Source organism: Bradyrhizobium sp. SEMIA (genome assembly GCF_014844175.1).
Lineage (GTDB): Bacteria > Pseudomonadota > Alphaproteobacteria > Rhizobiales > Xanthobacteraceae > Bradyrhizobium > Bradyrhizobium arachidis.
In genome coordinates this window covers 9,103,144-9,212,072 of sequence record NZ_CP046601.1, presented here as the reverse complement: position 1 = coordinate 9,212,072, position 108,929 = coordinate 9,103,144, and the positions used below count along the sequence as shown (strand labels likewise).

Annotated in this window: 121 protein-coding genes and 7 pseudogenes (1 of these 128 running past the window's edge); 62 read left to right on the top strand and 66 right to left on the bottom strand. The window is 62.7% G+C overall.

The features are described from left to right. From FOM02_RS44145 to FOM02_RS44120, 5 genes and pseudogenes are all read left to right on the top strand, one after another. Positions 1–705, top strand: the 3' portion of a protein-coding gene (locus FOM02_RS44145) for an FAD-dependent monooxygenase (protein ID WP_051377919.1). Its footprint begins 495 nt before the window's first position; 705 of the gene's 1,200 nt are visible here — the last part of the coding sequence; its start codon lies beyond the left edge, outside the window; the stop codon is at positions 703–705. Positions 706–850: 145 nt separating this feature from the next. Continuing rightward, complete coding sequence (locus FOM02_RS44140) at positions 851–1,303, top strand: ester cyclase (protein ID WP_027557686.1); 453 nt, start codon at positions 851–853, stop codon at positions 1,301–1,303. A gap of 191 nt (positions 1,304–1,494) precedes the next feature. Beyond that, a pseudogene (gene ada / locus FOM02_RS44130) lies at positions 1,495–2,551 on the top strand (bifunctional DNA-binding transcriptional regulator/O6-methylguanine-DNA methyltransferase Ada). Between the two features lie 155 nt (positions 2,552–2,706). After that, the gene (locus FOM02_RS44125) at positions 2,707–3,282 is read left to right on the top strand and encodes a methylated-DNA--[protein]-cysteine S-methyltransferase (protein ID WP_265441161.1); all 576 of its coding nucleotides are present in this window, start codon (positions 2,707–2,709) and stop codon (positions 3,280–3,282) included. Further along, the gene (locus FOM02_RS44120; protein ID WP_027557689.1) at positions 3,279–3,761 is read left to right on the top strand and encodes a hypothetical protein; all 483 of its coding nucleotides are present in this window, start codon (positions 3,279–3,281) and stop codon (positions 3,759–3,761) included. The genes FOM02_RS44125 and FOM02_RS44120 overlap by 4 nt, the downstream gene beginning before the upstream one ends. A 12-nt stretch (positions 3,762–3,773) precedes the next feature. Here FOM02_RS44120 and FOM02_RS44115 read toward each other — a convergent pair whose 3' ends face one another. From FOM02_RS44115 to FOM02_RS44105, 3 genes are read right to left on the bottom strand one after another with little or no spacing between them, the layout of a single operon-like run. Continuing rightward, positions 3,774–4,322: a methylated-DNA--[protein]-cysteine S-methyltransferase gene (locus FOM02_RS44115; protein ID WP_051377916.1), complete on the bottom strand. Its 549-nt coding sequence runs from the start codon at positions 4,320–4,322 to the stop codon at positions 3,774–3,776. 38 nt (positions 4,323–4,360) lie between these two features. Next, positions 4,361–4,615, bottom strand: coding sequence for a hypothetical protein (locus FOM02_RS44110; RefSeq protein ID WP_027557690.1), 255 nt, complete (start codon positions 4,613–4,615; stop codon positions 4,361–4,363). Positions 4,616–4,640: 25 nt separating this feature from the next. After that, positions 4,641–4,820: a hypothetical protein gene (locus FOM02_RS44105; protein ID WP_051377914.1), complete on the bottom strand. Its 180-nt coding sequence runs from the start codon at positions 4,818–4,820 to the stop codon at positions 4,641–4,643. A 21-nt stretch (positions 4,821–4,841) separates the two neighbouring features. On the opposite strand from FOM02_RS44105, the gene FOM02_RS44100 reads away from it, so the two are divergent. From FOM02_RS44100 to FOM02_RS44080, 5 genes are all read left to right on the top strand, one after another. Then, on the top strand, positions 4,842–4,997 hold the full coding sequence (locus tag FOM02_RS44100) for a hypothetical protein (RefSeq protein ID WP_156950867.1): 156 nt from the start codon (positions 4,842–4,844) through the stop codon (positions 4,995–4,997). A gap of 581 nt (positions 4,998–5,578) precedes the next feature. Continuing rightward, entirely contained in the window at positions 5,579–5,938 is a 360-nt protein-coding gene (locus tag FOM02_RS44095) for a hypothetical protein (protein ID WP_027557692.1), read from the top strand. 101 nt (positions 5,939–6,039) lie between these two features. Continuing rightward, the gene (locus FOM02_RS44090; protein ID WP_027557693.1) at positions 6,040–6,447 is read left to right on the top strand and encodes a FixH family protein; all 408 of its coding nucleotides are present in this window, start codon (positions 6,040–6,042) and stop codon (positions 6,445–6,447) included. Further along, positions 6,444–7,892, top strand: coding sequence for an efflux RND transporter periplasmic adaptor subunit (locus tag FOM02_RS44085; protein ID WP_027557694.1), 1,449 nt, complete (start codon positions 6,444–6,446; stop codon positions 7,890–7,892). Before FOM02_RS44090 ends, FOM02_RS44085 begins: the two co-directional genes overlap by 4 nt. Then, positions 7,889–11,080, top strand: a complete 3,192-nt coding sequence (locus tag FOM02_RS44080) for an efflux RND transporter permease subunit (protein WP_084334129.1) — start codon at positions 7,889–7,891, stop codon at positions 11,078–11,080. Before FOM02_RS44085 ends, FOM02_RS44080 begins: the two co-directional genes overlap by 4 nt. A gap of 76 nt (positions 11,081–11,156) precedes the next feature. On the opposite strand, the gene FOM02_RS44075 is transcribed toward FOM02_RS44080, so the two are convergent. After that, entirely contained in the window at positions 11,157–11,522 is a 366-nt protein-coding gene (locus tag FOM02_RS44075; protein WP_028146310.1) for a hypothetical protein, read from the bottom strand. Between the two features lie 227 nt (positions 11,523–11,749). Between FOM02_RS44075 and FOM02_RS44070 the strand changes: the two genes are divergently transcribed. Next, positions 11,750–13,372 carry an ABC-F family ATP-binding cassette domain-containing protein gene (locus FOM02_RS44070; RefSeq protein WP_027557696.1) on the top strand — a complete coding sequence of 541 codons (1,623 nt, stop codon included), beginning with the start codon at positions 11,750–11,752 and terminating at the stop codon, positions 13,370–13,372. A 4-nt stretch (positions 13,373–13,376) separates the two neighbouring features. Here FOM02_RS44070 and FOM02_RS44065 read toward each other — a convergent pair whose 3' ends face one another. The 5 genes from FOM02_RS44065 to FOM02_RS44045 all read right to left on the bottom strand — a co-directional run bounded on the left by FOM02_RS44065 (position 13,377) and on the right by FOM02_RS44045 (position 16,698). Then, positions 13,377–13,784, bottom strand: coding sequence for a hypothetical protein (locus tag FOM02_RS44065; RefSeq protein WP_028146309.1), 408 nt, complete (start codon positions 13,782–13,784; stop codon positions 13,377–13,379). A 102-nt stretch (positions 13,785–13,886) separates the two neighbouring features. Continuing rightward, the gene (locus FOM02_RS44060) at positions 13,887–14,870 is read right to left on the bottom strand and encodes a glycerophosphodiester phosphodiesterase family protein (protein WP_027557698.1); all 984 of its coding nucleotides are present in this window, start codon (positions 14,868–14,870) and stop codon (positions 13,887–13,889) included. A 134-nt stretch (positions 14,871–15,004) separates the two neighbouring features. After that, a complete protein-coding gene (locus FOM02_RS44055; RefSeq protein WP_265441160.1) occupies positions 15,005–15,199 on the bottom strand; it encodes a hypothetical protein in 195 nt (64 codons plus the stop codon). A 64-nt stretch (positions 15,200–15,263) separates the two neighbouring features. Further along, positions 15,264–15,497 (bottom strand): hypothetical protein, encoded by a 234-nt coding sequence (locus tag FOM02_RS44050; protein WP_265441159.1) that lies wholly within the window; start codon positions 15,495–15,497, stop codon positions 15,264–15,266. Positions 15,498–15,585: 88 nt separating this feature from the next. Beyond that, positions 15,586–16,698 (bottom strand): DUF937 domain-containing protein, encoded by a 1,113-nt coding sequence (locus FOM02_RS44045; protein WP_027557700.1) that lies wholly within the window; start codon positions 16,696–16,698, stop codon positions 15,586–15,588. Between the two features lie 259 nt (positions 16,699–16,957). Here FOM02_RS44045 and FOM02_RS44040 point away from each other — a divergent pair, with 259 nt between their 5' ends. Then, complete coding sequence (locus FOM02_RS44040; RefSeq protein ID WP_322596941.1) at positions 16,958–17,311, top strand: DUF3551 domain-containing protein; 354 nt, start codon at positions 16,958–16,960, stop codon at positions 17,309–17,311. A gap of 127 nt (positions 17,312–17,438) precedes the next feature. Here FOM02_RS44040 and FOM02_RS44035 read toward each other — a convergent pair whose 3' ends face one another. Together FOM02_RS44035 and FOM02_RS44030 are read right to left on the bottom strand one after the other, a co-directional pair. After that, entirely contained in the window at positions 17,439–18,455 is a 1,017-nt protein-coding gene (locus tag FOM02_RS44035; protein ID WP_027557702.1) for a methyltransferase, read from the bottom strand. A 25-nt stretch (positions 18,456–18,480) separates the two neighbouring features. Continuing rightward, positions 18,481–19,458, bottom strand: a complete 978-nt coding sequence (locus FOM02_RS44030; RefSeq protein ID WP_051377912.1) for a Bug family tripartite tricarboxylate transporter substrate binding protein — start codon at positions 19,456–19,458, stop codon at positions 18,481–18,483. Between the two features lie 172 nt (positions 19,459–19,630). On the opposite strand from FOM02_RS44030, the gene FOM02_RS44025 reads away from it, so the two are divergent. Both FOM02_RS44025 and FOM02_RS44020 read left to right on the top strand, forming a co-directional pair. Next, positions 19,631–21,187, top strand: a complete 1,557-nt coding sequence (locus tag FOM02_RS44025; RefSeq protein ID WP_027557704.1) for a winged helix-turn-helix domain-containing protein — start codon at positions 19,631–19,633, stop codon at positions 21,185–21,187. A gap of 26 nt (positions 21,188–21,213) precedes the next feature. Continuing rightward, the gene (locus FOM02_RS44020) at positions 21,214–22,089 is read left to right on the top strand and encodes an MBL fold metallo-hydrolase (protein WP_027557705.1); all 876 of its coding nucleotides are present in this window, start codon (positions 21,214–21,216) and stop codon (positions 22,087–22,089) included. A 142-nt stretch (positions 22,090–22,231) separates the two neighbouring features. On the opposite strand, the gene FOM02_RS44015 is transcribed toward FOM02_RS44020, so the two are convergent. The 3 genes from FOM02_RS44015 to FOM02_RS44005 form a co-directional block, all read right to left on the bottom strand. Continuing rightward, positions 22,232–23,569, bottom strand: coding sequence for a type II asparaginase (locus tag FOM02_RS44015; protein ID WP_265441158.1), 1,338 nt, complete (start codon positions 23,567–23,569; stop codon positions 22,232–22,234). A gap of 80 nt (positions 23,570–23,649) precedes the next feature. Then, complete coding sequence (locus FOM02_RS44010; RefSeq protein ID WP_035729798.1) at positions 23,650–23,898, bottom strand: hypothetical protein; 249 nt, start codon at positions 23,896–23,898, stop codon at positions 23,650–23,652. A 113-nt stretch (positions 23,899–24,011) separates the two neighbouring features. Further along, positions 24,012–24,974, bottom strand: coding sequence for an alpha/beta hydrolase (locus tag FOM02_RS44005; protein ID WP_027557708.1), 963 nt, complete (start codon positions 24,972–24,974; stop codon positions 24,012–24,014). A gap of 124 nt (positions 24,975–25,098) precedes the next feature. Here FOM02_RS44005 and FOM02_RS44000 point away from each other — a divergent pair, with 124 nt between their 5' ends. Next, on the top strand, positions 25,099–25,776 hold the full coding sequence (locus tag FOM02_RS44000) for a nitroreductase (protein WP_027557709.1): 678 nt from the start codon (positions 25,099–25,101) through the stop codon (positions 25,774–25,776). A gap of 382 nt (positions 25,777–26,158) precedes the next feature. Here FOM02_RS44000 and FOM02_RS43995 read toward each other — a convergent pair whose 3' ends face one another. From FOM02_RS43995 to FOM02_RS43975, 5 genes are all read right to left on the bottom strand, one after another. After that, the gene (locus FOM02_RS43995) at positions 26,159–27,277 is read right to left on the bottom strand and encodes an HD-GYP domain-containing protein (protein WP_265441157.1); all 1,119 of its coding nucleotides are present in this window, start codon (positions 27,275–27,277) and stop codon (positions 26,159–26,161) included. A gap of 54 nt (positions 27,278–27,331) precedes the next feature. Next, positions 27,332–27,652: a PilZ domain-containing protein gene (locus tag FOM02_RS43990; RefSeq protein WP_027557712.1), complete on the bottom strand. Its 321-nt coding sequence runs from the start codon at positions 27,650–27,652 to the stop codon at positions 27,332–27,334. A gap of 29 nt (positions 27,653–27,681) precedes the next feature. Next, positions 27,682–28,692: a DUF2336 domain-containing protein gene (locus FOM02_RS43985; RefSeq protein WP_265441156.1), complete on the bottom strand. Its 1,011-nt coding sequence runs from the start codon at positions 28,690–28,692 to the stop codon at positions 27,682–27,684. Continuing rightward, positions 28,689–28,883: a hypothetical protein gene (locus tag FOM02_RS43980; RefSeq protein ID WP_265441155.1), complete on the bottom strand. Its 195-nt coding sequence runs from the start codon at positions 28,881–28,883 to the stop codon at positions 28,689–28,691. Before FOM02_RS43980 ends, FOM02_RS43985 begins: the two co-directional genes overlap by 4 nt. 152 nt (positions 28,884–29,035) lie before the next feature. Next, entirely contained in the window at positions 29,036–30,958 is a 1,923-nt protein-coding gene (locus FOM02_RS43975; RefSeq protein WP_027557750.1) for an FAD-binding monooxygenase, read from the bottom strand. A gap of 102 nt (positions 30,959–31,060) precedes the next feature. Between FOM02_RS43975 and FOM02_RS43970 the strand changes: the two genes are divergently transcribed. Both FOM02_RS43970 and FOM02_RS43965 read left to right on the top strand, forming a co-directional pair. Further along, on the top strand, positions 31,061–31,525 hold the full coding sequence (locus FOM02_RS43970; protein ID WP_027557749.1) for a MarR family winged helix-turn-helix transcriptional regulator: 465 nt from the start codon (positions 31,061–31,063) through the stop codon (positions 31,523–31,525). A 132-nt stretch (positions 31,526–31,657) separates the two neighbouring features. Beyond that, entirely contained in the window at positions 31,658–32,089 is a 432-nt protein-coding gene (locus tag FOM02_RS43965) for a hypothetical protein (RefSeq protein WP_027557748.1), read from the top strand. 18 nt (positions 32,090–32,107) lie between these two features. On the opposite strand, the gene FOM02_RS43960 is transcribed toward FOM02_RS43965, so the two are convergent. After that, a complete protein-coding gene (locus FOM02_RS43960; RefSeq protein ID WP_027557747.1) occupies positions 32,108–32,305 on the bottom strand; it encodes a hypothetical protein in 198 nt (65 codons plus the stop codon). Positions 32,306–32,451: 146 nt separating this feature from the next. Continuing rightward, positions 32,452–33,048 carry a L,D-transpeptidase gene (locus tag FOM02_RS43955; RefSeq protein ID WP_051395241.1) on the bottom strand — a complete coding sequence of 199 codons (597 nt, stop codon included), beginning with the start codon at positions 33,046–33,048 and terminating at the stop codon, positions 32,452–32,454. Between the two features lie 334 nt (positions 33,049–33,382). Here FOM02_RS43955 and FOM02_RS43950 point away from each other — a divergent pair, with 334 nt between their 5' ends. Continuing rightward, on the top strand, positions 33,383–34,402 hold the full coding sequence (locus FOM02_RS43950; RefSeq protein WP_027557745.1) for a hypothetical protein: 1,020 nt from the start codon (positions 33,383–33,385) through the stop codon (positions 34,400–34,402). Between the two features lie 413 nt (positions 34,403–34,815). Beyond that, complete coding sequence (locus FOM02_RS43945; protein ID WP_027557744.1) at positions 34,816–35,046, top strand: DUF6894 family protein; 231 nt, start codon at positions 34,816–34,818, stop codon at positions 35,044–35,046. On the opposite strand, the gene FOM02_RS43940 is transcribed toward FOM02_RS43945, so the two are convergent. Beyond that, the gene (locus FOM02_RS43940; protein WP_027557743.1) at positions 35,043–35,828 is read right to left on the bottom strand and encodes an SDR family NAD(P)-dependent oxidoreductase; all 786 of its coding nucleotides are present in this window, start codon (positions 35,826–35,828) and stop codon (positions 35,043–35,045) included. The genes FOM02_RS43945 and FOM02_RS43940 overlap by 4 nt on opposite strands. Before the next feature lie 131 nt (positions 35,829–35,959). Between FOM02_RS43940 and FOM02_RS43935 the strand changes: the two genes are divergently transcribed. The 4 genes from FOM02_RS43935 to FOM02_RS43920 all read left to right on the top strand — a co-directional run bounded on the left by FOM02_RS43935 (position 35,960) and on the right by FOM02_RS43920 (position 40,164). Further along, the gene (locus FOM02_RS43935; RefSeq protein ID WP_027557742.1) at positions 35,960–36,352 is read left to right on the top strand and encodes a hypothetical protein; all 393 of its coding nucleotides are present in this window, start codon (positions 35,960–35,962) and stop codon (positions 36,350–36,352) included. An 86-nt stretch (positions 36,353–36,438) separates the two neighbouring features. Next, positions 36,439–37,569, top strand: a complete 1,131-nt coding sequence (locus FOM02_RS43930; protein WP_027557741.1) for a hypothetical protein — start codon at positions 36,439–36,441, stop codon at positions 37,567–37,569. A 96-nt stretch (positions 37,570–37,665) separates the two neighbouring features. Further along, a complete protein-coding gene (locus tag FOM02_RS43925; protein WP_027557740.1) occupies positions 37,666–37,917 on the top strand; it encodes a hypothetical protein in 252 nt (83 codons plus the stop codon). Between the two features lie 135 nt (positions 37,918–38,052). Beyond that, on the top strand, positions 38,053–40,164 hold the full coding sequence (locus FOM02_RS43920; protein WP_027557739.1) for an ATP-binding protein: 2,112 nt from the start codon (positions 38,053–38,055) through the stop codon (positions 40,162–40,164). Here FOM02_RS43920 and FOM02_RS43915 read toward each other — a convergent pair whose 3' ends face one another. From FOM02_RS43915 to minC, 4 genes and pseudogenes are all read right to left on the bottom strand, one after another. Then, positions 40,165–40,350 carry a hypothetical protein gene (locus FOM02_RS43915; RefSeq protein ID WP_027557738.1) on the bottom strand — a complete coding sequence of 62 codons (186 nt, stop codon included), beginning with the start codon at positions 40,348–40,350 and terminating at the stop codon, positions 40,165–40,167. It abuts the gene before it with no gap. A gap of 200 nt (positions 40,351–40,550) precedes the next feature. Continuing rightward, positions 40,551–40,832: a cell division topological specificity factor MinE gene (minE, locus tag FOM02_RS43910; protein ID WP_027557737.1), complete on the bottom strand. Its 282-nt coding sequence runs from the start codon at positions 40,830–40,832 to the stop codon at positions 40,551–40,553. Further along, positions 40,829–41,644, bottom strand: a complete 816-nt coding sequence (minD, locus tag FOM02_RS43905; RefSeq protein WP_027557736.1) for a septum site-determining protein MinD — start codon at positions 41,642–41,644, stop codon at positions 40,829–40,831. The genes minE and minD overlap by 4 nt, the downstream gene beginning before the upstream one ends. Positions 41,645–41,665: 21 nt before the next feature. Then, positions 41,666–42,360: pseudogene (minC, locus tag FOM02_RS43900) on the bottom strand (septum site-determining protein MinC). Positions 42,361–42,786: 426 nt separating this feature from the next. Between minC and panB the strand changes: the two are divergent. Next, complete coding sequence (gene panB / locus FOM02_RS43895) at positions 42,787–43,608, top strand: 3-methyl-2-oxobutanoate hydroxymethyltransferase (RefSeq protein ID WP_027557734.1); 822 nt, start codon at positions 42,787–42,789, stop codon at positions 43,606–43,608. A gap of 36 nt (positions 43,609–43,644) precedes the next feature. Here panB and FOM02_RS43890 read toward each other — a convergent pair whose 3' ends face one another. Next, positions 43,645–44,649, bottom strand: coding sequence for an ABC transporter substrate-binding protein (locus FOM02_RS43890; protein ID WP_027557733.1), 1,005 nt, complete (start codon positions 44,647–44,649; stop codon positions 43,645–43,647). Between the two features lie 99 nt (positions 44,650–44,748). Here FOM02_RS43890 and FOM02_RS43885 point away from each other — a divergent pair, with 99 nt between their 5' ends. The 6 genes and pseudogenes from FOM02_RS43885 (at position 44,749) to FOM02_RS43850 (ending at position 49,950) form a co-directional block, all read left to right on the top strand. Beyond that, complete coding sequence (locus tag FOM02_RS43885; RefSeq protein WP_027557732.1) at positions 44,749–45,396, top strand: TetR/AcrR family transcriptional regulator; 648 nt, start codon at positions 44,749–44,751, stop codon at positions 45,394–45,396. An 84-nt stretch (positions 45,397–45,480) separates the two neighbouring features. Continuing rightward, positions 45,481–46,251 (top strand): ABC transporter permease, encoded by a 771-nt coding sequence (locus tag FOM02_RS43880; RefSeq protein ID WP_027557731.1) that lies wholly within the window; start codon positions 45,481–45,483, stop codon positions 46,249–46,251. A 15-nt stretch (positions 46,252–46,266) separates the two neighbouring features. Further along, positions 46,267–47,304, top strand: coding sequence for an NAD-dependent epimerase/dehydratase family protein (locus FOM02_RS43875; protein ID WP_027557730.1), 1,038 nt, complete (start codon positions 46,267–46,269; stop codon positions 47,302–47,304). Further along, positions 47,291–48,119 (top strand): annotated as a pseudogene (locus FOM02_RS43870) (GNAT family N-acetyltransferase). Before FOM02_RS43875 ends, FOM02_RS43870 begins: the two are co-directional and overlap by 14 nt. Positions 48,120–48,124: 5 nt before the next feature. Beyond that, positions 48,125–49,180: pseudogene (locus tag FOM02_RS47030) on the top strand (dihydrodipicolinate synthase family protein). Then, positions 49,168–49,950, top strand: a complete 783-nt coding sequence (locus tag FOM02_RS43850) for an ABC transporter ATP-binding protein (RefSeq protein ID WP_027557727.1) — start codon at positions 49,168–49,170, stop codon at positions 49,948–49,950. The pseudogene FOM02_RS47030 and the gene FOM02_RS43850 overlap by 13 nt, the downstream one beginning before the upstream one ends. Before the next feature lie 139 nt (positions 49,951–50,089). On the opposite strand, the gene FOM02_RS43845 is transcribed toward FOM02_RS43850, so the two are convergent. Both FOM02_RS43845 and FOM02_RS43840 read right to left on the bottom strand, forming a co-directional pair. After that, positions 50,090–51,181: a TRAP transporter substrate-binding protein gene (locus FOM02_RS43845; RefSeq protein ID WP_027557726.1), complete on the bottom strand. Its 1,092-nt coding sequence runs from the start codon at positions 51,179–51,181 to the stop codon at positions 50,090–50,092. A 192-nt stretch (positions 51,182–51,373) separates the two neighbouring features. Continuing rightward, positions 51,374–51,922 (bottom strand): MarR family winged helix-turn-helix transcriptional regulator, encoded by a 549-nt coding sequence (locus tag FOM02_RS43840; RefSeq protein ID WP_027557725.1) that lies wholly within the window; start codon positions 51,920–51,922, stop codon positions 51,374–51,376. 433 nt (positions 51,923–52,355) lie between these two features. Here FOM02_RS43840 and FOM02_RS43835 point away from each other — a divergent pair, with 433 nt between their 5' ends. Then, entirely contained in the window at positions 52,356–54,212 is a 1,857-nt protein-coding gene (locus FOM02_RS43835; protein ID WP_027557724.1) for a tannase/feruloyl esterase family alpha/beta hydrolase, read from the top strand. Between the two features lie 129 nt (positions 54,213–54,341). Here FOM02_RS43835 and FOM02_RS43830 read toward each other — a convergent pair whose 3' ends face one another. Both FOM02_RS43830 and FOM02_RS43825 read right to left on the bottom strand, forming a co-directional pair. Then, positions 54,342–54,599 carry a hypothetical protein gene (locus tag FOM02_RS43830; protein ID WP_027557723.1) on the bottom strand — a complete coding sequence of 86 codons (258 nt, stop codon included), beginning with the start codon at positions 54,597–54,599 and terminating at the stop codon, positions 54,342–54,344. Positions 54,600–54,663: 64 nt separating this feature from the next. Next, the gene (locus FOM02_RS43825; RefSeq protein WP_027557722.1) at positions 54,664–55,614 is read right to left on the bottom strand and encodes a DUF2778 domain-containing protein; all 951 of its coding nucleotides are present in this window, start codon (positions 55,612–55,614) and stop codon (positions 54,664–54,666) included. A gap of 204 nt (positions 55,615–55,818) precedes the next feature. Here FOM02_RS43825 and FOM02_RS43820 point away from each other — a divergent pair, with 204 nt between their 5' ends. Beyond that, entirely contained in the window at positions 55,819–56,256 is a 438-nt protein-coding gene (locus FOM02_RS43820) for a DUF1810 domain-containing protein (protein WP_027557721.1), read from the top strand. A gap of 10 nt (positions 56,257–56,266) precedes the next feature. On the opposite strand, the gene FOM02_RS43815 is transcribed toward FOM02_RS43820, so the two are convergent. Beyond that, positions 56,267–57,043 (bottom strand): crotonase/enoyl-CoA hydratase family protein, encoded by a 777-nt coding sequence (locus FOM02_RS43815; protein ID WP_265441150.1) that lies wholly within the window; start codon positions 57,041–57,043, stop codon positions 56,267–56,269. A 35-nt stretch (positions 57,044–57,078) separates the two neighbouring features. Continuing rightward, positions 57,079–57,561, bottom strand: coding sequence for a tautomerase family protein (locus tag FOM02_RS43810; protein WP_027557719.1), 483 nt, complete (start codon positions 57,559–57,561; stop codon positions 57,079–57,081). Between FOM02_RS43810 and FOM02_RS43805 the strand changes: the two genes are divergently transcribed. The 3 genes from FOM02_RS43805 (at position 57,551) to FOM02_RS43795 (ending at position 61,305) form a co-directional block, all read left to right on the top strand. After that, positions 57,551–58,279 carry a TetR/AcrR family transcriptional regulator gene (locus FOM02_RS43805; protein ID WP_231164354.1) on the top strand — a complete coding sequence of 243 codons (729 nt, stop codon included), beginning with the start codon at positions 57,551–57,553 and terminating at the stop codon, positions 58,277–58,279. The two genes, FOM02_RS43810 and FOM02_RS43805, sit on opposite strands and share 11 nt — an antisense overlap. Before the next feature lie 15 nt (positions 58,280–58,294). Next, the gene (locus FOM02_RS43800) at positions 58,295–59,080 is read left to right on the top strand and encodes a 2-keto-4-pentenoate hydratase (RefSeq protein WP_027557717.1); all 786 of its coding nucleotides are present in this window, start codon (positions 58,295–58,297) and stop codon (positions 59,078–59,080) included. Between the two features lie 143 nt (positions 59,081–59,223). After that, on the top strand, positions 59,224–61,305 hold the full coding sequence (locus FOM02_RS43795; protein WP_027557716.1) for a methyl-accepting chemotaxis protein: 2,082 nt from the start codon (positions 59,224–59,226) through the stop codon (positions 61,303–61,305). Here FOM02_RS43795 and FOM02_RS43790 read toward each other — a convergent pair. Together FOM02_RS43790 and FOM02_RS43785 are read right to left on the bottom strand one after the other, a co-directional pair. Next, complete coding sequence (locus tag FOM02_RS43790; protein ID WP_027557715.1) at positions 61,302–61,892, bottom strand: NADPH-dependent FMN reductase; 591 nt, start codon at positions 61,890–61,892, stop codon at positions 61,302–61,304. The two genes, FOM02_RS43795 and FOM02_RS43790, sit on opposite strands and share 4 nt — an antisense overlap. Positions 61,893–61,928: 36 nt before the next feature. Next, a complete protein-coding gene (locus tag FOM02_RS43785; RefSeq protein WP_027557714.1) occupies positions 61,929–62,876 on the bottom strand; it encodes a helix-turn-helix domain-containing protein in 948 nt (315 codons plus the stop codon). A 304-nt stretch (positions 62,877–63,180) separates the two neighbouring features. Here FOM02_RS43785 and FOM02_RS43780 point away from each other — a divergent pair. Both FOM02_RS43780 and FOM02_RS43775 read left to right on the top strand, forming a co-directional pair. Further along, positions 63,181–64,307 (top strand): annotated as a pseudogene (locus FOM02_RS43780) (DUF2336 domain-containing protein). A gap of 891 nt (positions 64,308–65,198) precedes the next feature. After that, the gene (locus FOM02_RS43775) at positions 65,199–65,843 is read left to right on the top strand and encodes a MarR family winged helix-turn-helix transcriptional regulator (RefSeq protein WP_027565139.1); all 645 of its coding nucleotides are present in this window, start codon (positions 65,199–65,201) and stop codon (positions 65,841–65,843) included. Between the two features lie 498 nt (positions 65,844–66,341). On the opposite strand, the gene FOM02_RS43770 is transcribed toward FOM02_RS43775, so the two are convergent. Both FOM02_RS43770 and FOM02_RS43765 read right to left on the bottom strand, forming a co-directional pair. Next, positions 66,342–66,485: a hypothetical protein gene (locus FOM02_RS43770; RefSeq protein ID WP_265441149.1), complete on the bottom strand. Its 144-nt coding sequence runs from the start codon at positions 66,483–66,485 to the stop codon at positions 66,342–66,344. A 240-nt stretch (positions 66,486–66,725) separates the two neighbouring features. Continuing rightward, positions 66,726–66,887 carry a hypothetical protein gene (locus FOM02_RS43765; RefSeq protein ID WP_156950912.1) on the bottom strand — a complete coding sequence of 54 codons (162 nt, stop codon included), beginning with the start codon at positions 66,885–66,887 and terminating at the stop codon, positions 66,726–66,728. 1,013 nt (positions 66,888–67,900) lie between these two features. Between FOM02_RS43765 and FOM02_RS43760 the strand changes: the two genes are divergently transcribed. Beyond that, positions 67,901–68,122: a hypothetical protein gene (locus FOM02_RS43760; RefSeq protein ID WP_231164138.1), complete on the top strand. Its 222-nt coding sequence runs from the start codon at positions 67,901–67,903 to the stop codon at positions 68,120–68,122. Between the two features lie 457 nt (positions 68,123–68,579). Then, on the top strand, positions 68,580–69,056 hold the full coding sequence (locus FOM02_RS43755; RefSeq protein WP_322596939.1) for a DNA ligase: 477 nt from the start codon (positions 68,580–68,582) through the stop codon (positions 69,054–69,056). A gap of 167 nt (positions 69,057–69,223) precedes the next feature. Here the strand turns inward: FOM02_RS43755 and FOM02_RS43750 are convergent, their stop codons facing one another. Further along, complete coding sequence (locus tag FOM02_RS43750; protein ID WP_027564665.1) at positions 69,224–69,565, bottom strand: nuclear transport factor 2 family protein; 342 nt, start codon at positions 69,563–69,565, stop codon at positions 69,224–69,226. Between the two features lie 273 nt (positions 69,566–69,838). Between FOM02_RS43750 and FOM02_RS43745 the strand changes: the two genes are divergently transcribed. Next, positions 69,839–70,129, top strand: coding sequence for a DUF1330 domain-containing protein (locus tag FOM02_RS43745; RefSeq protein WP_027564666.1), 291 nt, complete (start codon positions 69,839–69,841; stop codon positions 70,127–70,129). Positions 70,130–71,087: 958 nt separating this feature from the next. On the opposite strand, the gene FOM02_RS43740 is transcribed toward FOM02_RS43745, so the two are convergent. The 7 genes from FOM02_RS43740 to FOM02_RS47455 all read right to left on the bottom strand — a co-directional run bounded on the left by FOM02_RS43740 (position 71,088) and on the right by FOM02_RS47455 (position 74,898). Then, positions 71,088–71,336: a hypothetical protein gene (locus FOM02_RS43740; protein WP_265441148.1), complete on the bottom strand. Its 249-nt coding sequence runs from the start codon at positions 71,334–71,336 to the stop codon at positions 71,088–71,090. Between the two features lie 327 nt (positions 71,337–71,663). After that, a complete protein-coding gene (locus FOM02_RS43735; protein ID WP_181411711.1) occupies positions 71,664–71,852 on the bottom strand; it encodes a hypothetical protein in 189 nt (62 codons plus the stop codon). A 65-nt stretch (positions 71,853–71,917) separates the two neighbouring features. Beyond that, entirely contained in the window at positions 71,918–72,091 is a 174-nt protein-coding gene (locus tag FOM02_RS43730) for a hypothetical protein (protein ID WP_231164361.1), read from the bottom strand. A gap of 36 nt (positions 72,092–72,127) precedes the next feature. Then, positions 72,128–72,847, bottom strand: coding sequence for an ATP-dependent DNA ligase (locus FOM02_RS43725; RefSeq protein WP_265441147.1), 720 nt, complete (start codon positions 72,845–72,847; stop codon positions 72,128–72,130). Between the two features lie 319 nt (positions 72,848–73,166). Beyond that, entirely contained in the window at positions 73,167–73,517 is a 351-nt protein-coding gene (locus FOM02_RS43720; protein WP_141263117.1) for a hypothetical protein, read from the bottom strand. Between the two features lie 238 nt (positions 73,518–73,755). After that, positions 73,756–73,986: a hypothetical protein gene (locus FOM02_RS43715; RefSeq protein ID WP_265441146.1), complete on the bottom strand. Its 231-nt coding sequence runs from the start codon at positions 73,984–73,986 to the stop codon at positions 73,756–73,758. A gap of 465 nt (positions 73,987–74,451) precedes the next feature. After that, complete coding sequence (locus FOM02_RS47455; RefSeq protein WP_416207803.1) at positions 74,452–74,898, bottom strand: DUF4268 domain-containing protein; 447 nt, start codon at positions 74,896–74,898, stop codon at positions 74,452–74,454. A gap of 285 nt (positions 74,899–75,183) precedes the next feature. On the opposite strand from FOM02_RS47455, the gene FOM02_RS47450 reads away from it, so the two are divergent. After that, positions 75,184–75,354 (top strand): DUF6894 family protein, encoded by a 171-nt coding sequence (locus tag FOM02_RS47450; RefSeq protein WP_416207750.1) that lies wholly within the window; start codon positions 75,184–75,186, stop codon positions 75,352–75,354. A gap of 463 nt (positions 75,355–75,817) precedes the next feature. Further along, a complete protein-coding gene (locus FOM02_RS43705) occupies positions 75,818–76,231 on the top strand; it encodes a YybH family protein (RefSeq protein WP_265441144.1) in 414 nt (137 codons plus the stop codon). A gap of 2,482 nt (positions 76,232–78,713) precedes the next feature. Here FOM02_RS43705 and FOM02_RS43700 read toward each other — a convergent pair. The 5 genes from FOM02_RS43700 to FOM02_RS43680 all read right to left on the bottom strand — a co-directional run bounded on the left by FOM02_RS43700 (position 78,714) and on the right by FOM02_RS43680 (position 82,237). Beyond that, positions 78,714–78,917 carry a hypothetical protein gene (locus FOM02_RS43700; protein ID WP_265441143.1) on the bottom strand — a complete coding sequence of 68 codons (204 nt, stop codon included), beginning with the start codon at positions 78,915–78,917 and terminating at the stop codon, positions 78,714–78,716. 218 nt (positions 78,918–79,135) lie between these two features. After that, on the bottom strand, positions 79,136–79,672 hold the full coding sequence (locus FOM02_RS47445) for a hypothetical protein (RefSeq protein WP_416207749.1): 537 nt from the start codon (positions 79,670–79,672) through the stop codon (positions 79,136–79,138). A gap of 1,093 nt (positions 79,673–80,765) precedes the next feature. Next, positions 80,766–81,008 (bottom strand): DUF2934 domain-containing protein, encoded by a 243-nt coding sequence (locus tag FOM02_RS43690; RefSeq protein ID WP_027561260.1) that lies wholly within the window; start codon positions 81,006–81,008, stop codon positions 80,766–80,768. 206 nt (positions 81,009–81,214) lie between these two features. Next, positions 81,215–81,436 (bottom strand): hypothetical protein, encoded by a 222-nt coding sequence (locus tag FOM02_RS43685; RefSeq protein ID WP_035730372.1) that lies wholly within the window; start codon positions 81,434–81,436, stop codon positions 81,215–81,217. A 441-nt stretch (positions 81,437–81,877) separates the two neighbouring features. Continuing rightward, the gene (locus FOM02_RS43680; RefSeq protein WP_027561262.1) at positions 81,878–82,237 is read right to left on the bottom strand and encodes a nuclear transport factor 2 family protein; all 360 of its coding nucleotides are present in this window, start codon (positions 82,235–82,237) and stop codon (positions 81,878–81,880) included. A 197-nt stretch (positions 82,238–82,434) separates the two neighbouring features. Between FOM02_RS43680 and FOM02_RS43675 the strand changes: the two are divergent. Further along, positions 82,435–82,814: pseudogene (locus tag FOM02_RS43675) on the top strand (hypothetical protein). A 93-nt stretch (positions 82,815–82,907) separates the two neighbouring features. Continuing rightward, complete coding sequence (locus tag FOM02_RS43670; protein ID WP_265441141.1) at positions 82,908–83,030, top strand: hypothetical protein; 123 nt, start codon at positions 82,908–82,910, stop codon at positions 83,028–83,030. A 290-nt stretch (positions 83,031–83,320) separates the two neighbouring features. Here the strand turns inward: FOM02_RS43670 and FOM02_RS43665 are convergent, their stop codons facing one another. Then, positions 83,321–83,518 carry a hypothetical protein gene (locus FOM02_RS43665; protein WP_035730375.1) on the bottom strand — a complete coding sequence of 66 codons (198 nt, stop codon included), beginning with the start codon at positions 83,516–83,518 and terminating at the stop codon, positions 83,321–83,323. Positions 83,519–84,469: 951 nt separating this feature from the next. On the opposite strand from FOM02_RS43665, the gene FOM02_RS47025 reads away from it, so the two are divergent. Then, positions 84,470–84,838, top strand: coding sequence for a hypothetical protein (locus FOM02_RS47025; RefSeq protein WP_322596938.1), 369 nt, complete (start codon positions 84,470–84,472; stop codon positions 84,836–84,838). Positions 84,839–86,674: 1,836 nt separating this feature from the next. Then, positions 86,675–86,932: a hypothetical protein gene (locus FOM02_RS43655; RefSeq protein WP_027561283.1), complete on the top strand. Its 258-nt coding sequence runs from the start codon at positions 86,675–86,677 to the stop codon at positions 86,930–86,932. A gap of 932 nt (positions 86,933–87,864) precedes the next feature. Here the strand turns inward: FOM02_RS43655 and FOM02_RS43650 are convergent. The 7 genes from FOM02_RS43650 to FOM02_RS43620 form a co-directional block, all read right to left on the bottom strand. Beyond that, positions 87,865–88,959 carry an ABC transporter substrate-binding protein gene (locus tag FOM02_RS43650; protein WP_265441140.1) on the bottom strand — a complete coding sequence of 365 codons (1,095 nt, stop codon included), beginning with the start codon at positions 88,957–88,959 and terminating at the stop codon, positions 87,865–87,867. A 50-nt stretch (positions 88,960–89,009) separates the two neighbouring features. Further along, the gene (locus FOM02_RS43645) at positions 89,010–89,258 is read right to left on the bottom strand and encodes a hypothetical protein (protein ID WP_265441139.1); all 249 of its coding nucleotides are present in this window, start codon (positions 89,256–89,258) and stop codon (positions 89,010–89,012) included. Between the two features lie 24 nt (positions 89,259–89,282). After that, on the bottom strand, positions 89,283–89,459 hold the full coding sequence (locus FOM02_RS43640; protein WP_265441138.1) for a hypothetical protein: 177 nt from the start codon (positions 89,457–89,459) through the stop codon (positions 89,283–89,285). A 481-nt stretch (positions 89,460–89,940) separates the two neighbouring features. After that, entirely contained in the window at positions 89,941–90,120 is a 180-nt protein-coding gene (locus FOM02_RS43635) for a hypothetical protein (RefSeq protein WP_265441137.1), read from the bottom strand. Next, positions 90,117–90,341 carry a hypothetical protein gene (locus tag FOM02_RS43630; protein WP_265442269.1) on the bottom strand — a complete coding sequence of 75 codons (225 nt, stop codon included), beginning with the start codon at positions 90,339–90,341 and terminating at the stop codon, positions 90,117–90,119. Before FOM02_RS43630 ends, FOM02_RS43635 begins: the two co-directional genes overlap by 4 nt. 22 nt (positions 90,342–90,363) lie before the next feature. Next, positions 90,364–90,684 (bottom strand): hypothetical protein, encoded by a 321-nt coding sequence (locus FOM02_RS43625; RefSeq protein ID WP_027561278.1) that lies wholly within the window; start codon positions 90,682–90,684, stop codon positions 90,364–90,366. An 84-nt stretch (positions 90,685–90,768) separates the two neighbouring features. Next, positions 90,769–91,224, bottom strand: a complete 456-nt coding sequence (locus FOM02_RS43620) for an Hsp20 family protein (protein WP_027561277.1) — start codon at positions 91,222–91,224, stop codon at positions 90,769–90,771. Positions 91,225–92,129: 905 nt separating this feature from the next. Here FOM02_RS43620 and FOM02_RS43615 point away from each other — a divergent pair. Beyond that, positions 92,130–92,510: a DUF6894 family protein gene (locus FOM02_RS43615; RefSeq protein WP_322596937.1), complete on the top strand. Its 381-nt coding sequence runs from the start codon at positions 92,130–92,132 to the stop codon at positions 92,508–92,510. A 97-nt stretch (positions 92,511–92,607) separates the two neighbouring features. Further along, positions 92,608–92,841, top strand: a complete 234-nt coding sequence (locus FOM02_RS43610) for a DUF6894 family protein (RefSeq protein WP_035730379.1) — start codon at positions 92,608–92,610, stop codon at positions 92,839–92,841. Between the two features lie 102 nt (positions 92,842–92,943). Here FOM02_RS43610 and FOM02_RS43605 read toward each other — a convergent pair whose 3' ends face one another. Further along, positions 92,944–93,132, bottom strand: a complete 189-nt coding sequence (locus tag FOM02_RS43605) for a hypothetical protein (RefSeq protein ID WP_108914517.1) — start codon at positions 93,130–93,132, stop codon at positions 92,944–92,946. Between the two features lie 285 nt (positions 93,133–93,417). Between FOM02_RS43605 and FOM02_RS43600 the strand changes: the two genes are divergently transcribed. The 7 genes from FOM02_RS43600 to FOM02_RS43570 all read left to right on the top strand — a co-directional run bounded on the left by FOM02_RS43600 (position 93,418) and on the right by FOM02_RS43570 (position 100,253). After that, positions 93,418–93,678, top strand: a complete 261-nt coding sequence (locus FOM02_RS43600) for a YbaK/EbsC family protein (protein WP_265441136.1) — start codon at positions 93,418–93,420, stop codon at positions 93,676–93,678. Between the two features lie 222 nt (positions 93,679–93,900). After that, a complete protein-coding gene (locus FOM02_RS43595; protein ID WP_027561274.1) occupies positions 93,901–94,737 on the top strand; it encodes an N-acyl homoserine lactonase family protein in 837 nt (278 codons plus the stop codon). A gap of 110 nt (positions 94,738–94,847) precedes the next feature. Then, the gene (locus FOM02_RS43590) at positions 94,848–95,795 is read left to right on the top strand and encodes an ABC transporter ATP-binding protein (RefSeq protein ID WP_265441135.1); all 948 of its coding nucleotides are present in this window, start codon (positions 94,848–94,850) and stop codon (positions 95,793–95,795) included. Beyond that, positions 95,792–96,493 (top strand): ABC transporter permease, encoded by a 702-nt coding sequence (locus tag FOM02_RS43585; protein ID WP_265441134.1) that lies wholly within the window; start codon positions 95,792–95,794, stop codon positions 96,491–96,493. The genes FOM02_RS43590 and FOM02_RS43585 overlap by 4 nt, the downstream gene beginning before the upstream one ends. 12 nt (positions 96,494–96,505) lie before the next feature. Continuing rightward, the gene (locus tag FOM02_RS43580; RefSeq protein ID WP_265441133.1) at positions 96,506–98,107 is read left to right on the top strand and encodes a Gldg family protein; all 1,602 of its coding nucleotides are present in this window, start codon (positions 96,506–96,508) and stop codon (positions 98,105–98,107) included. Next, entirely contained in the window at positions 98,104–99,165 is a 1,062-nt protein-coding gene (locus FOM02_RS43575) for a DUF4340 domain-containing protein (RefSeq protein WP_265441132.1), read from the top strand. The genes FOM02_RS43580 and FOM02_RS43575 overlap by 4 nt, the downstream gene beginning before the upstream one ends. Next, entirely contained in the window at positions 99,162–100,253 is a 1,092-nt protein-coding gene (locus FOM02_RS43570) for a HupE/UreJ family protein (protein ID WP_265441131.1), read from the top strand. The genes FOM02_RS43575 and FOM02_RS43570 overlap by 4 nt, the downstream gene beginning before the upstream one ends. A gap of 216 nt (positions 100,254–100,469) precedes the next feature. Here FOM02_RS43570 and FOM02_RS43565 read toward each other — a convergent pair whose 3' ends face one another. Continuing rightward, positions 100,470–100,718 (bottom strand): hypothetical protein, encoded by a 249-nt coding sequence (locus FOM02_RS43565; RefSeq protein WP_027561268.1) that lies wholly within the window; start codon positions 100,716–100,718, stop codon positions 100,470–100,472. A gap of 304 nt (positions 100,719–101,022) precedes the next feature. On the opposite strand from FOM02_RS43565, the gene FOM02_RS43560 reads away from it, so the two are divergent. Next, entirely contained in the window at positions 101,023–101,256 is a 234-nt protein-coding gene (locus FOM02_RS43560; RefSeq protein ID WP_027561267.1) for a hypothetical protein, read from the top strand. A gap of 417 nt (positions 101,257–101,673) precedes the next feature. Further along, positions 101,674–102,081: a LysR substrate-binding domain-containing protein gene (locus FOM02_RS43555; protein WP_265441130.1), complete on the top strand. Its 408-nt coding sequence runs from the start codon at positions 101,674–101,676 to the stop codon at positions 102,079–102,081. 849 nt (positions 102,082–102,930) lie between these two features. Here the strand turns inward: FOM02_RS43555 and FOM02_RS43550 are convergent. After that, positions 102,931–103,218: a DUF1488 family protein gene (locus tag FOM02_RS43550; RefSeq protein WP_027561266.1), complete on the bottom strand. Its 288-nt coding sequence runs from the start codon at positions 103,216–103,218 to the stop codon at positions 102,931–102,933. Further along, the gene (locus tag FOM02_RS43545) at positions 103,215–103,451 is read right to left on the bottom strand and encodes a DUF6894 family protein (RefSeq protein WP_265441129.1); all 237 of its coding nucleotides are present in this window, start codon (positions 103,449–103,451) and stop codon (positions 103,215–103,217) included. Before FOM02_RS43545 ends, FOM02_RS43550 begins: the two co-directional genes overlap by 4 nt. Positions 103,452–103,836: 385 nt before the next feature. Between FOM02_RS43545 and FOM02_RS43540 the strand changes: the two genes are divergently transcribed. Together FOM02_RS43540 and FOM02_RS43535 are read left to right on the top strand one after the other, a co-directional pair. Continuing rightward, positions 103,837–104,070 carry a hypothetical protein gene (locus FOM02_RS43540; RefSeq protein ID WP_027561265.1) on the top strand — a complete coding sequence of 78 codons (234 nt, stop codon included), beginning with the start codon at positions 103,837–103,839 and terminating at the stop codon, positions 104,068–104,070. Positions 104,071–104,122: 52 nt separating this feature from the next. Further along, positions 104,123–104,509 (top strand): recombinase family protein, encoded by a 387-nt coding sequence (locus tag FOM02_RS43535; RefSeq protein WP_265441128.1) that lies wholly within the window; start codon positions 104,123–104,125, stop codon positions 104,507–104,509. A 494-nt stretch (positions 104,510–105,003) separates the two neighbouring features. Here FOM02_RS43535 and FOM02_RS43530 read toward each other — a convergent pair whose 3' ends face one another. Next, positions 105,004–105,273 (bottom strand): DUF3551 domain-containing protein, encoded by a 270-nt coding sequence (locus FOM02_RS43530; RefSeq protein WP_265441127.1) that lies wholly within the window; start codon positions 105,271–105,273, stop codon positions 105,004–105,006. A 301-nt stretch (positions 105,274–105,574) separates the two neighbouring features. Here FOM02_RS43530 and FOM02_RS43525 point away from each other — a divergent pair, with 301 nt between their 5' ends. Then, positions 105,575–105,817: a hypothetical protein gene (locus FOM02_RS43525; protein ID WP_265441126.1), complete on the top strand. Its 243-nt coding sequence runs from the start codon at positions 105,575–105,577 to the stop codon at positions 105,815–105,817. A gap of 392 nt (positions 105,818–106,209) precedes the next feature. Beyond that, positions 106,210–106,380 (top strand): DUF6894 family protein, encoded by a 171-nt coding sequence (locus FOM02_RS43520; RefSeq protein ID WP_231164203.1) that lies wholly within the window; start codon positions 106,210–106,212, stop codon positions 106,378–106,380. Positions 106,381–107,194: 814 nt separating this feature from the next. Here the strand turns inward: FOM02_RS43520 and FOM02_RS43515 are convergent. The 3 genes from FOM02_RS43515 to FOM02_RS43505 all read right to left on the bottom strand — a co-directional run bounded on the left by FOM02_RS43515 (position 107,195) and on the right by FOM02_RS43505 (position 108,189). Further along, on the bottom strand, positions 107,195–107,419 hold the full coding sequence (locus FOM02_RS43515) for a hypothetical protein (protein ID WP_265441125.1): 225 nt from the start codon (positions 107,417–107,419) through the stop codon (positions 107,195–107,197). An 82-nt stretch (positions 107,420–107,501) separates the two neighbouring features. Continuing rightward, positions 107,502–107,960 (bottom strand): hypothetical protein, encoded by a 459-nt coding sequence (locus FOM02_RS43510; RefSeq protein WP_051378238.1) that lies wholly within the window; start codon positions 107,958–107,960, stop codon positions 107,502–107,504. Positions 107,961–107,967: 7 nt separating this feature from the next. Then, positions 107,968–108,189, bottom strand: coding sequence for a hypothetical protein (locus FOM02_RS43505; RefSeq protein ID WP_027561285.1), 222 nt, complete (start codon positions 108,187–108,189; stop codon positions 107,968–107,970). Positions 108,190–108,444: 255 nt separating this feature from the next. Between FOM02_RS43505 and FOM02_RS43500 the strand changes: the two are divergent. Further along, positions 108,445–108,804: pseudogene (locus tag FOM02_RS43500) on the top strand (hypothetical protein). Positions 108,805–108,929: the final 125 nt, after the last annotated feature.

The following is a 108,929-nucleotide window of genomic DNA, read 5'->3' as shown; positions in this document are numbered from 1 at the left end:
CCGACCAGCGAAGGCGTCGTGGCGTATCGCGGCCTGGTGCCGGCGGAAGAGCTCGCGTCGGGCCTGGAGCTGCGAGGCCTCAACATGTGGATGGGGGATGGTCGCAGCTTCATCTGCTTTCCGGTGTCGCAGGGGCGATTGATCAACATCGTCGCGTTCGTCCCGAGCATGCGTGACATGGAGGAGACCTGGTTTGCACCGGGCGATGTCAGGGCGCTCGCGGGGGAGTACGAGGGGTGGGATGCGCCGGTCCAGGACCTGATTGCGGCGCTCGATCACACCTTTCGCTGGGGCATCTACGATCGGCCGCCATTGCCGTATTGGTCGCGCGGGCATGTCACGCTTCTCGGTGATGCCGTCCATCCGATGGTGCCGCATTTCGGCCAGGGCGCGGGACAAGCCATTGAGGACGGCTTCGTACTTGCCGTCCTGCTGGAGCACGCCGGGCGCGACGAGATCCCGGCGCGCCTGAAAGCTTACCAGGATCTAAGGCTGGAGCGGACCAGCCGCGTGCAGGCAGCCTCACGCCTTGCCGGTCGGTTCTACCGATCCGCCGGCGGCGATCCCGCGGAGCAGGCCCAGAGGATGCGCGGCTGGATGTCGGCGGCGGAGTGGATATTTTCTTACGACGCGGAGGAGGCCGCTCTGGCCGTCATTCGGGGAACTGCAAGCGCAGCCTGCGCCTTGCAGCCTGGCGCAAGCTGATGCGGCGGGCTTGATCGGGCATTCTCCGATTTCAGGACAAGAACCGGAGTTCGATGCGCGGAGGCGACGCCTAGACATTGCGGCGATCGCCAGTCGATCCATGAGTCTGCAAATCATGAGTCCTGCAAATGAAGGGTGTTTTTCCATGAGCAAGCTAGAGGATAACAAGGCCGTCGTTGGCCGTTGGTTCACCGAGTTCTGGGGCGAGTCCGTCAATCTCGGCGTCATCGACGAGATTGCAGCTCCCGACATGCTGCTCAAATATTCGCTGCATGAGCCGAGGCGTGGCCGCGCCGACATCAAGGCGTTCATGACCGACTTCCGCGCCGCGTTCCCCGATCTCAACTTCTGGGGCACCGCGGAGCTGATCGCCGAGGGCGACTATGTTGTCGGTCAATGGGAGGGCGGTGGTACCCACACCGGCCCGGCCTTCAACGATTTCCTGATCGGCGGCCTGCCGGCAGCGACGGGCCGCAAGATGCGCTTCACGGGTACCACGGTGCTCAAGGTCATCGACGGCAAGATCGTCGAGGAGATCGGTCTCGATGACGGCGTCACCGCACTGACCCAGCTCGGGTTGCTCAAGGCGGCGGCCTGATCGGAACGCTTCTGCACCATCGGCATATCCGATGTCGTTGAACGAGGCTCGCACGTTGTGCGGGCCTCGTCTGCTGTTGCGCGCCAGGCGCATGTGATCGCTTGCACATTGTCGGAAATCGGGTGGCGGCGTCTCCGGCATGGTGGAAACTAATGCCTATGACTGCAGCGTCCGTTCAGTTCCGAAGGCAGATGCCCTTGCCGGTCGCGGATGATCCGCGATGGGCCCGCGTGCTTGCGCGCGACAAGGCCGCGGATGGTCATTTCTGGTATTCCGTTTCGACGACGGGGGTCTATTGCCGGCCGTCATGCCCTTCGCGCGCGGCGAACCCTGAGAACGTCCAGCTTCACGACAGCCTGGCGGATGTCAGCGACCGGATTTCGGCCGTGCAGGCGTTGCAATCCGGACGCGCCTTCGGTCGAAGCCGGGAATGCCGCGCTGGTCACCAGGGTTTGCCGCATCATCGAGACGAGCGAGGAGGAGCCGTCGCTGGAGGATCTCGCCGCGGCAGCCGGCTTGAGCCCCGGTTATTTTCATCGAATCTTCAAGGCCGCCACCGGGCTGACACCGAAGTGCTACGCAGCTGAATTCCGCGCCAGGAAGGTTCGGGAAGGTCTGGCGTCGTGCAATTCCGTCACCGAGGCGATGTACGACGCCGGCTTCAATTCAAGCGGGAGGTTCTACGAAAAGTCGACGGGGATGCTCGGCATGACGCCGTCGCAATATCGTGCCGGAGGGGCGAACGAGGAGATCAGGTTCGCGGTTGGTCAAAGTTGTCTCGGGCCCATCCTGGCCGCGTCGAGCCGGAAGGGCGTGGTTGCGATTCTTCTCGGTAATGACGCGGATGAGCTGGTCCGCGATCTTCAGGATCGCTTCCCCAAGGCGCGCCTGATCGGCGCCGACCGGGACTATGAGGCGATGGTCGCGCGCGTGGTCGGCCTCGTGGAGGCGCCGGAGATCGGTCTCGATCTGCCGCTCGACATTCGGGGCACTGCGTTCCAGCAGCGGGTCTGGCAGGCGCTTCGGGAGATTCCTGTCGGCGCGACCGTCTGCTACGCCGAGCTCGCGCAGCGGATCGGGGCTCCCAACGCTGTGCGCGCCGTTGCCGGCGCATGTGCGGCCAACAAGATCGCGGTCGCCATTCCGTGCCACCGCGTGATCCGCAACGACGGGTCGACCTCCGGATATGCCTGGGGCGTGGAACGCAAGCGGGCCCTGCTCGACAGGGAAACCTCGCGCGCCGGCTGAACGCGCTACGCGGCCAGGTGCCATCGCGCATCGCCCGTGTCTACCTCGCGCGGAAGCTCGACCGGAGCTTTTCTCAATTTGAAAGCAAGCATCGGAGTTTGAGCAGGAGCGCGTGCGCGTAGCTTCGATCATGAGGACAAACAAGGAGCGACACCATGAACCTCAGGACATCCGAAGCCGCCTCGCGGTTGCTGCCCGCAGTCGAGCCCGACAGCACGGTGACCGACGTTCTTTTTTTCGGGGGCGCCGACACAGTTCTAGGCAAGGTGCTGCTCGCCCGCAGCGCCAAGGGCGTCTGTGCCATCCTGCTCGGCGACGACACGACCGCCCTTGAGACCGATCTCGCGGCGCGCTTTCCCGAAGCCACTCTGATTGCGAACGAAGCGATGGTCCGCGATGACCTTGCGAAGGTGGTCCGCTACGCGGAGAAGCCCTCCAAGGGCCTCGACCTGACGCTCGACATGCGCGGCACTCCGCTTCAACGCCGCATCTGGGAGCAGATCCGCACGATTCCCGTAGGCAAGACGAAGAGCTATATGCACGTGGCGCGGCTGATCAACTGCGTCTACCCGCGCGTCGCCGCCCGCGTGGTGGCGAACGCCTGCGCCGCCAATCCGATCGCGCTTGCGGTCCCGTGCCACCGTGTCATTCGCGCCGACGGCGAGCTTGCGGGTTACCGCTGGGGCATCGGGCGCAAGCGCGAGCTGCTTCGGAAGGAGGCCGAGGCATGAAACTCGTCAGGCTGGATGGCGACAGGATTGGTCTTTTCGTGCTGCTTCCGACGGGGCCCCATGCCATCGATATCGCGAACAGTCTCGGTGTGTTTCCTCACGATCCGCTGTCGAACGGTCTTCTCAACGGCGCGCTGAAGGACGGTTGCGATTGGTCTGTCATCGTCAAGCATTGGGTCCATCTGCGCTGGCCGCTGAAGAGGCTGCAAAGCATCGCCCTGGCGAATCCCGACACGCCTCGTCTCGTCTTGCTGCCTCTTGTCGACGCCACGGGCACGGCGAGCACGGCCAATCCGATCATTGCCATCGAGGTGACGGATATCGAGGGCGTCGAACGGCATGATCCGACTGGCTGGCACACCATGCAACGGCAGTTCGCGCTGCCGCCGGGGGATGAAGCCGTGCGGCAGTCCGCGGCAGACGAGACCGTCAGGGTGATCGACTTCCGATCGATCGAACAGCGGCGCCATCCCTCGTAGACGAGGGCGCTTTCACAGCTCCACGGGGAGGCGGAGCTCGCGCACGAGAAGCGCGCGCTTTCGCCCCACGCCCCATCGATACGCGCCGATATCGCCGCGACTGGTCACGGCACGATGGCAGGGAATCCCGACAGCGATCCTGTTTGCGAGGCACGCGAGACTGACTGTTTCAGGCGTATGTGGCGCGCCCAGTCGCTGCGCGATCTGCTCATAGGTGATGAGATCGCCGGCAGGGACGCTCTGGAGGACCTGCCAGACGCCGACCTCCGCGGCCGTTCCGACCAGATTCAGCGGCACGCTGATATGTGCGCGGGGTGTCTCGACGACGTTCACCGTCTGGGCGCCGATTCCTTCGAGCTCGTAACCGCCATAGGTCGGCTCCTTGTCGGGAAATTCGGATCGTATCGCCTGGTCCAGCTCCTCGCGGGTGTTGCCGAGCAAAATGGCGCAGATCCCGTTCGGCGAGACCGCGGTCAGAACGAAGCCCAGCGAGCACCTGGCCGTGACGTAGTGGAAATAGTCGTTGCCGCCAGAGCGGTAGGACGTGTTTTCGTTCCACATAGGGAGAAGTCCTTAGAGGGCGATTTGGCGAGGCCGATCTATCGGCGGAGCTGAACGACGTTGGCGCGGAGCGGAGGGGTGGCATCGGCGTGAGGCCGGGGCTCTGCAAACAGCAGCAAGTCCAGCCGCGCCCTCAGTGCCTCGGCTTGTCGGCGGACATCCGGGTCGTTCGGGGCAAGGAAATCGGCGAAGAGGCTGACCGGCGCCTCCTTCAGGAGCGTCTGCACATCGGCTCGCAGGAATTGTCCGCGTGCGGCGGCCAACGTGTAGAGATTGAGGGGCGAGAAGCTCATTTGGCGGTCTCCGCCGGCGCGTTTGCTAGTGGGTTTTGACGCGTTGTCCCGCGCCGTCGAGATGGGCCTTGCCGAGCTCAAGCGAGAGGTCCTCGGTGAGGCTGAACGAGATCTTGAAACCATCCGGAGTTCCGATCGTCAGGATGCGGAGATTGTCCGGACCGAACTCGATCTCGAATTCCCGGAGCGGATACGTGATCCGCATGCTGGGTCGTTGTGGGCGCGCTTGACAGCGCTCGATGCCATCGCGGGCAGCGTCATCAGCAGCGCCGTCACCGTCTCGATCTTCAGGATGATGCCGATCTCGCGGTTCGCGATGTCGACCACGATGAGCCTGACCGCAGTGCCGTCTGTCGCAGTCTCGAAGTTGACCAGTTTCTGAATCTCGATGTCGGTTGTCATGTCGCGCCTCTCTGCTCCTGCGGCGCGTAGCGCGCCTGCGCGTCGTCGGCACTCCGCTTCTTCGCTTTAAATTCCGGACGAATCCGATTTGGGAGCACGATCCGGAGTGGCCGCCCGCGACGGTCGGTCCAGGCTCCCTGTCCTTGGTCAGCAAGGGAGTCGAGGAACGATGTCGCTGAGAGATTTCAATGCGATTGCGGCTGCGCGGGGGGATGGCCTGGATCCGAAGCTGCGCGAGCTGCTCGAGCGGGCTGCCGTGTCACCACATTCCGAGCTGGTGGTGCGGCCCGATGGAATGCTCCAGTCGGGTCCAAATCCGGGATCCGCGGAGTTGGAGAGAGTGTCGGCGGTTGTGGTCGACCTTCAGCAGCTTTTGGCGACCCGCGCGAGGTGAGGGCGAGTTCGGGGTGCAGATCAGGTCATCCGGGACCGTGCACTTGCGGAAACCCCCGTCCACGGCAAACCTGTCGTTAATAGTTTGCCGACATCCCCCTGCGAATCTGGCGCAATCGTGATGGCCGGACGATTTGCACGGTTGCTCTTGTCGTGACAAAAGGGGCCATGCATCCGAGGAAGGTCTTCAACTGGCTGATCGCACTCGCCGTGGCGGCGGGGCTCCTTGCGGCGCCCCTGTCGGCTCCGGCGATGGCGGCATCGCAGATGGCGGCCGTCACCGACGAGATGCAGGCGATGGCGGACGATATGCCATGCTGCCCCGATCAGCAGGACCAGAAAGCCCGGGATTGCGGGTCCTGTCCCTTCGTCGCGCTTTGCATGCTGACGATCACCATGCCGCCTCGCGGAGACGGCGCGCTGGTCGATCGCATGGTCTCGCGAGGCACTTTCGCTCTGCCTGACGATCTGCTGATCGATGGACTCGGCGAACATCCTCCGGATCACCCACCTCGAATCAACGTCTGACCGGCGCCCCGGTGCCGGAGTGTTGACGCGCGGCCGTTGAGGACGCGCGTCGAAGCTTGCCGCTTCGGCGGCCCATCAGACGTTTCGAGGAACATGACATCATGAAGACTACCTCTGCTGCGCGTGCGTTTGCCGCCGCGCTGCTCGGCCTCACCATCATGGGAGCGCCGAAGCTCGCCTTTGCCGGCATCAAGGACTACGAATTCCAGCTCGTCGAGCCGTCCGTCCAGGCCGGCGCCGACAGGATCGTCACGGTCAGGCTGGTGAACAAGACGACGGGGAAGGCGGTGCCGGACGCCGTCATCTTCGCCTCTCGCCTCGACATGGCTCCGGACGGCATGCAGGAGATGGCCACCAAGGTGACCGCCATGCCGGGCACGGAGCCGGGGACGTACCGCTTCAAGGCCACCTTTGGCATGGCGGGGCGCTGGCAGCTCTCGCTTGGCGCCAAGGTGCAGGGCGAGACCGGCACGGTCGAAAGCAAGCTCGTCGTCACGGCGCAGAAATGAACCGCGCCATCGCGACGGGCGCGGCCGCTGCGATTTGCGCAGCGGCCGGCGCCGCCTTTCTCGTCGGCGGAATGCCGCGAGGAGGCTCGTTCGCCGCCCAGCCAATCGTTTCAGCCGCGGCAGCCGCCGAGCGCGGCGAGCCGATCTATTACTGGGATCCGGACGGCAAGCCGTTCTACTCACTCACGCCGAAGACGACGCCCGATGGCCGCGCTTGGCGCGGTGTGCCGGCGGGCGCCGACGTGAGCTTCGACGATCCCGAGGACGCGCCGGTGGACACCAGGGCTGCCGACGCGAAGGCCGAGCGGAAGATCAAGTACTATCGCAACCCGATGGGGCTGCCGGATACCTCGCCGGTGCCGAAGAAGGACCAGATGGGGATGGACTACATCCCCGTGTACGAGGGCGAGGACAGCGACGACGGCTCGGTGAAGCTTTCACCCGGCAAGATCCAGCGCACCGGTGCGAAATCGGAGCCGGTGGTGCGGCGGCCTGTCAGGTCGATCATCCGGGCGCCGGGGACCATCCAGGAGGACGAACGGCGCGTCTCGGTAGTGGCGCTGCGGTTCGAGGGCTTCGTCGAGAGCGTCGCGAACGTCACGACCGGCGATCATGTTCACAAGGGCCAGCCGCTCCTCAACGTGTACAGCCCGGCGCTGTCGAGCGCCGCCGCGGAATATCTCTCCGCCATCAGCGCCGGCGCGACCGGAAAGGAGCTCAAGGGCGCGCGTCGCAGATTGGAAAATCTCGCGACGCCCGAGCCGGCCATCAGGGAGCTCGAGCGCACCCGGGACATCTCGCTGTCGATTCCGTGGCTCGCACCGCAGGACGGCGAAATCCTGGAGCGAAACGCGGTGAACGGGATGCGCGCCGGACCAGGGGACGTTCTGTTCCGGATCGCCGACCACCGCCTGGTCTGGGCGCTCATCGATGTCGCCGAGCGCGATCTGACGCAGGTTGCGGTCGGCACGCAAGTGACCATCAGGCCGCGCGCGCTCGCCGGCCAGAGCTTCGACGGCACCGTGGCGCTGATCTATCCCCATCTCAACGCCGCGACGCGAACCGCGCGCATCCGGATCGAGGTGCCCAATCCCGACGAGGTGCTGCGGCCGGAGATGTATGTCGATGCCGAGATCCAGGCCGGCACGCCGGGACCGGTACTGACGGTGCCGGAGAGCGCTGTGCTCGACAGCGGAAGCCGCCAGGCGGTTCTGGTCGACAAGGGCGAGGGACGCTTCGAGCCGCGGGACGTGAAGCTCGGCCGTCGCGGCGGCGGGCTCATTGAGGTGACCCAGGGCGTGTCGGAGGGCGAAGCCGTCGTCACCTCGGCCAATTTCCTGATCGATGCCGAGAGCAATCTGAAGGCCGCGCTGAAGGGGTTTGCCGAGACGCGCGGCGACAAGCCGGCCGAGCCGGCGGCCGGTGGCATGGGAGCGCGGCCATGATCGCCCGCGTCATCGTCTGGTCGGCGCGCAACCTGCTGCTGGTGCTGTTCGGCACCGGCTTCGCCGCGGCTGCGGGACTCTACGCGCTGGTCCACCTGCCGCTCGATGCCATTCCGGACCTCTCCGACACACAGGTCATCGTCTACACGGAGTATCCGGGCCAGGCGCCGCAGGTGATCGAAGATCAGGTCACATATCCACTCGCGACCGCGATGCTGACGGTGCCGAAATCCAAGGTCGTCCGCGGCTTCTCCTTCTTTGGGGTCTCGTTCGTCTACGTGATCTTCGAGGACGGCACCGACATCTACTGGGCGCGCTCGCGGGTGCTCGAGTTCCTGAACGGCGCGGCGTCGCGGTTGCCGGCGGAAGTGACGCCGACCATCGGTCCGGACGCGACCGGCGTCGGATGGGTCTACCAATACGCCGTGATGTCCAAGGAGCTCAATCTCGCGGAGACGCGGACCATTCAGGACTGGAATCTCAAATTCGCGCTCGCCAAGGCGGAGGGCGTCGCCGAGGTGGCGAGCGTCGGCGGCTTCGTCAAGCAGTACAACGTTGTTCTCGATGCGCAGCGGATGCGCGACCTCGGCATCACCATGCAGAAGGTGCGGGACGCGATCCGCGCAAGCAACGCCGACGTCGGCGGGCGGACCGTCGAGCTGTCCGAGTTCGAATACATGATCCGGGGGCGCGGCTATCTCAAGAGCATCGACGATCTCGGCAACATCGTCCTGAAGACGGACAGGGGCACGCCCGTGCTGTTGCGGGACGTCTCCCGGGTCGAGCTCGGCCCTGACGAGCGGCGCGGCATCACCGAGCTGAACGGCGAGGGAGAGGTCGCCAGCGGCATCGTGCTCCAACGCTTCGGCATGAACGCGCTCGACGTCATCGAGAACGTCAAGAAGCGGTTCAAGGAGATCGCGACCAGCCTGCCGAAATCGGTCGAGATCGTTCCGGTCTACGACCGGTCGAACCTGATCTACGCGGCGATCGATACGCTCAAGCACACGCTTATCGAGGAGAGCCTCGTCGTCGCGCTGGTGTGCGTCGTGTTCCTGCTGCATGTCCGCAGCGCGCTCGTCGCCATCCTGATGCTGCCCGTCGGCGTGCTGATGGCATTCGGGGCGATGAAGCTGCTCGGGATCGGCTCGAACATCATGAGCCTCGGCGGCATCGCCATCGCGATCGGTGCCATGGTGGACGCCGCCATCGTGATGATCGAGAACGCCCACAAACACCTCGAACGCGCCGGGCCGGGCAAGTCTCGCATCGCCATCCTGGTCGAGGCCGCCTCGGAGGTGGGACCGGCGCTGTTCTTCAGTCTGCTGATCATCACCGTGTCGTTCATGCCGATCTTCACGCTGGAATCGCAGGAAGGGCGGCTGTTCAGCCCGCTTGCCTTCACCAAGACCTTCGCGATGGCCGCCGCCGCGCTGCTCTCGGTGACCCTTGTGCCGGCGCTGATGGTGATCTTCGTGCGGGGGCGGATCGTTCCGGAGCACCGAAACCCGATCAACCGCGTCCTGATCTGGATCTATCGTCCCGTCATCAAGGGCGTGCTGAGGGCGAAAACACTCGTCGTGCTGCTCGCCATCGCGGCGCTCGCGGTGACGATCTGGCCCGCGCGCCAGCTCGGCACCGAGTTCATGCCCAACCTCAACGAGGGCACGCTGCTCTACATGCCGACGACGCTGCCGGGCATCTCGGTCACCAAGGCGGCCGAGCTGATGCAGACGCAGGACCGGATCATCAAGTCGTTTCCGGAAGTCGCGTCGGTCTACGGCAAGGCCGGCCGCGCCTCGACGTCGACGGATCCGGCGCCGACCGAGATGTTCGAGACCGTGGTCAATCTCAAACCGAAGGAGCAGTGGCGGGCAGGGACCACCATCGACGGACTGATCGCCGAGATGGATCGGGCGCTGCAGTTCCCGGGCGTGTCGAACGCCTGGACGATGCCAATCAAGGCGCGCATCGACATGCTTTCGACCGGCATCCGGACGCCGGTGGGCGTCAAGGTCATCGGCACCGATCTTGTCGAGATCGACCGGCTGGCCAAGCAGGTGGAGCAGGTGCTGCGGGCGGTGCCCGGGACCTCGTCCGCCTACGCCGAACGTGGCATCGGCGGCTACTACCTCGAGATCACGCCCGACCGATCGGCGCTCGCGCGCTACGGGATCATGGTCCAGGACGTTCAGGACACCATCGCCGCCGCGCTCGGCGGTCAGACCGTCACCACCACCGTCGAGGGTCGGCAGCGCTTCACCGTCAACATGCGCTACCCGCGCGATCTCAGGGACAACCCGAACAAGATCGCCGGCGACATTCTCGTTCCCATGCCGGCAGGCGGCGCCGTACCGCTCGCGGAGGTCGCGACCGTGCAGCTCGCCCGCGGCCCGACATCGATCCGCACCGAGAACGCCCAGCTCGCCACGTACGTCTATGTCGACATCCGCGACCGCGATCTCGGCGGCTATGTCGCCGATGCCCAAAGGGCGGTCCAGGCCGGCATCCAGTTTCCGCCGGGATATTACGTGGTCTGGAGCGGTCAGTACGAATATCTGGCGCGGGCCGCCGCCCGTCTGAAGATCGTCGTGCCGGCGACGCTGCTGATCATCTTCCTGCTGCTGTACCTGAATTTCAGGTCGATCACGGAGACGCTGATCGTCATGCTGTCGCTGCCATTCGCGCTGGTCGGCGGGCTCTGGCTGATGTGGTGGCTGGGGTTCAATCTCTCCGTCGCAGTTGCCGTCGGGTTCATCGCGCTCGCCGGCGTCGCCGCCGAGACCGGCGTCGTGATGCTGATCTACCTCAACCATGCGCTTGCGGAGATCGAGCAGCGCCGCGCCGCCGAGGTGCGGAGCCTGAGCCGGGCCGACCTGCGGGAGGCGATCATGGTGGGAGCGGTCGAACGGGTCCGGCCGAAGATGATGACGGTCGTCGCCATCATGGCGGGATTGCTGCCGATCATGTGGAGCACCGGCACCGGCTCCGAAATCATGCAGCGCATTGCCGTTCCCATGATCGGCGGCATGATCTCGTCGACCTTGCTCACCCTGATCGTGATCCCGGCGATCTTCGGGCTGGTGAAGGGCGTCCGATTGCCGCATGAGAACCAGGACCGGCAATGTCATCCGCCCGAAGCCCATCAGGCAACGAGCGATCGGCTGGAGCGGTTATCCGCGAGATGATCGCTCCCGGCGCTCTATAATGATCGGGAAAAAATGGCATCAGCCGGAACGTTCGCGGAGATGATTGAGTTGAAAATCATGGACGTTGCGGCACGGCTGATGGCCTGAGGGAAATGACTCTGCGGCGGATTCGCAGCACAGCCGCTCGAGGATCATGATGTACAGGACTGCGATATACGATGAACTGCAGCAGGTGGAGCGCGACGTCGTCGAAGGCGAACGGCGGCTCGCAGAGCAAGAGGCGCTCATTGTCGAAATGAAGCAGCAGAATGAGGACACGGCCAAAGCAGAGGCCGAGCTTGAACGAATGCGGGAAGAGCAGCGATGCCGCGATCAGGACCGGCAACGCCTGCTCTCGCTGCTGCAACCCTGAAATGATGCCCGCGATGAATCCCGTCACGGTCGTGGCGGCAATGTCGCGCGATGATCGAGCGAGCGTCATTTGCAGCGCTCGACGCTGATGTTTGCTGGTGACGGCAGGGACGAGGGCTCGCTTCAGGCCAGAAGCGGACGCCGGGCCAGCAGTCAGCCCGGCCAGAACGGCGCCTGAGAGCGTCGGGACCGATGGTCGGAGGTCGGCCTGGCGGTGAAATCCGTACCTCGCCGGGCTTCCCCTGGGGCGCGGCATGGACTATCACGCTGCAACGCAAAAATCCCCAAAAAGACCCCATGATCCGCCTCGACAACGTCAGCAAGCAAGCCGGCCACCAGATCCTGTTCATCGAAGCCTCCGCGGCCCTCAACAAGGGCGAGAAGATCGGCCTCGTCGGGCCGAACGGCGCCGGCAAGACCACGCTGTTCCGCATGATCGCCGGCGAGGAACTGCCGGACGAAGGGCAGGTCTCGACCGATCGCGGCATCACCATCGGCTATTTCAACCAGGACGTCGGCGAGATGTCTGGCCACAGCGCCGTGGCCGAGGTGATGAATGGCGCGGGTCCCGTCAGCGAGGTCGCGGCCGAGCTGCGCGCGCTCGAGGCCGATATGGCCGATCCTGACAAGGCCGACCAGATGGAGGAGATCATCGCGCGCTATGGCGAGGTGCAGCACCGCTTCGAGGAGCTCGACGGTTATGCGCTGGACGGCCGTGCGCGCGAGGCGCTGTCCGGCCTCGGCTTCAGCCAGGAGATGATGGACGGCGACGTCGGCAAGCTCTCGGGCGGTTGGAAGATGCGCGTGGCGCTGGCGCGTATTCTCCTGATGCGGCCCGACGTCATGCTGCTCGACGAGCCGAGCAACCATCTCGACCTCGAAAGCTTGATCTGGCTGGAGAAATTCCTGCACGACTACGAAGGCACGCTGCTGATGACATCGCACGACCGCGAGTTCATCAACCGCGTGATCTCCAAGGTGATCGAGATCGATTCCGGCTCGCTCACCACCTATACAGGCGATTACGAGTTCTACGAGCAGCAGCGCGCGCAGAACGAGAAGCAGCAGCAGGCCCAGTTCGAGCGCCAGCAGGCCATGCTCGCCAAGGAGATCAAGTTCATCGAGCGCTTCAAGGCGCGCGCATCGCATGCCGCGCAGGTGCAGAGCCGGGTGAAGAAGCTCGACAAGATCGAGCGTGTCGAGCCGCCGCGCCGTCGCCAGACGGTGGCCTTCGACTTCCCGCCGGCGCCACGCTCGGGCGAGGACGTCGTCGCGCTCAAGAACGTGCACAAGGGGTACGGCAGCAAGCGCATCTATGACGGCCTCGATTTCATGATCCGCCGCAGGGAGCGCTGGTGCGTGATGGGCGTCAACGGCGCCGGCAAGTCCACGCTGCTCAAGCTCATCGCGGGTGCGAGCGAGCCGGACGAGGGCACGGTGGCGCTCGGCGGCAGCGTCAAGATGGGCTATTTCGCCCAGCACGCGATGGACCTGCTCGACGGCGAACGCACCGTGTTCCAGTCGCTGGAAGACCAGTTTCCGACCGCGGGGCAGGGCTCCTTGCGCGCGCTCGCCGGCTGCTTCGGCTTCTCCGGCGACGACGTCGAGAAGCGCTGCCGCGTGCTCTCAGGCGGCGAGAAGGCGCGCCTCGTGATGGCCAAGATGCTGTTCGATCCACCGAATTTCCTGGTGCTGGACGAGCCGACCAACCATCTCGACCTCGCCACCAAGGAGATGCTGATCACGGCGCTGTCGGATTTCGAGGGCACCATGCTGTTCGTCTCGCATGACCGCCACTTCCTGGCGACGCTGTCGAACCGCGTGCTGGAGCTGACGCCGGAGGGGATCCACCAGTACGGCGGCGGCTACACGGAATATGTCGCGCGCACCGGGCAGGAAGCGCCGGGGTTGCGATCGTAGCGAGCTACGTCAGGTTTCGCCGAAACCACTCCAGGCGCTTTTGCTCTTCTTCGGGAGATCGACGTTCCACGAGCACGAAGCCCACGAGGCGCTCATCCTGATCTGACCAGAAGCTGCCGTACCATTGGGGGGCGGCGAAGACTGTCACGGCAACCAGCTCCGTGGGATGCAACTTCTCCAGTGCGGACAGCAACAAAGGGAAGCCGCGTGTGACAATGCCGGCCTCCGTCGTGGTCGCCTGTCGTATTTTGTAAATTCGAAGCCAATGCTGTGCCGACGCAACGTTCGCTTCCTCTCCCGCCGGAACGATCCTGATCAGGTCAGGCTGACCCAGGAAATCAAGAGCTGCCTCGGTATCTTCGTCCGCTGGCAGCGTACCGATCATCTCGGCCAGCAATTCGACTGTCGTCACCGCAGCATCTCTCCGAGGAGCAGCTACAGTAACTTTCGTGCAGAGTTTGCCAAGGCATGTGATGCCGTTCGTTTCGCACTAGGAAGCGCCGGGGTTGCGGAGCTAGTCCTTGCTCTTGCCCGGAATCGTGGCGATGGCCTCGATCTCGTTGGTCCATATCCCGCCGGAATAGCCGCGCGGGAGCCGGGCGAACAATTCGGGCGTATCGATGCCGGTGGAGAATTCGCCGCCGCTGTAGGGGCCGAGCACGAACACCGTGCTGTTGGCGCCGGTCATGCGGCCAAGGAAGCGATCGGGCCAGCCCCACAGCCAGGGGGCGACGTTGACCGGCACGAGCACCATCGCGTTGTGGCAGGCGGCGGGCACCAGGCCGGTCCAGCCATAGCCGATATAGCGGATCAGGCAGCTGCGGATGGCCGCGCGCGAAATCGTGCGGACATCGGGGGTGAGGCGGCGGACCTCCGCGATGGGCTCATCACCGCCATAGACCATGATCGCCCGGCGTCGCGCGGCCGGCAGCGCATTCAGTACGCCGGCAAGTTTCTCGCCTTCACTGGCGTCCCGGCTCTTCACGTTGATGAGGAGTTTCTTGTCGGGGAAGGCCGCGAAAACTTCTGCCAATGTCGGCATCATTCCGATGCCCTTGCCGCGAAACGGGAAGGTCTTGCCGCCGTCGGCGGTGTAGCCGTAGCCGATATCGAGCTTCTTCAGCTTCGCCATGCTTTGCGCGCGCGTGACGCCCTGGCCGTCGGTGCGGCAATCGAGCGTCCAGTCGTGGAAGACGGCGAATTCGCCGTCGGTGGTCGGGTGCACGTCGAGCTCGACGACGTCGGCACCAGCCTCGAAGCTGGCCCGCATCGAACGCAGGGTGTTTTCGAGATAATCGTGGACCGGCGGCAGCATCCTCGTCGCGGTGCAGGTGTCGTTCTTCACGTCGCGCTCGTCGAAGCGCTGGGCCATGCCGCGATGAGCGAGCAGCACCGGCTTGCCGTCGCGATGCGGTGCCAGAAGGCTGGTGTTGTCGAGGTAGACGCCTGTCGCAACAGCGATCAGGGCTGCCGCTGCGAATCTGACTTTCCGGCCCACTAGAGATTCCCCATTCCGCGGTCATCGTCGACGGCGTTTGAGGTTGATTTGGGGCGGTCGCCGCGCATGGGCGTTGTCCGCGCTTAAACCAAGCGCGCAGAGTGCGGAGCGGTTGGCTGTGCGGTCCTCCGAGATCAGATGCCGAGCGCGCTGGAGATTTCGCCGAGGGTTGCTTTCTCGGCGTCGCTGACCTGAACGCCTCCACCGAACCAGCCTCCGCCTTCCGATGCAGCCTCAGCCGTCTTTTGACTGATTTGACGCAGCCAGTCCTTGAAGGCCGCGGCATCACCTGGCGCTTTTGCAGCAAGCAGCGTGGCAACCTCGCGCAACGAGTTGATCGTCTTGCTCTTGATCTCGGCCGGTGCGCTCTGGCCGAGTTCTGCCTTCAACCCGTCATGAGCGACGGCCCGGCCATCGCTCGTCTGAGTCGGCGACCACAGCCTTTACCAAAGGGTTGGCATTGGGATCGGTGGCCGCCTGGGCGAGCGCGGTGCCGCCGGCAAACGATTCCTTCAGAAGGCCGAACAATCCGCTCGGTGCGGCAGCCGTGATCGCCATGCCCGCATTCATCGGGCTTCTCAAGAGGAGCGCCCATTCATCCCTCGTGAAATTGGTCTTGTCGGCCATGAGTCTTCTCCTTTCAACCTGCCGGACGGGAGGCTGCGAAACACCTCCCGTCGCTTGAGGTGTGGCGAGTCTTGTTGCGTGTGGCGTCTCAGACTTTCGCCAGCTCGTCGAGCTTGGCACGAAGATTGTCGATCACAGGCTTTGCGATCGTGCCGGCCGGCGTCGCCGAGACCTTGTCGCACATCTCATTGATGGCCGGCGCGGCCGCGACGATCAGCTTGGCTAGCGCGCGTCGTGCTTCTGGCGAAAGCTTGGCCGCCCGCGCCGTGATGCCATCCAGTTGTGAGATGGCGTCGTTGATCTTCGGCATGGCCGCCTGCGCGCTGGCTTCATCGGTGATGGTTGGCAGTTGAGCCTTCAGCGTACCAAGGGACGAATTGACCTGGTTCGCCAGGTTCACCCCGTCAACGGTCAAATCCGCGGGTGCCATGCCGACGGTTGCGGTCGAGGGCCGCGTGGCAGTTGTACTCTGAGCGACCGTCTGCTCGGTCGGACGTTGAAGCGCATATAAGAAGGCAAAACCACCAAGGATAGCCAGCGCGACAAGCCAATACGGCCATTGCGTCCGGCCGGCGGCGATGGCGGCCTGGCTCGCGGCAGTGGCGCCGGAAGCGCCGGCGATCCGGCTCCCTGTGGCGGCGGCCGTCGCCATTCCACTGCGCGTTTGGTCGATCAGGCCCAAGGCGCTGAGTTGATCACCGAGCCCCGAGGGGATCGCCGCCATGAACTGATCTTTCTGCGATCGCAGAAGTGATGCCAGTCCGTTTGCATCTACCCCGGCGTCACGCTGCTGCCGACCGAGCATACCCAGGACCAACGGGCCCACCACGGCGAGCAACGACTTGCCGCCGGCATCACCCGTTCCCGCGAAGTTGCCGATCGCTTGGCCCATGGTGTCCATGGTTCGGCCTCCAAGCAGTCCGGACAACATGCTCGAACCCATCTGAGCAAGGCCCGGAGCGCCGGAGCTGTGCAGCAGATCGATGGGATTGCTGCCTTGCTGTTGGGACAGCAGTTTTGACAGTTGATTGGCGCCAGCCGGGGTTCCAACCAGATCGGACAGGCTGGCGAGTATTGTCGGGATGGCCGCTACAGCGGCCTTCTGCGCAGTGCTTTGGTCCATGCCGAGAAAGGAGGCGATCTTCGCGATGACTTCAGGGGTCAAGAGCTGTTGTACAGCTGAAATGAGATTGACGGCCATGGCGGTCTCTCCACTACGTTGCAGGTGTGTTGGCTGCCCCCATAGTTCGATGTGACAGACGTCGATGGTTCCCAACGTCACGCAAGTTGAGATTGCATAAATCGTCCGGCCCTTTGATCCAGATCAATGGTCTCCGGTGCCGGTCGAATGTGAAGAGTTCCCCATCCGGCGAATCTAATTGAGAGGCATCGCTAATTCGCCGATGAGCCAAAGCGGCTATCGTGATGCTCTCACGTAACTTTGCGAGCAATGCAGGTGGATGGAAACGCCGCAAAGCGTCTCCGTTCGACACGCGAGCGGCGGTAGAACCGGTAACCTGGATGACCCATTCGAGGAGGTGGCGATGCGGATGCTCCGTTGGCTAATCCTGAGCAGTGCGATGATCCTGGTGATCACCTCGGCTACTGCTCAAACTTTCGATCCCAGGTCCCCTGTCTGCCTGCAGAAATGGGAGTGGGGTGGCAGCACCTATTTCGAATGCGCCTATACGACATGGGATCAGTGCCGGGTGGCGGCGATCGGACTTGCCGCGATGTGCCTGGAGAACCCTTACTGGCGGCGACCGCAGCCGAGGCTGTCAGGGGGCCGCCTGCGTCCTTCTGCCCCATACTGATGCGGCTTACTGACCTCGACGTGGCCCGTCCTGGGTCACTCGCAACCCGGCGATCAAGTCGCACCACATTTGTTAGCGCACCGACAGCATTCGTGACGGCGCACGGGTCGGCACGACCCTGGCCGCCTCACTCATCGACCTTCCTGAATTTGATCAAGCTGAACGAACCGATATCGGTCGTCCCCACGAAAGCGAAGCCGGCCAGGACAGCGAGCCCGCGGTACTCGGCTTCAGTGCGCTCGCAGCCGCCGGGGCCACGCAGCATATTGAGGTCGCTCATGATGCAGGAGCGGTCCTTGGGCTCTGTGGTGGCACGCTCCGGCATGATCCGCTCGACGAGGATCAGCGTGCCGCTCGACGGCAACGCCTGGCGGCAGTTGCGCAGAATGGCCTCGCAGCGGTCGTCCTTCCAATTGTGCAGGATGCTTTTCATCAAAATGGTGTCGGCCCCGCTTGGGACGATTTCGAAGAAGCTGCCGGCGACGAACCTGCAGCGGCCGGCAATGCCGAGCCGGCCGAAGCGTGCGCGCGCGTCCGCCTCGCAGCGCGCGAGGTCGAGGGTAATGCCTTGAAGATGGGGATTGCGCTCGAGCACGCCGCCAATCAATTCGCCGGTGCCGCCGCCGACATCCATGACGACGCGTGCGGCGGTAAAGTCGTGGGCCGCAACGATTTTCGGCACGATGCTTCGGGTGAGGCTGACCATTGCCGCGTTGAATCGACGGTTCCACTCCGTCGCGTGGCCTGTCACGGCATAGCGGTCGTCACCATCGCCACGCAGCTGCGTCGCAGTCTTTCCGGTGCGAACCGAATCGAGCAGTCCGCTCCAGGCTTGCGCGAGCATCTCGCCCTCGAACAGCACCCAATCCTTGAAGGACGGCTCGGCGCGCTCGTCGAGCTGCCGGCCGAGCTCGGTCATGGCGAAGCGGTCGTGGTCGGCCTGCCTGCACAGGCCAAGCGTCGTCAGGCCGATCAGCAATCTGCGCAATGCGCTCTCGTCGGCGGATACCAGACGGGCGAGCTCGGCCACCGATTTCGTCGCGTCGCCGATGGCCTCGGCGAGATTGAGCTTCGCGGCGGTATAGATCACCGCTGTGATGCGATGCGACTGCACCAGATCGTGGACGGATGCCGGCTGGTTCATGTGTTGCCTCCCTGGCAAACCCGCGTCAATCGGTCGGCACGAACCCGGTTGCCTGCACGATCGCCTTCCAGCGGTCGGATTCGGATGCGATCAGCCGGGCGAAGTCTCCCATCGCGATCACGTCGGGCTCGAAGGCCAGCTTCGCCATTCCGGATCGGACCTCGTCGGTGCGCACGGCCACCTGGATCGAGGCATTGAGCTTTTCGACGATCGGCGCCGGCGTCTTCGCCGGAACGAAGAATGCAAACCATGTGAGGTCCTCGAGCGCCGGGTAGCCGGCTTCCCGCATCGTCGGCACCGCGGGTACGAACGGGCTGCGGCGTGGCCCGGTGGTCGCCAGCGCACGAAGATCGCCGGACTGGACCAGCCCGAGCGCGCTGCCGATCGGCATGACGGCCGCCGCAATCACGCCCTTGACCAGATCCTGGATCGCGCCACCGCCCTGATAGGGTACGTGAAGAAAATCGAAGCCGGCGCTGCGGCCAAGTGTCGTACCGAGAAAATGCAGCGTGGTTCCGGCGCCCGGCGTGCCGAAAGTGGCGAGCTTCGGATTGGCGCGGCACCAGGCCACGAAATCTGCCAGCGTCTTGACATCGGCCGGCACCTTTGGGCCGACCATCAGCAATGTCGGGGTCGAGGCGACGGTCGACACCGGCGTGAAATCGCTCGGCTGGTATCGCAAGCTCCGATAGACGTGCGGAAAGAACATCATGAAGCCCAGCGGCGCCAGTAGCATGACCGATCCGTCGGTGTCGGCATTCTTCACCGCCTCGACCGCGATGCGGCCGCCTGCGCCCGGCCGGGTCTCGACGACGATGATTTCCGCATAGTCGCTCATCTGGCCGGTCACGAGCCGCGCCAGGGCGTCCTGCAGTCCCGGCGTGAAGCCTGTCAGGACATGCACGGTCTTCGCGAGCGGCTGCGCGAGCACCGGCGCTACGCGATCCGCGACAGCGAGCACGATGCCGGCCGATGCGGTCAATACGTCACGACGTGTGATCATCACCTGTCTCCACGACCCGATCCAATGCGTCCGTGCAGGCTCTACCTGCGGGTGTAGCATTTCAGGAATGAACGAAACAGGCTTTCCCGGCGGCTTACTTTTTCCTTACCGGCCGCTTATTCTTGAGCGCGAGCAACGGAATATCGGCCATGGAACGCGGCGGGGACTTGGCTTGCGCTATTCGTTCGACGATTTCTCTCTCGACACCGATCGGCGCGAACTTTGCCGTGGTGCCGACGTCATCGCCATCGCGCCCCAGGTGTTCGACCTGCTGGGATATCTGATCGCCAATCGCGAGCGCGTCGTCAGCAAGGACGATTTGATCGACGCGATCTGGCAAGGCCGCGCCGTATCTGACGTCGCTCTGACCACCCGGCTCAATGCAGCGCGGAAGGCGATCGGCGATTCCGGAGACGAGCAGCGGCTTATCAAGACCTTTCCACGCAGGGGTATCCGCTTCGTCGCGACTGTGCGCGAGGCGCTCGGGCCGGCAACAGCAGCCGCCAGCAGACCGCCCACTCCCGCCGCGGGCAAGCCGTCGCTCGTGGTCCTGCCCTTTGCCAATGTGAGCCCCGATCCCGCGCAGGACTATTTCGTCGATGGCGTGACGGAGAGCCTCACCACGGACCTGTCGCGGATGGCCGGCATCTACGTGATCGGCCGGAACACCGCCTTCACGTTCAAGAAGGCGCAGGCCGATTTGAAGCAGATCGGCCGCGAGCTCGGCGTTCGCTACGTGCTCGCTGGCTCGGTGCAGCGGGCGGGAAGCCGGATGCGCATCAACGTCCAGCTCATTGACGCCGAGACCGGCAATCATTTGTGGGGCGAACGGTTCGATAAGGAGGTCGCCGACCTCTTTGACATGCAGGACGAGATCGGCGCCCGCCTTGCCAATCAACTTGGAACCGAGCTGGTCGTGGTGGAGGCCCGGCGCGCGGCGACGATGCCGAACCCTGACTCGATGGACCTGTACTTCCAGGGCATGGCCTATCTGAATCGCGGAACCGATCCTGCAACCCTGTCGCAGGCTCGTCCGTTCTTCGAACAGGCGCTCCGCCTCGACGCCACCAACGTCGAGGCCATGGTGGGCATCGCCGACGTCGATGCCATGCGAGCGACGTCCAGATTGATAGACCGGACGGTGCCCCTGCGGGCGGTCGAGGAGTCCTTGGTGCCGATACTTGCCCGGGCGCCCAATCACGCGAGAGCGCATTGCCTGATGGGTGTCGTCCAGATCTTCACCAGGCGCGCCGCCCAGGGCATTGCCGAATGCGAGCGGGCCTTGGTGCTGGATCGAAACCTGGCGACCGCCCATGGGTGGATAGGGCTCGGTAAATGCTATCTCGGCCGAGCCGAGGAGACCGAAGCCCACATCATGGAAGCATTCAGGCTTTCGCCTCGCGACACAAAGGCCTCGTCCTGGATGAATACGGCAGGCGTCGCACAATCCTATCTCGGAGCGGACGAAGCTGCCGCGCGATGGTTCAAGCGATCGATCGCGATCAACCGGAACATCGCTCCGTTCGTACATTTCTTTCTCGCAGCCGCGTTAGCTCATCTCGGGCGGAACGACGAAGCACGGGACGTCGTGCAGGCGGGGCTCAGCCTCACGCCCGGGTTCAGCATCGCGCAATACGACGTGAGCTCTCCAACCGATAACCCAATCTGCCTGAAACAGCGAATTCGCGTCGCCGAGGGTCTACGCAAGGCAGGCCTTCCTGAGGCGTAAATGGAGAGCAGGAGAGCGATATAGTCATGAAGCAACTCCGGATCGGCGACGTCGCGATCGATGCGGTGATCGAGCGGGAAGGGCCGTGGCGGCGGCCGCAGGATTTTTTCCCGGCCTATGAAGAGGGCGTGTTCGCCCGGCATCTGCCGACGATGGAGCCGGAGGTGTTCGACGCCGCGCGCGGCATGATGGTGATCACCTATCAGACCTTTGTGGTGCGCACGCCGCGCTACACCATCCTAGTCGATACCTGCACCGGCGAGGACAAGGGCCATCCGCCGCCATTCGACTTCCCCGGCAAGGAGCGTTGGCGCAACGAATTGTTCGCGCTCGGGATCGGCTTCGAGCAGATCGACTACGTGTTCTGCACGCATCTGCACATCGACCACACCGGCTGGAACACGACCTTGCGCGACGGCCGCTGGGTGCCGACGTTTCCGAACGCGACATACGTCTTCCACAAGGGCGAGTATGCGGCCTGGGAGGCCGAGCATGCCAAGGGCAATAATCCGCCGGGCACCGTGTTTCGCGACAATTGCCTGCCGATTGTCGAGGCCGGGCAGGCGCTCCTGGTCGACGACGACTACGCGCTCGACGACACCGTCACGCTGACGCCGACGCCGGGGCATTCGCCCTGCCATTGCTGCGTGAACATCTTTTCGAGAGGTCAGCGCGCGGTGGTCGCGGGCGATCTCATGCATCACCAGATCCAATGCCGCGAGCCGGACTGGTCGGCGAAGCCGGATTGGGATCCAAAACAGTCGGCGGTGTCGCGGCGGACGTTCTTCGCCTCCGTCGCGGACACGGACACGCTGATCCTGCCGGTGCATTTCCCGGCGCCGACGGTGGGGCTGATCAAGCCGTTCGGAGCCGCGTTCGATTATCGGTTCAGGCGGGAGTGATCGCCGTCATGGCCGGGCCTGTCCCGGCCATCCACGGCCTTTGCTACACGGAAACAAGAACGTGGATGCCCGGACATCTAGCGCGAAGACGCGCTTCTGCCCGGGCATGACGAGTTCGTGGAGCGACCGCGCGTCGGACGATCTAATACGTGAAGAACATCCGCTGAATTTCCTTGGTGTCGGTCGTCTTGGTCAGCGCCAGCATCAGCAGGATCCGCGCCTTCTGCGGATTGAGCGTATCAGAGACGACGAAGTCGTGTTCGTCGTCCTTGGCTTCCCCGTTGCGCGCGACGATGCCGTTGCCGACACGGCTGCTTCTGACGATCACGACCCCCTTCTTGCGGGCCTCATCGAGAGCCGGCTCGACCGCGGGCCGGGCAAGACTGCCGTCACCCACGCCGGCATGCACGATGCCCTTGGCCCCGGCGGCGACGAAGGCGTCGACCGCGACGCGGTTCATGTTGGCGTAGCCGTAGACGATATCGACTTGCGGCAGGGCATCGAGGTTGGAGATGTCGAATTCGGAGTCCGCGGTGTGCCGGCGCGTCGATTGGCGATAGAAATACGGCTTGTTGCCCTGCATGTAGCCGAGAAAGCCGAGTTCCGGGGTGCGAAAGGTGTCGGCCGTCGAGGTGTTGTTCTTGGTGACGTCGCGCGCCGCGTTGATCTGATCGTTGAGAGCAACGAGCACGCCCTTGCCGACGGCCTCGTCACTGCCTGCGAGGATCACCGCGTTGAAGAGGTTGATCGGCCCGTCGGCGCTGATCGCCGTCGACGGCCGCATTGCGCCGACGATGACGACGGGCTTCCTGCTCTTGACGACCAGGTTCAGGAAATAGCTGGTCTCCTCGATCGTATCGGTGCCGTGCGTGATCACGATCCCGTCCACGTCATCCTGCGCGAGGAGCGTGTTGACGCGCTTTGCAAGCTTGAGCCAGTAGTCATTGTTCATGTTCTCGCTGGCGATCTGGAAGACCTGCTCGCCCTTGACGTTAGCCACCGTTTTCAGTTCGGGGACGGCGTTCAGGAGGGTCTCTATGCCCACCGTGGCTGCGGTGTAGCCGACCACGGTGGTGCTGCTCGCGCCGCTGCCGGCGATCGTACCGCCGGTGGCCAGAACCATGACGTTGGGCAGACCGGGGCCCCTCGCGTTCGCAGCTTCAAGACTAATGAGCAGCGCGAACAGCAAGCTCACTGTCGCCATGATCTGATGACGCACTCGAAGTTGCCACATCTTGACGTCCCTTTCCTGGAAACCTTCGTCGATGCGCCCCGTTTCGCTCAGCACTGCATGATCCGTCAGCCGGAGCTTTCTGTCTAGGGTTGTAGTATCGCCGGATGAGTTGGCTGGCTGGAGTGCGCGGCGCCCGCGTTGTGGCGGCGACGATTCTCCCCACCCTCTATCTCCATTCGGAAACCAGAACGCGAATGCCCGGGCCTTCGCCTCGCCGAAGAGGCTTCGGCCTCGCAGGCGGGACAAGCCCGGGCATCGAGTTCGTGGCACGAGCGATTGCTCGCTAAAGCGGCAGTAAGTTCAGAGAAGCCGCAGCTCCGCGGGCGCTACGCGCTGACTTCGCACTTCTTCATGAAGCTGCTCTTGGCGGCGCCGGCGAGCGGCTTGCCATCGGCGCTGACGGCCTTGGGCGCGCAGGCGTCCGCCTTGCACTTCTTCAGGAACGAGGTCTTGGCGGCGCCGGCCAGCGGCTTGCCGTCCTTGCCGACGGCCTTGCTCTCGCAGGTGTCGTCCGCGAAGGCCGAGCCTGCTGCAAAGGTGGCAACGATCGCTGCGAGGAAAATCCGCTTCATCATGGGTGTCTCCCTAAACCAGAAATGGCATGCGGATTGGAGCCGCGAATCGTGGCGCAATCAAGCAGGATCGCGCGCCACATGCTCAATCGCAGCTGTTGCCATTCATCTGCGGTTCAGATTCCGCGCGCGAGCAACGCCTTGAAATCGGCCCGTGCGCGCTGCGCCTCGGCGCGTGCCGCCTCGGAAGCATCACCGAGGCCGAAATAGCCGTGGATCAGGCCGGGGCCCTCATGCTGCCTCACCGGCACGCCGGCACCTTCCAGCGCCCGCGCATAGGCGGCGCCTTCGTCACGCAGCGGATCGAACCAGGCGGTGGTCACGACCGCCGGCGCGAGATCTTTGAGCGAGGTGGCGCGGAGCGGGGAGACGCGCCAATCGGCGGCGTGAGCGGAATCGGCAAGGTAGTGGCCGCAAAACCATTGCATCGTGGCACGCGTGAGGAAGTAGCCATCGGCATTTTCCGCGCGTGAGGGAAAGCGCGCGTTCTCGCTGACGTCGGCATAGAGGCCGACCGTATCGGTCACGGGATAGACCAGCAGCTGCGCAGCAAGCCTGATGCCGGCATCGCGGCAGGCGATCGCGGTGGTGGCCGCGAGATTGCCGCCGGCGCTGTCGCCGGCAACGCCGAAGCGCTTGGCATCGCCGCCAAATTCCGCGACGCGGCCAAACACGTCGCTGACCGCTGCGAAGGCGTCCTCGAAGGCGCCGGGAAAGCGGGTTTCCGGCGGGCGGCGATAATCGACGGAGACGACGACGGCGCCGGTCTCGATCGCGAGATTGCGCGCCTGGCGGTCATGCGTTTCGAGATCGCCCGCGACCCAGCCGCCGCCATGGAAGAACACCACCGTCGGCGCCGGCGTGGTGCCGACCCGGTAGACACGCGCATCGAGCGGTCCGGCGCCGCCCTTCACCTTGATATCCTGCACGCTGGCGACGGGCGGCGGCGGCACCGCCGCGCGCGAGGCAGCCAGTTCGCGCAAGGAATCGCGAGCGCTCTGTGGCGTCATCGTGGTGGGATCGCGCAGCGGCAGCAGCGGAATGATCTGGGCGATGACGGGATCGAGCGGTGCAGGCATGATGATCCTCATAAGGGTTCTTGGTCTTGCTTGCGCGCTAGCATAGATTTGGCGCGCCGCATCGGCAACCGCAGACGCGTTACGATTGCAATGCGCGCGAACGCAGGGGCAGGGAGGTTCTAGGGTGGAATTCGAGACGCTGATCCAGTCGCGCCGCAGTGTACGCGGTTTCAAGCAGCAGCAGGTAGCCCGTTCTGTGATCGAGGCGATCATCGACAGCGCCAAGCGCGCGCCGTCGTCGATGAACACCCAGCCTTGGCATGTCCACGTGCTGACTGGCGCGCCGCTGGAAGAGGTGCGCCGACGCAACATGGAGGAGATGGTTGGCGGCGCCAAGGTCAAGCGCGACATCGTCAGCCATGGCGAGTACCAGGGCGTGCACCGCACCCGGCAGGTCGACATCGCCAAGAAACTGTTCGGCGCAATGGGCATTGCGCGCGACGACAAGCCGATGCGGCAGGACTGGGTGCTGCGCGGCTTCCGCCAATTCGACGCGCCGGTCTCGCTGGTCCTCACCTATGACCGCGTGCTCGATCCCGGCGCGGTCTGCCATTTCGATCTCGGCGCGCTCTGCTACGGCATCGTGCTCGCGGCCTGGGACCGCGGTCTCGGGTCCGTCATCAACGGGCAGGGCATCATGCGTTCCGACATCGTGCGCGAAGTCGCCAGAATTCCAGAGGACGAGGTCATCATGACCTGCGTGGCGATGGGCTATCCCGACGACAACTTTGCCGCGAACGCGGTGCGCTCGGATCGCGAGCACAACGCGGAGTTCGTGCGCTACGTCGGTTTTGCCGATTAGCACGACGATTCATGGGGAGGAGAATATTCTCTCGCGGAAATTTTTGGTGCGGAGTCGTTACGGCCTCTTGCAATCTCGATCGTGCAGGAGGAACAATATGCGGGCTAAAGGGTTTGTTGCTGGCGCGAGGGAATTGATATGCGGCGGCTGGCTAGCCTGGTTCGGTGGTTCTTCGGTCCGCGAGTGCGGCGCCCGATCGATGAGGATCCAAGTCTTCCCTTCACACCTGAAGAGTTCAGCAGGCTCATACGCAGCGGCAGACGCGAGGACATGAGGCTGCTTGCGGAAGGCCTGGCTTGCCGGTCGATGCCGCAGCGGGCCAAATTCCGGGCCACGCACTAAGGCGCGATGAAGCGTCATCGCGAAGACGAGATCGACGCGCTCATCGCGTGAGCGCGACCTGCTTGAATGAGCTCACCAGCACCTTCTCAAGCTTCCCATTCATCCCGCAGAGAATGTTGTAGGCCTCCGTGCGTGGCATGGTCGGCTTGTAGTGGCGGTGCTCGATCAGCGCCGCAAAGATGTCGGAGATGGTGAGAATACGGACGATGTCGCTGATGTTCTCGGCGCAGAGCGCGTCCGGATAGCCACTGCCGTCGAGATATTCGTGATGATGCCTGACGGCATCGAGGATCTCCGGCGTGATCTTGTCGTGGTTTTTCAGAAAATCGTAGCCGGCGGCAGGATGGGTCTCGATCATGGCGCGCTCTTCCGGATCGAGCCGGCCGGGCTTGTCGAGGATGGCGAGGGGAATCTGGGCCTTGCCGATGTCGTGGAACATCGCCGCCGTGTACAGGCGCTCGAGGTCTGCGGGGCGGACGCCGAGGCTCAAGCCGAAGTCGATGGCGACGCCGGTGACCAGCAGGCAATGCTGGTAGGTTCCCTCGTGGTGGCGACGTACCGTCGTGAGCCATTCGGACAGGCCGTGCTGGGTGATGCGATCGGCGATCTGGCGACCGGCTTCCTTGGTGCCGTCCACGTCGAGCGGCTGGCCAAGCGTGACGGCGGTGAACATCGAGGCGATGGCGGTCGCCGCGGCCTCGACCGCGTTGTCCGGCCCGGCCGGATCATTCGACAAGGCCGAGGCCGGGTCGGCAGAATCGGACAGCGCCGCCAGCAGTCTGGTCCGGGTGACCATCGCCGGAAGCACGAGAGTGGCGCCGAGCGCGTAGGCCTGTGAAATGCCGACGTGAGAGGTGTGCTCGAGCAGGAAGATGCGCTTCTTCGCCTTGGCGAGCTTGCCGGCGCGCTTCTTGATGGCGGCGATATTGTCGACGTCGCGTAGCTCCGCGCGGATGACGATGGCGGACGGCACCTGCGACAGCTTGGCGTCGGCATCGAGCCGTTCACCGGCGACGGTAAATCTCTCTTCGAGGATCGAGCGAATGCCCGACAGTTTGTCGGACGTGTCGGCCAGCACTTGCACGAGAGGGCGCGCGGCCTCCGTTTCCCGGATACCGTCTCGATTGACGGGGTTTTGTATGGTTCGCGCGTTCTGCACGGTCTGACCTGGACGTTACCGCATTTGCTTCAAATCGCTGGATGAATGATTGGGTTACTTGCTCTGGGCCGCGCTCTCGGCCTTCGCCTTCTGCTTCCTCTTGCCATCTGCGGTGATGAAGTGAACGCCGGCCGTGGTGCCGTCGATCCAGATCAGCTCGCAGCGCCGGTAAGCCAATCCGGTCGACGACAGCAGCATGAAGAACTCCTTGGCCTGGAGCACGTCGAGCGTACCTTCGACCTCGACCTTTGCGCCGGTTTGCGACACGTCGAGCAGGACGCAGCTGCGTCGCCACGTACCGTCCGAGCCCATCAGGTTGACGGGTTGCTTGTGATCCATCCTTACGCGAGCCGCCTTTCGACCGTCGAACTTCATTGGCTTTCCCCCATTGTCGCGCCGCGATTTCACCGACCGTTCGCTTTGGCGCTTGCCGCAATTTCTCCCCAGCGCACCGTCCATTGGCTGGTCGACAGAAGCAGTGTCTCGTAGATGTGGTGTGCGCGCTCGCGCTCGGCGAAGGAGAGCCGCGTACCGCTTCGGTTGCTCAGGATCGCAAGCGTAGTCGCCCAGTTCAGCCGCGACGCCCGGCAGGCCATCACCAGGCCCTCGCAATCGCCGTCGGCCATGATGCGCTCGACGACCTCGATCGGAGCGCCTGACAGCACCGACAGCGCCGTGAACAGGCTGGCGGTCTCGCCGCGGATCGCGAAGCGGTTCACCGTGGAATCGTTGAGCTTGCCGACGCGGTTGAGCGCGACGATCTCCGGCCGTGCGCCGGCATAGTCGGCCGGGCAGGGTCGCGCCGGCGCGGCTGTTTGGGCGGGCGGCGCGGCGGACGCGTTGGGCTTGGCCGCACGCACCGCGGCTCGGCCCGCCGCCTGCTCATGCATCATGCGCGCTTGCGCATCGCGCGGATTGCGGCCCTGGACATTGGCCCGCTCCTGGACCCGCTCATGCGCGAAGCGCTCGCTTTGCCCGACGCGAGCCCGGTCCGTCGTCACCGCGGCGTTGCGTCTGCCAATGGCGGCGTCGTGGCGTGCAGTCGCGGCGTCGCGCCCGGAGACCGCAGCATCGCTCCTGACATTGCCATTCACATTGCCTCTGGCGTGCACACCCTCACGCCCCAACGCAACCGCGGCATCGCGCGTCGCCGCGCGGCCGATACGAGCGGCACGCGGATCGATCGTCATCTGTGTCGCGAGGCGCTGGTGCGAGGTCCAGTAATTATTCCAGTAGGCGTGGCGGCGATACCAAGGCCGCCCCTCATAATAGCTCGACCAGTACGAGGCCAGCGCGAAGGGAACGACAGGCACGTCGATCTCGTCGACATAATCGGGGAGATAGACGTAGTGGTTGCGATAGAGATATTCGAGATATTGCGATGACACCCAGCCGCGATCATCCGAGAAGCTCACGTCGCACCAGGCATTGCCGCGCAGGCAGCCGTGGATGTTGACGCGGGCGCCTCGGGGATGCGATCGACCAGCGGAAAGCCCGAACCCGGACCGGCGCGCAGGCCGGTCGAGACGGTGACGATGCCCGGCGCGGCCAGCGCGGCCGTCGGGGCGAGCAGCAATGCTGCAACCAAAACGCTTTTAAGTCTCATGGCGTGTTCCTCCTCTCAAGGCCGAACGCGCCATTGAACCGAGCGTTCCGCGGGCGGTCGTCGCATCCGTCGAAAGATCGAGATGCACGCCGCACGCGGTTCAATATTCATTCGCCGTTCATCGGCACAGCGCTGGAAGCGCTGTTTTGCCCTCAGCTCGCTTGCAGCATGAAGCCGCCGAAGTACGACGCAAGCGCAGCAAAATCATCGAGCGGCAGCACCGTCGCGACATACTGGTCCGGCCGCACCACGACCATGCAGCCCGCCTTCCGGTCGATGCCGCGCATGGCGAACACGTCCTGGCCGCTCTTGAGGTCCGGACAGAACATCTTCTCGTAGTCGTACAAGCCGTAACGGCCTTTGCTCGGGAGCAACATCGGCGGCATCGCCTCGATGGCGAGTTCGCGATGATCCTGCTGAAACACCGCGCGCAGATCGATCACGCTGTCGATATCGCCGCTTCTAGGCGTATATCGCCGGATTGGAGATTTCTGGGATTCAGCGAGGAAATTGCACAGCGCGCGAATGGCCGAGCCTGCGGCCGCCGGATCTTCCGCGGGAGAAAACGCGTAGATCCGGAAGCGGCCATCCGCCTGCGCGGCATGGCCGAGATGCACCGGCTTGGCGTCGCCCAGCCGGATCACCGGCGCAGAGTGAAAACGCTTGCCGATAGCGAGGCCTTCGGCGAGATGCTGATGTGACGCCGCGCCGGTGAGGATCGATGGCTTGTAATGCGTTGCGGTGCCTGCGGTGTAGCGACCGTGCCGGACAAAATAGTCCTGCGTCTTGGCCGCATCGGCGCCGCCGGCCTTGGCAGCGGACGCCAAGATCCCCGCCCATTCGCGGTCGAAATCGATCAGCTCCTTGGCGACCGCCTGCCGTTCCGCAGAATAGGAATGCAGCAGGCGTGGCGCACACTGCTTGCGCAGCACGGCCGCGAGCTTCCAGCCGAGATTGAAGGCGTCCTGCATCGAGACGTTCATGCCCTGCCCGGCCTTCGGGCTGTGGGTATGGCAGGCATCGCCGGCGATGAAGATACGCGGCAATTGCGCATTGATCTCGGCCTCCGGCACGTCGTCGAACTTGTCGGTGAGGCGCTGGCCGATCTCGTAGACCGACCACCAGGCGATCTCCTTCACATCCAGCGTATGCGGCTTCAGTATCCGCTGCGCTTTCGCGATCACGTCATCGGCGGTGATGTTGCGGTTGGCGACGCGTTCGCCGACGTCGAGCTTGGCGAGCTCGACATAGAGGCGGGCCATGTAGCCGCCCTCGCGCGGAATGATCAGCAGGCTGCCGTCCTTCGCCGACTGGATCAGCGCCTTGAAGCGGATGTCGGGAAAATCGGTCACCGCCAGCACATCCATCACGCCCCAGGCGTGGTTGGCGGAATCTCCGTGCAACTCGCGGCCGATCGACTTGCGCACCGTGCTGCGCGCGCCGTCGCAGCCGACGACGTAGCGCGCCTTGATCGTTTCCACCTTGCCCTCGTTCGCGGCATCGACGCGTTCGAGGCGCACGGTCACGGCATGATCGCTGAGCCCTGCGGCCGGATCGACCTCGAGATCCAGCAGGCGGCGGCTGTAATGCGGTTCGAGCTTGGCGGGCGACTTGCGCATGACGTCGAGAAAGCCGTCATGGATACGCGCCTGGTTCAAGATGACATGCGGGAATTCGGACAGGCCATCCTCGACATCCTGCACCCGGCCGCTGCGCACGATCTTTTCCGGCGCCTGCTCGTCGGGCTTCCAGAACGTGGTCTCGTTGACCCAATAGGCCTCCTTCAGCACGCGCTCGCTGAAGCCATAGGCGTGGAACATCTCCATGGTGCGGCAGGCGATGCCGTCGGCCTGCCCGACCAGCAACCGGCCCGGCTTCTGCTCGACGATGCAGGTCTTGATGTCAGGGAATTGCGCGAGCTGCGCGGCGAGCGTCAGGCCCGCCGGGCCGCAGCCGACGATGAGCACATCGACCTCTTTAGGCACGGTGCCCGGCGCACCCGAAGCCTGAATGCGCTCGGCGGGATCGGCGATCTCAGGATCACCAGGCTGGAATCCATTGAGATGGAATTGCATGAGCACCTCTCCCGGAAACGTTCTGTTTGGTATTGCTCAGTATGCTGACTATCAGTATGCTTGTCAATAATCACACCCCTCCCTGCTCTTAAGGAGAATTCGGTGAGCGATCCTAGCGACATGCCCGGCCACCTGGCGCGCCGGTTCCAGCAGATCGCGGTGGCGGTATTCCTGGCGGAGGTCGGCGATGTCGGCTTCGACCTCACGCCGGTGCAATACGCCGCGCTCGCGACCATCAAGGCCAATCCGGGGCTCGACCAGGTGACGCTCGCCGGTCTCATCGCCTATGACCGCACCACCATTACCGGCGTGATCGATCGCCTTGTCCAGAAGGGTCTTACCGAGCGCCGCGCCAGTCCGCGCGACCGCCGCGCCCGCGAGCTCGAGATCACCGACGAGGGGCGGCGCACGCTGCGCAAGATCACGCCGGCGGTCGAGTCCGCCCAGCGCATCATGCTGCGCGGCCTCACCGCGAAGGAAGGCGATGAGCTGATGCGGCTGCTGCGCAAGGCCATTGCCGCCGGCAACGAGCTCAGCCGCGCCCCGCTGCGCGAGGTGCAAGTGTAGTCCGGGATTTGGTCCCGCAGTTTTGTCCGTAATTGCCGCAGGCCTGCGAAACCTGGAACTAACCTTCGGCTGCTACCGTCGGAAACATTCGGCGCTTAACGCGCGATTAACTTTGCCGGTTTGGAGCTTGGAATGCGCAGATTGGTCATTTTTGCCGCGACGGTCGCGCTCTCGACCGTTCCTGCGCTCGCGAACGGCCATGGCGGCGATGCCCCTCCTCCGCCGAAGCCCGAGGCGACGAGCGCACCGGCGAAGGTGGTCCTGACCAAGCAGGGTCCCAAGCTGGTCGATCTCAAGGGCATGACGCTCTATTATTACGAGCGCGACACCACCGGGAAGACCTCGAACTGCAACGGCAAGTGCACCGAGAGCTGGGTGCCGCTGTCGGCGACGGCCGACGCCAAGGCCGTCGGCGACTTCACCGTGATCAGCCGCAACGACGGCAGCAAGATGTGGGCCTACCGCTACCGCCCGCTGTACACGTCACCCGCCGACAAGGCGCCGGGCGATGCCAATGGCAACGCCACGACGCTGCAATGGCGCATCGCGCGACCCGACGAATAAGGCACGGTGGCAGAGAGGTCAGCGTGCCCGCGTGCTGACCACTTTCGCGTGCGCGCTGGAATCGACCGAGGCGTAATTGACCTCCGCATTCCAATGCATCACCACATAGAGCGCCATGCCGGCCAGGAGCGATCCGTAAAAGCCGAGTGTCACGATCCGCCACTTGCGGACGACGCGGCGGTCAGTCTCATTCAATGGATAAAAAAATTTCTGCATGATGCCTCCAATGGCAACGAGCCATGGAGGCATAGCGCAACCGCAGCAAAACCGCTGTGAAGCATTTCACTCTCGACGAAGCGCCGATCGCGCCCGCCTTCACGCTTGAGTGAGCGCCGCGACCGCCACGCGCAGAATCCCGCGCCTTACCCGCGCCAGCTGGGCCCCGCCTGGACGCGCGCGTTCTGCCCGGGCGGCAGCACCACCACGGTCGAATTGAGCTTCACGCGGTCGTAGAGATCGATCACGTCCTCATTGCGCATCCGGATGCAGCCGGACGAGATCGCCTGCCCGATATATTCGGGCTGGTTGGTGCCGTGGATGCGATAGAGCGTGTCCTTGTTGCCGGCATAGAGATAGATGCCGCGCGCGCCCAGCGGATTGGCGGGCCCGCCGCGAACGCGCGCCGGATACGGCCCGAGGCGCGCCTGGATCTCTGCGGTCGGGACCCAGTCCGGCCATTCCGCCAGACGCCCGACGCGCGCGACGCCGGAGAAGGCCATGGCTTCCTCGCCGACCGCGACGCCGTAGCGGATCGCCTTGCCGTCGGGCAGCACGTAATAGAGATAGCGCGCGTCGGTATCGACCAGGATCGTGCCCGGCTGCTCCTTGCGCGGATAATCGACGACGTGACGCAGATATTGCTCAGGCACGCTCGCCTGGGCGTAAGGCGTATGTGCGAGCAACTGCCTGTCGCGCGGCGTCATGCTTGCGTCGGTCGACGGCGACAACGTTGCCTGCATGCAGCCGCCGAGCGGCAGCAAGGCAACCACAAACGGAATAATCAGAGATTTTGGCACCACCGGCCCCCCGATAGCAGATAGCAGCAGCGCCCCCAGCAACCCTAGATGCTGCCCAAATCGTGCTGAAAACAAGGCAGACCGGGAACAATTGCCCGTGTTCAATCGAGCGGGTTCCATCACCACAAACGGCGGAAGAGCGCCGCATGATCTCCACCCCCTCGCCTTGCTTTGGTCAAACCCGGCTGGACTCGTGCGTCATGGGACTTGGGAATGGGCTCACCTCAACGAATCGGCTCGCGCCAATGCGGACCAAGAGCGCTTCAAAGGAGCTGCGATGCTCGCGACGCTGAACAGCAAGCAAATCGTCGATGAGATCGTGAAGGACACGATCAAGGACAACGATCCGCACGACGCGGTTCAGATCTCGCCGGACATTCAGATCTCGCCGGATATGGTGCAGGCTTCGCGCCCCATCAGCGTTTCTCCGACGCTGGCGCCCGATATCGCGCTCCGCCCGGAGCCGAAGTTCGCGCCGGAGCAAAACATCAGCATCGTCTACGGCGCACAAGCCGCGGCTCCATCGGTCGACAGCGCGGTGCGCGTCGAGGCCAGCGATGGTCGCGGCCGGCGGAAGCGATCCGCGGTCAGCACGTGGCTGCGCGGCGCATCTGTCGCATTTCTGTTTGCGGGCGGCAGCGCGGCGGCCGCGATCGCCTGGGAGCAGCATGGCGACACCGCAAGACAGATGCTCGCGCAATGGACACCGGCATTGGCCTCGCTGACATCGCAGCTGCTGCCTGCGACACCGCAGACGGCGCCGGTCGCCGCTGCACAGGCCGCCCCGCCCGCGGCAGCTGAGGCCCCGCCTGCGGCGACCGATCAAATCGCCGATCAACCGGCCTCGCCGCCTCCACCTCAGCCTGCCACCGCCACCGCAGCAGCGCCGCCCGATGCCACCCAATCGATGGAGTCGATGACGCGCGACATGGCCGCGATGGCGCAGCAGATCGAGCAGCTCAAGACGACGATCGCCGAGCTGAAGGCCGGCCAGGAGCAGCTGGCCCGTGAGATGACCAAGCCGCCCGTGCCGAAGCCCGTAGCCGAGGCCAAGCCGGTCGATCCGCGCGCACGCGTGTCAGCGATTCAGCCGCGACCCGCACCGCCGCCAGTTCGCAAACCGAAGCCGGCCGTGTCACACACCTACATGCCGGCCTACTCGCCCGCGCCGCTCGCGCCACCGCCGCCGCCATCACAGGCAGCCGCAGCACCGCCGCCGGTCGCGCCCGTGACGACGACGCAGGCTGTTGCCGATGACGACGGACCTGTCGTGCGTCCGCCGATGCCGGTGCACTAGACGAACACCAGCGTCGCTACACGCTGTCCGAGTCGAGATGATGCGTTGAGTCCGGGTGATTACGGGAAGCGATGCTGACTCGTCTTCGCCAAGGAAGCTTTCGTGAAGCAAGTTTGCGCGACGAAAGCTTCAAGAGAAAAGGCCGTCGGGATCTATGCCGCCGGCCTTCTCTTGCAGCTGCCGGTTCCCGGAGCCCGGTTCTGCTGCAATTCCATGCCTCATGATCGCGTGGACATGTTTAATAAAATCTTAACGCCACCGTTCATTGCTCATCATTTCTGCGCCTTAGGCACAGAGATTGTGCGGCTTGTTCATCCGATAGATATCGACTCAGTGGTACGATCCAGCATGTTTTGAAGACTTCCGTCGAAGGCTTCGTTTGGGAATTTGGGTCGTCACACCGGAGAATTCGGATGCCATACTACTCCTTCGATCTCGTGGTTGGTGAAGAGTTCAAGAACCAGGGCGGAATCATCCTCGAAGACATCGAGGTCGCTTCGGATCGCGCCGTTCAGCTCGCATGCGAGCTGTCGCAGGTGAAGCCGGAGCTGCAGCAGAAGGGCTGCGCGGTGCGCGTCACCGATCGCGATCACAAAGAGGTCTATCGCACGCCGCTCGATCCTGTGCCGGCCTGGCAGCGCTAATCTTCAAGCACCGGCGCTTCGAACCAGTTCGTCAGCGACAATCCACCGTCGACGACGAACGCTGCGCCGGTGACATAAGCCGACAGCTTGTTCGACAGCACCGCGAGCGCCATCGGCACGAGGTCGTTTGCTTCGCCGAGGCGCCCGAGCGGAATGTGTTTCGCCAGCGAGGCATCGGCAACGAATCCACCTGCCGCGATCGCACCGGGCACCAGCGCGTTGACGCGGATATTGCGACGACCAAAGGTCTTCGCGAGCTCCTTCACCAGCATCGCCATCCCCGCCTTCGCCGTCGAATAATGCGGCAGGTTGCGCGGCGTGCCCGCATGCAGCGAGGTGAGGAACAGGAACGAGCCAGGCCGCTTCGCCGCGATCAGTCGTGTTGCGATTCCGCGCGCCAGATGAAAGCCGGCGTCGAGATTGACGGCATGCATCTCCTGCCAGGTCCTGCGGTCGACAGCGAGCGCGTGATCGGCCTCGCGCCGCGGCGGCGAGGCGCTGTGCACGAAATGCGTGACGTCGCCCAGCACCGCATGTGCCGAGGCCAGCAGCTCGTCGCAAGCCTCGAGCTTGGCGAGATCGCCGACCCACGGCACCGCCAGCTCAGGCGTCTTGCTCGCGCCGATCGCGGCAGTCACCCGCTCCGCGCTCACGTCGGCGAACATGGTCCGGACGCCCTCGCCGACCAGGCCCAGCGCGATCGCGCGGCCGATGCCGTTACCGGCGCCGGTGACGAGCGCGGTGTCGTGAGCGGGATCGAACGGCGTGCTGAACAGGCTCATGTCGCTCTCCGTGGCCGGGATATCCGCTACGATAGCGCACCGCATCGAGGCGCCACAATTGCGCCCCGGCACCATTGCGGAGCGGCGCGCCGGACGCTAGCCTCCCAAAAAAACGAGGAGGTACCCCAAGAATGCGCACCGGTTTTCTGATCGCAGGCCTGTTGTTGATCGCCGCGCCGGCCCAGGCGGGCGATGCGCCGGTCCGTTCGACCTATGTGACGATGGTCCTGCAGGCCTTCGCCGCCAAGGTCGAGTGCCCGGGCACGGATCTCGTCTACCAGGACCTCGTGCAGAAGGCGCAGCAAATGCAGCTGCCCGACGGCACCACCGAGAAGGTGCGCAAGGCGATCGCCTGGATGCACACCGGCGGCAAGATGGGCGAGAAGCAGGACGACGATCTGATGGCCGAGGTCGCGGTGGCGACGCAGGCAACCGACATGGATCAGCGCCGGCTCGGCATGCCCGGCTGGTGCGAGGCGCAAAAGACCAATCTCGCCGGCCTGATCCGCAGCAAGGGCGGCTAGCCGCCCTTGGCGGCCCGGCTTTGCCGGTGAACCTCGGCGCACCCCTCCGAGTCCAATGCTTCGAGCTGAGGACAATGCGAGGGGCCATGCCTGCCGATATGCTTTGGACGCGCCGGATGGCGGCGCTCGCGGTGATCGTCGCCGCCAATTTGGCGCTGCCCGCTTTTGCCGCGACGGCGGACAATCCGGTCGCCGGCAAGCAAGTGCGCTTTCCGCAGGGGGTATGGAGCGCCCTGCCCCAGGTCGGCCCTGACGGCAAGGTGAGGCAATGCGTGCTGATTGCGCCGAGGCAACGCAGCAAGGCGGGCGGCAAGGTCGACACCGCCTTCGCCCTCAACATCAGCCGCGGCTCGGGCCTGTCCATCATGTTGATGGATGACGGCATGCCGAGCGAACACGTGCTGGACGACCAGGCCGAGATCGTCATCGACGGCCGCAGCTTCCGCGCGGTCGGCTTCCCGGTCGGCAACGCCTTCGCGCTGCATCCGGGCGATGCCGAGGGCATGCTCGCGGCGCTCGGCAAGGCGCGGGACGTCACGTTGCGCTCGGACGGTGCCGGCGTCGATTCCGGGCCGATCGTACTCGATCTGCCGGCGGATGCGCTGAGCTGGCTGAAGCAGTGCGGCAAGACCTTCGACATCGCGGTCGACAGGCCGACCGATCCCAACGCGCCGGAGATGCCGGCGCCGCGGCCGCGCTCGCCGAAGATCGCGGTGATGCCGCCGACCCCGGCCGGCCCGCCCGGGATCGAGGACAAGCAGAAGATCGAAGGGTGGGATGCATCCGAGCTACGCAACGGCGACGTGGCGATCGTCGCCTGCTTCATCCGCCGGCGCTATCTCATCGGCACGGACGCGCCCGCGCCGCAGCGCCGTCTCGCCATCTTCCTGATCGTCAGCCGCGCGAAGGGGCTGACCATGATGCTGAAGGATTCCAAGCTCAACCGGCCGGAAGGTCAGGCCATCGAGGCGACGCTGAGAATCGGCAATGTGCCGTTCGAGGCGTTCTCCGCGCAGGTCGAGGGCCCCGACGAAATCGGTCTGTTCCCGCAGCATGGGGCCGAGTTGGCCGAAGCGATCGAGACGGGTTCGGTCCTGGCGATGAGGGCCAAGACGATCGAGGACAATTACGAGTTCTCGGTGCAGCCGGGCGTGATCGGCTGGCTGCGCGCCTGCGCCCGGCGCAACGCGATTGCCATCGAACCCGCAGGGCGATGAGGCGCCGTTAAGCATCGCGCGGCGGAACCGCCGCGCTGGCAAATAATCGTCACAATCATCGACAGCATGAGGCCTTGCTTCGAACAGGAGAACCCCATGCGGATTGTCAATCTCGTTTTCGCCGGAGCTCTCGTGGCCGGCTCCGTGCTGACTGCCCCGGCGCTGGCGAAGAATTCCGATGCCCAGAAAGGCGAGGACAAATCGGCCTCGTCGTCATCGTGCAGCGCCTATCAGCAGGCGCCGGATGGATCGTGGGAGCCGCTGCCCTGCAAGGAGACCGGCGAACGCGCCCAGCCGCAAACGCAACACAAGTCCGGCGCGCAAGGCGGCGATCAGGGCGAGCGCTGAGCTATCCGGCCCCCCGGGGAACTCACCGGTTCGGACTGCGTTGAGGCTGCGGCTTGCCGCGGTGCGTTCGCCCGCCAGCATACCGTAGGCAGAGTCAAGGAGCGGCTCCTGGAAACGCCAACCCCGCGCGCGCTCGTGGATGCGATCGAGTTGGAAGACCTTCGACGCCGTCTCAAGGCGATCGAGGAGGAAAACGCACGCCTGAAGGCGCTCGGGATGGCCGACCAGACCGGGCGCCGCGCAGCGGAATCGGCGCTGGCGGAAAGCGAGGAGCGTTACCGGACGCTGTTCAACTCGATCGATGAAGGCTTCTGCATCATCGAATTCTTCGACGGCCCGCACGGCCCGCTCAGCGATTACATCCACGTCGAAGCCAACCCCGCCTACACCCAGCATGCCGGCATTCCCAACGTGGTCGGCCAGAAGGTCCGCGAGATGGTCCCTGATGAGGCCGACGGCTGGGTCGAGCTCTATGGCGGCGTGCTCAGGACCGGGCAGCCGATCCGCTTCGAGCGCGAGCTGGTCGCGACCGGCCGCCAACTCGAGCTCGCCGCCTTCCGTGTCGAGCCAGCCAGCCGCAAGCAGGTCGCCGTGCTGTTCCAGGACATCACGGCGCGCAAGCGGGCTGAGCGGGAGTTGCAGCAGCTCAACGAGACGCTGGAAGCGCGCGTGGTCGCCGCATTGGCCGAGCGCAAGCTGATGGCCGACCTCGTCGAAGGAACCGATGCCTTCGTGCAGGTCGTCGATCCCGGCTTCCGCTGGCTCGCCATCAACGGCGCCTCGGCTCGGGAATTCCATCGCATCTACGGCATCTTGCCGAAGGTCGGTGACAACATGCTGGAGCTGCTTGACGATCAACCCGAGCATCGCGACGCCGTCCGCGCCGTCTGGTCGCGGGCGCTCGCCGGCGAAGCCTTCGTCGAGGTCGCCGAGTTCGGCGAGCCCGGGCGGGACCGCCGCTTCTACGAGATGCGCTTCAACTGCCTGCGCGAAAGCGAGGGCCGGCTGCTCGGTGCCTACCAGTTCTCCTACGACGTCACCGACCGGCTGAAGGAGCAGCAGCGGCTGCGCGTAGCCGAGGAGGCGCTGCGTCAGTCACAGAAGATGGAAGCTGTCGGGCAACTCACCGGCGGCATCGCGCACGACTTCAACAATCTGCTCACCGGGATCATCGGTTCGCTGGAGTTGTTGCAGACGCGGCTCGGCCAGGGCCGCGTCAATGAAATCGACCGTTACGTCACCGCGGCGCAAGGCGCCGCCAGGCGCGCCGCCGCCCTGACGCATCGGCTGCTCGCTTTCTCGCGGCGGCAGACGCTCGATCCCAAGCCGACCGACCTCAACCGCCTCGTCATGGGGATGGAGGAGCTGGTCCGCCGCACCGTCGGCCCGGAGATCGCGGTGGAAGTCGTCACCGCAGGCGGGCTGTGGCCGACGCTGATCGATGCGTCACAGCTCGAGAGCGCCCTGCTCAACCTCTGCATCAACGCCCGCGATGCGATGCCCGGCGGCGGACGGCTCACGATCGAGACCGCCAACCGCTGGCTCGACGAGCATGGCGCCGGCGAGCGCGATCTTGCGCCCGGCCAGTATGTGTCGCTCTGCGTCACCGACACCGGCACCGGCATGACACCCGACATCGTCGAGCGCGCGTTCGAGCCGTTCTTCACGACCAAGCCGATGGGCCAGGGCACCGGGCTCGGCCTCTCCATGGTCTACGGCTTCGTGCGCCAGTCCGGCGGCCAGGTCCGGATCTACTCCGAAGTCGGCCAGGGCACGACCATGTGCCTCTATTTGCCACGCCATTATGGCAACGAGGCTGACAGGCCGTCCACCTTGGCGCCCAAGAGTGCTGTGCGGCCGAAAGCTGGTCACACCATCCTGATTGTCGACGACGAGCCGTCGATTCGCATGCTGCTGACCGATGCGCTGGAAGAGATCGGCTTCAGCGTCCTGGAGGCTCATGACGGCCCGAGCGGGCTGAAGATCCTGCAATCGGAGGCGACGATCGATTTGCTCGTTACCGATGTCGGCCTTCCCGGCGGCATGAACGGCCGCCAGCTTGCGGATGCTGCGCGCACAACCCGTCCGGCCCTCAAGGTGCTGTTCATCACGGGCTATGCGGAGAATGCCATCATCGGCAACGGCCAGCTCGCGCCCGACATGCAGGTGCTGACAAAGCCCTTCGTGGTCGAGACGCTGGCCAGCCGCGTCCTCGATATGATCAAGGATGGAACGGTGCGGAGCTGATCAGCTCTGGGCCGGACCGCGCATGATCTTCATGGCGTCCTCGATGTGACGCCATTCCTTGGCCTCTTCGGCTTCGCCGCGGCCCTCGCAGGCCTGGGCCTGTTCGGCGGCTTTCGCAATCGCAGCGAAACCATGTCGTTCCAGCATCTGCCGCGCGACGGTGTGGACCTGGACCTCGGACATCATGGGCGCTCTCCCGTTTGCAGAAGCCACGGGACATCGCTCGGCTGTCCCGCGGGGCCCATGACAACGATCGAGCCTCGGCCCTCGTTCCGCACCGGACCACGCCCACGCAACAACAAAGGCGGCCCGCCATGCCCGGCGGACCGCCTTCTCACCCACCCCAAGAAACCTACGCCAAGATTGGCAGCCTTCGGTCAGGCCCCCTACCCGACCGCGGCCCTCTTGCGCTCGATATCGTTGGGCACCTCGATATCGACCTCCAGGGTCGAGACCTCATCGCCGCGCTCGAGCCGGACGATGACCTTGGTCGGATCCAGCGTGACATGCCTGGACACGACGGCGAGGATTTCCTCACGCAGCACACCGAGCAGGTCGGGCTGGCCGCGCAATCCGCGTTCATGCGCAAGCAGGATCTGCAACCGTTCGCGGGCGACCGGTGCGGAGGCCTTGTTGCCGCGGAGAAGTCGAAGCAGTCCCATGCTCATGCAGCCCTCCGTCGCAGCAGGCGGTCCATCAGCCCCCTCCGCTCGGCGGGAACGTGCATCGTGATGCTTTCACCGCAGAGGCGCTTGGCCGCGTCCATGTAGGCCCGCGCCGGTGCTCCATCCGCGTTCGAGAGCGTCACCGGCGTGCCGACGTTGGAGGCCTTCAGCACGTCCTGGCTCTCGGGGATGATGCCGAGCAAGGGCGTTGCGAGGATTTCCAGGATGTCGTCGATGGTCAGCATCTCGCCGCGCGCGGCGCGGGAGGGATCGTAGCGCGTGATGAGAATGTGCTTCTCGACGCGCTCGCCCTTCTCGGCCCGCACGGTCTTGGAATCGAGCATGCCGATGATGCGGTCGGAATCGCGCACCGAGGAGACTTCCGGGTTGGTCACGATGACGGCCTCGTCCGCAAAGCGCATCGCCATGGAGGCGCCGCGCTCGATGCCGGCCGGGCTGTCGCAGATCACCCAGTCGAAGCGGCTGCGCAGCTCGGCGATGACCTTGCCGACGCCCTCTTCGGTCAGCGCGTCCTTGTCGCGGGTTTGCGAGGCCGGCAGCAGCCAGAGGTTATCGAGCCGCTTGTCCTTGATCAGCGCCTGCGGCAGCTTTGCGACGCCCTGCACCACGTTGATGAGGTCGAACACCACGCGGCGTTCGGCGCCCATCACAAGGTCGAGGTTGCGCAGGCCGACGTCGAAATCGACGACGACGACCTTGTCGCCACGTTGCGCGAGCGCAGCCCCTAGCGCGGCGGTCGTCGTAGTCTTGCCGACCCCGCCCTTGCCTGACGTCACGACCAGTACCTTACTCATCTGAAATGTCTCCTTTGCTGGTCAGTTCAGTGCTGTAATTCGCATGGTATTCCCCTGCAGCCAGGCCTGCGCCGGCTTGCCGCGCAAGGCGGCGTCGATGTCGTCCGCAGTCTGGTAAAACCCATCAATTGCAAGCAGTTCGGCCTCGATCTTCTGACAATAAATCCGCGCGCTCTTGTGCCCGTTGACGCCCGCCATGGCGCGGCCGCGCAGCGCGCCATAGATGTGAATGGAGCCACCGGCCACGACTTCGGCACCGGAACCGACCGAGCCGAGAATGGTGATGTCGCCCTCGGGGAAGATCACGGTCTGGCCGGAGCGCACGGGCGTCTCGAGCAACAGCGAGGTCGGCTTGGCCTCGGCCTTCTCAGCCTTCTTCGGCGCGCTCGGCTCGACCACGCAGCTGCGCCCGCCCGACAGCAGCGGCGGCATTGCCGGCGTCAGCCGCGATTCGTCCACGCCCTCGATGCCGAGCACGCGAATGTTGCGGTCCTGGAGGCTGGTGAGCAGATGGCTGATGCCGGACTGGCTGAGATCGACCGAGGACAGGTCAACCACCACGGCCGGCCGACGAAGAAGCCCGGCGAGCGGGCGATGGTGGCGTCGATTTCCTGGAGCCACTCCAGGATCGGAACCGTCGGCACGAACACGAAGGCCACATAGGACCGCCCGCGCAGGCGCACCATCTGACGTTGGACTTTTGCTGCAGCCTCCATGACGGCCGACTCGTTCCCCGTTATTGAATGGTTAACGATGCGGCGGATTTGGTTAACGGCCGGTTAATTCTTTCGTGGCGTTACGTGGGGGTGGCCGGGGGCCGTAGGCTTCAAATCCTAACCCGTCATCCTGAGGTGCGAGGCATGGGACGCAATGCGTCCCATGGGGAGCCTCGAAGGATGCGCGGCCCCGATGCAGCCACGCGGAGAGAGCCGGGCCGTCGCCCTTCGAGGGCCGCCGAAGGAGCGGCCACCTCAGGGTGACGGTGAAGGATGAGTGCTCGCTGCTTCCCACATCGGCAATGACGACGTTGGGGCAGAAGGCCTCCCAGCCCCTCACCTCACGCCGTCCATTGTGATCGGAGGCCAGATTGACACCGTTGCATCATCTGGCTTCGATCCGCCTCCCCGCAGCCGGAGCTGATCATGTCAATCCAGTCGTCCACCAGACGCAAGACTGCGCCGGACATTCGGGCCCGCAAGCGCGGCGAGCCGATCGTCATGCTGACGTCCTACCACGCGCATACGGCAGCGCTGGTGGACCGGCATTGCGACGTCATTCTGGTCGGCGACTCCCTTGGCAACGTCATGCATGGCTTCGAGACCACGGTACCTGTTACGCTCGACATGATGATCCTCCAGGGCGCAGCCGTGATGCGCGGGTCCAGGCAGGCGCTGGTCGTGGTCGATATGCCGTTCGGATCGTATGAGGCTTCCAAAGAGCAGGCATTCAACTCCGCGGTCCGGATCATGAAGGAAACGCAGTGCGGCGCGGTGAAGCTCGAAGGCGGCGCCCGCATGGCCGAGACGATCGCATTCCTGTCCGGGCGCGGCATCCCGGTGATGGGTCATATCGGCCTGACGCCGCAATCCATCAACACCCTCGGCTCGTTTCGCGCCCAGGGCCGAAGCGAAACGGATTGGGGGCCGATCGAGGACGACGCGAAGGCGGTCGCCGATGCCGGTGCGTTCTCGGTCGTCGTCGAAGCCGTCGCCGAACCGCTGGCGCGCAAGATCACCGAGACAATCGCGATCCCGACTATCGGCATCGGCGCGAGCGCGGCGTGCGACGGCCAGGTGCTCGTCCTCGAGGACATGCTGGGACTATCACCGCGAACGCCGAAATTCGTCCGGCGCTACGGCAATCTGGGTCCGGCCATCGAAGCCGCGATCGAAGCGTATGCCGCCGATGTGCGGTCGCGCGCATTTCCCGGGCCCGAACACGTCTACGACACGAAGAAGAGCTGACGGCACGAGGCCGTCAGGTGCCGCTCGCGGCGCGCCCTATTTCTTCACCTTGCTCGCATCCATCTTGATGGCGGGGTCCAGCATCTTGGTCGAGAATGCCGTGGTCACGTCGAACGGCTTCTCCATGCCCAGATAGGTCTGGACCAGCTCGTAGTCCTTCTTCATCCGCTCACCGTCGATCCAGCCAAGACCCTTGGTGGTGGTGAACTCGTCGGTCATCAGGAACTTGATGCGCTCCCACTGGCGCTCCTGGTTCTCCTTGTCGAGGCCGGAGACCTGGTCGAGCAGCGCCTTCAGGCACGGGCTGACGTCGGCGACGCAGGCCGCGAAGGCCTTCTGCGAGATGCGCACGAACTCTTCGACCAGTTTTGGATTCTTCTGGAGGTAGGCGCCGTTCACGATCAGCGAATTGCCGTACGGGTTGAGCCCGATGTCCTTCCAGTTGACGTAGCCGAGGTCCTGTCCGAACTCGATCACCTTCAGATCGTGCTCGTTGTAGAAGTCGCTGATGATGTCGACGGTGTGGCTCTTGAGCCCCGCGATCTTCGCGGTCGGGCCGATGTTCACGAAGCTCACGGAGTCAGGGGCGATGCCTGCGGCTTTCGCGAACGCCGGCCACATCACGCGCGAGGCATCGCCGGGCGGATTGCCGATCTTGTGGTTCGGAAAGTCCTTCACGCCGTTCACGCCGTAGCTCTTCAGCCAGTAGAAGGTCTGCCCGGTGTTGGCGTAGATGCTCATCAGCGCGACGTCGTCGGCGCCCTTGCTCTTGGCGACCAGCATGGTGGCGAGATCGGCGATACCGAAGGGCGAGCCGCCGGAGCCGACCTTGGCGGCGGAGACGCCGGAGCCCTTGCCGACCTCGATGGTGAGGTCGATGCCTGATTTCTCGTACCAGCCCTGCGCCTTGGCGTAATAGAACGGCGAATGGTCCGCCGTCGGCGTCCAGTTCAGGATCAGATTGACCGCCTCGCCCGCGCTGGCCGGCACCGCCGGCAGACCAAGCACCAGCGCCACAACAGCCGCCTGCAAACGCTTCATCGCATCTCTCCCTGTGCCGGCGACCGGCTTGTCGCTCTCCCCATGTGAGGATACCAATGCAACAAGGCCGCCCTCAACTTGTCAACTGTTTGGTTGGAAATGCCCGCAAAACGTTCAGGCGACACCGTGCCGCAGCGGCGCGACCCCGTCGCCACCCGCAACAAGCTGCTCACGGCGGCGCGCCTGGAGTTCGCCAAGCACGGCTTTGCCGGCGCCCGCGTCGACGAGATCGCCGAGCGCGCCGGCGTCAACAAGCAGCTGGTCTACCATTATTTCGGCGACAAGGACGCGCTCTATCTCGCCGTGCTCGAATGGGTCTACGCTGATATCCGCGAGCAGGAGCGCAGGCTGAATCTGGAGGGCCTGCCGCCTGACAAGGCGATCAAGAAGCTGATCGAGGCCTCGTTCGATTACCTCGCCACCAACCCTGATTTCATCGTGCTCCTGAACGACGAGAACCGCGGCGGCGCCCGTCACGTGCGCGGCTCGACGCGGCTGGAGGCGATGCATTCGCCCCTCGTCGTCAGCGTCTCCCATATCCTCAACGAAGGCGTCCGCGCCGGCATGTTCCGCAAAGGGATCGATCCCGTCCAGCTCTACATTTCGATCGCGGCGCTCGGTTATTTCTACCTGTCCAACACACCGACGCTCTCGGCGATCTTCGGCAAGGATCTTTCGACCCGGACGGCCCGACGCAACCGCCGCCGGCACGTCGTGGACCTCGTGCTGCATTCGCTCCGGCCATAATCAACCAACTGGTTGAAACTTCCCGCAAGGCCGGTTAGGCTTGAGATCAGCGGCATCGTCGCTGCTAGCAACAGGGAGCAAACGGTGGCAGGAGACGCAGCCCGCACCTCGCGCAGCTTTGCGGTCATCCTGATCGTGCACCTCGCCGTGCTCGTGCTGTGGCAGGTTGCGGTCGATGCCTTCCACGTGCCGAAATTCATCCTGCCCTCCCCGCTCGCGACGATTCAGACGCTGGGCACCGCAAGCTATTCCTGGGGCGCCAACACGCTGGTCACCGCGATCGAGATCCTCGGCGGCTTCGCGCTCGGCGCCTTCGTCGGCGTCGCGCTCGCGGTGATCTTCAGCTGGGCGCCGCTCGTCAGCCTCGTGCTGCTGCCGCTGTTCGTGACCTTGAACATGATCCCGAAGGTCGCGCTCGGCCCGCTCTTCATCGTCTGGTTCTCCTACGGCATCGTGCCGAACATCCTGATCGCCTTCAGCATCTGCTTCTTTCCGATCCTGCTCACCACTGCGCGCGGCCTGCGCGAGGTCGAGCCCGATCTGCTCGACCTCGTCAAATCGCTGCGCGGCTCGCGCTGGACGCTGTTCCGCAAGATCCAGCTGCCGGGATCGCTGCCTTACGTGTTCTCCGGCATGAAGGTCGGCGCCATCCTCGCGGTCGCCGGCGCCATCGTCGGCGAGTTCATCGCCTCCGAGCGCGGGCTCGGCTACCTCATGATCCAGGTGCAGTCCTCGCTCGACACGCCCGCGATGGTGATGGCCGTCGTGCTGCTGACCCTGCTCGGCGTCGCTCTCTACGGCCTGGTGCTCGCCCTCGAACGCATGTTCGTGGTCAGCGATGCCAGGCAAGCCTAACTGAAGGACCGCCCCATGCTTCTCACCCGCGAGAACCTGCCGAAGACCATTCCCGATATCGCGGCGCTCGACGACCTCCTGTGCCGGCCGACGCAGGCGCTGATCGACGATCTCAGGAAGGTCGAGGGCGACATCATGGTCCTCGGCGTCGGCGGCAAGATGGGCCCGACGCTGGCGGGGCTCGCCAAGGCCGCGGCCCCGGATCGGCGCGTCATCGGCGTCGCCCGCTTCAGCGAAGCCGGTGTGAAGGAGTGGCTGCACGCGCGCGGCGTCGAGACCATCAATTGCGACCTGATGGACGAGAAAGCCATTCAGGCCCTCCCCAAGGCGCCGAACATCATCTTCATGGCCGGCCGCAAGTTCGGCGCCGAGGGCGACCTGTCGCTGACCTGGGCGATGAACGCGCATGTGCCGGCGCTGGTCGCGCAGGCGTTCCCGTCGTCGCGGATCGTCGCGTTCTCGACCGGCTGCATCTATCCTTTCGTCCCTGTCGAGGGCAAAGGCTCGACCGAGGACATGGCGCCGAACCCGCCCGGCGAATACGCGCAATCCTGCGTCGGCCGCGAGCGCATGTTCGAGTATTTTTCGCGCAAGTTTTCGACGCCCGGCCGGCTGTTCCGCCTCAACTACGCGATCGACATGCGCTACGGCGTGCTGCACGACATCGCCACCAAGGTGCTCAACGGCACCCCGATCGACGTCAGCCTCGGCCATGTCAATTTCATCTGGCAGGGCGATGCCTCCGCGCAGGCGCTGCGGTGCCTTGCGCATTGCACGGCCCCGACCTCGCCGATCAATGTCAGCGGCCACGAGATCCTTGCCGTGCGCGATCTCGCCCAAAAGTTCGGCGCGCGCTTCGGCCGCACGCCGGTGCTGACGGGCAAGGAGGAGCCGACGGCGTGGCTCACCGACACGTCCAGGGCGGTCGAGCTGTTCGACCTGCCCGTCGTCGACACCGAGCAGCTGATCGCCTGGACCGCGGACTGGGTGTCGCGCGCCATGCCGAGCCTCGGCAAGCCCACCAAATACGAGGTGCGCGATGGACGCTACTGACGCTCCTCCCATCCTCAAGCTCGGCGTCGACGACGCGATCGCCGGGCTCGCGCTGTCGACCGAGGCGCACTGGAACCAGACCGAAGAGGACTGGCGCATCTTCCTGCGCGACGGCATCGTGTTCGGCATTCGCGACGGCATGCGGCTGATCGCAACAGCGGCACTGCTGCCCTACTCCGGCAACAATGCCTGGATCAGCATGGTGCTGGTGTCGGCCACGCATCGCCGCCGCGGTCTCGCAACGCGCCTCGTCGATGCCTGCCTCCAGACGGCGCGCAAGAACGGCCTGACCAGCTGGCTCGACGCCACCCCCGACGGCGCCGCCGTCTACGGCCCGCTCGGCTTCACCCCGACACTGCAATTGCGCCGGCTGAAGTTGGTGAAGCCGGCGCAGGCCTCCGCGCCGGCGCCGTCAGCCGCCACGCTCGACGCGCTTCGCGCGCGCGACCAGAGGGCCACCGGGTTCGGACCGGAACCGCGACTCCTCACCGCCTTTGCCCGACGACTCCGGCTCGCGGACCATCGTCACAGCGAATGGATGCATCGCGCTGGTCCGCGATGGCCGGACCGCGCGCCACATCGGCCCATTATTCGCTGACAATGCCGCGGACGCGCTGGCCCTTGTCCACGCGATCGCCCGCTCCGAGCCCCACCCCCTCCTGATCGACACCGTCGCCTCGCAAAGCGCGTTCCTGGAAGGACTGACCGCGTCTAGCTGGACCATCGAACGGCCGTTCCAGCGCATGCGGTTCGGCCCCGCCACATCGGCGGGCGACGAACTGCCATTCGCCGTCGCCGGCCCCGAATTCGGATAGACATCATGCACCACAGCCAGATCAACGCAGACGTCCGCAAGCTGATCGCCGAAGGCACCGTGCTGCCGGCCCATCCGCTGGCGCTCACCGCCGAGCGCCAGCTCGACAAGCAGCATCAGCGCGCGCTGACGCGCTATTACATCGACGCCGGCTCCGGCGGCCTCGCGGTCGGCGTGCACACCACGCAATTCGCGATCCGCGATGTCGGCCTCTACCGTCCGGTGCTCGAGCTCGCCGCCGAGACCGCCGTAGTTGGACCAAGCGCCCGCTGGCGATGGTCGCGGGCCTTGCCGGCCCGACCACGCAGGCCGTCACGGAGGCTCGCACCGCCCTCGACATCGGCTATCACGCCGGCCTGCTCAGCCTCGCCGCGATGAAGGGCGCTTCCGAGGACGAGATCATCGCGCACTGCACGACGGTCGCAGCGGAAATCCCGCTGGTCGGCTTCTACCTCCAGCCCGCCGTCGGCGGCGTCATCCTGTCGAGCCGGTTCTGGCAGCGCTTTGCCGCGATCGACAATGTCATTGCGATCAAGATCGCGCCGTTCAACCGCTATCGCACGCTCGACGTGCTGCGCGGCGTCGTGGCCGCCGGCGCGCTCGACCGCGTCGCGCTCTACACCGGCAATGACGACCACACTCCTGCTCGACCTGATGCTGCCGTTCGATCTGCGCGACAGCGGCGTCACCACGCGCACCTATTTCAAGGGCGGCCTGCTCGGCCATTGGTCGGTGTGGACCGCGAGCGCGATCAAACAGTTCGAGCGCTGCAAGGCGGCGCGGCACAAGGACAGCGTGCCGGCCGACCTGCTCGCGCTCGATGCCCGCGTCACCGACTGCAACAGCGCCTTCTTCGATGTCGCCAACAATTTTCACGGCTGCATCGCCGGCTGCCACGAGATCCTGCGGCGCCAGGGCCTGATGCGGGGATTGTGGTGCCTCGATCCGAACGAGGGTCTCAGCCCCGGCCAGAAGGAGGAGATCGACCGCGTCACGCGCGAGCACGCCGACCTCAGCGACGATGCTTTCGTTGCGGCAAACCTCAGCAAATGGCTGGCATGAGCTCCGAGGCCTTCATCAGCCTGCAAGGCGTCCGGAAAGTCTATCGGACCGGCGGCTCCGAGTTTTTGGCCGTGTCGGACGTCACCATGGACGTGCAGGAAGGTGAGCTGGTCTCGCTGGTCGGCCCCTCCGGCTGCGGCAAGACCACGGTGATGAAGATTCTGGCGGGCCTTCACAGCGCCGACGGCGGCACGGTGAAGATCGGCAATACCAAAAGCCCGTTCGATCCGACCTGCGACATCGGCATGGTGTTCCAGCAGGCGCTGCTCCTCAAATGGCGCACGATCCTGGACAACGTGCTCCTGCCGGCCGAGATCGTGGGACTACCGATGAAGGCCGCGCGCGAGCGGGCGCGCGATCTGCTCAACCTCGTCGGTCTTGCCGGCTATGAAGAGAAATATCCGCAGCAGCTGTCCGGCGGCATGCAGCAGCGCACCGCGATTGCACGCGCGTTCATCCACGATCCCAAGCTGATCCTGATGGACGAGCCGTTCGGCGCGCTGGATGCGCTGACGCGGGAGCAGATGAACCTGGAGATGCTGCGGATCTGGCGCGAGAGCGGCAAGACCATCATCTTCGTCACGCACTCGATCCAGGAAGCGGTGTTCCTGTCCTCGCACTGCGCGGTGCTGACCGCGGGCCCGGCGAAGATGGCTGATTACTTCCCGATCGACCTGCCCTTCCCGCGCGACCTGCCGCTGAAGACCACGGACGCCTTCGGCGCCTATGCACGGCGCATCTACGCGAAGCTGGGGCTGGGCGCGGCGTAAGACGCCACACGATCAGTCCCGTAGGGTGGGCAAAGCGGAGCGTGCCCACCATTGTCAATGAAGCGAAAGAACGTGGGCACGGCGCAGTCGCGCCTTTGCCCACCCTACGAGAGGCGTAAACACCGCGCCCTTCTCGTCGTCAGCTCTTGTTACGCATCTTGCTGAGCAGATAGTTGTCGTAAAAATTCTCGGCGATCTGCGTGTAGAACAAGAGCTCCTTCATATACGCGTCGTGGCTCTCCTTGGTGCGCTTGAACAGGTCGCTCTTGGCGGCGAGCTCGTTCAGGTGCTCCTGGGTCGCGTTGTAGCAGGCTTCCAGCACCGGCTGCGGGAACGCCTTCAGCTCGGCGCCGTTGGCGATCAGCCGCTTCAAGGCCGCCGGATTCACGCTGTCGTATTTCTCGAGCATCCAGGCGCCCGCGGCCGAGGCGGCCTGGTTGACGATCGCCTGATAGTGCTTCGGCAGGCTCGCCCATTTCTCGTCGTTGACGATCATGTGCAGCATGGCGCCGCCTTCCCACCAGCCGGGGAAGTAGTAGTACTTCGCGACCTTCTGGAAGCCGAGCTTCTCGTCGTCATAGGGACCGACGAATTCGGCCGCATCGATCGAGCCCTTCTCCAGCGCCGCATAGACGTCGCCGCCCGCGAGCTGCTGCGGCACGATGCCGAGCCGCGCCAGCACATGGCCGCCCATGCCGGCGATGCGGAATTTGAGGCCCTTCAGGTCGTCGACGGTCTTGATCTCCTTACGGAACCAGCCGCCCATCTGGGTGCCGGAATTGCCGCAGAGGATGGCGTGGGCCTTGAAGGGCTTGAGCGCCTCGTTGGTGAGATCGGCGCCGCCGCCGAAATACCACCAGGACTCCTGGTGGCGATGGTTCATGCCGAACGGCGCACCGGTGGCATAAGCCAGCGCCGGCTCCTTGCCGATGTAGAAATAGAGCGGCGTCTGCGCCATCTCGACCGAGGCGACGCTGACGGCGTCGAGCGCCTGCAGGCCCGGAACGAGCTCGCCGGCCGCAAAGGTCTGGATCTGGAATTTGTTGTCGGTGGCGTCGGCCACGTATTTCGCAAAGGTCTGCGCCGTGCCGTAGATGGTATCGAGCGACTTCGGGAAGCTCGAGGTCAGGCGCCATTTGATCTCGGGCGAGCCCTGCGCAATCGCAGGTGCAGCAACCAGCGTCGTCGCGCCGGCGACCGCGCCGCCCTTGAGAAATGTACGGCGTTTCATGATGAGCTTTCTCCCTGAATCAAGGTTTGAAATGGATGGCCCTGATCAGCCCAGGGCTACGGTCTTGGCGGACCGTTTGCCTGTTCCTGAGGCAGAGTTCAAGCCGCGAGAACGCATGGCGCGGTGGCCATCGGCTGCCAAAACAGCGCACCGAACCAAGGGCTTGCCGAGAACGCCTCTGGCGTCCCTGGATCAGGTCTCCTGGAGGAAGACCGATAGCGCTCGCTGCAGTTCCTTGAACGCGCGCGGCCCGATCTTGGCGGCAAGGGCCCTCTCGCTTTCGGCGATCGCAGGCCGCAGGCGGCCCAAAAGCGCGGTCCCGGCCTGCGTCAGATACAGCACGTAATAGCGGCGGTTGATCGCCGAGGCCGAACGCTGCACGAGGCCCCGCCGCTCCAGATGATCCACGAGACGCCCGAGCCCGGCCCGCTCGATCGACAGCGATTGCGCGATGGCGAGCTGATTGACGCCCGGATTGGCCTCGATCACCGACAGCACGGAGAACTGCGCCGCGCTGATGTCGAACGCGGCGAGCCGCCGGCTGACATCCTTGAAGACCCAGAGTTGGGCCCGCCGGATGCGATAGCCGAGCGAACGGGACAGATCGTCGGAGGCGAGCAGCCTCTGCCGGGCAGGCTTTGCGGCCGCTCCGGCGCGCGGCGCGGATCGCTTCGCAACAGGCGCCGGGCGTGGCGCGGCCTTGGAGGATCGCTTTCTGATGCCCGCCTTCTTCGGCTCCATCGACAATGATCTTTCGCAAGCCGGCGCAGCGGCTATCCGGGATTCGCCCGCCGAGTCTATCGCAGCCGGGCCAGATCGAGAAGCCGAGCGGGATCGCACTGCGTGAGCACAGCTTCTACGACAGGTTGCGCTGCGCACTCGCGCGCCGCTTCATGTTGACACGGCAACATCGCACGCCCTAGGATCGAAAAAGCCCACCGTGACACGAGCGGGACCAAGGGGGATGACGTCCGTGCTTCCATCAGAGATGGGCGGCGAGCCGCGTGCGATCACGCATAGCGGCGCGATCGGCGCGCGCCTGCGCGTTGCTTGCAAATGCCGCCGCGTCACCTCTGCTTTGGCAACGACATCGTCAACGACACTGCCTGAACGAACGCGCCCGCATGGGGCGCGTCCGCTCGACCATCATTGTTGAAAACTGGGAGGGACTGACATGAAACGACGACTTCTCGCATCGACCATCATGGCCGGCTGCGCGGCGCTCGGCACGCAGGCCATTGCGCACGGATTCCCGCCGAGCGGCGTTGCGCCGCGCGCGTCCTGCACCGCCCTCACCGGCCTCACTTTGCCGAACACGCAGATCCTGAGCGCGACCCAGAAGACGGGTTATTGCAACGTGATCGGCATCATCAACAAGCGCGTCTCGACGCAGGATCCTGACCATTTCACCTACGGCATCGGCTTCGCACTCAACCTGCCCAACACCTGGCACGGGCGTTTCGAGATGATGGGCGGCGGCGGCACCGACGGCAGCCTCAATGCCGACCCGCAAGGCGCCGCCGGCGTCGAGGTCGGCCAGGGCTGGGCCGTCGCGGCCAATGACGGCGGCCACGAAGACAACGCCAATAATCCGGTCGGCGGCCATCAGGACGACGATGCCAATGCCGGCGGCTCCGCGCATTTCGCGATCGACGCGCAGGCGCGCCGGAACTATGGCTACAACGGCATCGAGACGACCGCGACGATCTCGAAAAAGATCATCTCCTATTTCTACGGCCTCGACACCGCCTATTCCTACATCATGGGCTGCTCGAACGGCGGCCGCGACGCCATGATGGCCTCGCAGCGCTTCCCCTGGCTATTCGACGGCGTGATCTCGCAAAATCCCGGCTTCAACCTGCCGCAGGCGGGCCTTGCCGAAGCCTGGAACGAGCAGGTGCTCGGCACCCTTTCAACCAGCAAGGACGTCAACGGCCAGCCCTTCATTCCCGACACCTTTCCCGCGCAGGATCTCCAGGTCGCCTCGGCCGCCATCCTGAGCGCCTGCGATGCGCTCGACGGATTGGTCGACGGCATCATCGACAATTATCACGCCTGCACAGCGAAGAAGGTGTACCCGGCGCTCGCCAGCTACACCTGCGGCTCGGGCTCGCACGGCAGCACGCCACATGGCGGCACCTGCCTCACCGGCGCGCAGGTCGACGCGCTGAAGAGGATCTACGCCGGACCGGTCAACTCGAGAGGACAGCGGCTCTATTCGAACTGGTTCTGGGATGCCGGCATCTGGACGCCGCCCAGCGCGCCCGGCGCGGGCTGGCAGCTCTGGAACGTCGTCACCGCACCGGTGCCGAACGTCAACACGGCGATCAACCTGACGCTCGGCGCCGGCGCGATCCCGATGATCTTCCAGACCCCGCCGGTCGTCACGCCCGTGAACGGGCCGAACGGCCAGGAAGCCTTCGTGTTCAAGTTCAACTTCGACACCGACGCGCCGAAGATCTTCACCAAGACGGCGGCCTACCCCGAGAGCAGCATGGACTTCATGGCCGCGACCTCGACCGACCTGCGTCCGTTCAGGGCACGCGGCGGCAAGCTGATCATCTCCTCCTCCGTCAATGACGGCATCTTCTCGGGTGCTGCGATCGCGCGCTGGTACCGCAACATGGACCGGCACATGAGCGGCCGTGCGACCGATTTCGCCCGGCTGTTCATGGTGCCGAACATGGCCCATTGCGGCGGCGGCGCCGCCACCGCGAGCTTCGCCACGAACCAGCTCAAGGCCCTCACCGACTGGGTCGAGAAGGACATCACGCCGGACCGCATCGTGGCGACCAACACCAACGCCACCTCGCCCTATCCGGCGGGCGGACTGTTCGATCCGCGCGTTGCCACGAACTTTCCGACCGGCGGCACTAGGCCGCTCTGCGTCTACCCGAAGATTGCGTCCTACAAGGGCAGCGGCATGACCAACGACGCCGGCAATTTTGCCTGTATCGACCCCGGCTTCGGACACGGCGGCGACCACGACTTCCACGATGACGACGACGGACGCGGCGACGAGCGGCATTGAGGCGCCGTCTGTCCCCCTCGTGCCCTGGACGCAGCGCAGCGCTTCTTCAGCGGTGCGCTGCAGAGCCGGGACACGAGAGGGACGAATGCCTTCACCTCCACACTCGCAATGACGAAAGAGACGACCTGCTCAGAGCAGCTTCGCGCTCACGAACAGCGCGCGCACGGCGTTGGTCGCCTGCACCGCGAGCATGGCGTTGTCCGCGGCACCTTCGAGCGCCGCGACCGCGTCCTCGTGCAGCGCGCGGAATTCCATCCACTCGACGGATTTGAAGTTGGTGAGGAACTGATAGGCCTGGCCGACGGTCGCGATCGCCAGCGTGTCACCGTTCAGGCGGATCTTGAACGTCGTGCGCAGCGGGGTTTCGGACTTAGATGGATCACTCATGGGCTGCTTCTGGACGATGACGGCTTAACGAAGGGAAAACGGCAGCCCCGCCGTCCGGCGAATATCAGGAATCGGTGCTGGCGCGTTGTGAAGCCGTCGCCGATCCGCCCAGGCTCGGCACTACGACGAGGCGGTTGAACTCGCCATTGTCCCAGGCCTTGAGGAAGCGGTCATAGTCCTTGATCGAGACGCAGCCGTTGGAATCGCCGCGCGGTCCGAGCATGTAGCTGTGGGTGAGCAGGCCGACGCGCCCGAGCGCGCTGGTGCCGTCCGTCGGCGTCAGGCGCAGCGCACGGATGCCGTGGAACAGTTTTTCGCGCGGCTTCAGATCGTAGGTCGCCGGCGGGGTCGCGCCCACCATGCGCTGGTCGACATGGTCGGGGTCGTCCATCAGAGCGCCCATGCCCGAATGGGCTTCCAGCGCGACGCCGCTCGGCAGGTAGAGCGCCTTGGCCTTGATGTCGTAGACCGCGGTGCGCGAATCGTAGCCGAGAGCGGCGAGATCGGGCCCCTTGGCGAACAGGCCGTCGCCGGGGGTCAGGGAGGCCAGCTTGATCTTGGCGGTGAATTTTTCGAAGAAGCTGCGGTTATCGACCTTGGGACTGGTGTCGGCATAGGCCTGGCTGGAGGCGACCTGGGAGGCGAAATCGGCCTGCACCGGACGCGAGCGCGGCATCGGGACGGCGTCGGCGCGCTGCGCGGGTCTCTGCTCCTCGACGGCATGCCGGTCGTCATCGGTCAGTGTCGAGCGCCACTCGTCGCCCTGGAGCTTCTCCGCGAGCATCGCCTTGGCGTCGCGGAGCTTGAGCTGGACCGCATTCAGGGCGGAGCGCTCCATCGTCCGCAAACCGAGGTCGCGCGCCTGCGGGTTGCCCGAGAGCGATGCGAAGCGGTCGTCAAACGAAGGGGTATTGGCGGGCGGCAAGGAGGCGGTGACCAGCGGGGTCGAGTCGCCGATATCCGCAACCCAGGCGGCGGCGCCGAGCGCCAGCGCGACGGCGGCCAGAGACAGCAGTATCGTCTCGGTCCGCCCAATACGGCGGCGCGACGTCAACAGCCTCTCGGCGCGTACGCGGTCGGAAACCATCAGATCCCCAAATCGACCCCCGGGGGACCCACCCCCACCCGGAGATTCTCTATACCAGCTACCACATTGGGAGCCAAAAGTTAGGCATAATCGCGGCCGGCAAGGGCCCGTCAAGGCATCCCAAGGTATCCTATGACCGATCCTTTCGATCTAGAGCGCTTCGTCCGAGCCCAGGACCCGGTTTTTCGCGCCGTCCGGGAGGAGCTGGCCCGGGGGCGGAAGCAGAGCCACTGGATGTGGTTCGTCTTCCCGCAAATCGCCGGCCTCGGCTTCAGTGCCATGTCGCAGCGCTATGCGATCGGCTCGCGGGCGGAGGCCGAGGCCTATCTCGCCCACCCCACTCTCGGCCCGCGCCTGATCGAATGCACGCGCCTCGTCCTCGCCGTCGAGGGGCGCACCATCAACGCCATCCTCGGCGCGCCGGATGATGCCAAATTCCGCTCCTCGATGACGCTGTTCGGCGCGGTGTCCGATCAGCCCGTTTTCGGCGAGGCGCTCGGGCGGTATTTCGCAGGCCAGCGCGACGGCGCAACGCTTGAGATCCTGTCGAAGCTCGACCGGCCGGCGTAGCCGCCTGCGATCAGCGGCCCTGGAAGACGGCCGCGCGACGCTCGATGAAGGACTGGATGCCTTCCTTCGCATCGGCGCTGCCGAGCACGCGGTCGCGGATTTTCGGGATGTAGGCGATCGCAGCCGCCTCGCCGCCTTCGATATATTTCGCCGCCGCTTCCTTGGTCACCTGGATGCCGAGCGGTGCATTGCGCGCGATGATGGCTGCGAGCGCCATCGCCCGCTCGACCTGTTCTCCCGGCGCCACGATCTCCTGGACGAGGCCGATCGCGTGGGCGCGCTCGGCCGAAAACTCGTCGCACAGGAACAGATGATACATCGCATCGCCCCAGCCGGCGCGAGAGAGGAAGCGGAAATGCGCGCCGCCCAGCGGCGCGATGCCGCGCTTCGCCTCCATCTGGCAGAAGCGCGCATCGCCGGCCGCGACCACGATGTCGCCGGCGAGCATCAGCTCGATGCCGATGGTGAAGACGATGCCCTGCACGGCTGTCACGATCGGCTTGCGGCAGCGCTTGGCCAGCCCGAACGGATCGACGTTGCCCTCTTTGATGTTGCGCTTCTCCGCGGTCGGTCCAAAGAATCTGGGCATGTCGAGACCAGCCGTAAAATCCCTCCCTTCGGCGCAGATCACGCCGACGCGGTAGGCCTCGTTGTCGTGCAGCTCGGTGGGCGCATCGGACAATTGCTCCATCATCACCGGGGTGAACGCGTTCTTCTTCGCAGCGTTGTCGATGATGATCTTGAAGACGTGGCCGTGCACCTCGGTGCGGATCTGACCTTCGCTCATGTGCTTCTCTCCGGATTGTTGATGTTGGCAGCAAGTCAGGCCGGCGACTGAATCGCCGCGCGGATCGCCTCGATCCGCGCCGGCGTGAACACGCCGGAGTCGAGGAGCTGGAGGATCGACAGCACCCCGCCCCGCGATCCCCAGCTGCCCTCGTCGATGATCTCGAAATTGACCCACCAGGTCGGCGATGGCGCCGGCATCCCGCAGGCTTCCGCAAGCCGCGCCAGCACGTTGCGGATCACCTCCGCACGCACCTCTGCAGGCCAGGCCGCATTCATCACCGCGATATTGACGGTGATGATGTCGCGCGGTTGGTCCTGGTCGGACAGCAGTCGGCCGCCGATTGCCATGCAGTCGGGCGGCAGGTCGTGGAAATGCACCTGAAAACCCATTCGCGCCGCCGGCGCGTGCTGACCGACTTCGGGCTCAAGCACGGCGTCGGTCAGGCTTTCCGCAAGAAGCCGGCGTTGCGGCAGGCCAAGCCGTCCGGCCGACGCGGTCACGGTGATGATGGTCAAGCTGGCACCTCTGCACGACTATGACGATCGTCATATTTCAGCGCGGCTTGCCTATGTCAAGCGTCATAGTCTAGATGGTGGGCAGCCAATTGTGGAACTCCCGATGACCACCGCCACCACACGCGACAAGATGATCGCCGGCGCCGCCGACCTGATGAGCCGCCGCGGCGTCAACGCCACCAGCATGCGCGACGTCGTGCGCCATACCGCCACGCCGCGCGGATCGATCAGCCACCATTTTCCGGACGGCAAACGGCAATTGATCGCCGAGGCCGTGACCTTCGCGGGCAAGCAGGTGTCCATTCCCCTGGAGAAGGCCATGAACCAGCACGGCGTGATCGGTGGCCTCAAGGCTTTCGTCGCATCGTGGCGCCGCCGGCTGGAAGCGACCGGGTTCGAGGCCGGCTGCCCGGTGCTCGCCGTCGCCGTCGACCGCTATGTCGGCGAAGCCTCCGACAAGGACGACGAGGCGGCGCAGCAGCATCTGCTCGGTCTCGCCGACGGCGTGTTCGTCGAGTGGCGGCAGATCATGCGCGCGGCCTTGCTGCGCGAAGGGCTGGCTGCGGAGCGGGCGGAGCGGCTTGCCACGCTCGTCGTGACCTCGATCGAAGGCACGGTCGCGATGTGCCGCGCCAATCGCAGTGCTGAGGCGCTCGATCAGGTTCAGGACGAACTGGAGACAGTGCTGTCGACCGCACTCGCCCGCACAGCCGGATAGAATGGAGACGCACCGATGGATCTGTCCCGCGAACGCGAGCTCGCACGCCGTCTCGCCAGCCTGCGACGCGAGAGCCGGCAGCAAAGCGGCCTCGATGCGCATCTTGTGCCGCCGGATCCCGACACGGCGTACCGCGTCGCGCAGATGGTGGAAGAGGAGTTGGGCTGGGCCGTCGTCGGCTGGAAGATCGCCGGCATGAAGCCCGGGCTCCAGCGCCAGCTTCGCACCTCCTCGCCGATCTATGGGCGGGTGTTCGCGCCGCTGATCAAGACCTCGCCCGCGAGCGTCGCGCATGCCAGGCAGTGCAGCCCGATTCCGGAGGTCGAGTATCAGGCACGCCTCGGCGCCGACCTGCCGCCACGCTCCAAGCCCTACACTGTCGAAGAGATCGGCGATGCCGTCGCCTCGCTGCATCCCGGCATCGAGCTCGCCGAATGCCGCTTCGTCCATGACGCGGCGTTTCCACCGATGCCGGCGATCCTGGCCGACGGCGCGGGATCGGGAACGATCGTGCTCGGAGAGCCCATCGCCGACTGGCGCAGCCGCGACATCGCGAATCAGGGGGTCGTGCTCAATTGCAATGGCGTGGAAAGGCGCCGCGGCAGCGCGGCGGAGGCGATCGATCATCCGCTGGTGCCGCTAACCTGGCTCGCCAACGAGCTGTCGCGAAGCAGAATTGGTCTCAAGGCCGGACAGACCATCAGCACCGGCACACTCACCGGCATGCTGCGGCCGAAGGCGGGCGAGACGTACGTCGCCGATTTCGGCCCGTTCGGAACCGTGAGCGCGACCTACGCCTAGAGCGTTGCCATCGGAAGGGCGCATTGGACGAATGGACGCATGCGGGCCGAGCATGGCGGCCGCCAGCGTAAACCGGCGATTAAGACGGCCCGCCTATTTTTCGGAGAATATCTTTCTCCCCCTGTGCAATTGCCGGAATGCCCATGAAAATCGGTACGCTGCTGACCACCGCCATCGTCTCGTTGTCGACCGTCGGCGGCGGCCTCGCCGTCTACGTTGCCGTGACCAAATACCAGACCATGGAGCGGATCACCGAGGCGCAGGGCCGGCTTGCGATCGTCCGGGCCGTCAGCGACATCCCGCGCTATCTCAACCCCGAACGGGGCTATTCCACCAACATCCTCTACGGGCCCGCGACCATCGATCCCGCGCTACTGGCCGAGCAGGACAAGTTGCGCAAGTCGACCGACGGGGCGCGCGACAAGATGAACGCGCTGCGCAAGGAGCTGCCCGGCCCGTTCGACGACGGCGCCACCATCGGCAACAATATCGACGGCATCAATGCGAAGTTCACGGCGCTGCGTGAGGCCATCGACAAGGCGCTGGCCGGCCCGGCCGAGGCGCGCAAGGACGCTGCCAAGAAGATCGTCGCCGACAATGCCGTGCTCAACGGCGGCGTGACCGCGCTGCTCAACGAGCAGGTCCGTCGCATGGCGATCCTCAACGGCGACGCCTATCGGCAGGCCAGCTACGCCAACATCGCCATGACGCTGCGCGACGTCGGCGGCTTCAATTCCAGCCTGCACAAGAACCTCGTCGGCGGCAAGAAGCCGGCGACCGACGCCGAGAAGGCGGACATCGGCCGCTCGCAAGGGCGCAACGACCAGATCGTGATGTCGCTGCTGGAATTGCGCGGCAATCCAGCTACACCGGCGAACGTCGCCGCGGCGCTGGAGAAGTTCAACACGATCTATGTCGAGGAGTTCGGCCGCGAGCTCAAGCTGGCCAAGGAAGGTGCGGTTACCGGCAAGTACGAACACGATGTGGACACCTATTACACCGCCACCCAGCGCGGCCTCAGCACCATTATCGAGGTCCGCGATGCCTTCTACGACAATGCCGAGCAGATCCTCGCCGGCGCCTCTTCCGCGGCGCGCACCAGCTTCACCATCGCACTCGTCGGCCTCCTCGCCGTGCTGATCGCCAGCGCCGGCCTCATCGTGACGGTCCGACGCCGTGTCTGCGCCCCGATCGTCAATCTGACGACGCGGATGTCGCGGCTGGCCGACGGCGAGGTTGCCGAAGAGATCCCCGGCGCCGCGCGCTCCGACGAGATCGGGGCGATGGCGGCGGCCGTCCAGGTCTTCAAGGACAACATGATCCGCGCCGATCGCCTCGCCGCCGAGAAGCAGGCCGAGAACGACGGCAAGATGCGCCGCGCCCAGGCGCTCGACGAGCTCACGCGCTCTTTCGAGGCGAAGGTCACCGAGCTCGTCGGCGGCCTCTCGCGTGCCTCCTCCACCATGGAAAGCACGGCGCAGTCGATGACCTCGACCGCAGCCCAGACCAACAGCCAGGCCGCCGTTGTCGCCGCTGCGTCGCAGCAGACCTCGACCAACGTGCAGACGGTCGCCAGCGCCACCGAAGAGCTGACCTCCTCGATCACCGAGATCGGCCGTCAGGTCGCGCAGAGCACCGAGATCGCGGCCCGCGCCGTCGACAATGCCCGCCGCACCGGCGACACCGCGCGTGCGCTCGCCGAGGGCGCGCAAAAGATCGGCGACGTCGTCACGCTGATCCAGAGCATCGCCGAGCAGACCAATCTGCTTGCTCTCAACGCCACGATCGAGGCCGCCCGCGCCGGCGATGCCGGCCGCGGCTTTGCCGTGGTAGCGTCCGAGGTGAAATCGCTGGCCGGCCAGACTGCCAAGGCGACGACCGAGATCTCCGAGCAGATCACGGCGATCCAGGCCGCGAGCGACGAGACCGTGGCCGCGATCCGCAACGTCGCCGACGTCATCGCCGAGATCGACCAGATCGGCACCGCGATTGCCGCCGCGATCGAGGAACAGGGCTCTGCGACCAAGGAGATCGCCCGCAGCGTCCAGGAGGCCGCTCGCGGCACCCAGGAGGTCAACACCAACATTTCAGGCGTGCAGCGCGCCGCCGACGACACCGGCGCGGCCGCCAGCGAAGTGCTGGGCGCCGCCGAGCAACTCTCGACCCAGTCGCGCGACCTCGCCGGCCAGTTCGACCGCTTCCTCAGCGAGGTCCGTGCGGCTTAGTAAGGCGGCGCCTTCCGAGCCCGCTGCGCTTTCGCCGCCTCGATCCACCATGTGAGATCGTCGGCAAAGCGCGGGAACGACCGTTCCAGCGCCTTGCCGCCCTCGCCGATCGGCTCGCTCTCGGCCGACAGCGTCTGCGCGATCGGGCCGACGCCGATGGTGCTCGAGATCACTACCATGCCCATCTCCGACAGCGTGCCGTGCCAGGCGGTCGAGGCGCGCGCGCCGGACAATCGGCCGGCGGAATAGCTCACGATCGCGGCCGGCCGCCAGAACCACTCCTCCAGGAAATGATCGGTGAGGTTCTTCAGGCCGGGCTGGATGCCCCAATTATACTCGCCGGTCACGAAGACAAAACCGTCGGCGCCGCGGATCTGCCCGGCCAGCTTCTCCAGCGCCTCCGGAGCCGAGCCCTTGGGATACTCCTTGTACATGCGGTCGAGCATCGGCAGGCCGATCGCCTTGGCGTCGATGAATTCGACCTCCTCGCCGCGCCCGCGCAGGCCTTCGATGACGAAATTCGCAAGGCGGACGCCCATGCGGTCGGAACGGTAGGACCCGTAGAGGACGAGAATGCGGTTGCTCATGACCGGCACGTTAGCACGAAACGGCGCGGCGGCCGCCTATCGTTTTCGTCGGAGCTCCAGCGTCTGTGACGGCGTCTCGCCGAACTGGTTGCGATAGCTTCTGGAGAAGTCGCTGAGATGCCAGAAGCCGAAGGCGAGCGCGACGGCCTTGACGCTGTCGGCTCCGCCCAGCAGCCGCTGGCGCACCAGCCACAGCCGGCGCAGGCGCAAATAGCGATGCAGGCTCATGCCGCGATAGCGGCGGACGACGTCATGCATGGTGCGGACCGGCACGCCGAGCTTGCGCGCGAGGTCCTCGGTGTAGATGGGTTGAGACAGATCGCCGGAGAGCAGCGCGCGGATATCCTGGAAGATCTTGAAGTTGCGCGTGTCATTCGGCCACACCGTCCATCGCGCCGGAACGATGTCGGCGATGGCCGCATCGACGGCAGCGAGCAAGGACTCCCTCATCGCGGCCGCCTTCATCGGCACCTCGGCGGCATCGACGGGCTCCGATGCGGCGGCGACCACCTCTGTGACGGTTCGCCGCAGCCGATGCAGGGCGCGATCACTGGTCTCGAACAGCTTGAAATTCGACTTCGCTTCCGGCCAGCCACGATCCTTCACCTCCGGCCTGAACACGACAGAGCCGATCTGACGCTGAACCTCCTCGATCGTGGTGTAGGCCGCACCGCTGCTGCCGACGACGATGACCGCGCGATCGCGCTGCGCGCCGTTGAAACGAATGGGCACGTCGAGATCGTCCATCGCGAAACCGATCGCGGTGCAATCGCCAACGAGCTGCGCATCGACGACGCGCGGAAACGCGCGCGTGACGTTCACGTCGCAGCCGGGCAGGTGCAGGATGATCTGCTCGGTCGCAATCCTTCGCACGAATGGCGTGAACTCGATGTTCAGCCCGCGTATCGAACTGCGAAACTCGTCGACGTCGAAAAACCGAAATATCTTTGGCGCTAGCAATGGCGCATCATCAATGCTGCTCATGACAAATGAAAAGTCGCGTCCTGACCGACGCGCGTCCGGCAATACCGCCGATCTGAGTTCCCCCTTTCGGTTCCCCAGTTAGAAGCGAAGGAATCATCCTACTCGTCACGCTTCAATTGGCGAGTGTCCCATCTCAAAGGACAAGTCGTCGCAACTCGCCTCGCCGAATTTCGATAGCGATTCCGGTTGCATCGACGGTGCATTAATACCCCAGCGTTCAACGTCTAAATTTCAAATTAACCGCTGTGCGGCGCAATCAGGGGCGTTGAATAGTCGAAGTTCATTTTGAGTACAGGCTCCTGCCATGATGGCAAATTCGCCTGCAGATATTCTGGTTGAATTGGAACAGGCGGTCGAAACGTGTCCGCTTGACCGTTGCGGCCGTATCCTCGCCGGCATTGTGCAGTTGCTCACTGGCAGCTGCGACCGGTCGCAGGAAGTGCTCGCCCACGTGGTCGACGGCGTTCTGCTCCGATTGACGGAGCGGGTCGAGGCCCGCGCATTGGCCGAGCTCAGCACCACGCTTGCCGAGCTAAAGGTGGCGCCGCCCGAGACGTTGCGGCGCCTTGCCGCGCACAATGATCCGGACGTGGCATGTCCCGTTCTGCTCAAATCACAGATGCTCGGCTCCTCCGATCTTGCGGCCGTCGCGGCTTCCGGCGGCGAGCGGCAGCAACGCGCGATCGCCGCCCGGGACGACATCGAGCCGGTCGTGACCGAAGCACTTGTGCAGCGCGGTGGCCCGATCTGCCTCGCGCTGATCAAGAACCCCGGAACCAAATTCTCCGACGCTGCCTACGCCGCGCTGATCGCGAAGGCTGGAGAGGACGGCGAGATTGCGAAGGCGCTGGTGCTGCGGCCCGGCACGCCCGACCTCGTCGTGCGGAAGCTGCTCTCCGCCCCACCCGGCCAGAAGGCGTCGGCCAAGCCCAACGCGCCCGCGGTCGCGCGCGGCTATGCACCGACTGTTTTCACCGACCTGCCGCGCCTGCTGAGCGCGCGGCCGGCGAGGAGGGATCCGGTTCGATCACCGGCATTTTCTCCGTGCTGGTCGACGGCGACGATCACAACGAGCCGATCGCCGACACCATCCGCGGCACGCTCGACGGCCACATCGTGCTCTCCAGGCACATCGCCGACCAGGCGCGCTATCCGGCCGTGGACGTGCTAGCCTCGGTCTCGCGCCTCGCCCACAACGTCTGGGACCCCGAAGAGCGCGAATTGGTGAGCAAGCTGCGCACCATGATCGCCAAATACGAGGACACGCGCGACCTCCGCCTGATGGGCGGCTATCAGTCGGGACGTGATTCGGGCCTTGACCAGGCCATCGACATGGTACCGAGGATCTACAGCGCCATGCGGCAAGACGCCTCGGCTCCGCCGAGCGCCGACCCGTTCCGCGAGCTCCGGGACATGCTCCGGGGCGACTGAAGCATTTTCGGTTCTGATTGAGTCAGAACCGAAGCTCTAGTTTCTTGTTTTTGACGCGCTTTCTCGACGCGCTGCTCGTCACACCGGCCCTGCTCATTATCGCGACAGTCGATCATGTACGCTGCCGACGCATATGCATGCGCATCGCCAACATTCCCGCCACAAGCATGTCATCCGTTCGGTCGAGATTCGCGCGACCGGGATGAAAGGGATCCAACCGGTCCATTTTGCGGGCATTACGGTAACAACCGCTGCGTGCAATCCCTGCGAGTTCCATTGGCGATTCCCTGACGGATCGCACAAGTTGTGGACGGCGCGCCGATGCGCATCGTCGCCATGCACAAGCTTCGACCACGCTGCATCGACGACAGACAGCAATATGCGTGCAATCAAACCATCGTATATTTGCTCGAAAGGCACTTGTTATGCTGCATATTACGATCACCATCATGTGTCCCGAAGAACAAGATTGTCTTGAACGTGACAATTGCTTCGAGCGACATCCAGTCTCCTAGAGTGACTTGACTTGATTTTGTTGAGAAGCTCATTCATCGTTTCGGTGAACATAAAGAAACGTCTGCGTGTGACTTGAACTTCAGGGGCTTCGGTTGAACAACTCCGATCCATCGTCCGCCAGTGACGGCAACTCGGGCTTTCGTTCGACGACGCCACGATTGGCATACCATCGGCGACGCCGCGTCTCGCGTCGCGGCTTGCAGTGCCCGTCAGTCCAAGTCGGGTACCGAGCAGTCCGTGCTTTCGTGCGGACATCGGGCAAGGCGTGCGAGTCGGACATTGCGGGTCATACGGCCTCCCGCAAACGATTCGCGTGCTACGGCGGAATGCGGCTCCGGGGCGCCGCAAAAGAGATTCCCGGGGCGAGGTAAATCCATGCCGTTGGCACGTGAGGCTGTCGAGCTGCTGGTCCAGGCGGCGAGAGCTTGGTATTTCGAGGGCAATCAGCACGGGTTGCGCGATCGGGAATGGATGGCGCTGCGCTTTCTCGGCCGTGCCAACAGGTTTTCGCGCACCCCCTCCGCGCTCGCCGGCTTCATCGGCGCCACCAGGGCGACTGCATCGCAGATCGTGAAGACGCTGGAGGGCAGGTCCTTCCTGGTGCGAAAGCCCTCGCACGAGGACAAACGCTCCGTCGTGCTCCACGTCACTGCGCAAGGCGAGAAAGTCCTGAACCAGCATGACCCGATCAATCATGTGGTGAATGCGGTCACTGCACTCGGCACCGAGGAGTGCCTCCGCTTGCGCGACTCGCTCCGCGAGATCCTCAATCATCTCGACGCGGCCCATCAGCGGCTCGACGCCAGCATCTGCCGCGACTGCATGTTCCTCGCCGAACGCAGCCCCGGCCACGCCGGCACCGGCAAGGGACGCGCAACGGCCGAGTTCATGTGCCGGTTGTATCGGGCCCCGATCTCGCTCGAGGAGACAGAGCTGCTCTGCACCAGTTTCGAGCGCACCCGCGATCGTCCGAAGATCGAGGAACATCTCGACCGCGCGCGCGTGGCGAGCCAGGGATGAGACGCGCATCGTCTTCCGGACAACAGAGCGTGCAGTCGGGCTGTCGCCCTCCGCGGCGCGATGCGCCGCAGAGCGTGCACCTCAGGGTGACGGGGATAGATTGGCGCTGGTTGCAGCGGTGCCGTAGGTTGGGCAAAGGCGCAAAGCGCCGTGCCACCATCTCTCCATGATGACAGAAGTCGTGGGCACATTTCGCTTTGCCCACCCTACGATGCCTGAATGTCTGGCACGCTCTCTGCCTATCACTGCAACTTTCGTGAGGGCGCGGCTTCGCTCTTCCAACTGTCATTCCCCGCGAAGGCGGGGAATCCAGTACGCCGCGGCCCATCGATTCAATCACGAGCCCTCGGAGTACTGGATCGCCCGGTCAAGCCAGGCGATGACAGCGAGTGTGTGGTTGCAGACATGCGTATTCGCCCTCGCGGCGTCATTCACCCGAGCTTTGCTTGATCTCTCCACCCTCAAGGCCAAGAGGGCGCAGGGAAGGCCGGGTGCCGGCTAGCACCCACGGTCCGCTGCGCGAATAGGTAGCGCAAGGAGACCGCACAGCAGCATACAGGTGACTTCGTCGTTGGCGCAATCCAGCTCATGCACGCCGGTAATGCGCCCGTCATCATCAAGGATGTACGCGCGGTAGTCCATGGCAGTCGTTCCCCGAGCGGAACAATTATAGCACCGTGCAAATGGCTGAAAAGCGAATTTAGGGCCCCTTTTCGAAACCTTTGCGCCGTTGCGGGATTACACGCTCAGCTCGGGCTATCCGAGCCGAACGATGGGTAACTTTGCCCCGGCCGCGTGGTCCCCCGCTGCCGGGGTTTTTACTTTAGGGCGGGTTGCGGAAATCCTACTGCCGGCCAATCTTTCGACCGGCCAGCCCCTCGCTTACTGCTCGTGAGAGGTCTGCCTTTGTGCTTTCTCCGCCATCGCCATCCACTCCTCGGCCAGCTTTAGCCATGCCTGCTTGTCGTCAGCGCGGTTGGCCTTCTCTGCCTCATCAAAGCAGGTCTCCGCTTCGCGGAGATATCTGGCAGCGACATCTTCCATAAGCGGCAAAATGCGTAGGCTGGCCGAAAGTGCCCACGTGGCCGAGAATCGTCTGAGTTACTTCCTAATCGTCCCAAGTCAGCCTTTGACAGCCGCTGCACTTGAAGATCCGTACTTGCTTCTCAGTACGTGCATACAGAAAGCTCTGCATCTGAATGAGCCGACCATCGCAATGAACGCAGGTGATGAATTGCGCAGGCTGAACCGGCTTGGAACCTGTGAGTAGCATGGTGATGCTCCACATGCGCTTCTGAGCCCACGAAGCTAGCGTACCACCGAGCCGTCCTTCTTGAATTAAAGTAGGATAGCCATTCACATATGTAGTGGTCGGAAACCGGATATTCGGGAAAAATTGGAAGACCGGGGCTGGCCGCATATTGCACGTAGACTTTTCACCCGGTTCATTTGACCTTGCGCGGGCCGCAGCGATTAAGTTCGCTGCGGCCTTCGCCATCGACAAGGGCTGGCGCGAACTGCACGAGAGCGGAACTTACATCCGCTCGCTGCCGCAAAGCGAAGCCTGCTTGCACGCAAGTAGGTGCAGGAACATCTGGCAACACTCAAATTTGTCCTCCTGCCGGGACTGCCACGAACCCGGTGGAGCTACATAACTGGAGTGGCTCTTGGAATGCGGGCCCCGGTCATATCCCCATTTGGCCGGGGTCCGGTCGTACAAGGTCCGCCGCCGATTTGAGGCTGCGGCAGTTCAGCGGCTCCGGATGCCAGACCTTCGGCACCGGGAGAGCTAAGACCTCATAAGCCTGAGCCAGCGTTTCGCGCGAGCGCCGAACCAACTGTCGCGTGAACTCATCTTGTTTGTATATGCAAGGTCGAACCTGATCCTGTGGCCGCATGGACCATGCGCCGACTATGTACCAAAGTGCACTTAGCGTCCTTCATCTAGGAACGAAATTGGGAACACGACACTGCACGCAGCAGCGTAGACCGGAACGTTTGAAGTGTCGGCGCGATTGATCAGACAGAGCACAACGGCTCCCCTAGGGAGGGGCCAGATGATGGACAACAACAGCTCGATCTTCGATGAGCTGAGGCAAGTCGAACGCGACGTGGTCGAGGGAGAGCGCCGCCTCGCAGAACAGGAACGTTTGATCGTTGAGCTGAAGCGTGGCGGACAAGACACCGAGCCCGCCGAACAGGAACTGGAGAGGCTGCGCAAGGATCAGCGCCTTCGCAATCAGGGTCGGCAACGGCTTCTATCGAGGCTTCAGCCCTGAATCATTGTACAGCTCGGGGCCCCTGCCAAGGTAATAGGAACGACGCGGGGCGGTGAAGGGGGAGGTCCGACATGACTTTGCGGGCGTTGCGCCGGCACGCATTGTGAACCACCCCGAGCGTCCGTGGGAAGGGCCGAAGGCCTGCGGCTGCGGCGGCGCGGGCGCGCCTTGCCCGGTCTGCAACAGGGTCGGCCCCGACGAGATGCCATTGCTGCCAAACGGGTTCGAGACCAGCTTTACGACCACCGAGATCATGCGGCCGTTCCTGCGTAAGCCGGGACGAGGACCTAAGAAATAGCTGCAAGGACTCCCGCTCGACGATTCCCCGCCTATCTGACGAGCATGCTTAAAGTGTTTGAGTTCTGCCTGCCCACGGCCGCCAAGACCGTGCCTGACGGCCCCGATTGGATCCACGAAGTCAGGCTATCGCCTGCGCGTCGCGCGACAGGGCAAGACGGTGCGGCTGATTACCCGTAATGGCCACGACTGGACCAGACGCTTCCCATGGATCGTCGCGGCCGCGCTGAAGAACCGAGAGCAGCAATTCGTCATCGACGGCGAGGCCGTGGTGCTGGGTCTCAACGGCATCTCTGATTTCAACGCGCTGCACTCGCGCCGGCACGATGAGGAGGTGCAACTCTACGCCTTCGACGTCCTCGCCCTCGGTGGGAAGGATCTACAGCAGCTGCCGCTCTCAATGCGCAAAACCAATCTCGCGCGGTTGCTCCGCGGCGGCCCGGACGGCATGTTCATTGCTCCGTGGGAGCCTGGCGCGATCGGCCCCGACCTGTTTCGGCATGCCTGCCACATGGGCCTCGAGGGCATCGTCTCCAAGCGCCGAGACCGGCGATTTATCGCCGGCCGCCCGCGGGAATGGATCAAGGTCAAGAACCGGCAGCATCCGGCTTTCGCGCGGGTGATGGATTCGTTCTAGGGCGGGAGCGTCTGCTTCATGTGTAGACTCGAGCGTCAGCGGTTCTTGTCGACTGCTGCCCTTCTGCGAAGTTGGGCGGGTCTGACGGAGGTTCGCTCATTGCGGCAGGCGGACCAGATTTGCTCAATCTGAGTTATTCGCATTTTGACCCTTAGCAGACTCCGCCTTCAGGAGGTGAACGAGGCCTGACGTGTCGGCCTGCAGCTCAGTGTCCTGATTTTCCCGGCATCATCAAAGTCTAAGACCGCCTGCACTGCAGTTTCCCCACTGACGTAGGAGATTATTGCGCCACCCTGCGAGGGCTGAAGATTGTCCAGCTCGGCAGCTGGGTGTTCCTGCAGATGGGCAGCCCAGTAGCCTCGCAGGTTTTCTCTGCCGGAGATCGCCAATTGGTCACAATCGCAGTAGACCACAGCATCTTCGGCGTACATTTCGAGTAGCGTTTCGATATCGCCGGCGCGGTAGGCATCGAGCCAGTCGACGGCGGCGGCCATCGGGTCAAAAGACATACAAGCACCTCCTGCGCCAGAAAAAGAAATTGGCCGGGGTACCCAGCTCAGTCTCTTCGCGAGTCGACGCGAAGTTTTTGGTCTTCAGTCGGCCAAGGCCATATGCCGAGTGCCATAGGGCGGATACTTATCCGCAGAGCGGTCCAGATTTGCTCAACCTGAGTTCTTCGCATTTTGACCCTTCGGACATTTGATTTGACGCGAGTGGATGCAGCCCCCGATGCTGCCTCAGTGGGGAGCGGCGTTCGATACAACTGGATCGGGAGACCGCAAATGGCGGCTTACGTGATTTTTGACGTCGATATTCGTGACTCAAAGCAATACCAGGAATTCATGTCGGGTGTGAAGCCTGCCCTGGAGATGGCCGGCGGCAAATATCTGGCTAGAGGCGGAGCTCACAAGGTCTACGAAGGAGATTGGGAACCTCGAAGGATTGTCTTGTTGGAATTCCCGTCGATCGCGGCATTTGAGGCGTTTTACAATGGCGCAATGTACCAGGGACTCAAAAGCATAAGAGACGCTTGCAGCTCAGCGCGGTTGGTCGGGGTGGAGGGCCTCGCCTGACGGCTCGCTGGGCCGCACGTTTGGTGTCCCGCTTTTTGCCCATCAGCGAAGTGGCGGGTCACCGCTTTGAGGTCTGCTTCGCGGAGTCTAGCGGACGCGAATTGCTCGCGTTGAGCTTTCGCATGTTGACCCAGAACTGACCTCGAACGCAATGATCAAATTGATGCGCCGCACCTACTTTGGACAACTCAAACCGCTGGCGCTCATTGGCATTCCTGATACTCTTCGTTTCGCGACTGCATTTGCCAAATCTTCCACGTCCTGATGGGGTGCTGGCATGTGGATGTGTTACACACGGCTTTCACCAACCGCGGCCGGAGTTCTGGTGCTTTTAGTAGCCAATCACCCCCCTGCATTCGCTCTCGGCAGTCACGTAGGGCACGACGATCCCTGGAATTCCGAACGTATCGATCGTTTACCGCCCGAGGTTCGAAGTGCCATCACCCGCATGTGCGGGAACGCGACGGCGGCTCATTACTTTGCAACCTTTCTCGACAATTCACGGCTGATCAAGCTGCACTTCGAATATCTGCATTGCGATGAGCAGGCAACGTTTTGCAGGGGCACCAGTTGCCTGCGACAGGAGTACATCTCTACGGGTAGGCGTTACCGGCTCCAGAAAAGCTATTACGGCCGCGACAACGACTGATCGCCAATCGTCATGGCGTCACCTCAGGCTTGTCATTTCCCGGAAATCTGTTGAGTAGCGGACTTCGACTCACCGCTCGATGCGTGGGTCCCGAAGCCGGCTCTGGCAACATCGATCCAGAACTTGCTTCGGTGATCAGGCTGCGTTGCTCTTCGCGGCTAATAGAACCACGTTGCAATAATGCGCTCGGGATGGAGTGATCGAGACTGGCGGCCGCAAACGTGGTCGGCGGCTACCTCCTTGCCATGTGCTTCATCATGGGCTTGCACCTGTAGAGCATCGCCCCAGTGATCGCGGCCCGACCGGAGCTTAGCGGTTAGGATTAAGAGTGAGCAGGTCGACGTAGCGCGCGTGCAATGTCACGAAACGCTTGGTTCCCTCGATGAGCACCCTGACCTGAGTCGCGGTCCCCCCTCGGCCAACAATAATACCGACCCGACCACTCAGGCGCAGCCCGGCCGAAGAAGCAACAACGATCCTGCGACCAGTCATCAGCTCTTCCTTGATGACCAATAGGTCCGCGGACTTCGGCAGGTTACGGTTTGTGCTCCGGGGCATGGCCTATTCCTTACCGCCATCTATGATCGTTGGACACGCGATTGACGGTGTCACGCCTCGCGACCGCAAAGGGGCCGACTGAAGCCATCCCCAACATATTCCGGTGCGCTAGGGTTGCGCCACAGTTCGGCGCAATCGCCGGCGCCCTCCCCTGTTGTTCGAGCTTAGTGAAAAACGTGGCTTCCACCGGCGCCTGCCACCGAATTGTTTAAGTGGTCGGATCGGCAATCAAGCGGGACCGCCGAAAATGCCATCGCCACGGGACCAGCGGGGGCAGGATTTTTCAGAGGGAGGAGCCAAGCTAAACCGCTTCTCCCTTGGGCGTTCCTAGTGTTCTTGACGAAGTTGCCGCTCGATGTCGATTGCTTGATCCGCATTACGTGCTCGCTTGAGCAAGGCGTTACGTTCGTCTCCCGCCGGCTTTCCGTCTGCGCGCTTACGCATATCCTGGGCAAATTGCTCAAGCCGCGCCTCGAGAGAATCTGTCTGCTTGAACCGCCTGCGCTTCAATCCCATCGCATGTTCCTTCTGCTGACGAATTGATTGTACGCCGGCGTGCAGACAGCCGCAGAAACATAAGTTTATTTCCGGCTTAGACCTTTGAATGAGCTGGCGCGGAGCAGTCCTTCCGAAGTTATGTCGCGATACTCGATTTCGGCAACAAACTTCGGCTCGACCCAAGTGGCCCTGGGTCTTTTGAGTTGCTTACTCAATCTACTCTTCGGGCTGACTACACTATCGAGTGCATCCCTGATCTTGCGCGAGGTGGTCCGGCTCCATCCCGTGCCAACCTAGCCCACATAGCGCAGCTCCTTCCCTTCCTGTTTGCCGAGATAGAGAGCGGCAACACCGATGGGATCTTTTATGAAGCCGACCACGGGAAATTGACCCTTCTGGACAGCCTTGATCTTCTGCCAAGTTTCAACCCGCTCCGATCGGTAAGGAGCATCTACGCGCTTGGAGATAATGCCCTCGTAGTTCAGCTTGCTGGCGGCTTCGAACAGCGCCTGCCCGTCCCCTTCATGATGTTCGCTGTAGAGGATGGGCTCCTTGATGTTATTGCTCTCGATTAGCCCTTTGAGCAGCTCCTTACGCGCGAGCTGGGAAAGCTTCCGGAGATCGTGGCGATCAAGCCAAAGGAGATTGAAGGCGAAGTAAACCAAGCGGTCCTGATCTCCTCTCGCGAGATCGGCCTGCAGCTCTGAGAAATTGGGTCGCCCTTCTTGGATAACGACGATCTCGCCGTCAACGACCGCCCGACCTTCGATGTCGAAAGCGCCAGCGATGATTGAGAATTTGTGGACCCAGTTGCGGCCGTTTCGCGTGTAGGCGCGACGATCATCTCCGTCGATGCGAAGCTGGATACGGTAGCCGTCGTATTTGACTTCGTGAATCCACCGGGCCCCCGAAGGCGCCTTCATCTTCAGGGTCGCGAGCTGGGGCGCAATAAACCCCGGCATCGGAGGAGCCCCTGGCTTTTTGCCGGCGCCTTGGTAGGCTTCGCCACTCACGCAACTCACAAAAAGCCCGCCGTTTCGAATGCTAAATCGCCTGCAGAGTTCCCGGGCGCGTTCTCAGATACAACCGCAATCGCGTTTTTCGGGCAGTATTTCCGAGGCCAACGGGAACGACAGCCGAACGGCAAGAGAACGCGGTGTGCACGTAAGGCGGCCTAGGCCGTCTGTCCCACCTCTGGCAACAGACATCACGGTGTCAGACACCGAGGACCGCTGATGGCCCGAGAGCTGACATTCATTTCCTGCGCACTCTGCTCAGAAATGTGCACAGCCCGTCAGGAGCGGACGGCGAGACTCCCCTTAAGTTGGCTGATCATTCCCTCAGATCAACGGTTCTATTTTCGCCGGATAACGTGACGAAAGTACCGGTTTTGAGACAAGCCAAGCGGGCGGGTTCACATCGTGACGCCGTCTTTGGATTGAGGCTGTTCTTCCTGCGGCACGAATCGGCACGAGAAGAGCAGCTAATAGCAGGCCGCTGAGCATTGAGCCGCTCTTGCCGTTTGCTGCAATCACCCATCAAGCAGCCTTTGCCGCCGTTGATCTTCTTGTCGTACCCGGCGCCACTGTCGCCAACGTACTTATAGTTGAATGCGACTGCGCAATTGCTGGTGAACATGAGCGCCAAGCTGATGAGTGCTGAAGCGAATAAATGACGTTTCATAATCGCCTACTCCAAGTCACTTGCAATTTAAACAGGTGGAGCGCAGCACCGCAAGCGGCACAACCTTGTCAATTCTTCCACTCTCTCATGGCTATAGGTTCACCTCTAATAGGCGATCGCGCGCCCGAAGCAGTTCGTCTCGCCGATCGAGAAGCTCCTTGAGGAAGAAGTGCAGCATACCGGCAGCTACATCGGACCGGAAAGCGGCACGAAACACGGTCAGGCCGAGAAGAAGTAACTACGGGATATCAGTCTGGCTCCGAAGTCCGATGCTGTACGGCTTGTTGAGGAAGAACTCACGGTTGCCCACCGCGGCCTCGGCGTACTGATCGATCGCGACCTGGATGGCGAGGACGTGGTCGTGACACCAGCCCTCACGGGTGCCGAGCCTTCGGACAAGCTCCGGCGCCTTGATGTACTCGGGCGGGTTTTCCCAATCCAAGAAATACTGCGAGCGGACTCTCACCATTTCCGCCCCCCAGTACCCGCGGTTTGATCTCGCGCGGTTCAGCTTTCTTCTTCTCATCCCGTTGCGCCAGACGCCGATTGTCAGTTGCGCTTGCGCGAGGGCGCAAGCCGCCGACTTCACGCCGTCAAATGGTCCCGCGACTGCCCGAATTCGTTAGCGGGTCGTTAATCGGACGTCGGCAAGCTTATGGGCAACGCTGCCCGGCGCCCCCAACCTAAGGCAGCGAATGCGATGGCCGGCGGCGGTGATGCCCGCCGGCCATTTCATGTCGACCGGGTTCTCGCTTCACAGGCCGAGCAACATTTGTGCTCTTCCTGGACGAAAGGCTGGTCGCATTGCCCGCTTGAAACGCGATCCGGCGTTCTATGTGCCCCGGCGGGGGTCTCGTCAAGATAACAATCAGGCTTCGATCGCAACGATCAGCTAAATCAATGGTCTTAGGTCATCCACTTCGTCAAAGGTGCGTCATTCGTCTTGCGATTTCACGCGACGCTTGCGCTGCAGCTGGGATAACGGCTCCTTCAAGCTCGCCTCGAACCTGTACATCGCGTCGACCATAAAGGTGATGAGGCGCGGCCGATCCGTCTCATCGAAGAAGTCGCCTGCCTCCTCCGTCTGAATGCGTGAGGCGCGCTTGTTGTCCAATCGCTCCCAGATCAGGGGCCCACCGAATGTAGCTTCTACTTGCGCCTTTAAACAGTTCGTCGAACACTGCCTTATTTTTACCCTCCTCACCCCGATCAATGTACAGCTGAACGCGGCCGTCGGATTTCGAAGCAACAAAGTTGAACGGAACGCCACGCCCCCCGATCCAGCCGAAACATAGTGAAAATGGTTTGGCGAGATGTTCGCGAACCTAGGGCTCTTCTGCGAAGCAGCTCTGAGCAATTCAGCCCAGAATTGAGGCCGCATTCGATACCGATGCTTCTCTTCAGTGGCCGCTTCGACCTCATCCAACGACTTAGACGCGAGACCAATCATAAACCCCTCGATGTCCTTGGTTGGTATGATCTGATCAACAGCCAAGGAAATGTCGCTTCCGGATGACCATGGCCTAACTCGGAAACACTGGATACGAAGTTTGAAGTTCAGCAACCAAAGGATCGTCGACGTGACCTCCTTACGAAAGTTCGCTACGATCAGCATGATCCGCTGTGTCGACCCCTTATCCAGAACAATTTCGTCGTAATCCTCCGCGTGAATTGCCTGACAGACGCCGCCTGGAAGGAGGCCACGGTGCTGGCCGGCCAAATTCTGCAGGGCCTCAATGGCGATCTCGTCCCCGGTCGCGAATGGCGGTTGGAGGTGACCGACGAATTTCGAAATCGGCTCTTTATCCTGCGCATCCACGCCGAGCTGCCGCAGTAGCGCGGCCCGCTCGGCACCTCGCTGTGACCTCGCGAAGCTGAACCAGCAGCTCGGCTTCCAGCTCCCGAAGATTCCGCGCACTGACGCCCTCAGGAAATTGAGTCATCAACTCGTGGCACCGGGAGAGCTTACGTTCAATGACCGCTTTTTCCTGATCTTCGCTCACCTCGTGGCAATGCAGGGCAAGGGCTATTGTTCGCGAGCCGCGACAAAACGGCCCTACCCCTTTTGGGATACAGCGAGCCGTTGTCTCTCATTGCGAGAGCGCGCCTTGGTCTGCGAGATGATCTTGCACATGGCCTCGGCGCGCCTAGCCAGTCGGCCCACAATTGGGGGCAAGCTACCGCCCTATGGCTTTCGGCATATGGGCTTGGCCTAACCGGAATAGCAAAAATTCAAGGTCGGTTTGGCCAAAGACTTAGCTGGGCGCTCCTAGGCCAAATCCTGGCATGGAGGTGCTTGTATGTCTTTCGACCCGATGGCCGCCGCCGTTGATTGGATTGATGCCTATCGTGCGGGCGATATCGAAGCAATACTGGAAATGTACGCCGAAGATGCTGTGGTGTTCTGCGATTGTGAAGGCGTGGTTATCGCTGGCCGAGAAGGCTTGCGAGCCTACTGGGCCGCCCGTCTGCAGGAATGCCGCGCTGCCGAGCTGGACGATCTTCAGCCCTCGCCCCGTGGGGCGGTGATCTCCTACATCGCCGAGAAAAACATAGTGAAGGCCGCCTTGGCCTTTGACGATGCCGGAAAAATAAAGACCCTGAGTTGCGGTCCGCTACAGCAGGGCTGCTCCAGCTCCTTCAAAACCAAGGCTAAGACGCCGCCAAAGGTAGTAGGAACGACGCAAGGCATCGAAAATTTCCTCGCCCGTTAGCCCTTCACGCGGGTTGGCCTGAAGGGACGGGGCGGCTCCGGGTTGCTCCAGGTACCGGAGCCGCCTTTCCTCGAAGCAGGTCGCCCCGAAATTTAATCCGCAATCCGGCTCCTTTCGTACAGACGCAAAGCAACCCGAAACTGAGATTACCGCCAGCGCATGCGTTGGGTTAGCGTGCGCTGGCGGCCCCGGCTCGTCCCCTACCAGCCCCGGGGATGGGCTTGGGGCCGTTCCGACCCAGTTCGTTCTACCGAAGGAACCCAACCTGAGTTGTTGTCGGGGATGGCCGATGCCGTCGATGAGGATGACAAGCTGTTCGCCCATACTGCCGCAGCTATCGCCGAGGCGGAGCAGCAGCGCGCGAAAATACGGCTTGGCAGGCCGAAATCTGAAACGGGATTCGTCGGATGCCGAAAGCGCTGCGATAAGTCCGCTTGCTAGCGCACAGCCGCCCCGATTTGCCCGGTCAGCGTCTTCGCATTTTGAAGGCGTGGCGGACCAGGCTAGTCGGACGATGCTGCGTATCCGCTGAGATCTCTCGCGCGCTGATCTGGCTGCCGATGCCGGTTTCGTCGCTCTGCATTCTAATGTACTGCAAATCTGGGTTTCCGCGATCGGGAACCGAAGCCGCCACGCGCGCGTTTCTCTGCGGGAGATTCAGGCCACCCAGTCAGTTTCAATCAGCGCGGTCCCTTGCGCTCTCGATCGTAGACCATCCAACCAGTGCCTCCCATCCGAACAATATCCTAGCTCGTTGGATAGCTGAAATTGCGCTCGCGCTGACGCAAGACAGAGGCCAGGCCCACCAAGGGCGAGGGCGGCGTTGCAGATTTACCTGCTCGTTGGCTAGCGCGAGCGGGCCGCGGGTGCTGCTCCTAAGCCGCAATCTAGGAACTTGTGAGAAGGAAGACGGTTCGTCCGAGCGGGACCACGAACCGAGCTGCGCTATGTCGTTATCCGATTGCATCCTGCCATCCTGTCCAAGCTGTGCAGCTTGGCCGATGGCTGTCTCTGGTCCTGTGCCCGACTTCTACCGGCTAATCCAGTTCCGTTGCCCGCGCTGCTCACATAGCGAAATATTCGATGCGGGCCGCTCAGAGACCGCCCTGGGCCCACATTGGCCCGCAAGGGCAGGACGATTTCGGAGCGCCGTCGCCTCGCTATGAATGCGAGCTGAGACGCATCGAGGGCTAACTTAGGAGATCGAGGCTTGCAAAGCCAGCGGCGAGACACTCCGTTCAAGACCGAGCCCGGCGCACGGTCGGCATCCTGTTCCGGCTCGCCTTGTTCGTGCTCGTGAGCCTGTGGTCGCGGCTCGGTTGGTGATTTTCCTCGAGAAGGTGGTCAATCGAACAGAGGAACGGCGCGCGTACAGTAGGCTTCGAGCTACTTGGCACTGGCAATGCGCCAAGTCGGCGGCCCAGGCCTCAAACCTCAGCCGCGCCCACGGCCAGGGCCGTTCGAGCGCACTTCAATGTCGAAGGTCGCAGTGAACTCCCACGCTTGCTGTCTCCACTCTAACCTAGGTGAATCGCGTCGAGCGTTCCTTCGGGGGACAGTGCACAAGTGAACAGAGAGGCCTTCGATCTGGGAGTAGCGTGATCTTGCTTGGCTGCAACCCAAGCACCTCGCATCGCGGCCCCGGCACTCTCCTTCAGCAGCATTGTCCCTGTGTTGGGCCGGGGCCGTCGGCGAGACGCAGTTGATAGCTTTCGTTCAAAGTCCTCTTTGCTGCTTCCAATTTTCTACGAGAGCAACCGTGCTGGTCGCGTGCTCACCTGGCAACGTTTGGCATTGCAGATAGAGAGACAACCGCCAAGTGCGCTCACCCGGCTCGTATGCGCCATTACTTTGTCGCCTCGTGTCGAGAAGGCAGTCCGCGCGGCTTTCATAATACCTTTTGCCACCTCCTCCATTTCAGCATCGCTCAAAGAGCTTGGCAATTCTGACGTCATTGCTTCGAAAGCCAACAAGTTGCTGATCCAACGCGTTCATCGCGTACCAACGTCGCAAAGTGTCTCAACTTCCTTCCTAGCCTCTGTGGCTCTCGCCTCGCCCCACCGGCCCTTGAGCCCTTCGACCATAGCGTGCTGCTTCAGAAAGACTTTCGGCCTAAGTCACTGTTTTTGAAAAAAAGCCCAACGATACCGAACCTCATCAAGCATTTGCGGATCATCCACTGATCGTAGAGAGGTCAACCGTCGCAGGAAGATCGCGGCCGCGCTCGTAAACTAGCCGCCAAAGGTCCTCCGGGGCCAAAGCTCTTCCTTTCGCATCTGCCAAGACGTTCGCGATCGCGGCAGCAAAATCGCTCGCATATGGCGGACTGTTCGAAATGATCCATTAGTGATGGGCAGGCGGAGGCAGCATGGCTGCGGAAAGCCTCCTGCAGATGCCCGCCGCGAGCGCGTTCGCCTTTGCCGGTAGCAGGCCGCCTTCGTCGCGGATCACCTGTGCGATCATCCGCTCCGCCTTGTCCGCATCAAGTCGAATTTCCGCCAATCTCCTTGCGAATCGCGACCTGTGCAATGACACAATGTAGGGTAGCAACGCGAAAGTCGTGGGCCTCTGACGGCAGTCGCCCGATGCGCCAGTGCGCCGGTTTACCGATCGTCCAAAGCAGCAGGCAGATCAGCGCGACCGGCATAACGCCGAGCAGGATGGCGCCCCAGTCAATTCTGCGCATTCACTTGACCTCAAAACCGCGGACACATCAACTCCACAGTGTCGAAGCATGCTCAGGCTGTGTCGAGAAAGACCGCTGCAGCGGCTTTTTCACCACTGGGCGTCCACGCATTAGTCGGGGAATCTCGCCAATCTTGGAGGTTACTCCGGCGTGATTGATAAGCTGGAGAATGCCGCGACGCGACACTCACTTTCGCTCGCACCGATCAGACCTGAATGTCAAGATTCCTGCAGGAAGATGGAGCAACAAAGAAATGTCGTCCGGGTGCATCGCTGAAGCCATCTTCGAAAGGTCCAGCACTGCGTCGTCGGCAGGCCAACGAATTGCCGGACCTCACTGCGACTGTTTTCGTTGCCTGCAAACAGGTCAGCCGCAGAGTTCAGCACGAGTAGAACCGGCATGATGTTGTTCGCTGTCAGCAACAACTCCTCGAACAAGCAGTCGGCTGGATATGCTCGAACGATCCGGCACGCCGAGCAGCGCGTCTTTGCCCGCGAGCGGCATGAGGTGCAGGCAGCCGTCGTCCAACTCCTTGAATGTGACGCCGAGACGGGCGCGGATCGCTTCCAGCCTGAAGTGCAATTCAGACTCGTCGTCTTCGGCGTCGAGATAGATTGCCGGTCCGGACTCGGCAATGAGCCGAACCAGGGCGCGAGTGCATGGGCGCAACATAACTGCAAGGTCAGGATCGACTTCCCGACTCCGCCTTCGCAAGAGAGCAACGTCACCGCTCGGCGGATGATGCGGTCGCGCACCGCCCAGTCGCGTTGCGGGACGTCGGCGTCGTCCCAGCCGGAGATGTCGAGCGGCGTGAGAGGCTTGTGCCCTGACGGTAGTGACGGCGGCGCGGACGTGCGCCCGGACTTCGTGCGGCGGATCTGCTGGCGTGCAATCCTGAGCCACTCGACTGGCGATCGGGAACTGCCGGAAACCAGAAATGCTCGCGCAAGTAAACCGGCGGCGCTGAGACCGCCTAAGCTTTAAGCCCTTGGTGTGCGCAAAAAGAAGACTGCCCTGGAATCCCGACGCCGCAACCAGCGCGTGCAAAAAATTGACGGCTCCTGGGTCTGTTGTGATGGACCTTCGCAGCGACGATCCGTCAGGGATGTTGACGGAATTGGGTTAGTTTTACGGATGTAATGTTGAGCTCTCTGAGATTTAGGCCCCTAATCATTCGCGGAGTTTCAAATGATTACCGCCTCTCAATGTTTAGAACTGGCGCAATGGTGCAAAGACTGTCTCAAGGATCTGGCATCTCAAGAACGCGCTTTCCTCCTGAATATCGCGAGAACCTTGCTCCGTTGGCTGGCCAGTTGGATCGACTCGAGCGCTGACCAGAGATGAACAGGCAGCCTAGCTCCGCAACGTGGCGTGAGCTGGGCTCTGCGGTTGGCATCCGTGCCGCGCGGCCCAGCCTCGCTGTTCCAGCGGCAACGCCCTGTCAATTCGCAGAGCGAGTCATAGGCGGCGGCTTGCTCGCTTTCTAAGCTTCTTTTCGATCAAGTTGTTTACGGCCTGAGCGAAGGAATGCTGGGCTCCGACGACCGCATTGCGCTGTTCCAACACGTCCAACAGGATCAGCCGCAGGCCGCTCTTTCGCCCCTTCTCCAATGTCACTCCCAGTGCTCATTGATGGCCCGTTCAGCGAACGGATGCAGTTTGGGGCGCCCTTGGCGATCAGCCTGCGAAGAATGGCCTTACAGTTCTCAAGGCGGGCATTGGTCGAATATACTGCAAAATGAAACCACAGTGGCCAACGAGAAGGCTTCAACTCCTAGCTTGGCATTCCGAAAGGGCCAGAACAGATTGGCTTTTCTTCCAGTGAGCAACCGTCTACGGAGCCGAGGATCAAATCACCGCGTTCGTGCCTGTCCCGATCTCCCGCTCCGCCTCAAGCCAGAATTCAAGATCGCGCCCCGTGGGGTGCCCGGCCTGCTCCCACAGCTCATAAGCGCGGTCACTGATTTGATGATGCCAATAGCGACGAAACAGGTTGATCCTTAGTTCCCGCAGCCAATCTACATCGTGGAGGTAGGCGGCTGCCCGAGTAGACAGATCTCTTTGGTGCTCTAACTTCCTCAGTTGTTTCACTCCAGCTCCCTCCGATCCCCTTCCGGCGCCGTAACGTGTTTCGGGCCGCACGACGCCTGGTCATGGCCGCACGGCGAATTCACTTCTGCACACAACAAGCTCCCCCTGAATGCGTGTTGGACTGCCGGGAAATACGGGCATAGTTTCCCATCTTGTCATTCCACACGCAAGAGACGCGATGGGCTAGTTGAGAACGTGGATTGATCCTAGCTCCACTCGTTTTCAGGCACTGAGCCGGGCGATGGCTTGAGTTCTTCGAGGCCGGCTTCGATCAACACTAATTCTTCCTGGATCGCCTTGACGGCGTTTTCCGGATTGACGCCTGAAACGCCTTGCAACTGAGCGAGCACCTTCAGGCGATGAGCCAGCAAATTTGTCAGGGCGCGTCGGTTTCGCACCTTCACATAGCCAGCGACAATCAGTTCCATTGCCCTCGACACCTTCGCTGCCCCTACAGCCGCTTCTGTTCCGGCACTCGTTGCGGACCTTGCATAGTCTGCTTCAATCGTGGCGAGACAATCGCCGCCGGTCCGGCTTCGGTAGTGCGATATTCGATACCGCCTTTGGAAGACCGTTGCTCCATCCATCCGTTTCGGACAAGGTCACGTTTGGTCTGTCGTCCAACCTGGAACCTGGGACCAACCCATGGTCGCGTAGTCGATCGAGGATCTGCCGGTCGTGCTGATTGAAGGATCGGGTGTTGTCTTGCGCGCCGTCGGAGGCCGCAAGATCTCTCGAGCGAGTGTTCTGCTTCCCTGGACGTACAACATCGCAAAGCGAGGTTGAAAATGTATTTGCCGTCGGGAAACCGATTGAAACCTCTCCTACTGCATGACTATTGACCCTGGATCTGAGGCGGCTATTGACGCTTAGCAGACTCCGCCTTGGCAGGAGCCGGACGAGGCCTGACGTGTCGGCCTGCAGCTCAGTGTCCTGATTTTCCCGGCATCATTAAAGTCCAAGACCGCCCGCACTACGTTTTTCCGGCTGACGTACGAGATGATTGCGCCACCGTGCGAGAGCTGAAGATTGTCCAGCTCAGCAGCTGGGTGTTTCTGCAGATGGATAGCCCAGTAGCCACGCAGGTTTTCTCTGCCGGTAATAATCAATTCGTGGCAATCGCAGTAGACAGCGGCATCTTCTGCGTACATTTCGAGTAGCGTTTCTATGTCGCCGGAACGGTAGGCATCGAGCCAGTCGACGGCGGCGGCCATCGGGTCAAAAGACATGCAAGCACCTCCCTGGCAAATAGAGATTTGGCGGGATACCCAGCTTAGTCTCTTCGCCGATCGATCGCGATTTTTTTGATCTTCACTCGGCCAAGCCCATATGCCGGATAACATAGGGGACACTTGGGCTCACGATGGGTCGCAAACCCAAGAGCTAGCGGCTTGCCTCCGCACCCGTCAGGCGAAATCAATCTGCCATGAGCATCAAGTCGCGCGAATACCTGTTCGGGATCACGGTCCGCGTTCTGGCCGAACGCGCGCGCAGGCCTAGAATGCCCGGATGCTCGGTTTTCGTGGCCCTGCCTAGCCATCCCCGACGCTCGGTGATGCCCTCAACGCCGGCTATCGCTATCTTGAGGTGAAGTGCCTCGGCTGCGAAACCCACCAGAGCGTCGCGCTGGACGTCGTCAGGCGCGCCAAGCCGACCCCATCCACGAGCTGGAGCGCTACATGCGCTGCCGGCAGTGCTCTGAGCGTCAAGCGCGGCCCTTCAAACGCAGTCACGTTCTCGCCTTGCGGACCCACGAAGATTTCGGCCGCCAATTCTCCGTCTGTCTGGTGGGCTGGGGAGCGTTGAGAGATTCGGCTCAGGTCCCGCGACAAGCTCAACGGCTTCCCACATCTCGTTCCATGGATTGGAACCAAACTTAACCCAAGTTAGTTGTCCGGCATGGCCGGCCCCTTCTATGCCCACGAAAAGCTGTTCGCCCGTGCAGCAGCTATCGCCGAGGATGAACAGCTTCGCGCGAAAAATATGGCCTGGCAGACCGAAATCAGAGACGGTATTCGATGAATGGTGGCGCGAACCAGCTTTCATCCGAAAAGCCTCGCGCTGCTTTCCCCTCTCGACTTCCTGTTCCGGAGCAAACCTATCGACCGTGGCCGATCGAGGACGACGAGATTCCATCTGAACCACCCGCATGGTTGCCATGACCTTGGCGGCGTTGGTTCTGGCCCGCATCAGATACTGCTGGGCAAGCGCTCTCGTCGCCAAGCTCTCACGAATTGCCCTTTCAGCACGGCGAAGTAAGTCGTCTTGCATGAGAGCGGAATGCCGGCGCAACCGCTTCGTTCCCAGCGAGATCATCGCCGGAGATGACCTCTAGTCGTCCTCGCTTCCATTGCAGACGGCTCGTGCGTCCTGCGGCCGAGAAACGTGTCCGGCTTCAGCAATTTGAGCACTTCGATTGATCTGGCCAGCAACTCGCGCAGGCGGGCGTTCTGCTCGGTGATCTCCGCAGCTAAATCGTGCGCGCGGACGAGATTAGGATTGTCAGCCATGATGGCGCCCCTTGCTTTGCAGGCGGGAGCGCGCTCGGTCTCTCAGCCACCGACGCCTACGGGACAGAGCCTCGGCCGGTGATTGGGTGAAAACGACCAAAGACCGCATGATTTCCAGAATGAACTTTTGATGCGGACAGGAGGTCAAAAGTGCAATGCGAGTAGGAAACGGATGACAAAAAAGGCGCCACCGGCGACGATGGCCGTCGCACTGATCGCGAAAACGGCTCTCCAAGTGTTGTCCAAACGACGCCTCGCATAGCATAGCCCTCGGGGACGGCCCCAGCATCGGGCCGGGGGGGGGGCATGATGATGCTGGGGCCTCCCGACAGGCTCTTGCCTCATGGGTCAGAAGCAGTCACCGCGAGACAAGCACGTTTCCGACCTGCTGTTCCTTCGCTTGCTTACTATTCCCGGATGTGTGCCCCAGTTCCCACGGTCTGCTGACGAAAGGCCGCAGGCGCCGCTCTGGTACGACCCCTGCGGCCGGCGCCGCGACGTTCCGCACGATCGGCGCGGCACGTCATATTCCTAGCATAAGAGCCGCCGAGGCGTGCCCTGTTAATATTCGCGGCCACCAAAAACGGCGGCCCCAGCAGGGGGTCGGCTGCTGGGGCCGTTTGGGGTCCCGCTCCGACTTCAGGGGGGCTTTAGGGGTGCCGGAGCAAGGAGATAATTTGCATCTTTGCCACTTGTTCCCGACCCGTAAACTGCGCCGAAAATATTATCTCGCGCCCCATGCGCACGGCGTACGAGCTTTGCCTGGGTACCGCAGCCAAGCAAGTGCCTTCAGGGCCGGACGGGATTCACGAAAGGCGCGAGGGCTACCGGATGCTGGTCGTTCGGGAGGACACCCGCGTGCGGCTGCTCTCGCGAAATGGCGCCGGCCGAAGCGCTACCCCTGGATTGCTGAGGCAGCGTTGAAGAACCGGCAGAAGCGGTTTGTGATCGATGGTGAGGCCGTCATCCTCGGCGTGGACGGCATCAGCGACTTCAACGAGGTTCACAGCCGGCAGCCGTTACGAGGTTCAGCTTTATGCCTTCGATATCCTCGCGATGGGCGGAGAGGATTTGCGGCCCCTCCCGCTCCATCGGCGCAAGGCAAATCTTCAGCAGCTACTGGTGCGCCGGCCTGATGGGATCAGCCTGGCACCCTTCGAGCGCGGCGAGATCGGCCCCGATCTATTCCGGGCTGCCTATCGCATGGGACTAGAAGACCTGGTTTCCAAGCACCGCGACAAACCGTATTCTCGTGGTCGGCAGAAGCACTGGATCAAAATCAAGAACCGAAGCCATCCGGCGATGAATCGCGAACTATAATCGGAGGAAAGTCTCTATGACTTGGTACGTGAAAGTACGGAGTGCCGATAAGACCGTAGCTTCAATCCTTAAGGATGTCTGGAACCAAGCGGTCGATGACGTCGCTGAGTTTCGCAAAACTGGCCGTGAAGCGTGGATCGAAGATACGAATGGGCGCGTCATTGACGAGACCACGGGCAAGGTAAAATCCTAAGACGTACGCACCAGCGTTTCCGACGGCCTCACGTAAATTGCGGACGATGTTCGAACAGCCAGCCGCGACCGGTGACTTTCCCCGCTATCGATCCAGTCAGTTCGCGCGTGCCAAGGTACTACCACTCGGTCGAAGCGCTCGGAGGGCCCCAGTTCCACTTGCTTGGCACATAGGGAGCTGCATCATCGGCGGCGTGCTCCGCATCAGGCACCTTCGAGGGACGCGCCACGCGAGCCTGGTTTGAAGCGACCTTGGTTTGGTCGGTGCGCCCCGCAGAGGTCTGAGCGACATCATTTGGCATGCTGGACTCCCAAAAACGAAAGGGCTTTTTAGCAGACGTCTGTCACTGACAGCTGTGACTGAATGGCCACATTCACTGCGATTTAGGAGTAGTTCGGAGCCCCCCGACAGCTTTGATTTTCAGTTGCCGTCCGCAGAACCTCTCGCATCAAGGAAGTGCAAACCCGTTTGACCCCAACTTGGTGCAGAAGCCCCATTTTGTGCCCACGCGTTTGGTTTCTTTGAGTGATTAGTGCGACCCGCGACCGTATTCAACCGCGCGAACTGACTTAGTGGACATGCTGCGCGGCGTAGACAGCGATTGCGGCCGCCTGGATTTCAGTCGAATAGCGCTGGTGTTCGGTCGATATCCACACGCTAGCCGGCCTATCACGGCCGAACAGACGAGGGAAAACAGACCGCCCCACAGCCAAGAGCGCCCCGCGCGGCACTGATGGATCTTAAATACAGGAACGCCCAAAGCAGGGTTCCGTAGTTTCGCCTGAAACCGCCATTGAGCTTAGCGATCTTGGACAGATCGCAAGAGGTTTCGACTTCGTCAGCCATCACGCTGGCCTCCAGTAGTTAGAGCCAGCATCCTATGAACCACTGTTTTGCCCGACGGAGCAAGCAAAATTCGGTGAATCAAAATATTTTGGTTGGCCCTTTTTCGACGTTGACCTATGGGCTGCGCTCTTAGATCGTGCAGGGCACCAAACCTTTGGTTGTTGTGTTGTATGATGCACACTTTCTGACGTGCTTGAGTTCGGCCATGTCCAGGTTTGGAATGCTCGTCGAGCTGATCGGATACGGAGTGGCGCGTATCGTCATGCCATTCCTGTCGTTGGGGCGGGTCTATGTCGAGGTGTTCAGCGCGACCCCGGAGCCATTGCGGTGGCCTGGCTACCTCCGCGATGCGACAGGCCGGATCGAATTGCGACCGGATCGAATTGCGACAAGCCGCTGCCGCATGGATCGGGTTCGGGATGTGCCTCTTGGTGCTGCTCGCGATCATCGCCATGTTTCACGGCACGTTGTTCTGGGCACGGCTTGAATATCGGCAAATGGTAGCATAGCAGCTCGACCAAGAGCCGGTCTCTGAGCGGGCTGAATCCATGACCGGTAGTCCAGGTACTCGAAGGAAAACGCGGCTACGAACGGCCCGTTCCTTTGCTCAGTCCTTTGAACGAGCTAAGCGCAACCCAAGAAGGCCGCGATGGCATCCGCTCCAACAAACGAGTATCCGGCAAGCGCATGAGAACCGCGCCCGCAGACAGCGGGAGTTTCCGCTCACTCGCTTGCAATAGGTTGCTGAAATTATTTTTATGACTTGTTTTCGCGTGAAGTGACTTTATCTCCGCGCCATGGATCTCAGCGACACCCAGGACTACGCGGTTCAGGCAAAGCTAGCCGGAGTAATAGGCGCCACCGTATTCTATCGCGTGTTCGCTGGCGTCAGATTTGCTGAAGTGGATGGACCGCTTTTGTACGTCCATGCGAAGGACGAAAGCATCGCCGCGGAGATCGAAGATGACTTCGCCTTGTTGATTGCGGATTTGGCTACGGAGATCTTGAAACAGGTGATTGAGGTCGTCGTCGTGCTGCCCAAAGTATTTCAGTAACGGCTCTCACACCCAGTTCCGAGGGCTAGATTGACGAAGGTAGTCAAACCATAGGTGCTCCCCGCCGCGTTGAGCGTAGAGGCTCCCGACCTCTGTTCAACGGCTCCACGTTTTGGGCTGCATCAACCGGGCGCGGCTTTCAAGCAGCCTTTTGGGGTTGACCAGTTTTTCCCGATACCTCAAGCTGTTTATGGGCAGGGTTTCGAGGAAGCGTAATGCCGAAAACCCTTTTGGACTTCCGAGCGCAGAACCTTCGTTTACTTGAGCGGCTATGCCCCGATGATCCTCGCTACATACAATACTGGATAAAGCAGTTCGACGAGCAAAACGGCATTAAACCCGAAGGGCCCCCAAAGCGAGGTGCTGCTCCACGTTCGAAAAACGTGTCCCTCGCCCGGACCAACTAGGCTGCCGCGGCCTAGGCTCCTAGACCTTCGATGCAAGCTCGCGATCGATGATCATTTGGACGCGACGCTCAGCTAACAAGGCGAGACGGGCATTTGTCTGTTGCTTCGCGTCTCGCCGCCCGTTTCTTGGGCTTCGAGATGCCTCAACGCTTTCTTCAGCCGATCCATGGTCGCCCGCTCTGATCGGGAAATAGTAGCAGGGACATTGGATCGTGGAGTACCAAACGATACGCAACGGCAAATTAGGCACGGAAAAAGTAGCTACCACGTAGCCGCAGGCTCGCTTTCGCACAGCTTCCTAATATTTCCTAACCGATTCACATAGAGCAATGCGATCCGGAAAGCCGGGGTGGATAATCGTCGGACCGGGGCTGGTTGAATAGTTCACGTAGATCGTTTCACCCGGTTCATTTGACCGCGCGCGGGCCGCAGCGATTGACCTTGCTGCGGCTTCGTCGTCCCGCGCGAGAGCGGGAGACAGATAGGTCTCGCGCCACCCTTTCGCGCAATGCCTCCAGATCTAAGCTATTCTATCACCTTATCAGCCATCGCCAGCACGGTTTCAGGAATCGTCAGGCCGAGAGCCTTTGCGGTTCGCAGATTAACGGCGAAAACGAATTTGGTCGGTTGCTGGACGGGCATTTCGGCAGGGTTGCCGCCCTTCAAGATGCGATCCACATAATGGGCCGCCATGACGAACAGCGGTAGGATGTCCGGTCCATAACTCATCAGGCCGCCGAGCTCGGTGTAGCTGTTGACCTGGAAGACGGTGGGAATGCCGTGTTCGAGGGCGACGGCGGGAAGCGCTGGCCTGACCGGGTCGGCAAGGACATACGCGACGTCGACGTTACCAGCCTTCATCTCCGCAAACGCCTTCTTCAGGTCCTCAGGGTTGGGCGCGACAAACCGTCCGGCTGACACCCCGATTTTGGCTGCGGCCTTGCTTGCGACTTCGAAGAGCTGCGGGTGCGTCGGGTTATTTGAAATCAAGACAGCGAGGTTCTTCGCACCCGTGAATACGAGTCGAATGATATCAAGCGTCTTGGCTGTGGTATCGCCAAACATGTTGGCGACGCCTGTGATGTTGCCGCCCGGACGTGCGAAACTCCTGATGAACCCGGAGCTAATCGGATCGGTCGATGGGGACATGACGATGGGAATCGATGACGTGGCCATCTGGGCTACCGCTATCGCGGGAGTGGCCTCCGCAACGATCACATCGGGCTTCAGCGAAAGAAGCTGTTGCATAAGTTCGGGGAGCTCTGAATAACGACCATTAGCGTCCCGAACATCGAAAACGAGATTTCTGCCCTCTTGGTATCCGAGTTGGCGAAGGGTCTCTTTCATGACTGGAACGGTGACCGACGCTCGCCCGGATGCAAGGTATGCTACGCGCCAGACGCGCGTTTTTTGAGCGCAGGCTTTCCGCATGCAAAGGCTCAGGCAGCCAACAAGCACCAGTCGACGTGAGATTGTGCAATCCATGACGATCACTGCCGTTGATTGCTGCCGCGGACAAATAGCATGGCGCGTGGACTTCGTCAGCTTACGACCATCTGTGGTTTCGACCAACTCCGCATAGGAGGGGGGCGTCGCGCGGGCCGCATGCTCGGCTTCCAAGCCCCGGCCTCGCCTTAGGCCGGCGAATGAGAGACCCTAGCTGAGGCGACCTACTCCTCCGTTAGCTTTTTTTCGATGTAGGCGTTCACCGCCTCCGCAAAGTTGTGCAGCGCGCCTAGTACGGCCTCGGACTGGGCTAGTACGTCCAGCTGGATCAGCCGAAGGCCACTCTTGCGAGCCGCGGCAGGGGTCGCTTCCAAGTAGTCGTTAATGGCTCGCTCAGCCAACGGGATGCATTTCGCGTCGCCCTTGGCGATCAGCTTCCGGAGGATGGTTTTGCAGTTCTCGAGGTGAGGCATGCCCGAAATATGCCTTCGAGACAGTCATTCATCCAGTTCTTTTGGGAACGGCTCGTAGGTTCTGCGACCTAGGAAGGTATCCGGCGAGGGGAGGCTAAGCGCCTCAACGGCTCGAGCTACGACGTCGCGCATTCTGGCGTTCTGCGTGGCGATCCGCACGGCCAGGTCCTGCACGCGAGCCACGTTGGGGTGTTCGGCCATAGCTGGCACTCCCTTCGCTGTGAAGGCGGGAGCACAATAAGATCTCTAAGCCAAGGACGCCTACGGACAGATCCAATGGAGGAGTTCGAGCGAAGAACCCGCCGACCTGACAGCCGGCGGCCGGTACACGCTACAGTTCGAAAGGTCGCTCCCTTCTCGCGCTGCCTTCCAAGATTGGCTTCCATGGCAAAAGCGTTTAGCGGACAACCTGCCAGCGATGTTGAAGGTTCCTAGCACTATGGCCGCGGCAAGCCCGAGCCTATGGTCCGCCCTCCGACGGACCCCACCCGCGACGCGCTTGCGCAGAGCAGGAGAAACAGCGCGCGCTCCGCCTTGTACCTAGCGGCAGCGCGGCTGCACTCCGAGCCGGACATCACGACCTCGCCTCCAGCTGCGCAGACGGCCCACTTCCATCGGCCGCGCCCGCGTCGCTTCAACACGACATCGAAGCCCGCGTAGTTCTCTTCGCCGGTTCGAGTGTTCATGCCGCGATCCATCCCGGCAAGCCGCCTTGGAGCTGGTCCAGAAGCCGCTGCTCGCGCTCGCTTCGGCTCAGGTAGAGGTCGCGCCCCTTCTCGGTTTTCGCGCTGGCAAGCAGCAGCCGGTAGTGAGCTAAAACCTTCTCGCTGCCGCGGATCAGCAGGTCCCTCACGGCGATCATGGCGCGGCCCCTGTTGTAGCAGGCAAGGCCGGTCTTGGGGGCATGGTGAGCGCGATGGGAAACGTCGGAGACGTCAACGCCTCCAGCGCCGACCTCTCCTCCGACAGGCGCCGTTCGATAAACTGCCGTTCGATGTCCGACAGCCGCGTCTTTAGAAGTCTTCGATAGCGGTGGACGTTGTTGCGGTGCGCACGGATGCGGGCAAGGTTCTCATCGAGCATCTTCGTCACTCCTCACCGTCTCCTAGGCCGCTGCACGCTCGACCGACCGCAAGCGCATCGGCTTGCCCCCGGGAGGATGCCGGGGGCCTTCGTCCAGCGCGCAAAGCGCCTCCAAAATCTCGTCGATCGTGACCGGCGCCTTCAGCCCCTCGGGGGCCCGCAGTGACGGGCACGATGCGATCGCAGAAGCGTCTGATGCCCACGAAGCCAGGATGGCACGTTTCTCGGACAGGCTGAGAGAAGGATGAGAGACCACGTCCCGGGGATGCTCGAAAACCGTACCGGGATGGATGATGGCGTTTAGATCGACAACGTTGTCGTGAAGAGCGGTCGTCGGCCGCATGGCTTCCTCCATTTCCAAGACGAGTTGAGGGGAGAGCCGCGCGGAAGGCCCGCGCGGCTTTGATCGCTGATCAGCAGGATGGCCTCAGGCGGCCTTGGATTCGATCTGCGTGACGTTGCTGGGCACGACGCCGTTGATCGCGATGCGTCGCGGCTTCATCGCCTCGGGAATCTCCCGCTGCAGGTCGATGACAAGCAAGCCATTCTCGAAGCTAGCGCCCTTGACCTCGACGTGGTCGGCGAGCGTGAACTGGCGCTTGAAGTGGCGAGCGGAGATGCCGCGATGGAGGAAGGTTTTGCCTTCCTTCTCGCTCTTGTGGCCTTCGAGCGTCAGGACGTTCTGCTCGACTGTCAGGACGACTTCGTCCGGGCTGAAACCCGCGAGCGCCACCGAGATCAGGAAGCGGTTCTCGTCAAGACGCTCGATGTTGTAGGGGGGATAAGTCTCTTCGCCCGCGCGCTGGGCGGCTTCGGCGAGATCGAAAAGACGGTCGAAGCCGATGGCCGACCGGAACAGGGGCGAAAAATCAATAGTGCGCATAGCCAGATCCTCCTGGGAGCAAAATGGTTACGAGCGGCACCGGACACGACCAGTGCCCGTCTCAGTGGCGGGACCCGAACGGCATCCCGATCGTCGTACGACGACGCCGAAAAAATTTGGAAGCCAGAGAAAAGTTTCAAGACCCACAAACAATTTTTTTTGCACGAGGAAGCGCGATGGTTAAAACTGGTGTCCGGACCTATTCTCGACCTTCCTGAGCGCCGCCCGCAGCCTGGCCGCGTGCTGCGGCGGCGTCGAGGGGCACCTGCGCTTTTGCCCTCGCCTTCTCGCGTCACTCCCGCTCCAAACGGCTTGAGCTTCCGCGGAAAGCTTCGCGAAACTAGCGCCGGCACGCGACCCAGAGGCCGACCAGGAACGCCGCGCAGCGATCGCGCTTATCGCACCGGTCGCTGCGAACACTGGAGTTCGCGGCGTTCGGCCGCGTCCTCGAGAGCTTCGACAGTATGAAAAGTTACGCCCCCTGAGCGGACGCATGTAGGGAACGGCTCCCGCGCACAAAAGGCGCCCCCGGACAGAAACAATCTCGCATCGACCGCATCGCATGGTTTTCCCGGATGGTAAGTACGATGCGTTCCGGTCAAGCCAAGACACCCACCGATCAAAAGTCACGACCGGCACTCGGCGAGGGCCTGGTCCAGGTGCTTTTCCTCGTCGGCAGTCACGGCCGCGATGACCGGATGGCTTTACTTTCTCTTTCGCGTGCTGACTTCGGTCGCGGCTTGGCTCTTGGCGTGAGCCTCATGAGCGCGGATGCCAGACATTCGCGCCCTCAGGATTGGCTCGAACGACGACCGCTTTCAAGCTCCATCTCGCGCGTACTAGGATTTAGGCGCGCTTCACCTGGGCTCGAGCATCGGCATGAGTGGGCCACTCAAAATTAGCAAATGTCAGCTTTTGAGTTCCGAAAAATTACTGTCAGTAATTGCCCTGAAGTGTTTGACGACAGTGCCTGTGCTTTGCTGATGCACGTCGAAACGGACACCAATTGCTGTCCAGGAACAAGGATGCTTGCCATGCCGCGTTACTTTTTCGACCTGCTGGAAGACGATGTCGTCGCTGTGGATGAAGAAGGCTTGGAGCTTTCCAGTTTTCGAGCTGTGCAGGCCGAAGCTGCCAAGTCGCTCGCCGACATGGCTCGCGACGCACTGCACAGCTTCCCGCCCGCGATCGGTCGGCAAGACATGGCTATTGAGGTCCGCGATGAATTGGGCCCCCTGATGCAGGTCAAGCTCACGTTCGAGGTCGAGGCCCTGAGGTCAAACTAGAGCAACGGCAAAGAGCGACCCACCAGCTGTCGGCCCGAGGAGAGGCTTTGACCGAAAAAACTAGGAACTTCGAATTGGCCGCGTGATTGTCTGAGCCATGCCGAGGTTCTTCCTCGATATTCATGATACCCGCGAAATTACCATCGATGACGACGGCATTGACCTTACTCGCACCGATGCCGTGCGGCGACTCGCGATGGAAGCTCTCGCACAAGCAATCCTGGATGGCGCAAACGAATGTTCAACAGGTACAACAAAGGTGGTCGTACGGGACACCATCGGTCGTGTCGTGCTGCGGGCCAGCGCTGCAGTAGCTCTCGAAGAGAGCTAGTGTAGACGGCGCCCGGTGCTAGATCGCAGTCTCGGTCACAGTGCCTTCCTCACAACGGGAGCAGGGAGGAGCCAAGCTAAATCGCTTCTCTTTTGGGCGTTCCTAGTGTTCTTGACGAAGTTTCCGCTCGATGTCGATTCCTTGATCTGCATTACGTGCTCGCTTGAGCAAGGCGTTACGTTCGTCTCCCGCCGGCTTTCCGTCTGCGCGCTTACGCATATCCTGGGCAAATTGCTCAAGCCGCGCCTCGAGAGAATCTATCTGCTTGAACCGCCCGCGCTTCAATCCCATCGCATGTTCCTTTTGCTGACGAATTGATTGTACATCGGCGTGTAGACAGCCGCAGGAACATAAGTCCTCGCTTCGCTCCTCGCAACTGGTGCTAGACATCGCGCATGTCCAAAGCCACCCCGCGCAACGCACGCGCTCGCGGTCGGCGTTGCCTTCGCCGTTCACACCGACGACTACGATCCGGCCCCGAGAGCACGGACTGCAGCACTCGGCGCGCATTGAAGACGCTGAAGCCGGTGGTGGAAGCCGGTCCGGTCATTGTCCTTTCCGGCCAGGAAATTCTCTATGAAGAAGCTCGCCGCTGCCGGCGGTGGCAAGTCGGCGCAGATGATGAAGCCGCCTGAGGCGGAACGCGTTGCCGGCTTCAAGATCGGCGGGATCGGCCCTTTCGGGCAGCGAAGACTCGTGCGCACCGTGGTCGAGCAGGGCACACTTGGGCAGGAGCAGGTCTACATCAATGGCGGTCAACGTGGCTTAGCAGGTTCGGTTCAAACCAGCCGACGTGCGCGACGTTTGAAGGCAGTCGTGGCCAGCGTGGTCGCCTGAGCAGGACGGGGTCATTGGTGGGACAATTGCGCCGCACAAAATGTCAGGCCTCGCGAAGCTTTATTTTATTCGCCCGCTCGCGCCCATTGAGCCCTGCACAGCCGTATTAAACTATGGTAGGATGCTACATCCGCTGAAATAAGCGCGTCGAAAACAGGGAGGACGACATGCGGGCGACTGCGTTAAGAGTCCTTGGCTCGCTGGCCGTAGGACTTTTTTTTTATGTCGGCTATCGCGACGGCCGCTGAACCGCCAAAGGAGATGAAGCTCTACGTCTTCTCTTCGGGAGCGCTCAATCTCGACAAGTCGATCATTCAGAACGGCAGTAGCGGCAAGGTCCAAATTCCTGTCGGCTTCTTCCTGATCCGACACCCCAAGGGCGATGTGCTGTTCGATTGCGGCAACAACGACCGCATTATCAAGGACCCCGACTATTGGGGGCCGTTCGTGAAGGCGCTTGATCCGGGTCGTTCGCCCGACATCGCCATCGACGCTCAGCTTTCCAAGATCAACGTCACGCCATCTGACATCAAATATGTCATCCTCGGTCATTTCCACGTCGATCACGCCGGCAACATCGGCAAGTTCCTGGATTCGACCTTCGTGTACCAGCGCGACGAGATGAGGAACGCGTTCTGGCCTGCGCCGGGCTACGCGACCTTCTTCATCTCTGAGGATTTCGCCATGCTGCGCAACAGCGTCGGCGGGGGGATGCCATCCAAGTACAAGACCATCGAGCTCGACGGCGATCTCGACCTGTTCGGAGACAATAGCGTCTTCATCCACCGCACCGTGTCGCACACGCCCGGAAGCCAGATCCTGGTGGTGCGCCTGCCGAAAACTGGCACGGTGGTGCTGACCAGCGACGCTGTTTATCTTCAGGAGAACCTGGACAAGAACATCCTGCCGAGCATCGGCAGCGTCTATGATCCTGTCGGCATGCTCGATGCCTACGCCTGGGTGAAGCGGGTTCGCGACACCGAGGGCGCCGACATCATCTATGCCCACGACCCCGATACTTTCAAGGCGCACAAGCACTCGCCCGAATTCTACGAGTGAGTGGTAGTAGCCTAGGGACATCCCGCAGGAGTCGTCATCCCGGGCCTTCGCGCCCGGGATTTTGCTCGCTAGTCTTGCGCGGTGCCCGCCAGAGGGGGTCTAAACGTTCCATGCTTCCGGCTGACTCTCCGGTCGTTCTCGCCGAGCGCGTCACAAAATGGTACGGGCCGCGACGCGCCGTCGCCGACGTGTCCTTTGCGATCGCGCCGGGGGAGATCGTCGGCCTGCTCGGGCCGAACGGGTCCGGCAAGAGCACGATCTTCCGCATGCTCACGGGCTACCTGGTTCCAACCTCGGGACGTATCGAGATCGCCGGCCACGACGTGGTCGAGGATTCCCTCGGCGTGCGTCGTGCCATCAGCTATGTGCCGGAAGATGCACCGCTCTACGACCACATGCGGGTCGACGAATTCCTGCATTTCATGGCCGGTATCAAGGGTTTGCACGGACCGAAGGCGAGGACTGCGATCGACGAGGCGGTGGATCGGTTGGACCTCGCGCGCGTCATGAGGCTCACGACTGGCAAACTGTCGCGCGGCTTTCGCCAGCGTGTCTCGATCGCGCAGGCTCTCCTGGGCGATCCAAAAGTTCTGGTGCTGGACGAGCCGACCAGCGGGCTCGATCCGCACCAGGTGATCGCCGTGCGCGACCTGATCCAGTCGCTGGCTGGATGCCACACCGTGTTACTGGCCTCGCATATCCTGCCCGAGATCGAGAAAATTGCCTCGCGCGTGATGATCCTGCTCGACGGCGTGCTCTTGACGTCCGATGCGCTGAAAGATGCCACACGGGATCAAACGTTGCGCCTGTCGGTAGACGCGTCGGAAGAGGCCGTCCACGGCGCGACGAAGGTCGTCGCCGGCGTGCGCGAGGTTGTCGCGGATCCCGAGGGTGCTGGACGCTTCCTCGTCAGGGCGCAGCGGCGTCCGTCGGTCGCAGCCGAGCTGGTCTCCGTGCTGGTCGCCGCGCAAATCCCGGTGCGCGAGCTGACCGAGCTGCGGCCTGATCTCGAGCGGGTGTTTCTCAATCTCACCCGGCGACTGGAGGCGGCCGCATGAGAAGCTTCGCGGTGCTGCTCGGGAAGGAAGCGACGGCCCTGTTCTCCTCGCCGATCGCCTACGTGCTGATGACGGTGTTCCTGCTGATCATGGGCTACAGCTTCACGCTCACCCTGTTCCTTAGCCACCAGCCCAGCATGGTGCACATCTTCTTCCAGATGTTCGTGCTGTTCATGCTGACCGTACCGCTGATCACGATGCGACTGTTCGCGGAGGAGCGGAAGCTCAAGACGCTGGAGGTTCTCCTGACCGCCCCGCTCTCCGAAGTTGCGATAGTGCTGTCGAAGTTCTTGGCGGCGATGAGCCTGATCGTGGTCATGCTCGTGCTGTCGGGGGCCTACGCGGCCGCGCTCGCCTGGTTCGGCGATCCTGATTTCGGGCCGATCTACAGCGGCTATTTCGGGTTGCTGCTGTTCGGATCGGCACTGGTCGGCACGGGCCTGTTGGCCTCGGCGCTGACGGCCAACCAGGTGATCGCCGCGCTGATCTCGCTGAGCGTCTTCCTCCTGCTCTGGATCATCGACAATTTCGGCTGGCTGCTGCCGAGCCCCGCGGACACGCTGGTGGTGAACCTGTCGCTCTCGGTCCATTTCCGCCCCTTCGCCGTCGGCTCGATCTATCTGTCAGACGTGGGCTTCTTCCTCAGCGTCACCCTGCTGACGCTGCTGTTGACAGTCCGCGCACTGGCACGGCGGTGAGAGGCGCAGGCGATGAGCGGATCTGTTAAATCGAATGTCGCTCTCCTCGTCCTGGCGGTTGGCGCCATCCTCTGCGGTGCGCTCGGATTCGCGTCGCTCGGCGAGACTGCATCGAACATCCTCCTGTTCGTCGCCTGCGCTTTCGCGCTGTTCGCACTCTTCATGCTGGCAATCCGGCTCCCTTTGCGCGGCGGCGGCTCGCGCTGGTCGGCCTGGATCGGGAACGCGTCGATCGTTGTCGCAGCGGTTACGGCGGTCTTCGGCGCCAACACGGCGCTCTATCGCCACGACGTGCATTTCGACGTCAGCCGGGAAGGTCGCAATACGCCGCCGCAACAGCTCACTGACGTGATCGCGCAACTGCGCACACCGCTCGCGCTGACCTATTTCTACAATGCGAGCGATGCCAACGCGATTGCGGTCCGCGACCTCGTTCAGACCGCGTCGCGGAATCATCCGCTGCTCGCCTTCCGCGCGATTGATCTCGACAAGGAGCCCGGCCTTGCCCGCGACCTCGGTGTGCGTGCCTACAACACCGCCGTGCTGCAGGCCGAGGATCGCAAGATCCTGGCCGAAAACGTCATCGATCCCGCCCGCATCGGCTATGCGGCGTTGCGCGTGCTGCGCACGCGCGTGGAGACCGTCTGCTTCGTTACCGGCCACGGCGAGACGTTCCGCCCGCTACCTTCGCATTTTCATTTCAGCCATGTCGAGACTTTGAAGGGGCACGAGGCGCCGGGCGCCGGCGACGTGCTGGAAACGGCGCCCGAGCAACTCGACCGGCTCTTGCTTGCCCTCGACCAGATCGGCTTCGAGATGCGCGAGCTCGTCACGGCGACGGCGTCCAGAATTCCAACTGACTGCTCGGTGGTCGCCGACATCGGCCCGCGCACAGCCTTTGCCGCTGACGAGGCGGCGCTGCTCGGCGATTATGTAAGAGGTGGAGGCAGGCTTCTGCTCCTGATCGATCCGCTGTCCCAGCTCGATGGCGATTTCGAGCGATTGCTGCTCAAGCCCGTCGGACTATCGAGCGAGGCACAGATCGTCATCGATCCCCTCAATCATTTCCGTACCGATGCGGACAAGGTCGCCGTGCCCTATTATCCGCCGCACCCGATCACGAAGCGTCTGGCACTGACCGTGTTTCCGCAGGCGCGGCCGATCGCGGTGGCGCAGCCGCCGTCCGGGGTCAGCTTGATCGTGCTTGCTGCGAGCAGCCAGGATAGCTATTTGCGCTCGCCCAAGTCTGCTCCCGCCGCGACGGAGAGAGACGCGACGAACACGCGGCGGAGCGCACAGCCGCTGGCGGTCGCGCTGGAAGGCAGCTGGCCGGAGGCCTCGCCGGGCAAGCGCTTCCGTCTCGTCGTGGCCGGCACCAGCAAGTTCGCAAGCAACGAATATTTTCCCTACGTCTCCAATGGCGAGCTCTCGCTTGCCATGCTTCGCTGGCTTGCCGAGGATGATGCCACGCCGAGCGTCGCACCGCAGACCTTCAAGCTGCCGGAGATCGTGTTGACCAGCACCCAGATGCGCGACACTTTCATCGTGCTGGAGGTGCTGCTGCCGCTGAGCACGGCTCTGTTCGGTGTTGCGATGTGGTGGAGGCGACGGTGACGGACGGGGCGGCTGAGCGCGGGATGACCCGATGGCTGATGCCGCTCCTCGCTGTGTGCCTGCTGGCGCTGCTGGGTGTCCTGATCGTCAGCGGGCGATGGCCGGAGCTGCGCAGCAAGGTCGCATTTGCGCCGAAGGGCCTCGTGACCATCGCGCCCGCCGACGCGCGGCGGGTGGAGATTCGTTCGGGTCGCGGGAGCGTTGTCCTGCTTCGCAAAGCCGGCGAGTGGATGATCGAGGGGATGGATGGCGCCGTGCCGGCCGAGTTCGGATCGCATCTCGAAACGGCGCTGCGACTCGTCGCCGTCAGCGAGCCCGCGCGCGAAATTCCGGCCGCCGAGCTCGCTGTGGAAAAATTCGCTGCATTTGGGCTCGACCCGCCCGCAACCGTGGCCGTGATCGAGACGGCCGATGGTTCGACGATCTCCGTGAATTTGGGCGCGCTCAATCCGGCGAGCACCTCTCATTATGTCCGCATCGCCGGGCGTCCCGCTGTGTACCTGATGCCGCGTCATTTCGGCGAGGAGTGGCGGGTTACGTTCGATATGGCGCGCCGCCTGCGCGGCCCGACTGGGCCGGATGCCGCAAGCCGTGGCAAGAGCTTGTTGCTGCCCATCTCTATGGCGCAGGTGTGGGCGTTCGAGATCGTCTTCGCGGGCAAGCTCACCCGCTTCGAGCGTGACATTGACGGTAACTGGTTCCGGCACCTCGGCCAGCACAACCACGCCGCCGGTAATGTTGTGCACGTCGCCGATCCCGAGCAGGCCCGCGTCATCGACGCGGCGCTACGCGCGTTCGATTCCGCCGCAGTCGAGACGCGCGTCGGACCGGCTGATCCGTCGCAAGTCGCCCGCTATGGGCTCAACCTGCCGACCCTCATCGTGCTGGTGTTCTCGCGCGATGCGGCCGCGCCGCTGGCAAGACTAGAGTTCGGCGTATCCGCCGATAGTCTCGACCGCTACGCACGGCTCGCGCCCAATGGCGCGGTGGTCACCGTCGCCGAGTTCGAGATGCGCCGCTTGACGGAGCTGCTCCGTGCCATCGGAGCGGGATCGTGAACTTAGCTCGCCTCCTGCTGCTCGGCTTTGTTCTGCTCAGCTTGGGCGCGCCGGTTCGCGCGCATCAGGTCAACCTTTCGACAGCGCGCGTGGCGCTGACCACCGATCGCACCGTGACCGTCGAGGTCGCGCTCAAGGGCAGCGACATGGACCGGCTCATCGGCACCAAGATCTACGACGCAAAGGAAGACGTGGTCGATCCCGGCGCGGTCGATGCGGCCGCTGGGTCGATCCTCGCCTACATGAAGGCACATCTCGCCGTATCGGGGACCGAAGGGACGGCCTGCGCCCCCGGGATTCCGGCCATCCTGGCCGATGGGGACGGTGTCATCTATCGCAACAGCTTTGCCTGCGAGGGCGTTGCCGGCGACATCGTCTATCGCTCAACCGTCCTGACCGAGAAGGATCCGACCGCGCGCCAGGTGGTTCTGGTCACGCAGGGCAAGTCCGAAGCGCAGGCGCTGCTCGATGCCGGCAATACCACCGTCACACTCTCGGCGCCGGCGCCGCCGCTAGGGTCGACAATGCAACGCTATCTCCTCACCGGTATCGAGCACATCTTTCTCGGCTACGATCACATCGCCTTTCTGATCGCGGTCGTGCTGTGGGCGCGCCGGCTCGTTCCGGTCATCAAGATCGTCACCGCCTTCACCGTCGCCCATTCGATCACGCTGTCGCTGGCGGCGCTCGACCTCGTCGTGATCCCGAGCCGCGTTGTGGAGCCAGCGATCGCGGCCTCGATTATGTTCGTTGCCGTTGAGAACTTCTTCTCGCGCGACATAGACAGGCGCTGGCGCGTGGCCTTCCTGTTCGGCCTAATCCATGGCTTCGGCTTCGCCGGCGCGCTTCATGAGGTCGGTCTGCCGATGGATGCGATCGTGCCGGCGCTTGCGGCCTTCAATATCGGTGTCGAAATCGGCCAAGTCGCGATCGTCGCGATCGTACTCCCGGTGCTCGACCTGTTCGACCGGCTGATCACGACTGACCGCGCCAAGCCGATGAGAGCGACTGGGCTGGTCTATGCCGTATCCGCTGTGATCAGCCTGCTCAGCGGCTATTGGCTTTTCATGCGCTCAAGTTTCGGGTAACGGTCCCGGGCATCTCCGGGTCGGAGACGCACCGAGACTGCCGGACGACCGATTCAGCCGGGCGCTGGTTGACACCGTCGCGCCGGGCAGTCACGCCCACAGTATGAAATTGTACAGTGTGTCCAATAAATCGGCTCTACATGGAAATGAGGCTTGCAAACCGACGGCGGGCCATTTCTTTTTTTGGCGCGAATGAGAGACCCTAGCTGAGGCGACCTACTCCTCCGTTAGCCTTTTTTCGATGTAGGCGTTCACTGCCTCCGCAAAGTTGTGCAGCGCGCCTAGTACGGCCTCAGACTGAGCTAGTACGTCCAGCTGGATCAGCCGAAGGCCAATTTTGCGAGCCGCGGCAGGGGCCGCTTCCAAGTAGTCGTTAATGGCTCGCTCAGCCAACGGGATGCATTTCGCGTCGCCCTTGGCGATCAGCTTCCGGAGGATGGTTTTGCGGTTCTCAAGGTGAGCCATGCCCGAAATATGCCTCCGAGACAGTCATTCATCCAGTTCTTTTGGGGAACGGCTTGTAGGTTCTGCGACCTAGGAAGGTGGCCGACGGGGAGGCTAAGCGCCCTCAACGGCTCGAGCCACGACGTCGCGCATTCTGGCGTTCTGCGTGGCGATCCGCACAGCCAAGTCGTGTACGCGAATGTTGGGGTGTTCAGCCATAGCTGGCACTAGAGCGACGCAACATTTGGTGGCCTCGCGGAATACTACTCAGCCACTACCGCCATCTATCTGGCGGCCGGGGAAGTGCCGACTTTGAGATTGACCAATGAACGCCTTTGCCGATCCGAAAGCAATGCGGGTTGAGCGAGATCAAGGGCTAATCGTCCCAGGTGAACTTCTGACAGTCGGTGCACTTAAAAATGCGCACCTGCTTGTCGTTGCGAGTATTGAGGAAGCTTTCCACCTGGTTCAGCCGACCGTTGCAATAGGAGCAGGTGTCGAATTGCTCTTAGCGCTGGAGAAGCGGGTAACTGACGCGCAGCATGATGATGCTCGTTAGCAAGAATGCCAACCAATGTTAATCCGCCAGGGACGTTCCGAAAATAAATTAGGATACCTTGGACTAGGACACTTGCCTACCGCTCCGTTTAATTCTCGCGAGGGGTCTGCCTTTGTATTTTCTGCGCCATAACCATCCACTCTTCTGCCAGCTTTAGCCATGCCTTCTTGTCGGCAGCGCGAGTGGCCTTCTCTGCCTCTTCAAGGCAAATCTTCGCTTCGCGGAGATATCTTGCACCGGCCTCTTCCATGAGCGGAAAAATGCGTAAACCGGCCAAAAGTGCCCCAACCAAATGATTACGGCTCCGGTCTGGGCAAAACCTGAGCCGCTATTTCCAGCGGATGAAGAACGTTGGGGCCTCCTCGCTTGGCGGCTTGGGCGGGTTTTCGCCGCGTCGTCGGTGAGGAACTAACGTTCATGGCCATGCGTTATGAGGAGGATTTCGTGGTCGCGATGCGCAAGGGCCACGTGTTCGCCCGCACACCGACACTCCCCGCATTCTGCAGCGCTCATCGCCTCCTCGTATCGCTCGACGGCAGTCCACACGGCTTCGTCGATGAACTGTTGGCAAAGCGCGGGCTGCAACGCCGCATTGCCCTGACCGTGCCGACGTTCATGATGGCCCTTCCCCACCTTTCAAGCTCCGATCTGATCGCGGCGTTGCCGCGCCGGCTCGTGGAGCGACACGCAGCCCGCTTCGCCCTGGCTGCCGTCGAACTTCCGCTCAAGCGCAAGTCCGATCTGATCCAGGCCGTCGCGACCAAGGCCGCAATAATGGATGCCGGCATTGGGTGGCTGATGCAGCAAATCGGCAAAGGTGGCTGAGTCACACCTAAAATATCTGGCTGATATCTAAAAGACGCGTCTCTTCGCTCGATCTGCTACCGGATCTGCTCGGTCCACTCTTTGAGCTTCTTGCTCTCGGCAATCACGCGGGCAGCGCGTTCGAGAAGGTCATCTTGCATCGCTGCAACTTCAAGGCAGCAAAAAGCCAAAGGAGGCGCGGGCTTGAGCTTCTGTCCTGATTACCGGTTGCCTGAGCCAATGGGTCGCTCCGGCGAGCCGGCCCCTGATCCGGTGGTGCCGATTGGCTTGCCGTTCGCTGTGTGGCCCACGCCAACCCCGGGCGCACCCACAGCGCCAGCGCCTGCGGCGCTGTCCGGCGCGGCGGTGTTGGTTCCGTGTGTCGCTGCCTTTTGCTCCGCAGCGACCGTGCCACCCGGCGAAGCCTGCTTGGCCGTCGGTGTGGGGGATTGCGGAGCTTGCGTCGGATAAGAGCTCTGACCGTTGTTCTGGTTACCGTTTGAAGCCGCTGGTGCGGTGCCTTGCCCGATCGGATTAGAGAAAGGTGCGCTGCCCGGATTGATGGGCGTAGCTGTATTTCCTCCGGTCGTGCCAGCAGCAGTTCCAGCGCTCGACGTTCCTGCTGCGCCCGAGCTTGCCCCGCTGCTTCCAGACGCGCCGCCGGACGCTGCTCCGCTCCCACCACCTCCGGCGCCACCGCCGCCACCTCCACCACCGCCTTGTGCCAACACCGGGGCGGTTACGAGGATCAGAGCGAGGGCAAAAATAGATGTGCGGTTCATGACCTTCTCCATGTGAAAAGGTCAACCGCTGGGGAGAAACGTCGGTTCCTAGCCGTCCGCTTCCTCAAGGACTGCTCGATCGGTCGCCTCAGGGAGCCGCCGGCATCCCGCTCCAAACACTGGGCATCTCCGTACCCGCATCGAACTGTTCGCTTGCTATATGCTCGATTGTCGCTCGGTGCCTTTTAAACGCGCCGGCTAAGTCGTTTGGATCGGTACCGTCCGCGATCGCGCGATCGCGCAAAGCGGACCAGTCGACCCGGCAGGCGATGCGGTCGTCGCCGTTGAACATCGCGAACAGGATGGCTTCAGGTGCTGCCTGCTCGAACTCGCCGGAGGGGTCGGGTGAAAGGGGCAACTTGGAACTCGCGCTCACGATGTCATGCTGATTTCGATCGACGCCGAGACCGTCAGGACGCGAGCAATCTGCGTCCTCACGATGACAGACATCGGCCCCATCTCTGCACGGATTTCGCTTTTGGTCCGAATGGCTTCAGCGAGGGCTCTCAGTGCAGCGCCGCGGGCGGCGGCCAGGTTTGGTAGATCCTCGCCGGCATCATCAATGGTGAGACCGAGGTCGTCGTGAAAATCGAAAAAGTAGCGCGGCATGCCCGTCAAAACGCTGAAAGATGCCGCTCGTTCCTTTCGCAGGACCTAACGCTGCCGAGATAGTAGTCGATGAACCAAAAAGTCCCGTAGAAGCTGACACCGAGCAGAAGCAGAAGGCCGATACCCATCAACAACCAATCTCGTTTTGGAACAAAACGGCTTGTTGACAAAGAACTCGCAGTAGCCCAGCGCGGCCCTCGGCATATTGATCGATCGCGACCTGGATGGCGAGGACGTGGTCGTGACATCAGCCCTACTGGTACGGGCCTTCGGGCAAGCTCCAGCGCCTTGATATGTCCGGCCGGGTTTTCCCAGTCCGAAAACTACTGCGAGTGATGGTCGAAGCCCTTGGGTGATTACGGGCGGTCTTTCACAAAACCTGCTGGTGGTCGACGACATCCGCATAAGGACTGATGCGGCAAGCCTCGCGTTCGGCGCCGAGATCGAGCTGGGCGAAATTACCAGCGCCGGAGGTAACTTCTATCTGAGAGGGGCGCTGCGAAAGATGGAGACGGTCACAATCAACATAGGCAGCGGCAGGCTAGAGGATCCGCCTCCCTTCGGCCCAATTTTCCACTACACCCGGTGGAGTGCAGGCGTCGTCAGAGACAACAAATGACTGCCGCTCATTGAGTTTCCATTTGCCAAAGGGCCTTGAGATGACCGACTAGTTGACGGCTGAGGCAATACGAAAAGAGACAACAAAGAGAGCCACGATCTACACTCGATTCTCAACCGATCTTCAAAATGAGCGTTCAATTGAAGATCAGCTTTCACTGTGTCAAAGCTACGCCGAGTGCGAAGGCTTAACCGTTATCAGCACCTATGAGGACCGTTCTGGCGACTCCGTGATGGCACGCGAAGGCCTTTACGGATGTTGGACGAAGCGCGGAACGATTCTTTCAGATATTGATCGTCGAAGCGCTCGATTGCCTCTCTCGCGACATGGGAAGATCTCGCAGGCTCCATACGGATACGCCGCGGTCGCCAGGAAAAGTGGCGAACGGGTCATTATCAAGGACGAAGCACAAGCGATCCGCCGTATCTTTCCGGAATAAGTAGACAGTCGAGCGCTTCGCGAAGTCGCGCACGATCTCAACAAGGAGATGCTATCGCGGTAGGCGCGCAGGCGATGCCCGAAACAACCGAGGAATGGTTCAGGCGCGCCACGCTTAGATCGCCGCGGGACAAGCCGCAATGAGCGATGACGACAAGGTCTCGCGCATGCTGATCAGGTTTAAGGCGCCGCCCGAGAGGGTGACGAGGCGCCGTTCCTCAAGGTGATCGATCGATAGGGCGGCCCGCGGGGGGCGCCAGCAGAACTGGCCTCGCAGCTCATGGGCCTTAGTTGTCTACCTTCTCTTTCACTATGAGCCCCGTTTTGGGATCAGCGGGGAATTCCATCTTTTGTCCGTTCTTGAGCCCCGTTCCTCTACACGCTCAAAGCCGGCGGCCCGGAGTTCGGCGCCGGCGTCAAGTACGCCGTCGAGAAGGCCAGGTTCGAATTGCATGAGAGCGGAACCTACGCACGGTTGTTGCGGGGCGAAGGTGATTACTGATGATGCGTTCGCTTGTGACGTACTGCGGGCTTTCCGCCTTTCCCGGCGTAGTAAGGATTGACCACGCATGATGCCGCACGGCCTGATGCAGAGGCCTGACACTGGGCCATGTTGGTGTACGCGCACTCGAAGTAGTAATCCATGAAGCCGCCCGTAAAGATTTGGAGGCAAACCGGATAGGCGGGGTCGTAGGTTTGCGCATGCAGGGATGTGGCAGCGCAGAGTGCGCCGCTCACGAGAATTGCAAGGACTGGGACACGCATCAGAACACTCCTCCATCAATCAGAGCGAGCAAGTTAATTGGACACCTGCTGCCCCGCCAGTAGTAACAACAGCGGGTCGCGGCGGGAGATTGCCCGTTTGGGTCCGCTCGCGGGGCTGGCTAGGAACGCCCGGACCAAAGCAGCGTTGGTCGGGCATGCGCTTTTATTTCGGTTATCAAGACTTCGCCGGGACAATCCGCGATCGTTTTCACCCGGTTTTTTTGACGATGCGCGGGCCGCGGTCTGTCCCAGGCTGCGGCCTTTGCGTCTCTTTCAACTTCCATTTTTTCTTGGAGGTCTGATGGCCAACAACCACTGCTTGATTGTGCGTGCTGCTGGAAAACAAATGGATTTGCTTCGAGGGGAGGTCTCCCGCATTGCAATAGCAAGTCAACTGGGCTGGTCGACTGACCGTGCCGAAATTGGTACCCGCTTCTGCTTTGAAGATGCAAAGCCGAAAAATGAATTCGCCGTCATCTGCGACAACTTCGGTGTTGCCAGCAAGGACGGGCTAGCCAAAATCGTCAGGGCAGGCGCCCGTTAATAAAATTCCGCCGACTTTGTGAGCCGGCGGGAGTTGAGACTTGAAGATTTAGCGACCGGGCTTCCAATCGCCGCTGACATCCTAGCAACTCAGTTAGACTTCACCGTGGCAAGCTTCGCTCAACGCACCGGGGTGCCCACTGAGCCGGCTGGAGCGCTCACAAGGCTCGGATTAGATGCAGTCGATGCTGAAGATCCCCCTCGCCTTCGCAAGCGGCTATGGAGCTAACGGAGTACCGAAGTGTTTCGAGAACGCCCACTTCCCAAGAAGCCTTTCCCGATGGAGCAGCTCGAGCGCTGCCTCGCGAAACTGTTGGGGATCGTGCTCGGCGGAACTTACAAAAGCTTAGCGGCGTTGCGGAAGATAGCTTTGCGTTTAGCCCGAATTTCCGCATGCCCCGCTATTTCTTTCACGTTAGACACGAGCAAAAGCATATCGATCACGAAGGCGAGGAGTTACCTGACAAGCACGCGGCCTGGAAAGAGGCCACGGTCATGGCCGATCAGGCGCTCCAAGTATTAGACGGCAAATTGCAGCCAGGCCGGGAGTGGCGGATGGAGTGACGGACGAGTTCCAGCACGTCCTTTTCGTTCTGCATATCAATGCCGAAAAGCCGATGCAGTGAGGAATCACGACGGATGGCCACTACGTTGGCGGGCCTTCCAGCTCTCCAGGTGAGCGGGAGAGAATGCGGTATGCCCGCTCTGCCTGCTACTTCGTCAAATTGGCTGCCCACTCAGTTCCGATCAGCGCCGGTCCCTTGCGCTCTCGATCGTAAACCATCCAACCGGTGCCTCCCATCCGAACGACAACCTGCTCGCCCTCGGCCCTCTTTCACTCACCGTGGCCCCCTAAGTCCTTCACTGCACCCTGGCGAGTAGGCAGCACCTTATTTATCGGCTGCATTTGCCCTTTGTGAATCAGCAGGGCAAAAATTGGCAAGGCGCCTGTCCGCTCAGCCACTGACGCCTACGGGCAGAGCCTTGGCCGGTGATGGGTAAACTGCCGCCATCAGTCGTCCCAGATCGGTTCACCGCACCGGCATCCGTAGATCATGCGGCCGCTTCTTCGCAAGAAGTCGCAAATGTCTCTCACCGTCTAGGCCGCGCTGGAGAAGCGCAAGCAGCATTGTCATTGGCGGGGAGGCTGTGGTTTGCTGGGCGTTGGGTGTTTCTCTCTTCAATACGCTGCAATTAGGAGGTGCAGCTTCACGTTTTCGACGTCTTCGCCCTGGGCGGATTTACGGCATTTGCCACTCTCGATGCGCAAAGCCGGTCTGGGCGCGTCCGGCCGGACGGCAATGTTCTAACTTGCTAGAGGCGCCCTGAGCCCGGGTTGCTCGTACGAAGTGACCTCGCGCTACATTGCACGGCTACGCTATGCCGACCAGCGATCCTGTTCTTCTTGGTAAGCGTGTTCGTTGAACCGCGCCGCGACTTGTTCAGCCAGCTCCTTCGACTCCGTGGAGGCGATCGACCGGCCGTCGCGCGTTTTGAGCTTTTCTTCGTCGGCATGAATGGGCACGCAAAGCGAGCAGGTGTAATAGGCGCAACTGTATTCTATCGCGCGTTCGCTAGGGTCGATCTTCTGGGCCTTTGGCACGGATCCTAGGAATTCAATCAAAGCTCCAGGCGCGAGTCCCCTGCGGACAATGCGCGAAGGTTTAATGATGCCGACCGCGCTCTTAGCTTGGATAAAGACGTACGTTCGAACCTCTCCTCTCTAATGGACGGCTACCGGGTAGGCGCCACCGGATCGGTCCCGGGAAGTTGTTGGCGACACTTAAAGTGCGCTCCTCGTCTGTCTCGAGAGCTATCTTTTGAGCGAGCATGACGTCGCCCTCTACCAAGCCGCCCAGCGGGACGAAACACCAGCCCGCGCCGAGCCGCCCGTCCTCGTCGATCTCGTTGACGTTCCCGGAGGTTCCCCGCCGGATGCGGTAACGCTTCCCACTGTCGCATCCTACCACATCGAAGTATCCCTTGCTATCGAACTCCGCCCTTTGCGCGGGTGAAAGCCAAGAACGCAGCAGCCGCAGCGCACGAGCTTGAATCGTTTTCTCGGCCTTAGCTGCTTGATAAAGCTTGCCAACCGCGACGCCTCGAAAAGTCCACGGGCCGATGCGATCAACCTTTCTCTTCACTTGGTGATCACCCGCCCACGAGCCGCGGGAAGAATAATGTCTCTTCGGCTGTCGGATCGAACGCCGTTATCCTAGTTACCTCACCCGGGCCATTCCGCACTGCCGCAGTATATCCTTTCAGAGTAAATTGCAGAAAGCGCCTCTCCGCCTCTGCCAATGCTTCTGTATTGCAGTTGTCGAAGAAGTGCCTGCTATCGCCGCTGTGGTCCATCACGATTTGCATTGCCATGCTGAGGCTCCCGATTGTCATCAAAGAGGAATGTGGAAGCCAAGCCCTCGTTCCTAAATTCGCGACTGCGGCTGTGAGGCGTAGCTCGCGTGCCTTTGACGATACGGCGATGTCTCCGCCGACACGTGTGGAGCCACACGCAACGGCTTGACCAAGAGCTGGCGTTATTCGCTGAAGGCTCTCTAGGGCTAGCGGCTTGCTTCTGCACCATTCTGGCGGAATCAATCGGCCAGGGGCACGAAATCGCGCGAATACCTGTCGGGGGACAACAGTCCGTGTTCTTCCGAACGCGCCCGCGACGCCCGCAAGAACACGGAAATCCTCGCCTGTCAGGGGCTGGAATCCCCGCATGCTCGGGTTTCGAGGCCCTGCCCAGCCCTCGTCCCCACCCTGGGAGACGCCCCTAAACGCAGGTTACCGCTATCTGGATGTGAAGTGCCTCGGCTGCGACACGCATCAGACGGTACCGCTTGATATTGTCCGGCGGCCGAAAACCTTCACGTCTACGAGCTGGAGCGCTACATGCGCTTCCGGCAGTGCTCCGAGCGCCAGGGACGGCCAAAGTGCAGCCATCTGGTGGCCTTGGCCGCGTCAACCGCCGCACGGGAACCATAAGCCCGGAAATGAATCGTGCCTGCAGATCCTCAATCTGGAGGACTGCAATGCGATACGTTGCGTACGCGGTTGATTTGTCGGGTGTTGCTCGCGCGGTTTACGAGATCAATTGCTCAACCGACGAC

Bases quoted from the DNA above. Each gene is read 5' to 3' on its own strand.
- FOM02_RS43585 (WP_265441134.1), top strand. From the start codon at position 95,792: ATGAGAAGCTTCGCGGTGCTGCTCGGGAAGGAAGCGACGGCCCTGTTC.
- FOM02_RS43815 (WP_265441150.1), bottom strand. From the start codon at position 57,043: ATGAGCGAAGGTCAGATCCGCACCGAGGTGCACGGCCACGTCTTCAAG.
- FOM02_RS44005 (WP_027557708.1), bottom strand. From the start codon at position 24,974: ATGCCTGCACCGCTCGATCCCGTCATCGCCCAGATCATTCCGCTGCTG.
- FOM02_RS44040 (WP_322596941.1), top strand. From the start codon at position 16,958: ATGGAAACGCCGCAAAGCGTCTCCGTTCGACACGCGAGCGGCGGTAGA.
- FOM02_RS43560 (WP_027561267.1), top strand. From the start codon at position 101,023: ATGAACGCCTTTGCCGATCCGAAAGCAATGCGGGTTGAGCGAGATCAA.
- FOM02_RS43735 (WP_181411711.1), bottom strand. From the start codon at position 71,852: ATGGGATTGAAGCGCAGGCGGTTCAAGCAGACAGATTCTCTCGAGGCG.
- FOM02_RS43740 (WP_265441148.1), bottom strand. From the start codon at position 71,336: ATGCCCCGGAGCACAAACCGTAACCTGCCGAAGTCCGCGGACCTATTG.
- FOM02_RS44140 (WP_027557686.1), top strand. From the start codon at position 851: ATGAGCAAGCTAGAGGATAACAAGGCCGTCGTTGGCCGTTGGTTCACC.
- FOM02_RS44120 (WP_027557689.1), top strand. From the start codon at position 3,279: ATGAAACTCGTCAGGCTGGATGGCGACAGGATTGGTCTTTTCGTGCTG.
- FOM02_RS43680 (WP_027561262.1), bottom strand. From the start codon at position 82,237: ATGTCTTTTGACCCGATGGCCGCCGCCGTCGACTGGCTCGATGCCTAC.
- FOM02_RS43610 (WP_035730379.1), top strand. From the start codon at position 92,608: ATGCCGAGGTTCTTCCTCGATATTCATGATACCCGCGAAATTACCATC.
- FOM02_RS43670 (WP_265441141.1), top strand. From the start codon at position 82,908: ATGGCCGGCCCCTTCTATGCCCACGAAAAGCTGTTCGCCCGTGCAGCA.
- FOM02_RS43640 (WP_265441138.1), bottom strand. From the start codon at position 89,459: ATGGCCGAACACCCCAACGTGGCTCGCGTGCAGGACCTGGCCGTGCGG.
- FOM02_RS43545 (WP_265441129.1), bottom strand. From the start codon at position 103,451: ATGCCGCGCTACTTTTTCGATTTTCACGACGACCTCGGTCTCACCATT.
- FOM02_RS43620 (WP_027561277.1), bottom strand. From the start codon at position 91,224: ATGCGCACTATTGATTTTTCGCCCCTGTTCCGGTCGGCCATCGGCTTC.
- panB (WP_027557734.1), top strand. From the start codon at position 42,787: ATGTCAATCCAGTCGTCCACCAGACGCAAGACTGCGCCGGACATTCGG.
- FOM02_RS43750 (WP_027564665.1), bottom strand. From the start codon at position 69,565: ATGTCTTTTGACCCGATGGCCGCCGCCGTCGACTGGCTCGATGCCTAC.
- FOM02_RS43625 (WP_027561278.1), bottom strand. From the start codon at position 90,684: ATGCGGCCGACGACCGCTCTTCACGACAACGTTGTCGATCTAAACGCC.
- FOM02_RS43765 (WP_156950912.1), bottom strand. From the start codon at position 66,887: ATGGAAGATGTCGCTGCCAGATATCTCCGCGAAGCGGAGACCTGCTTT.
- FOM02_RS44085 (WP_027557694.1), top strand. From the start codon at position 6,444: ATGAACCGCGCCATCGCGACGGGCGCGGCCGCTGCGATTTGCGCAGCG.
- FOM02_RS43590 (WP_265441135.1), top strand. From the start codon at position 94,848: ATGCTTCCGGCTGACTCTCCGGTCGTTCTCGCCGAGCGCGTCACAAAA.
- FOM02_RS43935 (WP_027557742.1), top strand. From the start codon at position 35,960: ATGCGCACCGGTTTTCTGATCGCAGGCCTGTTGTTGATCGCCGCGCCG.
- FOM02_RS43705 (WP_265441144.1), top strand. From the start codon at position 75,818: ATGTCTTTCGACCCGATGGCCGCCGCCGTTGATTGGATTGATGCCTAT.
- FOM02_RS43960 (WP_027557747.1), bottom strand. From the start codon at position 32,305: ATGCAGAAATTTTTTTATCCATTGAATGAGACTGACCGCCGCGTCGTC.
- FOM02_RS43940 (WP_027557743.1), bottom strand. From the start codon at position 35,828: ATGAGCCTGTTCAGCACGCCGTTCGATCCCGCTCACGACACCGCGCTC.
- minE (WP_027557737.1), bottom strand. From the start codon at position 40,832: ATGAGCATGGGACTGCTTCGACTTCTCCGCGGCAACAAGGCCTCCGCA.
- FOM02_RS43580 (WP_265441133.1), top strand. From the start codon at position 96,506: ATGAGCGGATCTGTTAAATCGAATGTCGCTCTCCTCGTCCTGGCGGTT.
- FOM02_RS43790 (WP_027557715.1), bottom strand. From the start codon at position 61,892: ATGAGCAACCGCATTCTCGTCCTCTACGGGTCCTACCGTTCCGACCGC.
- FOM02_RS44080 (WP_084334129.1), top strand. From the start codon at position 7,889: ATGATCGCCCGCGTCATCGTCTGGTCGGCGCGCAACCTGCTGCTGGTG.
- FOM02_RS43875 (WP_027557730.1), top strand. From the start codon at position 46,267: ATGCTTCTCACCCGCGAGAACCTGCCGAAGACCATTCCCGATATCGCG.
- FOM02_RS43885 (WP_027557732.1), top strand. From the start codon at position 44,749: ATGCCCGCAAAACGTTCAGGCGACACCGTGCCGCAGCGGCGCGACCCC.
- FOM02_RS43700 (WP_265441143.1), bottom strand. From the start codon at position 78,917: ATGCGCAGAATTGACTGGGGCGCCATCCTGCTCGGCGTTATGCCGGTC.
- FOM02_RS43945 (WP_027557744.1), top strand. From the start codon at position 34,816: ATGCCATACTACTCCTTCGATCTCGTGGTTGGTGAAGAGTTCAAGAAC.
- FOM02_RS43595 (WP_027561274.1), top strand. From the start codon at position 93,901: ATGTCGGCTATCGCGACGGCCGCTGAACCGCCAAAGGAGATGAAGCTC.
- FOM02_RS43990 (WP_027557712.1), bottom strand. From the start codon at position 27,652: ATGAAGTTCGACGGTCGAAAGGCGGCTCGCGTAAGGATGGATCACAAG.
- FOM02_RS43975 (WP_027557750.1), bottom strand. From the start codon at position 30,958: ATGCAATTCCATCTCAATGGATTCCAGCCTGGTGATCCTGAGATCGCC.
- FOM02_RS43655 (WP_027561283.1), top strand. From the start codon at position 86,675: ATGGATCTCAGCGACACCCAGGACTACGCGGTTCAGGCAAAGCTAGCC.
- FOM02_RS43745 (WP_027564666.1), top strand. From the start codon at position 69,839: ATGGCGGCTTACGTGATTTTTGACGTCGATATTCGTGACTCAAAGCAA.
- FOM02_RS44070 (WP_027557696.1), top strand. From the start codon at position 11,750: ATGATCCGCCTCGACAACGTCAGCAAGCAAGCCGGCCACCAGATCCTG.
- FOM02_RS43615 (WP_322596937.1), top strand. From the start codon at position 92,130: ATGTCAGCTTTTGAGTTCCGAAAAATTACTGTCAGTAATTGCCCTGAA.
- FOM02_RS43665 (WP_035730375.1), bottom strand. From the start codon at position 83,518: ATGGCTGACAATCCTAATCTCGTCCGCGCGCACGATTTAGCTGCGGAG.
- FOM02_RS43830 (WP_027557723.1), bottom strand. From the start codon at position 54,599: ATGAGTGATCCATCTAAGTCCGAAACCCCGCTGCGCACGACGTTCAAG.
- FOM02_RS43715 (WP_265441146.1), bottom strand. From the start codon at position 73,986: ATGGTGAGAGTCCGCTCGCAGTATTTCTTGGATTGGGAAAACCCGCCC.
- FOM02_RS47455 (WP_416207803.1), bottom strand. From the start codon at position 74,898: ATGCGGCCTCAATTCTGGGCTGAATTGCTCAGAGCTGCTTCGCAGAAG.
- FOM02_RS43930 (WP_027557741.1), top strand. From the start codon at position 36,439: ATGCCTGCCGATATGCTTTGGACGCGCCGGATGGCGGCGCTCGCGGTG.
- FOM02_RS43915 (WP_027557738.1), bottom strand. From the start codon at position 40,350: ATGATGTCCGAGGTCCAGGTCCACACCGTCGCGCGGCAGATGCTGGAA.
- FOM02_RS43685 (WP_035730372.1), bottom strand. From the start codon at position 81,436: ATGGAACTGATTGTCGCTGGCTATGTGAAGGTGCGAAACCGACGCGCC.
- FOM02_RS43785 (WP_027557714.1), bottom strand. From the start codon at position 62,876: ATGAGCAGCATTGATGATGCGCCATTGCTAGCGCCAAAGATATTTCGG.
- FOM02_RS43955 (WP_051395241.1), bottom strand. From the start codon at position 33,048: ATGCAGGCAACGTTGTCGCCGTCGACCGACGCAAGCATGACGCCGCGC.
- FOM02_RS44045 (WP_027557700.1), bottom strand. From the start codon at position 16,698: ATGGCCGTCAATCTCATTTCAGCTGTACAACAGCTCTTGACCCCTGAA.
- FOM02_RS44115 (WP_051377916.1), bottom strand. From the start codon at position 4,322: ATGTGGAACGAAAACACGTCCTACCGCTCTGGCGGCAACGACTATTTC.
- FOM02_RS43605 (WP_108914517.1), bottom strand. From the start codon at position 93,132: ATGGGATTGAAGCGCGGGCGGTTCAAGCAGATAGATTCTCTCGAGGCG.
- FOM02_RS43965 (WP_027557748.1), top strand. From the start codon at position 31,658: ATGCGCAGATTGGTCATTTTTGCCGCGACGGTCGCGCTCTCGACCGTT.
- FOM02_RS43845 (WP_027557726.1), bottom strand. From the start codon at position 51,181: ATGAAACGCCGTACATTTCTCAAGGGCGGCGCGGTCGCCGGCGCGACG.
- FOM02_RS43555 (WP_265441130.1), top strand. From the start codon at position 101,674: ATGGCCATGCGTTATGAGGAGGATTTCGTGGTCGCGATGCGCAAGGGC.
- FOM02_RS43770 (WP_265441149.1), bottom strand. From the start codon at position 66,485: ATGGACTACCGCGCGTACATCCTTGATGATGACGGGCGCATTACCGGC.
- FOM02_RS47025 (WP_322596938.1), top strand. From the start codon at position 84,470: ATGGTGAGGCCGTCATCCTCGGCGTGGACGGCATCAGCGACTTCAACG.
- FOM02_RS43795 (WP_027557716.1), top strand. From the start codon at position 59,224: ATGAAAATCGGTACGCTGCTGACCACCGCCATCGTCTCGTTGTCGACC.
- FOM02_RS43525 (WP_265441126.1), top strand. From the start codon at position 105,575: ATGGCCAACAACCACTGCTTGATTGTGCGTGCTGCTGGAAAACAAATG.
- FOM02_RS43530 (WP_265441127.1), bottom strand. From the start codon at position 105,273: ATGCGTGTCCCAGTCCTTGCAATTCTCGTGAGCGGCGCACTCTGCGCT.
- FOM02_RS43840 (WP_027557725.1), bottom strand. From the start codon at position 51,922: ATGGAGCCGAAGAAGGCGGGCATCAGAAAGCGATCCTCCAAGGCCGCG.
- FOM02_RS43775 (WP_027565139.1), top strand. From the start codon at position 65,199: ATGCCGTTGGCACGTGAGGCTGTCGAGCTGCTGGTCCAGGCGGCGAGA.
- FOM02_RS44095 (WP_027557692.1), top strand. From the start codon at position 5,579: ATGCATCCGAGGAAGGTCTTCAACTGGCTGATCGCACTCGCCGTGGCG.
- FOM02_RS44125 (WP_265441161.1), top strand. From the start codon at position 2,707: ATGAACCTCAGGACATCCGAAGCCGCCTCGCGGTTGCTGCCCGCAGTC.
- FOM02_RS44075 (WP_028146310.1), bottom strand. From the start codon at position 11,522: ATGACGCTCGCTCGATCATCGCGCGACATTGCCGCCACGACCGTGACG.
- FOM02_RS43760 (WP_231164138.1), top strand. From the start codon at position 67,901: ATGATGGACAACAACAGCTCGATCTTCGATGAGCTGAGGCAAGTCGAA.
- FOM02_RS43850 (WP_027557727.1), top strand. From the start codon at position 49,168: ATGGCTGGCATGAGCTCCGAGGCCTTCATCAGCCTGCAAGGCGTCCGG.
- minD (WP_027557736.1), bottom strand. From the start codon at position 41,644: ATGAGTAAGGTACTGGTCGTGACGTCAGGCAAGGGCGGGGTCGGCAAG.
- FOM02_RS43800 (WP_027557717.1), top strand. From the start codon at position 58,295: ATGGATCTGTCCCGCGAACGCGAGCTCGCACGCCGTCTCGCCAGCCTG.
- FOM02_RS43890 (WP_027557733.1), bottom strand. From the start codon at position 44,649: ATGAAGCGTTTGCAGGCGGCTGTTGTGGCGCTGGTGCTTGGTCTGCCG.
- FOM02_RS43805 (WP_231164354.1), top strand. From the start codon at position 57,551: ATGATGGTCAAGCTGGCACCTCTGCACGACTATGACGATCGTCATATT.
- FOM02_RS44035 (WP_027557702.1), bottom strand. From the start codon at position 18,455: ATGAACCAGCCGGCATCCGTCCACGATCTGGTGCAGTCGCATCGCATC.
- FOM02_RS43600 (WP_265441136.1), top strand. From the start codon at position 93,418: ATGAAGAAGCTCGCCGCTGCCGGCGGTGGCAAGTCGGCGCAGATGATG.
- FOM02_RS43980 (WP_265441155.1), bottom strand. From the start codon at position 28,883: ATGAGACTTAAAAGCGTTTTGGTTGCAGCATTGCTGCTCGCCCCGACG.
- FOM02_RS43635 (WP_265441137.1), bottom strand. From the start codon at position 90,120: ATGATCGCCGTGAGGGACCTGCTGATCCGCGGCAGCGAGAAGGTTTTA.
- FOM02_RS43820 (WP_027557721.1), top strand. From the start codon at position 55,819: ATGACCGATCCTTTCGATCTAGAGCGCTTCGTCCGAGCCCAGGACCCG.
- FOM02_RS43505 (WP_027561285.1), bottom strand. From the start codon at position 108,189: ATGGCAATGCAAATCGTGATGGACCACAGCGGCGATAGCAGGCACTTC.
- FOM02_RS43520 (WP_231164203.1), top strand. From the start codon at position 106,210: ATGCCCCGCTATTTCTTTCACGTTAGACACGAGCAAAAGCATATCGAT.
- FOM02_RS44010 (WP_035729798.1), bottom strand. From the start codon at position 23,898: ATGATGAAGCGGATTTTCCTCGCAGCGATCGTTGCCACCTTTGCAGCA.
- FOM02_RS43835 (WP_027557724.1), top strand. From the start codon at position 52,356: ATGAAACGACGACTTCTCGCATCGACCATCATGGCCGGCTGCGCGGCG.
- FOM02_RS43630 (WP_265442269.1), bottom strand. From the start codon at position 90,341: ATGCTCGATGAGAACCTTGCCCGCATCCGTGCGCACCGCAACAACGTC.
- FOM02_RS44110 (WP_027557690.1), bottom strand. From the start codon at position 4,615: ATGAGCTTCTCGCCCCTCAATCTCTACACGTTGGCCGCCGCACGCGGA.
- FOM02_RS44030 (WP_051377912.1), bottom strand. From the start codon at position 19,458: ATGATCACACGTCGTGACGTATTGACCGCATCGGCCGGCATCGTGCTC.
- FOM02_RS43950 (WP_027557745.1), top strand. From the start codon at position 33,383: ATGCTCGCGACGCTGAACAGCAAGCAAATCGTCGATGAGATCGTGAAG.
- FOM02_RS43645 (WP_265441139.1), bottom strand. From the start codon at position 89,258: ATGCCTCACCTCGAGAACTGCAAAACCATCCTCCGGAAGCTGATCGCC.
- FOM02_RS43720 (WP_141263117.1), bottom strand. From the start codon at position 73,517: ATGAAACGTCATTTATTCGCTTCAGCACTCATCAGCTTGGCGCTCATG.
- FOM02_RS44105 (WP_051377914.1), bottom strand. From the start codon at position 4,820: ATGCGGATCACGTATCCGCTCCGGGAATTCGAGATCGAGTTCGGTCCG.
- FOM02_RS43925 (WP_027557740.1), top strand. From the start codon at position 37,666: ATGCGGATTGTCAATCTCGTTTTCGCCGGAGCTCTCGTGGCCGGCTCC.
- FOM02_RS44050 (WP_265441159.1), bottom strand. From the start codon at position 15,497: ATGGCCGACAAGACCAATTTCACGAGGGATGAATGGGCGCTCCTCTTG.
- FOM02_RS44090 (WP_027557693.1), top strand. From the start codon at position 6,040: ATGAAGACTACCTCTGCTGCGCGTGCGTTTGCCGCCGCGCTGCTCGGC.
- FOM02_RS43565 (WP_027561268.1), bottom strand. From the start codon at position 100,718: ATGGCTCACCTTGAGAACCGCAAAACCATCCTCCGGAAGCTGATCGCC.
- FOM02_RS44020 (WP_027557705.1), top strand. From the start codon at position 21,214: ATGAAGCAACTCCGGATCGGCGACGTCGCGATCGATGCGGTGATCGAG.